General features: G+C 43.9%; 109 protein-coding genes and 1 pseudogene (2 of these 110 only partly in view). 19 read left to right on the plus strand and 91 right to left on the minus strand.

The annotated features are described in order from the left end of the window. The 8 genes from VIG27_RS12975 to VIG27_RS13010 form a co-directional block, all read right to left on the minus strand. Nucleotides 1-1,586: the 5' portion of a sodium-translocating pyrophosphatase gene (locus VIG27_RS12975; RefSeq protein WP_394522941.1), read on the minus strand. It extends 502 nt beyond the left edge of the window; the window shows 1,586 of its 2,088 coding nt (coding positions 1-1,586); its start codon is at nt 1,584-1,586; its stop codon lies beyond the left edge, outside the window. A gap of 1,199 nt (nt 1,587-2,785) precedes the next feature. Further along, nucleotides 2,786-3,553, minus strand: coding sequence for a carbohydrate ABC transporter permease (locus tag VIG27_RS12980; RefSeq protein WP_394527581.1), 768 nt, complete (start codon nt 3,551-3,553; stop codon nt 2,786-2,788). Nucleotides 3,554-3,584: 31 nt separating this feature from the next. Beyond that, nucleotides 3,585-4,469 (minus strand): carbohydrate ABC transporter permease, encoded by an 885-nt coding sequence (locus VIG27_RS12985; RefSeq protein ID WP_394527584.1) that lies wholly within the window; start codon nt 4,467-4,469, stop codon nt 3,585-3,587. Between the two features lie 34 nt (nt 4,470-4,503). Further along, complete coding sequence (locus tag VIG27_RS12990; protein ID WP_394522942.1) at nt 4,504-5,814, minus strand: ABC transporter substrate-binding protein; 1,311 nt, start codon at nt 5,812-5,814, stop codon at nt 4,504-4,506. Nucleotides 5,815-6,035: 221 nt separating this feature from the next. Next, nucleotides 6,036-6,974 (minus strand): helix-turn-helix domain-containing protein, encoded by a 939-nt coding sequence (locus VIG27_RS12995; RefSeq protein WP_394522943.1) that lies wholly within the window; start codon nt 6,972-6,974, stop codon nt 6,036-6,038. Between the two features lie 140 nt (nt 6,975-7,114). Beyond that, nucleotides 7,115-7,627 carry a ferritin gene (locus VIG27_RS13000; RefSeq protein WP_394522944.1) on the minus strand — a complete coding sequence of 171 codons (513 nt, stop codon included), beginning with the start codon at nt 7,625-7,627 and terminating at the stop codon, nt 7,115-7,117. 302 nt (nt 7,628-7,929) lie between these two features. After that, entirely contained in the window at nt 7,930-10,092 is a 2,163-nt protein-coding gene (secD, locus tag VIG27_RS13005) for a protein translocase subunit SecD (RefSeq protein WP_394522945.1), read from the minus strand. A gap of 28 nt (nt 10,093-10,120) precedes the next feature. Continuing rightward, nucleotides 10,121-10,558, minus strand: a complete 438-nt coding sequence (locus VIG27_RS13010) for a hypothetical protein (RefSeq protein ID WP_394522946.1) — start codon at nt 10,556-10,558, stop codon at nt 10,121-10,123. A gap of 269 nt (nt 10,559-10,827) precedes the next feature. Here VIG27_RS13010 and VIG27_RS13015 point away from each other — a divergent pair, with 269 nt between their 5' ends. Beyond that, nucleotides 10,828-11,352: an ECF transporter S component gene (locus VIG27_RS13015; protein WP_394522947.1), complete on the plus strand. Its 525-nt coding sequence runs from the start codon at nt 10,828-10,830 to the stop codon at nt 11,350-11,352. 24 nt (nt 11,353-11,376) lie between these two features. On the opposite strand, the gene VIG27_RS13020 is transcribed toward VIG27_RS13015, so the two are convergent. Together VIG27_RS13020 and VIG27_RS13025 are read right to left on the minus strand one after the other, a co-directional pair. After that, nucleotides 11,377-12,000 carry an undecaprenyl diphosphate synthase family protein gene (locus tag VIG27_RS13020; RefSeq protein ID WP_394522948.1) on the minus strand — a complete coding sequence of 208 codons (624 nt, stop codon included), beginning with the start codon at nt 11,998-12,000 and terminating at the stop codon, nt 11,377-11,379. A 235-nt stretch (nt 12,001-12,235) separates the two neighbouring features. Next, complete coding sequence (locus VIG27_RS13025) at nt 12,236-12,376, minus strand: cyclic lactone autoinducer peptide (protein WP_394522949.1); 141 nt, start codon at nt 12,374-12,376, stop codon at nt 12,236-12,238. A 753-nt stretch (nt 12,377-13,129) separates the two neighbouring features. Between VIG27_RS13025 and VIG27_RS13030 the strand changes: the two genes are divergently transcribed. From VIG27_RS13030 to VIG27_RS13040, 3 genes are all read left to right on the plus strand, one after another. Then, on the plus strand, nt 13,130-13,867 hold the full coding sequence (locus tag VIG27_RS13030; protein ID WP_394522950.1) for a LytR/AlgR family response regulator transcription factor: 738 nt from the start codon (nt 13,130-13,132) through the stop codon (nt 13,865-13,867). Nucleotides 13,868-14,186: 319 nt separating this feature from the next. Further along, nucleotides 14,187-15,170, plus strand: coding sequence for a sensor histidine kinase (locus VIG27_RS13035; RefSeq protein WP_394522951.1), 984 nt, complete (start codon nt 14,187-14,189; stop codon nt 15,168-15,170). Between the two features lie 79 nt (nt 15,171-15,249). After that, complete coding sequence (locus VIG27_RS13040) at nt 15,250-15,819, plus strand: accessory gene regulator B family protein (RefSeq protein ID WP_394522952.1); 570 nt, start codon at nt 15,250-15,252, stop codon at nt 15,817-15,819. On the opposite strand, the gene VIG27_RS13045 is transcribed toward VIG27_RS13040, so the two are convergent. Beyond that, nucleotides 15,758-15,991, minus strand: a complete 234-nt coding sequence (locus VIG27_RS13045) for a phage holin family protein (RefSeq protein ID WP_394522953.1) — start codon at nt 15,989-15,991, stop codon at nt 15,758-15,760. The genes VIG27_RS13040 and VIG27_RS13045 overlap by 62 nt on opposite strands. Here VIG27_RS13045 and VIG27_RS13050 point away from each other — a divergent pair. Continuing rightward, nucleotides 15,976-16,224, plus strand: coding sequence for a CHAP domain-containing protein (locus VIG27_RS13050; protein WP_394527635.1), 249 nt, complete (start codon nt 15,976-15,978; stop codon nt 16,222-16,224). The genes VIG27_RS13045 and VIG27_RS13050 overlap by 16 nt on opposite strands. 81 nt (nt 16,225-16,305) lie before the next feature. Here the strand turns inward: VIG27_RS13050 and VIG27_RS13055 are convergent, their stop codons facing one another. The 3 genes from VIG27_RS13055 to ppdK all read right to left on the minus strand — a co-directional run bounded on the left by VIG27_RS13055 (nt 16,306) and on the right by ppdK (nt 21,054). Then, a complete protein-coding gene (locus VIG27_RS13055; protein WP_394522954.1) occupies nt 16,306-17,181 on the minus strand; it encodes a YARHG domain-containing protein in 876 nt (291 codons plus the stop codon). A 202-nt stretch (nt 17,182-17,383) separates the two neighbouring features. Then, nucleotides 17,384-18,139 (minus strand): hypothetical protein, encoded by a 756-nt coding sequence (locus VIG27_RS13060; RefSeq protein ID WP_394522955.1) that lies wholly within the window; start codon nt 18,137-18,139, stop codon nt 17,384-17,386. Between the two features lie 290 nt (nt 18,140-18,429). After that, the gene (gene ppdK / locus VIG27_RS13065) at nt 18,430-21,054 is read right to left on the minus strand and encodes a pyruvate, phosphate dikinase (protein WP_394522956.1); all 2,625 of its coding nucleotides are present in this window, start codon (nt 21,052-21,054) and stop codon (nt 18,430-18,432) included. Between the two features lie 512 nt (nt 21,055-21,566). On the opposite strand from ppdK, the gene VIG27_RS13070 reads away from it, so the two are divergent. The 4 genes from VIG27_RS13070 to VIG27_RS13085 all read left to right on the plus strand — a co-directional run bounded on the left by VIG27_RS13070 (nt 21,567) and on the right by VIG27_RS13085 (nt 26,535). Beyond that, nucleotides 21,567-22,739, plus strand: a complete 1,173-nt coding sequence (locus tag VIG27_RS13070) for a BMP family lipoprotein (protein ID WP_394522957.1) — start codon at nt 21,567-21,569, stop codon at nt 22,737-22,739. Between the two features lie 204 nt (nt 22,740-22,943). After that, entirely contained in the window at nt 22,944-24,479 is a 1,536-nt protein-coding gene (locus VIG27_RS13075) for an ABC transporter ATP-binding protein (protein ID WP_394522958.1), read from the plus strand. Next, the gene (locus VIG27_RS13080; protein WP_394522959.1) at nt 24,476-25,585 is read left to right on the plus strand and encodes an ABC transporter permease; all 1,110 of its coding nucleotides are present in this window, start codon (nt 24,476-24,478) and stop codon (nt 25,583-25,585) included. Before VIG27_RS13075 ends, VIG27_RS13080 begins: the two co-directional genes overlap by 4 nt. Further along, a complete protein-coding gene (locus VIG27_RS13085; protein WP_394522960.1) occupies nt 25,582-26,535 on the plus strand; it encodes an ABC transporter permease in 954 nt (317 codons plus the stop codon). Before VIG27_RS13080 ends, VIG27_RS13085 begins: the two co-directional genes overlap by 4 nt. Before the next feature lie 67 nt (nt 26,536-26,602). Here the strand turns inward: VIG27_RS13085 and VIG27_RS13090 are convergent, their stop codons facing one another. From VIG27_RS13090 to mtaB, 27 genes and pseudogenes are all read right to left on the minus strand, one after another. Continuing rightward, nucleotides 26,603-27,058: a hypothetical protein gene (locus VIG27_RS13090; RefSeq protein WP_394522961.1), complete on the minus strand. Its 456-nt coding sequence runs from the start codon at nt 27,056-27,058 to the stop codon at nt 26,603-26,605. A 186-nt stretch (nt 27,059-27,244) separates the two neighbouring features. Continuing rightward, nucleotides 27,245-28,420, minus strand: a complete 1,176-nt coding sequence (locus VIG27_RS13095) for a glycerate kinase (protein ID WP_394522962.1) — start codon at nt 28,418-28,420, stop codon at nt 27,245-27,247. Nucleotides 28,421-28,532: 112 nt separating this feature from the next. Beyond that, on the minus strand, nt 28,533-29,432 hold the full coding sequence (locus tag VIG27_RS13100; protein WP_394522963.1) for a dihydrodipicolinate synthase family protein: 900 nt from the start codon (nt 29,430-29,432) through the stop codon (nt 28,533-28,535). Nucleotides 29,433-29,453: 21 nt separating this feature from the next. Beyond that, a pseudogene (gene garR, locus VIG27_RS13105) lies at nt 29,454-30,392 on the minus strand (2-hydroxy-3-oxopropionate reductase); the annotation flags it as partial. Nucleotides 30,393-30,553: 161 nt separating this feature from the next. Continuing rightward, nucleotides 30,554-32,464: a PrpR N-terminal domain-containing protein gene (locus VIG27_RS13110; RefSeq protein WP_394522964.1), complete on the minus strand. Its 1,911-nt coding sequence runs from the start codon at nt 32,462-32,464 to the stop codon at nt 30,554-30,556. 144 nt (nt 32,465-32,608) lie between these two features. Then, a complete protein-coding gene (fsa, locus tag VIG27_RS13115; RefSeq protein ID WP_394522965.1) occupies nt 32,609-33,262 on the minus strand; it encodes a fructose-6-phosphate aldolase in 654 nt (217 codons plus the stop codon). A 59-nt stretch (nt 33,263-33,321) separates the two neighbouring features. Beyond that, nucleotides 33,322-33,960 (minus strand): RpiB/LacA/LacB family sugar-phosphate isomerase, encoded by a 639-nt coding sequence (locus VIG27_RS13120; protein WP_394522966.1) that lies wholly within the window; start codon nt 33,958-33,960, stop codon nt 33,322-33,324. Further along, complete coding sequence (locus tag VIG27_RS13125; RefSeq protein ID WP_394522967.1) at nt 33,957-34,892, minus strand: transketolase family protein; 936 nt, start codon at nt 34,890-34,892, stop codon at nt 33,957-33,959. The genes VIG27_RS13120 and VIG27_RS13125 overlap by 4 nt, the downstream gene beginning before the upstream one ends. A gap of 4 nt (nt 34,893-34,896) precedes the next feature. Then, a complete protein-coding gene (locus VIG27_RS13130; protein ID WP_394527587.1) occupies nt 34,897-35,709 on the minus strand; it encodes a transketolase in 813 nt (270 codons plus the stop codon). 34 nt (nt 35,710-35,743) lie between these two features. Continuing rightward, nucleotides 35,744-36,751: an ABC transporter permease gene (locus VIG27_RS13135; RefSeq protein WP_394522968.1), complete on the minus strand. Its 1,008-nt coding sequence runs from the start codon at nt 36,749-36,751 to the stop codon at nt 35,744-35,746. Then, nucleotides 36,745-38,253, minus strand: a complete 1,509-nt coding sequence (locus VIG27_RS13140) for a sugar ABC transporter ATP-binding protein (RefSeq protein ID WP_394522969.1) — start codon at nt 38,251-38,253, stop codon at nt 36,745-36,747. The genes VIG27_RS13135 and VIG27_RS13140 overlap by 7 nt, the downstream gene beginning before the upstream one ends. 49 nt (nt 38,254-38,302) lie before the next feature. Continuing rightward, on the minus strand, nt 38,303-39,298 hold the full coding sequence (locus VIG27_RS13145; protein ID WP_394522970.1) for a sugar ABC transporter substrate-binding protein: 996 nt from the start codon (nt 39,296-39,298) through the stop codon (nt 38,303-38,305). A gap of 326 nt (nt 39,299-39,624) precedes the next feature. Then, nucleotides 39,625-40,320, minus strand: a complete 696-nt coding sequence (locus tag VIG27_RS13150) for a FadR/GntR family transcriptional regulator (RefSeq protein WP_394522971.1) — start codon at nt 40,318-40,320, stop codon at nt 39,625-39,627. Between the two features lie 303 nt (nt 40,321-40,623). After that, nucleotides 40,624-42,012 carry a glycine--tRNA ligase gene (locus tag VIG27_RS13155; RefSeq protein WP_394522972.1) on the minus strand — a complete coding sequence of 463 codons (1,389 nt, stop codon included), beginning with the start codon at nt 42,010-42,012 and terminating at the stop codon, nt 40,624-40,626. Nucleotides 42,013-42,026: 14 nt separating this feature from the next. Then, nucleotides 42,027-42,656 carry a hypothetical protein gene (locus VIG27_RS13160; RefSeq protein ID WP_394522973.1) on the minus strand — a complete coding sequence of 210 codons (630 nt, stop codon included), beginning with the start codon at nt 42,654-42,656 and terminating at the stop codon, nt 42,027-42,029. 112 nt (nt 42,657-42,768) lie between these two features. Beyond that, nucleotides 42,769-43,419 carry a DNA repair protein RecO gene (recO, locus tag VIG27_RS13165; RefSeq protein WP_394522974.1) on the minus strand — a complete coding sequence of 217 codons (651 nt, stop codon included), beginning with the start codon at nt 43,417-43,419 and terminating at the stop codon, nt 42,769-42,771. Between the two features lie 15 nt (nt 43,420-43,434). After that, on the minus strand, nt 43,435-44,340 hold the full coding sequence (gene era, locus VIG27_RS13170; protein ID WP_394522975.1) for a GTPase Era: 906 nt from the start codon (nt 44,338-44,340) through the stop codon (nt 43,435-43,437). A gap of 17 nt (nt 44,341-44,357) precedes the next feature. Next, nucleotides 44,358-47,282 carry an insulinase family protein gene (locus VIG27_RS13175; protein WP_394522976.1) on the minus strand — a complete coding sequence of 975 codons (2,925 nt, stop codon included), beginning with the start codon at nt 47,280-47,282 and terminating at the stop codon, nt 44,358-44,360. A gap of 33 nt (nt 47,283-47,315) precedes the next feature. Further along, a complete protein-coding gene (locus VIG27_RS13180) occupies nt 47,316-48,137 on the minus strand; it encodes a YdcF family protein (RefSeq protein ID WP_394522977.1) in 822 nt (273 codons plus the stop codon). A gap of 183 nt (nt 48,138-48,320) precedes the next feature. Further along, nucleotides 48,321-49,562, minus strand: a complete 1,242-nt coding sequence (locus VIG27_RS13185) for a peptidase U32 family protein (protein ID WP_394522978.1) — start codon at nt 49,560-49,562, stop codon at nt 48,321-48,323. Nucleotides 49,563-49,581: 19 nt separating this feature from the next. Next, a complete protein-coding gene (locus VIG27_RS13190) occupies nt 49,582-50,223 on the minus strand; it encodes an O-methyltransferase (RefSeq protein ID WP_394522979.1) in 642 nt (213 codons plus the stop codon). Beyond that, complete coding sequence (locus tag VIG27_RS13195; RefSeq protein WP_394522980.1) at nt 50,210-50,614, minus strand: endolytic transglycosylase MltG; 405 nt, start codon at nt 50,612-50,614, stop codon at nt 50,210-50,212. The genes VIG27_RS13190 and VIG27_RS13195 overlap by 14 nt, the downstream gene beginning before the upstream one ends. A 49-nt stretch (nt 50,615-50,663) precedes the next feature. Next, nucleotides 50,664-52,316, minus strand: coding sequence for a ribonuclease J (locus VIG27_RS13200; protein ID WP_394527589.1), 1,653 nt, complete (start codon nt 52,314-52,316; stop codon nt 50,664-50,666). Nucleotides 52,317-52,739: 423 nt separating this feature from the next. Continuing rightward, nucleotides 52,740-53,021 carry a DUF1292 domain-containing protein gene (locus tag VIG27_RS13205; protein ID WP_394522981.1) on the minus strand — a complete coding sequence of 94 codons (282 nt, stop codon included), beginning with the start codon at nt 53,019-53,021 and terminating at the stop codon, nt 52,740-52,742. Then, a complete protein-coding gene (ruvX, locus tag VIG27_RS13210) occupies nt 53,018-53,452 on the minus strand; it encodes a Holliday junction resolvase RuvX (RefSeq protein ID WP_394522982.1) in 435 nt (144 codons plus the stop codon). The genes VIG27_RS13205 and ruvX overlap by 4 nt, the downstream gene beginning before the upstream one ends. A gap of 128 nt (nt 53,453-53,580) precedes the next feature. Beyond that, on the minus strand, nt 53,581-53,841 hold the full coding sequence (locus VIG27_RS13215) for an IreB family regulatory phosphoprotein (RefSeq protein WP_394522983.1): 261 nt from the start codon (nt 53,839-53,841) through the stop codon (nt 53,581-53,583). Between the two features lie 67 nt (nt 53,842-53,908). Continuing rightward, nucleotides 53,909-55,240, minus strand: coding sequence for a tRNA (N(6)-L-threonylcarbamoyladenosine(37)-C(2))-methylthiotransferase MtaB (gene mtaB / locus VIG27_RS13220; protein ID WP_394522984.1), 1,332 nt, complete (start codon nt 55,238-55,240; stop codon nt 53,909-53,911). Between the two features lie 149 nt (nt 55,241-55,389). On the opposite strand from mtaB, the gene VIG27_RS13225 reads away from it, so the two are divergent. Then, on the plus strand, nt 55,390-55,623 hold the full coding sequence (locus VIG27_RS13225) for an HPr family phosphocarrier protein (RefSeq protein ID WP_394522985.1): 234 nt from the start codon (nt 55,390-55,392) through the stop codon (nt 55,621-55,623). 65 nt (nt 55,624-55,688) lie between these two features. Here the strand turns inward: VIG27_RS13225 and thiI are convergent, their stop codons facing one another. From thiI to hrcA, 10 genes are all read right to left on the minus strand, one after another. Beyond that, nucleotides 55,689-56,867 (minus strand): tRNA uracil 4-sulfurtransferase ThiI, encoded by a 1,179-nt coding sequence (thiI, locus tag VIG27_RS13230; RefSeq protein ID WP_394522986.1) that lies wholly within the window; start codon nt 56,865-56,867, stop codon nt 55,689-55,691. A gap of 26 nt (nt 56,868-56,893) precedes the next feature. Beyond that, on the minus strand, nt 56,894-58,048 hold the full coding sequence (locus VIG27_RS13235; protein ID WP_394522987.1) for a cysteine desulfurase family protein: 1,155 nt from the start codon (nt 58,046-58,048) through the stop codon (nt 56,894-56,896). 63 nt (nt 58,049-58,111) lie between these two features. Continuing rightward, nucleotides 58,112-58,849 carry a 16S rRNA (uracil(1498)-N(3))-methyltransferase gene (locus VIG27_RS13240; RefSeq protein ID WP_394522988.1) on the minus strand — a complete coding sequence of 246 codons (738 nt, stop codon included), beginning with the start codon at nt 58,847-58,849 and terminating at the stop codon, nt 58,112-58,114. Nucleotides 58,850-58,862: 13 nt separating this feature from the next. Further along, nucleotides 58,863-59,825: a 50S ribosomal protein L11 methyltransferase gene (gene prmA / locus VIG27_RS13245; RefSeq protein ID WP_394522989.1), complete on the minus strand. Its 963-nt coding sequence runs from the start codon at nt 59,823-59,825 to the stop codon at nt 58,863-58,865. 10 nt (nt 59,826-59,835) lie between these two features. After that, nucleotides 59,836-60,579 (minus strand): sulfite exporter TauE/SafE family protein, encoded by a 744-nt coding sequence (locus tag VIG27_RS13250; RefSeq protein WP_394522990.1) that lies wholly within the window; start codon nt 60,577-60,579, stop codon nt 59,836-59,838. A gap of 474 nt (nt 60,580-61,053) precedes the next feature. After that, nucleotides 61,054-61,617: a glucan-binding protein gene (locus tag VIG27_RS13255; protein WP_394522991.1), complete on the minus strand. Its 564-nt coding sequence runs from the start codon at nt 61,615-61,617 to the stop codon at nt 61,054-61,056. A gap of 40 nt (nt 61,618-61,657) precedes the next feature. After that, nucleotides 61,658-62,797, minus strand: coding sequence for a molecular chaperone DnaJ (dnaJ, locus tag VIG27_RS13260; RefSeq protein WP_394522992.1), 1,140 nt, complete (start codon nt 62,795-62,797; stop codon nt 61,658-61,660). A gap of 94 nt (nt 62,798-62,891) precedes the next feature. Further along, nucleotides 62,892-64,754, minus strand: a complete 1,863-nt coding sequence (dnaK, locus tag VIG27_RS13265) for a molecular chaperone DnaK (protein ID WP_394522993.1) — start codon at nt 64,752-64,754, stop codon at nt 62,892-62,894. A 60-nt stretch (nt 64,755-64,814) separates the two neighbouring features. Further along, nucleotides 64,815-65,465 (minus strand): nucleotide exchange factor GrpE, encoded by a 651-nt coding sequence (gene grpE, locus VIG27_RS13270; RefSeq protein WP_394522994.1) that lies wholly within the window; start codon nt 65,463-65,465, stop codon nt 64,815-64,817. Between the two features lie 17 nt (nt 65,466-65,482). Next, complete coding sequence (gene hrcA, locus VIG27_RS13275; RefSeq protein ID WP_394522995.1) at nt 65,483-66,532, minus strand: heat-inducible transcriptional repressor HrcA; 1,050 nt, start codon at nt 66,530-66,532, stop codon at nt 65,483-65,485. A 266-nt stretch (nt 66,533-66,798) separates the two neighbouring features. On the opposite strand from hrcA, the gene VIG27_RS13280 reads away from it, so the two are divergent. Together VIG27_RS13280 and VIG27_RS13285 are read left to right on the plus strand one after the other, a co-directional pair. After that, nucleotides 66,799-67,371 carry a 3D domain-containing protein gene (locus VIG27_RS13280; RefSeq protein ID WP_394522996.1) on the plus strand — a complete coding sequence of 191 codons (573 nt, stop codon included), beginning with the start codon at nt 66,799-66,801 and terminating at the stop codon, nt 67,369-67,371. A gap of 230 nt (nt 67,372-67,601) precedes the next feature. Continuing rightward, nucleotides 67,602-68,312: a 3D domain-containing protein gene (locus VIG27_RS13285; protein WP_394527591.1), complete on the plus strand. Its 711-nt coding sequence runs from the start codon at nt 67,602-67,604 to the stop codon at nt 68,310-68,312. A gap of 95 nt (nt 68,313-68,407) precedes the next feature. On the opposite strand, the gene hemW is transcribed toward VIG27_RS13285, so the two are convergent. The 4 genes from hemW to gpr form a co-directional block, all read right to left on the minus strand. Beyond that, nucleotides 68,408-69,622, minus strand: a complete 1,215-nt coding sequence (hemW, locus tag VIG27_RS13290; protein WP_394522997.1) for a radical SAM family heme chaperone HemW — start codon at nt 69,620-69,622, stop codon at nt 68,408-68,410. Next, nucleotides 69,612-71,426, minus strand: a complete 1,815-nt coding sequence (gene lepA / locus VIG27_RS13295; protein ID WP_394522998.1) for a translation elongation factor 4 — start codon at nt 71,424-71,426, stop codon at nt 69,612-69,614. The genes hemW and lepA overlap by 11 nt, the downstream gene beginning before the upstream one ends. A gap of 196 nt (nt 71,427-71,622) precedes the next feature. Then, a complete protein-coding gene (locus tag VIG27_RS13300; protein WP_394522999.1) occupies nt 71,623-72,975 on the minus strand; it encodes a stage II sporulation protein P in 1,353 nt (450 codons plus the stop codon). A 55-nt stretch (nt 72,976-73,030) separates the two neighbouring features. Then, nucleotides 73,031-74,008, minus strand: a complete 978-nt coding sequence (gene gpr, locus VIG27_RS13305; RefSeq protein WP_394523000.1) for a GPR endopeptidase — start codon at nt 74,006-74,008, stop codon at nt 73,031-73,033. A gap of 177 nt (nt 74,009-74,185) precedes the next feature. Here gpr and rpsT point away from each other — a divergent pair, with 177 nt between their 5' ends. Then, on the plus strand, nt 74,186-74,449 hold the full coding sequence (gene rpsT / locus VIG27_RS13310; RefSeq protein WP_394523001.1) for a 30S ribosomal protein S20: 264 nt from the start codon (nt 74,186-74,188) through the stop codon (nt 74,447-74,449). Between the two features lie 128 nt (nt 74,450-74,577). Here rpsT and VIG27_RS13315 read toward each other — a convergent pair whose 3' ends face one another. The 18 genes from VIG27_RS13315 to VIG27_RS13400 all read right to left on the minus strand — a co-directional run bounded on the left by VIG27_RS13315 (nt 74,578) and on the right by VIG27_RS13400 (nt 88,034). Further along, nucleotides 74,578-75,408 carry an N-acetylmuramoyl-L-alanine amidase family protein gene (locus VIG27_RS13315; RefSeq protein WP_394523002.1) on the minus strand — a complete coding sequence of 277 codons (831 nt, stop codon included), beginning with the start codon at nt 75,406-75,408 and terminating at the stop codon, nt 74,578-74,580. Nucleotide 75,409: 1 nt separating this feature from the next. Further along, entirely contained in the window at nt 75,410-75,565 is a 156-nt protein-coding gene (locus VIG27_RS13320; protein ID WP_394523003.1) for a hypothetical protein, read from the minus strand. A gap of 87 nt (nt 75,566-75,652) precedes the next feature. Continuing rightward, complete coding sequence (locus VIG27_RS13325; RefSeq protein WP_394523005.1) at nt 75,653-76,072, minus strand: phage holin family protein; 420 nt, start codon at nt 76,070-76,072, stop codon at nt 75,653-75,655. Between the two features lie 575 nt (nt 76,073-76,647). After that, nucleotides 76,648-78,120 carry a hypothetical protein gene (locus VIG27_RS13330; protein WP_394523006.1) on the minus strand — a complete coding sequence of 491 codons (1,473 nt, stop codon included), beginning with the start codon at nt 78,118-78,120 and terminating at the stop codon, nt 76,648-76,650. Then, nucleotides 78,110-78,664 (minus strand): putative phage tail protein, encoded by a 555-nt coding sequence (locus VIG27_RS13335; protein WP_394523007.1) that lies wholly within the window; start codon nt 78,662-78,664, stop codon nt 78,110-78,112. The genes VIG27_RS13330 and VIG27_RS13335 overlap by 11 nt, the downstream gene beginning before the upstream one ends. Beyond that, the gene (locus VIG27_RS13340) at nt 78,648-79,727 is read right to left on the minus strand and encodes a baseplate J/gp47 family protein (protein WP_394523008.1); all 1,080 of its coding nucleotides are present in this window, start codon (nt 79,725-79,727) and stop codon (nt 78,648-78,650) included. The genes VIG27_RS13335 and VIG27_RS13340 overlap by 17 nt, the downstream gene beginning before the upstream one ends. After that, nucleotides 79,727-80,128: a DUF2634 domain-containing protein gene (locus VIG27_RS13345; RefSeq protein WP_394523009.1), complete on the minus strand. Its 402-nt coding sequence runs from the start codon at nt 80,126-80,128 to the stop codon at nt 79,727-79,729. The genes VIG27_RS13340 and VIG27_RS13345 overlap by 1 nt, the downstream gene beginning before the upstream one ends. Nucleotides 80,129-80,143: 15 nt before the next feature. Next, nucleotides 80,144-80,458 (minus strand): DUF2577 domain-containing protein, encoded by a 315-nt coding sequence (locus VIG27_RS13350; RefSeq protein ID WP_394523010.1) that lies wholly within the window; start codon nt 80,456-80,458, stop codon nt 80,144-80,146. After that, entirely contained in the window at nt 80,451-81,407 is a 957-nt protein-coding gene (locus VIG27_RS13355; RefSeq protein WP_394523012.1) for a hydrolase, read from the minus strand. The genes VIG27_RS13350 and VIG27_RS13355 overlap by 8 nt, the downstream gene beginning before the upstream one ends. A 14-nt stretch (nt 81,408-81,421) precedes the next feature. Next, nucleotides 81,422-82,087: a LysM peptidoglycan-binding domain-containing protein gene (locus tag VIG27_RS13360; RefSeq protein WP_394523013.1), complete on the minus strand. Its 666-nt coding sequence runs from the start codon at nt 82,085-82,087 to the stop codon at nt 81,422-81,424. Next, nucleotides 82,087-84,573 (minus strand): phage tail tape measure protein, encoded by a 2,487-nt coding sequence (locus VIG27_RS13365; protein WP_394527592.1) that lies wholly within the window; start codon nt 84,571-84,573, stop codon nt 82,087-82,089. Before VIG27_RS13365 ends, VIG27_RS13360 begins: the two co-directional genes overlap by 1 nt. A 66-nt stretch (nt 84,574-84,639) precedes the next feature. Continuing rightward, entirely contained in the window at nt 84,640-84,807 is a 168-nt protein-coding gene (locus VIG27_RS13370; protein ID WP_394523014.1) for a hypothetical protein, read from the minus strand. Between the two features lie 14 nt (nt 84,808-84,821). After that, complete coding sequence (locus VIG27_RS13375) at nt 84,822-85,250, minus strand: phage tail assembly chaperone (protein WP_394523015.1); 429 nt, start codon at nt 85,248-85,250, stop codon at nt 84,822-84,824. Between the two features lie 21 nt (nt 85,251-85,271). Then, the gene (locus VIG27_RS13380; protein ID WP_394523016.1) at nt 85,272-85,745 is read right to left on the minus strand and encodes a phage tail tube protein; all 474 of its coding nucleotides are present in this window, start codon (nt 85,743-85,745) and stop codon (nt 85,272-85,274) included. Between the two features lie 17 nt (nt 85,746-85,762). Further along, nucleotides 85,763-87,061, minus strand: coding sequence for a phage tail sheath family protein (locus VIG27_RS13385; protein ID WP_394523017.1), 1,299 nt, complete (start codon nt 87,059-87,061; stop codon nt 85,763-85,765). Next, entirely contained in the window at nt 87,055-87,270 is a 216-nt protein-coding gene (locus tag VIG27_RS13390) for a hypothetical protein (protein WP_394523018.1), read from the minus strand. The genes VIG27_RS13385 and VIG27_RS13390 overlap by 7 nt, the downstream gene beginning before the upstream one ends. Nucleotides 87,271-87,283: 13 nt before the next feature. Further along, nucleotides 87,284-87,697, minus strand: coding sequence for a phage tail terminator family protein (locus VIG27_RS13395; RefSeq protein WP_394523019.1), 414 nt, complete (start codon nt 87,695-87,697; stop codon nt 87,284-87,286). Nucleotides 87,698-87,764: 67 nt separating this feature from the next. Beyond that, nucleotides 87,765-88,034, minus strand: a complete 270-nt coding sequence (locus VIG27_RS13400) for a toxin-antitoxin system, antitoxin component, Xre family protein (RefSeq protein ID WP_394523020.1) — start codon at nt 88,032-88,034, stop codon at nt 87,765-87,767. 97 nt (nt 88,035-88,131) lie between these two features. On the opposite strand from VIG27_RS13400, the gene VIG27_RS13405 reads away from it, so the two are divergent. From VIG27_RS13405 to VIG27_RS13415, 3 genes are read left to right on the plus strand one after another with little or no spacing between them, the layout of a single operon-like run. Beyond that, complete coding sequence (locus VIG27_RS13405; protein WP_394523021.1) at nt 88,132-88,614, plus strand: helix-turn-helix domain-containing protein; 483 nt, start codon at nt 88,132-88,134, stop codon at nt 88,612-88,614. Nucleotides 88,615-88,638: 24 nt separating this feature from the next. Next, nucleotides 88,639-89,094 (plus strand): ImmA/IrrE family metallo-endopeptidase, encoded by a 456-nt coding sequence (locus VIG27_RS13410; RefSeq protein ID WP_394523022.1) that lies wholly within the window; start codon nt 88,639-88,641, stop codon nt 89,092-89,094. A gap of 56 nt (nt 89,095-89,150) precedes the next feature. After that, nucleotides 89,151-89,348, plus strand: a complete 198-nt coding sequence (locus tag VIG27_RS13415) for a DUF6774 domain-containing protein (protein WP_394523023.1) — start codon at nt 89,151-89,153, stop codon at nt 89,346-89,348. 101 nt (nt 89,349-89,449) lie between these two features. Here VIG27_RS13415 and holA read toward each other — a convergent pair whose 3' ends face one another. The 11 genes from holA to gap form a co-directional block, all read right to left on the minus strand. Continuing rightward, nucleotides 89,450-90,421, minus strand: coding sequence for a DNA polymerase III subunit delta (holA, locus tag VIG27_RS13420; protein ID WP_394523025.1), 972 nt, complete (start codon nt 90,419-90,421; stop codon nt 89,450-89,452). Between the two features lie 27 nt (nt 90,422-90,448). After that, nucleotides 90,449-92,827, minus strand: coding sequence for a DNA internalization-related competence protein ComEC/Rec2 (locus tag VIG27_RS13425; RefSeq protein WP_394523026.1), 2,379 nt, complete (start codon nt 92,825-92,827; stop codon nt 90,449-90,451). Between the two features lie 53 nt (nt 92,828-92,880). Beyond that, entirely contained in the window at nt 92,881-93,864 is a 984-nt protein-coding gene (locus tag VIG27_RS13430; RefSeq protein WP_394523028.1) for a GerMN domain-containing protein, read from the minus strand. Between the two features lie 19 nt (nt 93,865-93,883). Continuing rightward, nucleotides 93,884-95,326 carry a sensor histidine kinase gene (locus VIG27_RS13435; protein WP_394523030.1) on the minus strand — a complete coding sequence of 481 codons (1,443 nt, stop codon included), beginning with the start codon at nt 95,324-95,326 and terminating at the stop codon, nt 93,884-93,886. A 28-nt stretch (nt 95,327-95,354) separates the two neighbouring features. Further along, nucleotides 95,355-96,221, minus strand: coding sequence for a DegV family protein (locus VIG27_RS13440; RefSeq protein ID WP_394523032.1), 867 nt, complete (start codon nt 96,219-96,221; stop codon nt 95,355-95,357). Between the two features lie 12 nt (nt 96,222-96,233). After that, nucleotides 96,234-98,015 carry an ABC transporter ATP-binding protein gene (locus VIG27_RS13445; protein WP_394523033.1) on the minus strand — a complete coding sequence of 594 codons (1,782 nt, stop codon included), beginning with the start codon at nt 98,013-98,015 and terminating at the stop codon, nt 96,234-96,236. Between the two features lie 8 nt (nt 98,016-98,023). Continuing rightward, the gene (locus VIG27_RS13450; protein ID WP_394523035.1) at nt 98,024-99,271 is read right to left on the minus strand and encodes a hypothetical protein; all 1,248 of its coding nucleotides are present in this window, start codon (nt 99,269-99,271) and stop codon (nt 98,024-98,026) included. A 153-nt stretch (nt 99,272-99,424) separates the two neighbouring features. After that, a complete protein-coding gene (gpmI, locus tag VIG27_RS13455; RefSeq protein ID WP_394523036.1) occupies nt 99,425-100,963 on the minus strand; it encodes a 2,3-bisphosphoglycerate-independent phosphoglycerate mutase in 1,539 nt (512 codons plus the stop codon). A 68-nt stretch (nt 100,964-101,031) separates the two neighbouring features. Further along, a complete protein-coding gene (tpiA, locus tag VIG27_RS13460) occupies nt 101,032-101,784 on the minus strand; it encodes a triose-phosphate isomerase (protein ID WP_394523037.1) in 753 nt (250 codons plus the stop codon). 87 nt (nt 101,785-101,871) lie between these two features. Next, the gene (locus VIG27_RS13465) at nt 101,872-103,086 is read right to left on the minus strand and encodes a phosphoglycerate kinase (protein ID WP_394523039.1); all 1,215 of its coding nucleotides are present in this window, start codon (nt 103,084-103,086) and stop codon (nt 101,872-101,874) included. A 94-nt stretch (nt 103,087-103,180) separates the two neighbouring features. Then, entirely contained in the window at nt 103,181-104,212 is a 1,032-nt protein-coding gene (gene gap, locus VIG27_RS13470) for a type I glyceraldehyde-3-phosphate dehydrogenase (protein WP_394523040.1), read from the minus strand. A gap of 240 nt (nt 104,213-104,452) precedes the next feature. On the opposite strand from gap, the gene VIG27_RS13475 reads away from it, so the two are divergent. The 3 genes from VIG27_RS13475 to sdaAA are packed head-to-tail and all read left to right on the plus strand — an operon-like array spanning nt 104,453 to nt 106,869. Then, the gene (locus tag VIG27_RS13475; RefSeq protein ID WP_394523041.1) at nt 104,453-105,250 is read left to right on the plus strand and encodes a histidinol-phosphatase HisJ family protein; all 798 of its coding nucleotides are present in this window, start codon (nt 104,453-104,455) and stop codon (nt 105,248-105,250) included. A gap of 51 nt (nt 105,251-105,301) precedes the next feature. Next, entirely contained in the window at nt 105,302-105,961 is a 660-nt protein-coding gene (gene sdaAB, locus VIG27_RS13480) for an L-serine ammonia-lyase, iron-sulfur-dependent subunit beta (protein WP_394523043.1), read from the plus strand. 29 nt (nt 105,962-105,990) lie between these two features. Beyond that, complete coding sequence (sdaAA, locus tag VIG27_RS13485) at nt 105,991-106,869, plus strand: L-serine ammonia-lyase, iron-sulfur-dependent, subunit alpha (RefSeq protein ID WP_394523044.1); 879 nt, start codon at nt 105,991-105,993, stop codon at nt 106,867-106,869. Between the two features lie 149 nt (nt 106,870-107,018). Here sdaAA and argH read toward each other — a convergent pair whose 3' ends face one another. The 7 genes from argH to VIG27_RS13520 form a co-directional block, all read right to left on the minus strand. After that, nucleotides 107,019-108,392: an argininosuccinate lyase gene (gene argH / locus VIG27_RS13490; RefSeq protein WP_394523045.1), complete on the minus strand. Its 1,374-nt coding sequence runs from the start codon at nt 108,390-108,392 to the stop codon at nt 107,019-107,021. Between the two features lie 23 nt (nt 108,393-108,415). Further along, on the minus strand, nt 108,416-111,232 hold the full coding sequence (locus VIG27_RS13495; RefSeq protein ID WP_394523046.1) for a YfhO family protein: 2,817 nt from the start codon (nt 111,230-111,232) through the stop codon (nt 108,416-108,418). A 15-nt stretch (nt 111,233-111,247) separates the two neighbouring features. Beyond that, entirely contained in the window at nt 111,248-111,673 is a 426-nt protein-coding gene (locus VIG27_RS13500) for a GtrA family protein (RefSeq protein ID WP_394523047.1), read from the minus strand. Between the two features lie 67 nt (nt 111,674-111,740). Further along, nucleotides 111,741-112,742, minus strand: coding sequence for an FAD:protein FMN transferase (locus VIG27_RS13505; protein ID WP_394523048.1), 1,002 nt, complete (start codon nt 112,740-112,742; stop codon nt 111,741-111,743). Between the two features lie 219 nt (nt 112,743-112,961). After that, entirely contained in the window at nt 112,962-114,152 is a 1,191-nt protein-coding gene (locus VIG27_RS13510; RefSeq protein ID WP_394523050.1) for an iron-containing alcohol dehydrogenase, read from the minus strand. Between the two features lie 113 nt (nt 114,153-114,265). Beyond that, nucleotides 114,266-115,192 (minus strand): LysR family transcriptional regulator, encoded by a 927-nt coding sequence (locus tag VIG27_RS13515; RefSeq protein WP_394523051.1) that lies wholly within the window; start codon nt 115,190-115,192, stop codon nt 114,266-114,268. After that, on the minus strand, nt 115,189-115,343 hold the final stretch of the coding sequence (locus VIG27_RS13520) for a redox-sensing transcriptional repressor Rex (protein ID WP_394523052.1). The gene runs 532 nt beyond the window's last position; 155 of the gene's 687 nt are visible here — the last part of the coding sequence; its start codon lies beyond the right edge, outside the window — the gene reads right to left on this strand; its stop codon occupies nt 115,189-115,191. The genes VIG27_RS13515 and VIG27_RS13520 overlap by 4 nt, the downstream gene beginning before the upstream one ends.

A 115,343-nucleotide genomic window follows, 5' to 3' on the forward strand; every position in this document is an offset into this window, starting at 1 on the left:
GCAGAGAAGATGGCGGGAATGGCCGCCCCCACCAGCATACCAAAGAATACGGAAGGATTGATGATATCAAAGCCGGTCAATACAATCGCACCTGCCGCCTCATTTACTTCACTCATAAAAGCGCCTAGCAGCGATATGATGGTAAGTCCTGCAGCTGCGATTGCAAACCCCTTCGTCACAGCTTTTACCGTATTTCCTGCACTGTCAAGAGAATCTGTGATCTGTAGGGCATCGTCTCCCAAATTCCCCATTTCCACAAGTCCTCTGGCATTGTCTGCAATCGGCCCGTATGCATCATTGGAAATGATCATTCCGACGATGGACAGCATTCCAACTGCTGCCATGGAGATTCCAAACATTCCGGCAATGGGGTCCTCCGGTGAAATGGAGGCACAAAGATGATAGGAAACCATGGCGGAAATTCCGATTCCAACCATGGAAGGCAGTACACTTAAAAATCCATAAGACATTCCGGAGAGAATGGTAAACGCCGGTCCTGATTCCGATGCTTTCGCCACATTGCGGACAGGCTTTTTGGTATCATTGGTAAAATAGTCACTGGTAATACCGATAATAACTCCTACAAACAGGCCGATCGCAGTTGCTCCCCAGATACGCCAGTCAAATCCGAAGAACATCGTGGCACCGGCCGTCAGAACTGCGAAAATACCGGTAGTAAGGTAAGTGCTCATGTTAAGGGCCATGGTAGGATCGTTCCTTTTCCCCATACGGGCCGCCATCACTCCAAAGATGGAGGACAAAAGGCCCAGGGAGGCATAACAGAATACCATGGCTGCATAATCCGTTCCCATTTTATTGCCAAGGGCGATGGCCATAACGAGGGCTGATGCCATGGAGGCCACATTGGAGTCAAATAAATCTGCTCCCATGCCTGCCACATCCCCTACATTATCGCCTACGTTGTCCGCAATCACCGCTGGATTTCTAGGATCGTCCTCGGGAATCCCAAGCTCCACCTTCCCCACAAGGTCTGCACTGATATCTGCTGTTTTGGTGAAAATTCCCCCTCCGGCTTTTGCAAACAGCGCCAGAGAACTTGCCCCAAAGCTGAACCCCAGCAAGGCAGTCGAATCGTGAGTGAAAAACATGACAAGAGCCACCCCCAAAAGGGAACTTCCCACCACTGCCATTCCCATAACCGCGCCGCCTCGAAAGGCCGATAAAAAGGAAGGCTTTAAACCGCCGTTTCTGGCTGATTCCGCCGTTTTTATATTTGCAATGGTAGCAACCTGTATACCGATCTTCCCGGCAAATGCGGAAAAAACAGTACCGCAAAGGTAAGCGATAACAATGATGAGATTTTGCAGCACAGAACCGCCCTTCCAGATCGGTGCCGGTAAAAACAAAAAGATCAGGATGGCTGCCACTGCGCAGAATTTTGTTAAGACAAGGTATTCTTTTCGCAGAAAGGTGTTTGCCCCCTTTCTTATGTAACTGCCGATTTCTTCCACTCTCTTATTTGAAGACGGCTGAGCTGCAACCCAACGGTACAGCCAGACTGCAAACCCAAACGCACAGGCGGAAACAATAATGGAAATAATTAAAAACAAACTTAAATTACTCACACACCATACCCCCAAATTTCTTCTTTTATTATTTAATATTATGTATATTATAACTATATTACTTATTTTGTATTATTATTTTGTTTATTTCCACTACTATGAACCGTCCCTCCACCCTGTGCTGCGTCACATCACTGGTTTCTCAGCTAATATTAAACGTTTTTTCGGATGAGAGGAAGTGTACAGGCGGATGAATTTGCCTGAGAATGAAAGGTGAATGCCATGACCATATGAAAGGATTTATCCGTTCAGCGAAAAAGATCAGAATCTCTTACAAAAAGGCGGAACAAAGATTTTAAGCTCCACGTAAACATCGAATGGCTGCTGCAGACGGGAATGAAGTTTCCTGTTTGCAGCAGCCATTGTAGATTTTTTTACCATTAAAAGTTGATAAAATCTGTTCGTCACTTTGAACTAATTGCCATATATCATATGTTTTTACTTATAATAATTATTTTTTTAACTGAGCAATACTGCATACCAAACTTATAGGTATAGTTATGCGTAAATCATTTATCACATTATAATTAGTAATCAATGTATTATGTATTATTAAATCATATATGACTAATGTTATTGTACTTATTATAAAATATATAATAAACAATTTAACTAATTTTATAAACATCATAATTTTATTCTTCCTAGTCTTGATAAGAACCAGAAGCAAGGCATGAAGATGTAGTTTTATTATTCAATACCCCTGACTTTTTTACTGATAATAAATCCTGTGTTTCTGTTGTAACGTGTCCCTTTTCATTTGTTTTAAGCGTTGAAGTGAAGTTATTAATTGTAAGAGTTTGGGTTGCATATTTAACAAATACTCCTTAAGTTGTTTCATTGGTTTCTGCCATAACAATCGTTGAATTAATGGATGCCAGGCAAATTGCACATGTCAAAATTGAAGGGATCAATTTTCTCATAGTTGTTACTTGTATAATATATTTATTAATTTATAATCATACTTTTCCTTTCTTTATATTTTAATACTGTTAGTTATTTTGAAGATTCTCATCTGAAAATATCTTTTAGTAATTATTATAGAGATATAATCACTAAATATATCGTCTCACTTTTTGTACAAGTAGTCAATAGCCACCCTAAATGTTTAACCGCTTAATTCGACACTAAGCGATGTTTTTATAGTACGAAATGCCAGATAATGAAACCTGCACTCCAGGCAATAAGATAAGGCTTACTTATTTAACCGCACCTGTAATCCCTTCCGCAAAGCTCTTTTGAAGCAGGAAGAAAATGATTACCGTAGGAATGGTACAGATCAACACCGCCAGCATCAGGGTTCCGTAATCCGTCACATAGCCTTCCGTTAAGTTTGCCACCAGCATGGGCATGGTGATACTTTTGGCATCGGACATAATGACCTTTGGCCATAAATAACTGTTCCATGCATTCATGAAGGTGATGGTCATGGCTGCCGCATAGGTGGAGCGCATGGTGGGCAGAAACATCCGGTAAAAGATCTGGAATTCCGTCAGGCCGTCAAGCCGTGCTGCTTCCATAATATCCGATGGAAAGGATCTGGCACTCTGGCGGAACATCATAATCAAAAACGGGGTGGATATGGTGGGAAGGATAAATCCCAGCGTGCTGTTTAAAAGTCTTGCTTTTGAAAACATCTGATAAAGCGGAATCATGGTAGCGGCAAAAGGAACCATCATTGCCAGCAGAATGATACTCATGATCCGGTCCTTCGCCTTATCATGGAACACTTCAAACCCGTATCCGGCGATGGAACAGACAAATAAGGAGATGAGGGTCATGGTAATGGAATATTTGAAGGAATTAATCAGGGCTGTACTGACATCCTGGGACGCCAGCAGCTTTTTTGCGTTATCAAACAGAGCCGTTCCAAACAGCAAGGTCCCTCTGCTCACATCCACGCTCCGGTTGGTGGCCGCAGCCATCATCCAGTAAAGAGGAAATACAGAAATTAATGAAACAATCATTAAAAATGCATATGCAATTACTTTTTTTCCCTTAGTCACGTTTATCACCTACCTTCAACTGGATAAATGCAAGGACTGCCACCAACAGGAGGATCAAATAAGACATGGCCGCCGCATACCCAAAATTCGGTACATATTTAAAGGACACATTGTATATGTAGTGTGACATGGTGATGGTGGCATTGGCCGGACCGCCGTTCGTTAAGTTTACGGATTCATCAAACAGCTGCAGCGTTCCGTTGGTTGACATAATGGCTGTGAGAAGAATGGTCGGTTTTAAAAGCGGAACCGTAATACGGAAAAAGGACTGGACCGGAGATGCCCCGTCAATTTTTGCAGCCTCATAGACGGAATACTCTATATTTTGCAGGCCGGATAAGTAAAATACCATGTTATAACCGGTCCATCTCCAGATCAGTGCCAGAATAATCACGATCCTCGCACTGTTTGGATGTCCCAGAAAGTTATACCCGGTGGTCAGAATCCCCGCCTTCATCAAAATGATATTGACCAGACCGTCCACGGCAAACAGGGAACGGAAAATGACGGCATATGACACCAAAGAGGTGGCACATGGCAGAAATATGGCGGTACGGAACAGCCCCTTGAATTTTAAATCCTTATGATTTAACAGGGAAGCCAGAACCAGAGCCACCGTCAGCATGATCGGTACCTGTATGATTAAGTAAATAAAGTTATTTTTCAGAGCCTGCAGAAAGATGGGGTCCTGAAACATGCGGATGTAATTGGTCACACCCGTCCATTTCATCCTGGCACCAATCCCCGTCTGGAAAGAAAGGAACAGGGCCTGAATCATAGGCAGAAAACTCATGATTCCGATCAGAAGAACTGCCGGAGTTAAAAATGTCCAGCCGGCCAGGCTCTGTTTCTGGCCCAATGACCGCTTATTATTTATTTTTCCCACGAAATACGCCACCTCCTACGGTCCTTTATTTACCCATTGCAAAATTTACGGTATCCTCAGCATTTTTGATTTCAGCATCAATGTCTCCTCCTGCCACAACCTTGGTGATAGCCGTAGCAATGGCATCACGGGCTTCATAATAGTATACTCCCGTATTGTTCGAGGGAGCTTTGGAGGCAAAATCCGTGATCATGGAATAGACGGCTTCTCCGCCGAAAAACTCCTGCGGCTCTCCATAAACCTTGCTGTCTGCTGCCGGAAGGTAGGCAGCCATGGCACCGGATTTTGGTAGTATGGTTTCATAAAGAGCTGTACTTCCTGCAAAGGTCTTACTTAAAAAATCAACTGCCAGTTCCGGATTTTTGCTGGCAGACGTTACCGCCCAGCTGGACCCCCCGTTGCTGGAATAATTGGTCGCACCTTCAATGCCCTCAAGCTTCGGCATGTTGGTAATGGCCCAATTGCCCGACTGGTCTTCTGCGGTCTGGATGCTAGCCATGATCCAACAGCCGTTAATGGTTCCGGCTACCGTACCATTGGTTATGGTTCCCACATACTGGTCCCAGTCATTGACTTCCACAAGCACTCCGCTCTTAACCAGGGATGCATAGGTTTCCATCACTTTTTTTAACGTATCATTTCCCACCATACTGGGATTTCCTTCCTTGTCAAAAAGGCTTCCGCCTGCGGACTGGAGCATCATCACAATCAAATCGGATTCTCCTGCCTGACAGGATAATAATGGTTTTCCTGTCTTCGCCAGAATATCCTCTCCCATTTTCTGATATTCGCTCCAGGTAATATCCGTAAAATCCTCCACCGTATATCCAGCTTCCTTTAACAGGTCCGTACGATAGCAGCCTACCACCGTTCCATTATCAAAGGGAACTCCGTAATTTTTTCCCTCCACCACAGAATAAGCAGTCTTTGACTTTGCAAAATTTGTAAAATCAATTCCGCTTTCCGTCAGATCAACAAATGCATCCGGATAGCTGATGACATTTTTCTGGAATGCGTTGTCCTGAAGCAGCAGAATATCCGGAAGGGAATCCATATTTCCAGAAGTAGCTGCCGTCGTGATCTTGGTCTGAAGATCGGCCCAGGGTGTCTCCACCACATTCAATTTGAAATCCGGGTGATCCTTTTCATAGATTTTTGCGGCTTCTTCCATAGCATAAACGTTAAATGCCGGGTCCCAGCACCAGACCGTCAGCTCATTGGAAGCCTGTTCCCCCTTCTGATCTCCGGATTGCCCAGAAGTACCGGAAGTACCGCAGGCTGTCAGGGCAGCCGCCATGGCTCCTGCCAATAGTAAGGATGTGATTCTTTTCTTCATAGCAAAACTCCTCCTCAACTCATATAATTTTAAAAAGACTGGATTCCATTAAATCCAATCATCTTTTTCATCTTACTGGCGGATTGTCCTGATCATGCCTATTTTTCTCCATAAAAAAATGGCATATACAGCTATCAAAATCCAGGCTTTTGATAACCGTATTATACCAATTTTTTCTGATACAAAGCTTTTAAATTCAATGATAAAACACGCAAATCCACTCATTGATATCCATCCCAGCCTTTTTGCGCACTGATCCTGTAATGCAACAGTTTGCTCTCATAATTCTCGGCCGACTTTTTCCACTGATAGGGAGAAGTATTCAAAACTTTTTTAAAATTCCGGTTAAATGTGGAAAGAGATGCAAATCCGGAATCAGCTGCCACCTCTTCCATGTTTTTTTCCGTCTTTTTCAGCAATTCACAGGCGTTTTGAATGCGGATAAAATTGATGTAATCCACCGGTTTCATATTCATTCCCTCTTCAAAAACCCGGCGGAAATGACTTTCACTGATATTGCAGGCTTTCGCAAGACTTCTTATCCGTATTTCCTCCGTATAGTGATTGGAAACGTAATCCAGGGCACCTGCGATCAGAGTCGTATTGGCCCTTCGTCTCATGATTCGCTCCTCGTGATCAGAAAGACGCAGAAACTCCACCACACAGCTACCTAACATCCCATGAATACTGTCCTTGTAGTAAGGCTTTTTATTCCGGCATTCTTCCATAATTCCCAGAATCAGTTTGGCCAGAACCGGATTCTCCTCTTTGGATAACAAATAACCCGTCCGCTTAATCCGTTTTAACATATTCTTGCGGACCATGGAATCGTAGTTATTTAATTCAGAAATAAATTTATCCAAATCCACGTAAAGCCACTCCCAGTATCCTTTGGTCCCCGGAGCACTGTTGGTGGTGTGAGGAAGTCTCGGCGGAACGATCATAAAAGAATGAGCACAAAACGGTATGTGCTCCTGCCCCAGCACCACTTCCCCCGTTCCCCAATGACAGTACCCGATCTCTAATAGATTATGGAAATGAAGACACTTAATATGCTTTCCATACTCTCTGATACAGACCTCTCCCAAAAGAGCAAGAACCACCTCCCCATGCGGAATCTCATAATAACGAAATTCTACCTTTTCTCTCTGCTTTGTCATACATTTTCCCCCAGTAATAAGTTTTTTCCTATTCTTTGAAAGTAAAAAATTTTTTGTATCAAAAAGGCGGCCCCTGACATGAAAGCAATGATATGGCATCATGACAGAGACCGCTCTATTTTAAAAGTAGGATCGTTCGATTAGATTACAAGCGTAGGCGGGGTATATACTCTGGAAGCCAGTTCCGAATCAATTAAGTACAAGCCCTTGGCATCATGGCCGAATAAATCATATCTCTTTATGATATCATCCGTATTCTTTTCTTCCTCGCTCTGTTCTTTTACAAACCAGTCAAGAAACTGCATGGTTCGGAAATCCTTTAATTCATAAGCCGCCCCATAGATATCATGAATGGCTGCAGTTACCTTGACCTCATGTTCAAAGGCTTCTATCGCTGGCTGGCGGAAATCTTCATAAACGAATTTAGGTGCTTTAATATCCCCTAATTCCACCTTGGCACTGTTATTCTGTAAATAACTCATAAACAGCATTGCGTGATCCCGCTCTTCCTGTGTCTGAATCTTAAACCAGTTTGCAAATCCATTTAAATTGTTTTCCGCATAATAATTTGATATGTCAAGATATACATAAGCAGAATAGAATTCAAAATTAATCTGTTTATTTATTTTTTCTACAATGATCTTATCTAACATGATTCCTTCCTCCTTTAACTCCAATGTGTTTTTTCAGTTGCCGAAAAAACTTGTCCGGTTGCACAAACAGGCGGTTCCTGGCATACATTATGAAGCAAAACCACCTCATGTGTTACTATATTCTAACATTTTCATGAAAATTATTCAATCATATATCATAAATAATTTTTCAAATTTGACGTCAGATAATAAAGAATTTCCTTTGTAATTATTTTATTCCTTAAATCAGATGAATTTATATTGCAAATCGTACAAAAAAACCGGAAGGCCATTTATGATAGGGCCCTCCGGTTTTGGTGTTTTTATTTCTCTTTTCTTTTTTCCCACATTGCCCATAAAGTACCGGCAACGCAAATGGATGAATAACATCCAGTGATAACACCAAAGAGCATGGGCAGAGAGAATTCAATAATGGATTCAATCTGGAAATAGATGGAGGCAACCATGATGACTGTCACACAAATACCTGTTGCCAATGATGTATTTAAGGATCTTCCCAACGTCTGGCTGGTACTGATGTCTACCAGGTCCGCAGCGGAAAGCTTTCCGTTCAGTTTTTTGTTCTCACGAATCCTGTCGTAGATAACGATGGTATCGTTAATGGAATATCCTATGATCGTAAGAACCACCGCCACAAATGCATCATTTAACGGAATTCCAAATAAAACAAATGCAAAGAACACCACCATGGTATCATGGAACAACGCGATCATTGCTGTAATTCCTGCCGGAAGACCGGATATGGCTGAGAACCGGATCCATACGTAAACAATAATAAACAGCAGTGCAAGACCAATCGCAAGTACGGCATTTCTCAATGCCTTTGCACCGATATAAGGTTCTACCACATAGGTTTGAGAAAGCTTTGCATCTACCTTATCCGAGGTGCTGTTGACCGCATCGGTGATGGACTTCTGTTCAGCCGGGGACATTCCTTCATTTCCTGCAAAGGTAAGGGAAAGTCTCTTAAGTCCGGTCATATTATCTTCTTTGATTTGAACCGTAACCGGTCTGTTGGTCTGCTTCTCTACAGCTGCCTCTATTTTTTCCGTGTTAGCTTCATTGGATACGGAATAGCTCAATACCGCACCACCGGTGAACTGGGTATCCAAGGCTACGCCCTTGGTGAAGCAGCCTATGATCCCTGCGATGGTGATCACACCGGAAATAATGAGAAATATATACTTTTTCCGGTAAAACGGAAGTGTCTTTGTATCTTTTCTGACGCGGAAATATTTTACATCATTCAGCTTGTCATTCTCAATAAAGGATAACAGAAGGTGCTTGGATACCGGAATACCGATAAACAGGTTTACGATCATACCGACCATAAGGGTATAGCCAAAGCTCAACATGGTTCCGGAACCCAGAGCCATCAGGATAACTGCAATAATGGCTGCCGTCACATTGCCGTCAAATACGGAAGAAAATGCGTTTTTATATCCATGAGTGACCGCACCTTTGATGGAAGCACCCTTTTTCAACTCATCGGAGATACGTTCCGAAGTGATGATATTAGTATCCACCGTCATACCAAGAGTCAGAATAATACCTGCAATACCCGGAAGTGTAAGGGTATACTGAGGAATCGAGATCGCAAGCATCTGTATGATCATCTGCATGAACAAGGTGATACAAGCGGAAACACCAGGTATCTTATAAAAACCGATCATCATTACACAGATTAAGAAGAAGGAAAAGATTCCTGCATAAATCATGATTGTCAGCGCATTATTTCCAAGTGCCGGACTGATGGTTGAGAAGTTAGAGGTTGCCAGAGAGAAAGGAAGCGCACCTGCATTGATCTTCTCAGCAAGATTTTTTGCTTCATTATAATCTTTCATTCCTGTAATAACAGCCTGTCCGCCGGAAATCTTCGTCTGTACGGTGGGGCTTGAGATCAGGTCCTCATCCATGTAAATACTCATTCGTTTTCCGATCAGCTTTCCGGTCGCCTCTTCAAAAAGCTTAGCTCCCTCCTGATCGAAGCTCAGTGCTACTTCATAAGCCTTGATTCCGTTGTTGTTGGTTGTCTCCGGTGCAGCATTCTTTACATTCTTTCCCTGGAGCAGCACTTTGCCGTCCGGGTCCCTAAAAGTAAGCTCCGCCATCTCACCAAGCTCTGCAATGGCATCTTCCGGGTTAAAATTTGTTTCACCGGATTTCCAGGGGAACTGAACAATGATGTAGCCCGCATTTTTATCCACGGTCACTTCACGGTCCGAAATATTCTGGTTGTCCATTCGGGTCTCAATAATTTCTCTCGCTGTCTGAAGCTCCTGTTCCGTTGGCTTTCGGTTTAAATCCTGAGGTTCAAAAATCGCTTCCACCCCACCGCGGATATCGATGCCGTAACGCATGTCAAGGATGCCCTTAATATCGTCTCCAAGACCAAATACTGCAACCGCACAAAGGGCTGCAAGTGCAACGAAAATCGCCGCAAGCATTTTCTTTCCTGGTTTCATTTTATTTCCTCTTTTCTGGTTTTAATTTTTAACAAAGATTAGAAAGACAAATCCTGCTTCCTTTTTCCCCGTCTGAATCATGAATAAACCGAATGAGAAACATTCTGTTGATATAGCCCTTCTGCAGCAGAACAGCAATGACTGTCCACAGAATCAGCGGAATAAAAAGTAGCTCCGTTCTTATAATCAGGTATTTTATAGGTAAAACTCCAAAAGAAAATCTTCCGTTGGAGTTATTAATCATCTCTCCATTGGCTTCCTCGTCAAAACTGCCGGGAAACTCTGCGATGCCCTTGATGCCTTTATGACCGGCCCCCCGTTCCGACACCGCCTTTTTCGTAGGATGAGGCAGCTTCCGGCCTGGGTCAAGGGTGAAAATATTAAATTCTGATGCCAGCAGTGCGAAGCAGAATATGTACGCAAATATCCTGCGGATCACATTGCTGCCTTTGGCCCGGTATCTCATTGGTACCCCTTCCTGCAACAACCATAACATTCTTTTTTGTATCTATATACCAAAGAGCATTGTACTACAAATAATCTGGAAATACAACTATTACATAGCCTGCAGCCATAGGAGAACAGGAAAGTGTGAAACCGTTCCAATGGAAAAACAAAACAGTTCCAAAACTGGTATGTATGAATTCATTTAAATTGGATATTTGAATAATGCCATTTTTCGGTATAATAGTTTTATTCTTTCACGTATAAACCCATTGAACAGGAGGAAAAACAATGAACCGGAATCAAACGAAAAAAATCGTATTCACCGCTTTGATGGCTTCACTGACTGCTGCAGCAACTATGGTAATCCATATCCCTTCCCCCTTACACGGTTACATACACCTGGGAGACGGAATGGTGCTGTTAAGCAGTTTCATCCTTGGTCCTTTTGCGGGGGCTGCCGCAGGAGGCATCGGTTCTATGCTGGCCGACCTGCTGTCCGGCTATGCCTTCTATGCACCGGCTACCCTGCTCATTAAATCACTGGGTGCCTTTTTGGCCGGCATTCTTTACCGGAGAGCTTCCTCAAAAAATCAAGGTGCTGGATTCAAGCTTCTACCTGTTCTAAGTGCCGGAACCGTGTGCAGCATCGTAGTTACAGGAGGATATTTTCTCTTTGAGTCGACCGTATACGGACCATCTGCCTCCGTTGTAAATGTTCCTCTGAATGTGATACAGAATTTATCCAGTCTTATTGTCGCCTGTTCTCTCATGCCGGTGCTCCTGCGCATTGATGAATTACGGGGATTTAAATAGATTGACCCCATTCCCAGGTGTCTCTCACCCCCCAAGGGTCACATCCTGCTTGGAATACCATTCAATGGCATCGTATATATGCTGAGGTTTAAAATCCGGCCAGTAATCATCAATTACATACAGATCGGAATAAACAGACTGGACCGGCAGAAAACCAGATAATCGCCTGCGCCCTCCCCACCGGATGACCAGATCAATTCTTGAAACATCGGAAGTTTTCAGTGTTGGGCCAATCACTCCCTCGTGAAGTCCCAGGTCCCACTCCCAGCTGTAATTAACCAAAAAGTTAATTTTCATTCCTCCTGCCCCAAACCGGTACCGGCTGGTGTAAGGCTTTAATACATCGGGAAACATGGCCGAGGATGTTTTTCCCAATATCAGCAGTTCCGCATCTTCTTTGGACAGCTTTTCGACCGCTTTTACACATGCCTGTGAAAAAGCCTCCCGCTGTATGGTGGGACGTTTGGTATTATCTACGGTAAATCCGTAAAAGGTCATTTCCTCGATGCCCAATTCCCGGCAGATATGGTATAGATCCAGCCCCGGTAAAATTCCGTTGTTGTAACCACCCTCTTTTCCCAGCCCCTTTGCCAAGGCCCACCGGCGGTTCCCATCCGGTATAATACCAATGTGTTTTGGAATTCTCATATTCTTTCCTCCTTTTATCCTTATCTGGATATCTATAGAAAGTATAGCCATTTTAGAGCATTCCATAATTCCACTTTGTAAAATGCCGGACCACACCAGCGTTTTCCTCCAAATGAATAGCCTTGTATAAACCACACATCATTATCCAATGATATTTTACGTGATTCATACAAGGCCTGAAGGGTAAGGCTATAAACATAAAAGTCTGCAAGACTTATGTACCGCAGTCTAAATCCTACTTTTTAATCATCTTTAACTCTGGCGGCATTTTGGGCTGATGATAAATATACATACACCTGCTTTCTGATGACAGTTCAACCGATTTTCTTGCTACTGTTTCCATGAGTTTCGCAAAATTAATCTTTCCACTCTTCATTCTTATTACCTCCAATATTTTATTTTTTAAAGATGAGCATATTATAGTCGCAAAACAGTCAAGCTATTATACCATGTAAAAAAAACGATACTGTTCGTAACTTTTACCTGTATCCATAAAAAACGTAGCAGCCGGAGTTTTTTTTATTATTTTCTTCGGCTTACCTCCTTGTCTTTCACAAAAATCAAAATCAGCAGCAAGATCAGGCAAAGCAATAAATTAACCAAATAGATCAACGAAATCATACTTTCTTTTAATAGCACATTGGAACTTTCGATCTGCACCTCATTCCACTCGATATAATTTGAAATAGCCATTGTTGTGACCAGGTTTATGTAATATATTTTTTTATTGGTTTTTGGGTGAAAACTTTTGCGCAGAATTAAGACAAACAAATTTACAATCAGAAACAGCAAACAAATCCCAATAATTAAAACGAAATAATGATTCACCTTTTTTACCTCCATATTGATTCAAACGTTTTCAAAACAATAAGAAAGTATTATATTTTTATTCCTTAAAATTCATCTTGTAGAAAATCCGGTACTCCTGGTAATTTTTAAGACTGACCGGTCGATAAAAATTTATTTAAGCAGAATATCTTCTCTTATTCTTTAAAAAAGTTGCAAAAGTACGATATAATATGTAGTATATTCTTATATTTGTAACAGAAAATGAAATCGTATTTTACATAAATAATACCATTTACACGCGTTGATAAACCAATTGAATATACATAAAGGAAGTGCATCCATGTTAAGAATAGCAATTTGTGATGATGACGTTCTTTTTACAGGAATGTTAGAAAAACTTTTAAGAAAGGAAGCCCTGGCCAATGGGATCGACATTGAAATTGATGTGTTTTTTGACGGATCCATGTTAGAAAAATATGTATGCCAGGGAAATTTATACGACTTAATCTATTTAGACATCGAGATGGAACAGGAAAATGGCATTGAGGCAGCCCGTCACATCAGAGAAATAGATAAGTCCGTACTACTGATCTATATTTCCGGATACGAACAGTATTTAAAAGAATTATTTGAGGTAGAACCTTTCCGTTTTCTTTCTAAACCTTTGGAAAATGATAAATTATCCCGTTATTTTCAGGACGCCTGCAAGCGAATTGGTGAAAACAATGCTTACTATCAATTTAATTTTAACAAAGAGATCCGAAAAGTGGCTTTAAAGGATGTGATTTATTTTGAAAGCCGGAACCGGATCATACATATCTATCTCAGCAACGATGAAATAGAATCCTTTTATGGAAAACTCAATGATGTGGAAAAAGAACTGAATGAAAAAAATCAGCGTTTTCTGCGTATCCACCAGTCCTATCTGGTGAATTATGATTACGTTCGGAAAATGAATTTTTCAAATCTTGAGATCGAGTGCAACGGGAAATTAACAACATTACAGATAAGCGAGGACCGGCAGAAAAAAATCAGAATGCAGTTATGTGAATTGGCCAGCAGAAAGGCAGGGATCTAATAGCATGGATATTATTTCAACCAAAGTCAGCAGTCTATTTATTTCACTTTTTTATATTCTGGTCATGCGAAAGTGTATCAATGCATTTTTTAACCCTTCGCCCAGGAAAGTTTCCTTATATGCCATATGGGGGTTCTATTATCTCTTTCAAGTTTACTTAAACGTTGGACATTTTATTTCACCAGTAATCACCTTGTTTTTGAATATGTTTTTTGTGTTCCTGATCACCAGCATCTCCCACGCAGAAAGCCTTAATAAATGCGCCATTTTTTCGTTCTTAATCTGTGCCATCTGGATGTTGGTAGAAATAATTGTACATATGATTTTCAGTATGCTCCATATGGAGGACCCAACGGGTTTTTCCGGGGCCATTATTACAAAGATCCTTATGCTGGTGTTTGCGATCTTTACTGGTACTTATCTCCAGCCAAAAAGTTTTACCGATATTTCCCTCCGCTATATGTTGATCCTGCTGACCGTACCTGCCGGAAGTATTTATATCATGCATAACATTTTTGTCATCAGCAATCAGTCTTCGGACGAGTTGCTGTTTTCATTTATTGCAGGAATTTTGCTGCTTTTTATTAATTATGTAATTTTTGAGGCCTTTGAATCATTGGCAGAAAATTCGGAATACCAAAAAAAGACGCTGCTCTATGAACAACAGTTAAATCTTTGCAGCCAACAGGAAAAAGAGCGGGAAATCCAGAATACCGAAATAAGAATGCTGCGCCATGATATGAAACAGCATTTGATAACCATCTTAGGAATGATAAATGCCAGCCAGCAGGTAAATGCCACAGCCTATATCACCGCTCTCCTGGAAAAGACGACGGCCAGAAAAATTTACGAAATCTCCCGCAGCGGCAACATCGTGGTGGATTCTCTCGTAAATTATAAATGTTCCCTTGCACAGAAAGAAAGCATTGAATTCACTGCCAATATTTTTATTCCACCAATCTTACCGTTTCAAAATGGAACTCTGACCATCATTCTCGGCAACCTTTTGGAAAATGCGCTGGAGGCCTGCCGCCAGAAAAGGAATGGAAAACGCTTCATTGAATTACAGATGTCCTATCAAAAAGACATATTGTCCATTGTAGTTTGGAATACCTTTGAAGGCGAACGCTATTCCGATGGACAGAAGCATTTTAAAACCACCAAAGCAAATCCCTCCAAACATGGATTGGGCATTCTTTCCATCGAACAGGCGGTTGCAACCTATAACGGAGAGCTGCTTACGGAAACACACGGAGAAATCTTTAAAGCAGTCGTTATTTTATATGAAGGAAAGGAAAAATAACAAGCAAAGCAGTATTTTCAACATCCCATTTTTGTTAGAACATTAATGCGGTATACTACCCGTTTAGGAGGGTGAATCTATGGAACGATTATCAATTGTATTTACAAATTACATCATGCAGAAAAAGGTCATCTCAAAGGAAAATTATGAGGCTTACCAGTATGGGTTTCAGACGTTTCTGGAGCTGGTACTTAATTTAATCTGCAGCATCTGTATTGCAGTTTTCTTACATATGGAATTGGAATGCCTGTTGTTCTTTTTATTTTTCATACCGCTCCGCTCCTATAATGGAGGATTGCATTTAAAATCCTACTACTCCTGTTTGATTTTTTCTTGTATGACCATGACCTTTATTTTATTGATCGTGAAATATTTTTATGTTCCCGCTCCGATATCTTTTTGCCTGTATGTGATTTTACTTCTATTCATCAAGTTTACTGGCGCAGTCAATCATCCCAACCGGCCTGTCACCGAAGAAGAAAATGCAAAGTTTATGAGAAAAACAAATAAAACGCTTTTGTTTAGCCTTATATTTGCTTTATGCTTTTTCCTATTTCATCTGGAAAAATATCTTCTGTTAGAAACTCTCATATTCTTTCTGGTTTTTTGTACTTTGGTGATCTCCAAATGGAAATCAGTCCATTTATAATCAGCCACATGGAAACTAGTAACGCAAATATTGTTTTATTTGGAAATTCCATTCCTATTTCTGCGGAAAATTTATAAATAATATAATCAGTGCTGGCTGCTACTAAAATCATAAAAATGTAGCTAGCTTTTTTATATATACCTAAAAGACAGGGAAATGCATTATCTCTCATTTTATCAGGCAGAAAACCGCTTTGGAGGTAAATCGAACTATACTCCTAAGCGGGGGGATATCTTCATAAATAAATCAAATGGAGCAGCCCATGTAGGCATTGTAACTGGCTATGACCCTTCTACAAAAATGTTTTCTACAATTAAAGGAAATACCTCTGATGATACGGTCAAAGAACTTTCAAGATCAATTACAGCTTCCGGCTTAACAGGTTTTGGAATCAACGCTCCATAAAAGCAAGTAAGGAGCTGCTGCACTAGATAATTAAATCTGTGCACAGCTCCCTTTTTTGTTCATATAAATGCTGTCTGGTATTTACTTGTAAGTATCCAAACCGGATAACAGCTTTAAATTCTCCTGTTCATTTTTATTAAATAAACTATCCTTAAAGTTTTCTGGTGAAACTGATGGTTCGTACCATATTTGCCCTTTAAAATAATTATTTAGATCCTCACTCTTAAATATATATCCATGTCTTGCATAAATCTCATTTTTAGCCAGATGAATGATTAATGGAGGAACTTGGTCAAAATCCTGCTTTTGGTAAATCTTCATATCAGTATAATACAAAGGTTCTACAAGGGAAGAGATATCTGTTACTTCTCTCACATTTTCCAAATATTCCTCTACTTCAGAATAGAAAGAACACTTCTCACGGTATTGCTTTCGTTCTTCAATTTCCTTCAGCATGTCACTTTCGCTTTTTTCTGTTTCATTTTCCTTGGATTGTTTTAACTGGTATACGCCTGAAATTCCATAGCCAGACAAATTGGTATCCCTCATTTTATAATTCTGTACCTCTATTTGAATGGTATCATCGCGAAACGTGATATGAAGAATTCCGGAACCGCCCCAACCATCATCGTTATATTCATAGTTAAATTCATCGTTGTCTATTTTACCAGTAATATTATCAATTTCTGCTATGCGATCACTGGTGCCTTGCTGTGTGAATAAATACCCGTTCAGATTATTTTTGTCGGTGATTTCAATGGAAAATTCTACACCCCCATTGGATATGACAGCGTTATGACTGAGACCATTCTCAGACCAAAGACCGGAATATCCCTCATAGTTTTCCGCTTCCGTTTGTACTGTCTCAATGTCCGTTGATTTACGGGTAATGGTTTTCGCACAACCACATAAGAGGAGACAACTGCAAACAATTATTATTAAAGCTTTATTTTTCATAAAAATTACCTTTCTGACAAAATACCTGTTTGTTAATTGTAAGCATTCTTCAAGAAATACGCTAGTGTATATGACGTTTGATATTACTACTAATTATATTGTACCAAATTACTGGTGTGATGGATAGCTATGGCATATGTTTTACGTGTAAATCGGTTCAAAAAACCGTCAAGAAATTTGCAACATTTTTTAATATATTAATCTACCAGGTCAATTCCTCTAAATTCAGTTTGCTCAACGGCACAGCCGATTCTCCATCTCTTAATTCCAATGCTAATTCATCCTTATCTATAACCATCTTAATTAAGGAAATTTTACTGCTCTCAGCCAAGTTCTCTATATGAAAAATTTTTTTAAATTCTTCATACGTGGTATTTTCTCCATTCAGGACTGACATGGCAGGCATATAGACATCATGAAACCCTGTAATGTAGTTTCCATCGCGATAGGTCAGACATACATATCCCGAACCATCTGAACCATTGCTCACAAGAGTCAGACAATTATCCGTGTAATGGAGCTCATTTATGGAATACCAGCCTTTAGGCTCGTATAAATCAATTACTTTTTCCACCGTATTATTACGATAAGTAAAAATGCTTAATGAAATGCGATCACCCAGTATCAGTTCAGGAACAGTATCATCATTAAAATCATGAATTCCTATGTAGAACCACAAATTTAATCCATTTTCTCCTCTTAAATGGTAAGGGTCTGTTAGATAATATTTTGAATTAATCACAATGTTTTTGTATGCAGACTGCCAGCTGCCGTCTTGTTCTGATCCATTCTTCCGGTTCTCTTCCTGTGTATTCTGTGCTGTAACCAGGCTGCTCTCTTGCTTTCCGGTTCTTTTATGATCTGTCTCATCCTGAATTCTGTCATCCGAATATTGACAACTTATTATAAAACACGAAATCAATAACAGGAAAAGAAATAAACTCCAATTCTTATTCATGTTTCCCCTCCCACATACCAGGTATCTATGAATACCCTTTCCACTGATCAATCTATGGCATCCTGGCAAGCAGCCTCCAGGTAGGAATCTTATTCTTACATACTTATGGCTATAGCTGTCTCATATTAATTATGGCATTTCCTGCTCTTGTAAATCCTGCCACGTAATTATATCGGATCTAAATGTAATAATTCCAGATTCTGCGGCTTTCCTCCCATCAAAAAAGGAAGCTCTTCGCTTCCTTTTTTGAATGATATGGATTTGCTCTGAATCTAAAAAAGTGGTTTTCCTTATTCCTTGAGTGCCGCCTGTGCTGCTGCCAGCCTTGCGATCGGTACGCGGAACGGAGAGCAGGAAACATAGTCAAGACCAATCTTGTGGCAGAATTCTACGGAAGACGGATCTCCTCCATGTTCCCCGCAGATGCCGATGTGCATATCCGGCCGAACGCCCTTTCCTAATGCAACCGCAGTTTCCATCAGCTTGCCCACTCCGGCCTGATCCAGTTTTGCGAAAGGATCATTTTCAAAAATTTTGGTGTCATAGTAAGCATTTAAGAACTTTCCGGCGTCATCGCGGGAGAAGCCGTAAGTCATCTGGGTCAGATCGTTGGTGCCAAAGCAGAAGAATTCTGCTTCTTTGGCAATTTCATCCGCAATCAGTGCCGCCCTTGGAATTTCAATCATGGTTCCTACTTCATATTTTAAATGGCTGCCTGCCAAAGCAATCTCTTGGTCAGCGGTTTCAACAACAATCTTCTTTACAAACTTTAATTCCTTTTCATCACAGATAAGAGGAATCATGATCTCCGGACACACATTCCAGTCCTTGTGTGCATTCTGCACGTTGATTGCCGCACGAATCACAGCTTTCGTCTGCATTCTTGCAATCTCCGGATATGTAACAGCCAAACGGCAACCGCGGTGGCCCATCATGGGGTTGAATTCATGAAGGGAATTGATGATGTTTTTGATCTGAGTCACCGTTTTTCCCTGAGCTTCAGCAAGTTTTTTAATGTCTTCCTCCTCTGTGGGAACAAACTCATGAAGAGGAGGGTCCAGGAAACGGATGGTGACCGGATTGCCTTCCAGGGCCTCATAAAGTTTTTCAAAATCCCCCTGCTGCACAGGAAGGAGCTTCTCTAAAGCTGCTTCCCGCTCTTCTACGGTATCGGAACAGATCATCTCTCGGAAGGCTGCGATTCTGTCGCCTTCAAAGAACATGTGCTCCGTTCTGCAAAGGCCAATTCCTTCTGCTCCCAGCTCTCTTGCTTTTTTTGCATCTGCCGGAGTGTCCGCATTGGTTCTTACCTTTAATTTTCTGTATTTATCAGCCCAGGCCATGATTCTTCCAAATTCTCCAACAATGGCTGCATCTGTGGTCGGAATGATCCCGTCATAGATTTTTCCGGTGGAGCCGTCTATGGATAACCAGTCTCCTTCATGGAATTCTTTTCCTGCCAGGGTGAATTTCCGGTTTTCTTCGTCCATGGCAATTTCCGAACATCCGGAAACACAGCAGGTTCCCATTCCGCGGGCAACAACGGCCGCATGGGAGGTCATGCCTCCGCGGACAGTCAAAATCCCCTGGGCCGCTTTCATTCCTCCGATGTCCTCGGGGGAAGTCTCCAGGCGGACCAAAACTACCTTTTCTCCTCTCTCCTTCCATTTCTTTGCATCTTCAGCAGTAAATACAATCCGTCCGCAGGCGGCTCCGGGAGATGCGGCAAGAGCTTTTCCCACGGGCTCCGTTTTATTTACGACCTCTAGATCAAACTGAGGATGGAGCAGAGTATCTAAGTTCCTGGGGTCGATCATGGTAACTGCCTTTTTCTCCGAGATCATTCCCTCATCAACCAGATCACAGGCAATGGTAAGAGCCGCCTTTGCCGTCCGCTTTCCGTTTCGTGTCTGGAGCATGTATAACTTCTTGTCTTCAATGGTAAATTCCATATCCTGCATATCCCGGTAATGGTCTTCCAGCTTATTGCAGATTTCCACAAATTTTTCGTAAACCTCCGGCATGATATCCTTTAACTGGTCGATCTTTTTGGGGGTTCTGACTCCTGCTACCACATCTTCCCCCTGCGCATTGATTAAGAACTCTCCCATCAGTTTCTTTTCCCCGGTTGCAGGGTTGCGGGTAAATGCCACACCGGTTCCGGAAGTCTCCCCCATGTTACCGAAAACCATCATCTGAACATTCACGGCTGTTCCCCAGGAATATGGGATGTCATTATCCCGTCTGTATATATTGGCTCTTGGGTTATCCCAGGAACGGAACACCGCCTTTACAGCCTCCATCAGCTGTGTTTTCGGGTCATCCGGGAAATCCTCGCCCACTTTTGCTTTGTATTCTGCCTTAAATAAATCGGCAAGTTTTTTTAAATCCTCTTCAGTCAAGTCCACGTCTTCCGTAATCCCTTTTTCTGCTTTTACCCGGTCAATCAGAACCTCAAAGTATTTTTTTCCAACCTCCATAACTACATCGGAAAACATCTGGATAAATCTCCGATAACAGTCCCAGGCCCACCTGGGATTGGAGGATTTTTCTGCCAGAACTTCCACCACCTCTTCATTTAAGCCAAGATTTAAGATGGTGTCCATCATACCCGGCATGGATGCTCTGGCTCCGGACCGTACAGATACCAGCAGAGGATTTTCCTTGTCTCCAAACTTTTTCCCTGTAATTTCTTCCATTTTTACAATGTACTCCAAGATCTGCCCCTGAATCTCATCGTTGATTTTTTCACCGTCTTCATAATACTGGGTGCAGGCTTCCGTTGTAATTGTGAATCCCTGAGGAACCGGAAGACCTAAATTCGTCATCTCAGCCAGGTTTGCACCTTTGCCCCCTAAAAGATTCCTCATTGCTGCATTGCCTTCGGTAAACAGATAAACCCATTTTTTTGCCATAAGTAAATATCCTCCTCAAAAATGTGTTGGTTCGTTTACTCTTCCAATGGATTCCTATAAGGAAAAGTCCTGAAAATATTATAACATAGTTTAAGGACTAGTAAAGGAATTTTACCTGATTTTTTTGGATAGTTTTCGCATTTTTCGATACAATTATCGCATAATCGCCCTTGTATTCTGTCTATTTCTTATATGCGATTTTTTCTCGAATATACGAAAAAGCATTGGAAAAGTCGTCTAAATCTTATGCGGGACATGGGATAAACATTCTATATTTCCCAATATTGTCTTTTCTCATTTCCTTATAATCTTAGCCGGCCGTTTAAGATAAACAGGAAATAATCGTTACAAAAAGAACAATTTCAATAGAATAGATAAGATTCAAAGAACAGCAGAAATCCTCTATGTTTTTTCCTTAAAATAACGTTAAATAACATTGTCTAAGAAAGAAAAATATGGTACATTATTGATATCTGTGAAAATCATTGAATAACAGGAGGGAAAACAGAATTATGAAAAAAAGAGCATTAGCATTGGCTATGGCAGTATTGATGACTGCTGCATTAAGTGCGTGTGGCTCTTCCGGTTCCGGCACCGCTACAACGGCTGCACCAGGAGAAACTACCGCCGCTGCGGACAAGACTGCCGAAACAAAAGGGGACACTTCCAAAAAGTCCGATTCTTCCAGCGGATACGAAATCGCCCTTGTAACAGACCTTGGTACCATCGACGACAAATCTTTTAACCAGGGTGCCTGGGAAGGTATGAAAAAGTACGCCGAGGAAAACGGGATCTCTTATAAGTATTATCAGCCACAGGAAGGAACCACGGACTCTTACCTTGAGACCATCGGACTTGCAATCGAAGGCGGAGCAAAGTTGGTTGTCTGCCCCGGATACTTATTTGAAGAGCCGGTATTCCTTGCACAGGATCAGTATAAGGACGTTCACTTCATCCTTCTTGACGGTGAACCTCACAACGCCGACAACACAGAAAGAAGAACAGAAGCAAACGTAATGCCAATTCTTTTCCAGGAGGACGAGCCTGGCTTCTTAGCCGGTTATGCTGCGGTAAAAGACGGTAACACAAAGCTTGGCTTCTTAGGCGGTATGGCGGTTCCGGCGGTTGTAAGGTTCGGATACGGATTTGCAGAAGGCGCTGACTACGCTGCGAAAGAAATGGGCCTTGATAACGTAGAAATCATGTATAACTACACAGGTGCATTCGCTGCTACTCCGGAAGCACAGTCCATGGCTGCTTCCTGGTTTCAGAACGGCACTCAGGTTATCTTCGGATGCGGCGGTGCAGTAGGTAACTCTGTAATGGCTGCTGCGGAAGAAAAGAACGGGAAGATGATCGGTGTAGACGTTGACCAGAGCTATGAATCCCCATCTGTTATCACCTCTGCCATGAAGGAACTTTCTGTATCCGTTTACGATGGCGTAAAGGCTTTTTATGATAACCAGTTCCCAGGCGGCAAGACAAGCATCTTCTCCGCCAAGAACGACGGAATCGGTCTTCCCATGGATACTTCCAAGTTCACAAAGTTTACAAAGGAAGACTATGACAAGATCTATGCCGAATTAAAAGAAGGTAAAATTACACTTGTCCAGCCATCGGAGGATAACAACAATCCAAATGTTGACTTAAAGCTTGAAAAAGCGAAAATCACCTTTGTAGAATAATCTGCAAAAAAGCCCTGGTGGCATACCACGATACCCGGAATACGGGCAGATAAAAGGGAGGGAGATGCCGTTTGATTTACCAGTCAGAACAGACATGGTTTCTTACGGCATCTCCTTTCGCTGTGAAGAAATATAATAAAGCCTGCAAATTTTAAAGAATTGGTACCGGGTCCCATAGTCAGGTACCGTAGTTAGGGGGATTTTATGGATTATATTATTGAGATGCTTCATATCACAAAAGAATTTCCCGGTATCATCGCCAATGATGACATTACTCTGCAGTTAAAAAAAGGCGAGATTCTCGCCCTGCTTGGTGAAAACGGCGCAGGGAAATCCACTCTCATGAGTGTGCTATTTGGTCTGTACCAGCCGGAAAAGGGGATTATCAAAGTTCGTAATAAGGAAGAAAAAATTACCGGACCGCAAGATGCCAATTCCCTGGGAATCGGCATGGTTCATCAGCATTTCAAGCTGGTTGAGAATTTTACCGTACTGCAGAACATCGTTCTGGGTATGGAAACGACGAAGCGGGGCTTTTTAAAAATGGATGATGCCCGCAAAAAAGTGATGGAATTAAGTGAAAAGTATAAACTGTTTGTAAACCCGGATGCACTTATCTCCGATATTACGGTGGGAATGCAGCAAAGGGTCGAGATTTTAAAAATGCTTTACCGTGATAACGAAATTATGATTTTTGATGAACCTACTGCGGTTCTCACTCCACAGGAAATCGAAGAATTGATGCAGATCATGAGAGACCTGGTAAAAGAAGGAAAATCCATTCTGTTCATCACCCACAAGCTCAACGAAATCAAGGCGGTAGCAGACCGTTGCAGCGTCCTGCGCCGCGGGAAATACATTGGTACTGTAGACGTAGCCGATACAACAGCCGAAGAACTGTCAGAGATGATGGTTGGACGCAAAATCAATTTAACCGTTGATAAGAAACCGGCGTCTCCCGGTGAAGTGGTATTGGAAGTGAACCATCTTTCCGTTAAAGCCAAACGAGAGGGGCAGACAAAAAAACTGGTTCATGATGTTTCCTTTCAGGTGCGGAGAGGGGAAATCGTCTGTATCGCCGGAATTGACGGCAATGGCCAGACTGAGCTTATCCACGCCATTACCGGCATTTCCGATTTGAGTTCCGGAACGGTTTTAGTCAACGGAGAGGACATGACCAAAAAGAGCATCCGTTACAAAAACACCCATGGCTTATCTCATATTCCGGAGGACCGTCATAAACACGGCCTTGTACTGGAATACAATCTGGCTTATAACCTGGTGCTTCAGCAGTATTTTGAAAAGGATTTTCAAAGCGGCACCTTTTTAAAGAATGATCAGATTTATGACTATGCCCAAAAGCTGATCTCCGATTACGATATCCGAAGCAGCGAAGGTGCTTTTACCATCACCAGAAGCATGTCCGGAGGCAATCAGCAAAAGGCGATTATTGCAAGAGAGATCTCCAAAGCTCCCGATATCCTGTTAGCGGTCCAGCCTACCAGAGGGCTTGACGTAGGAGCCATTGAATACATTCACACACAGCTAATCAAGCAAAGAGATGCGGGAGCCGCTATTTTACTGGTTTCCCTGGAATTAGATGAAGTAATGAATTTAAGCGACCGGATTTTAGTCATGTTTGAAGGAGAGATCGTGGCTGATTTAGATCCAAAGAACATTACGGTTCAGGAACTGGGCCTTTACATGGCCGGCGCGAAGAAAGAAGGTGAGCGGTCATGAAACAAAAACATCCAAACGATTATACGGGAATCCTCTCTTCCATTTTTGCCATTGTCCTGGGGCTGATTGTCGGTCTTATGATTCTGTTTTTCTGTAACCCCGGTCAGGCACTTCCTGGATTTGCAACCATTTTAACGGGTGCTTTTACCCATGGGGCCAAAGGTGTGGGGCAGGTCTTTTACTATGCCACTCCTATCATCTTAACCGGTCTTTCCGTTGGGTTTGCATTTAAGACAGGTCTTTTCAACATCGGGACTCCCGGCCAGTTTATCATGGGCGGTTTCGGGGCGGTGTTCGTAGGAATCCTTTTTCCCTCTTTAGGACCCGTTCACTGGATCGCGGCACTTCTGGCCAGTGTGATCCTTGGAGCCTTATGGGGCCTGGTACCTGGTCTGTTAAAAGCGTATTTTAACGTAAATGAAGTAATCGCTTCAATTATGATGAACTACATCGGCATGTATCTGGTCAACTGGACCGTAAAAAGCTACAAGCCTCTGTTTAATAACTTACGGAATGAATCCCGGAACGTAGCAGCCACCGCCAACATTCCAAAAATGGGAATGGACAAGCTGTTCCCCGGCTCCAGTGTCAACGGGGGAATCCTCATCGCCATTATAGTGGTGCTTCTTATCTGGCTGCTCCTTCATAAAACAACCTTCGGCTATGAATTAAAAGCCGTTGGTTTTAACCGGGATGCCAGCAAATATGCAGGGATCAATGAGAAAAAAAGCATTATTCTTTCCATGGTAATCGCTGGAGCCATCGCAGGACTGGCGGGCGGCCTTTTATATCTGGCCGGAACCGGAAAACATATTGAGATTAAGGATGTGCTGCCGTCAGAAGGCTTTACGGGAATTTCCGTTGCACTGCTGGCACTAAGCAATCCCATCGGGATTCTGTTCTCCGGAGTCTTTATCGCTTATTTAACAGCCGGAGGCTTCTATCTGCAGCTGTTTGAATTTTCCACAGAAATCATTGATATCATTGTAGCTGTCATTATTTATTTCAGTGCATTTGCCCTGATGGTAAAGCTTTTAATGGCAAAAATCCAGAAAAACAAAAATACGAAAACAGAAGCGGCTAAGGAAGGAGGAACCAAATCATGAATATCATATATTTTATTTTTCAGCAGACCATGTATTTCATGATCCCTCTTATGATTGTCGCTTTGGGTGCCATGTTCTCCGAGCGGAGCGGAATCATCAACATTGCTTTGGAAGGAATTATGACCATGGGAGCTTTTACAGGAATTCTGTTTTTAAGCCTTACAGGAGCCTCCATGAGCGGACAGACCCAGCTTCTTATTGCCGTTGTTATCTCCATGGCAACCGGTATGGTATTTTCCCTGTTCCATGCTTATGCTTCCATCAATATGAAATCCAATCAGGTCATCAGCGGTACTGCACTGAATATGTTTGCTCCTGCATTTGCCATCTTCGTGGCGCGCGTGATCCAGGGCGTCCAGCAGGTTCCATTTAATAATACCTTCCGTATTGCTTCGGTTCCGTTCCTTGGAAAGATTCCTTTTATCGGGCCTCTTCTATTCCAGAACGCATACATCACCACTTACATTGGAATCGGAATTTTTCTTCTTTCCTATGTGGTCCTTTATAAAACACGGTTTGGACTGAGACTGCGTTCCTGCGGAGAACACCCCCAGGCAGCCGATGCAGCCGGAATTAACGTTTACCGTATGCAGTATGCCGGTGTTCTTATCTCCGGTGCTCTGGGCGGACTTGGAGGGCTGGTATTCGTGGTTCCTACCTCCACCAATTTTAATGCTGATGTGGCGGGTTATGGATTCCTCGCATTAGCCGTGTTGATCTTTGGACAGTGGAAACCGGTCAATATCATGTTTGCTTCCCTTTTCTTCGGACTCATGAAGGCAGTTGCTTCTGCATACTCCGGTATCCCGTTTTTAAGTGTACTGGGAATTCCAAGCTACTTTTATAAGATGGTTCCCTATATCATCACCTTGGTCGTACTGATCTTTACCTCCAGAAATTCTCAGGCTCCCAAAGCAGAGGGAATTCCTTATGATAAAGGACAGCGATAAAAAACCGTAATAGAAAAAAGGACCTTGAAGTTGTCTTTGCACTGACAACCAAGGTTCTTTTTTTTGTTTAACGAACACCAAATTTCTTGCCCCGTCTGATGGTGCCGTCACTGTTCCATTCTGTGTAAACGTATGGGCCGCCGTCAGTTGTTCCATTTTCAGTAAAGTGATAGGTGACGCCATTGTAGTTATAAGGGCCGGTTACCATTTTAAGGGTACTGGTATTGAAGTAGTATACATTGCCGTTGATTTTCATAATTCCGCCCTGAAGCTCACCGGTGTCAGCTGCGTAATACCAAGTGTTATCCCTTTGAATCCAACCCGTACGCATTATCTGGTCATTGCCGAAAAAGAACCAATGGCTTTTGTAGTTGACCCAGTTATTGGTACAGTAATCACCAGATCCCCATTGGTACTTCACTCCCTCAGGTGTGTTTACAAATCCCTCCGCAAATGAGGACATGGCACTTCCTACTGTAAAAGCAATCGTGAGTACTGCAGCCGCTAAATATTTTTTTTTCATATTTTTGACCTCCTTACATGCATTGGAATTATTGACTTGGCTAGAGTATACCCCCTGGGATAAATCCAGTCAACGAAGTTTATAGATTTGTAAAGATGCGTAAATGAAATGTAAATATTTGACAGCTAAAGGATATATTTTTAAGAAAACTGTAAATATTTTTCCTTTCTGTTATAAAATTTATTCTTAGACCAAGGGATCGTCCGGCCGATTCTTTTCAGTGTATGTCAGTCCCTTTCCTGCACGAAGCATACGAAAGGAACGCACTGCCGCATTCCGGTATAATTCTTCTGCCCGTTCCATGGCTTCCTCTATGGACATGATACCCGAAATGGTGGTTACAATACTTTCAATGCCGTATTCATACAGCTTTTCAGCGCCATCTCCCATGCCTCCCACAATAGCAATCGCCGGTATTCCTTTTGTTTTGCAGCGCATACCGATGCCGCTTGGAACCTTTCCAAACGCGGACTGCCAGTCCATACGTCCCTCTCCCGTAATCACCAGGTCCACCCCCTCTAACAGGGAGTCAAAGCCTATAAGGTCCAGGACGGTATCAATCCCGGACTTCATATTTGCATGAAGGAAAACCTTTAAAGCGGCTCCCAGTCCGCCGGCAGCTCCCGTACCGGGAATTTCCTCCACATCAATCCCCGTCAGCTCCTTTAACTTCCTGGAATAATGTTTCATATCCTTTTCCATCTTATCAAGGATCTCCGGAGTCCCTCCCTTTTGTATTCCAAAGGTATAAGTGGCTCCGTCCGGTCCGGTAAGAGGGTTTTTCACATCACACATCACCGTGAATTCAGTCTCAGAAACGGCTGGATGAAGACCGCTTACATCAATGGCGTCAACCTGTTCCAAATCAGCACCGAATCCCGCTAAAACGTTTCCATTCTTATCAAGGAACCGGATGCCAAGGGCTGTCATAGCACCCATACCGCCATCATTTGTGGCACTTCCTCCAATGGCAATCGCAATCTTCCGATATCCCTGTTCCAGCGCATCAAAGATCATCTCCCCAGTGCCGTATGTAGTGGTAATAAGGGGGTTCCGTTTCTCTTTTGGGACCAGGGGAATACCGGAGGCTGCTGCCATCTCAATGACTGCATGATCTCCCCCAAAAACCCCGTAGGAACAAGAGATATCCTCCATCAACGGGCCATGGGCAAAAATAGTCCGCATTCGACCGTTTTTCGCTTTTATCACTGCCTCCACGGTTCCTTCTCCTCCATCCGCAACCGGAAACCCCTGACAACTGCAGGAGGGAAATATGCTTTTTGCAGTTTCTGTCAGGATTTCCACAATTTGCTCTGATGACAGGGAGCCTTTGAAAGAATCTGATGCAAATAACAATTTCATAATATAATACCTCATTTCTATAAAATTTAAAGCATAAAACAGGCGGGCAGCCAATCTGTAGCCGCCCGCCTGCCCGCCAGTTTTATGTAATTTTCTGAAACAATCCTTTTAATCAGATCAGCCCTGCGCTCTGCATTTCATTTTTGATTCGCTCCAGAACCGGGCCTTCTCTTGTTGCCAGATTGGGCCTGTACGGTGCCCCAACATTCCTTCCCCTTAAATTAGCCATAACCTTTGCAGCCACCGGAAAGCTTGCCGGATCCATGGAGAGACGAACCGGGTTTAACTTGAACTGTGCTTCCAAAGAGCCGGGCAGGTCGCCGGCAATGTACTTATTATACACATCCGTGATCAGTTCCGGCATGAAATTGGCTGAAGTACATACTCCTCCTACCGCTCCATGGCACATGGAAGCATAAAGCAGGGTATCTTTTCCGCCAAATACTTTAAAGCCTTTGTGACGGGTCCTCCGGATAAATTCCGAGGTTAGGGTAATGTCTCCGCTGGTATCCTTCATTCCCACGATGTTTGGTACTTCTGTTGCCAGACGCTCCACTAAATTTACTGATAAGGTATATCCTACCCGTCCGGGATTATTATATAAAAGCACGGGAGTTTCCCAAACAGACTCAGCTATGGTTTTAAAATGATAATACAGTTCATCCTCCGTTGGCCTTAAAAACATGGGCTGCAAAACGGAGACCCCTGCTGCCCCGTTTTCGACTGCCATTTTAGCCAGCCGGCAGCATTTTTTTGTGCTGATGGCACCGATCCCGAAATAGACAGGCACTCTGCCGGCAGACTGGTCCACCATGATTTTCAGACCACGTTCCATCTCCTCTGCTTCAATGGCATAGAATTCTCCATTGCTTCCAAATGCCAGGATTCCCAGCACTCCGCCCTCAATGACATAATCTACATGATCCCTTAATTTTGTCTCATCAATCAATTCATTCTCATCGACAGGAGTGAGGATTGGAACAATCACACCTTTTATAAAATCGGTATTCATCTTTTTTCCATCCCTCTCCGTTTATTTCCCCGGTTTTACCGTGGTATTGGCCATCTTTTCATAGTATTTTACAATGCTTGCGTGGTCCTCCATCTCCAGACCGTCGGCTTTCAACCCCTGCAAAATCTCCATTAACTGTCCGGTCAAAGGTACCGGGGAACTGATGGCATGGGCTGCATTCAGGGCATTGTTTAAATCCTTGATGTGAAGCTCTACACGGAAACCGGGTTTGAAGCTGCGGTTTAAGATCATAGGGGCTTTGGCGTCCATCACCGTAGAACCTGCCAGACCTCCGCGGATGGCCTGGTATACCAGTTCCGGATCTGTTCCTGCTTTTCTTGCAAATGTCAGGGCTTCGGAAACAGCAGCAATGTTCACGGCAACTACGATCTGGTTTGCCAGCTTGGCAACATTACCGGAGCCAAGCCCACCCACATATACCACAGAACCTGCCATTACCATCAGCATATCATAGTATTTATCAAACAACTCTTTTTTTCCGCCTACCATGACTGACAAGGTTCCGTCAATTGCCTTAGGCTCACCGCCTGATACAGGCGCATCTAACATCTCAATTCCAAATTTCTCAAGCTCTGCACCGATGGCTTTGCTTTCTGTTGGATCAATGGAACTCATATCAATTAAAACCGTTCCTGGCTTTGCGCCTTCGGCAACGCCGTTTTCACCCAGAACCGCTGCCCGTACATGAGGAGAGTTTGGTACCATTGTGATGACCACCTGGCTGAGAGAAGCTACTTCCTTTCCGCTCTCTGCCCCTGTTGCTCCGGCAGAAACCAAATCTGCAATGGCTGCTTTGTTATGATCATAAACAACCAATTCATGACCTGCTTTTAACAAGTTTTTCGCCATAGGCCTCCCCATGATCCCTAATCCGATAAATCCAATTTTCATCTTGTTCATCCTCTCTTTTCTAATCTGTTTGTCAGTAACCAATGGACCCGGCCATCGATGCTCTGATTATAGAAAAAAGAAACGAACTTTACTACGGGCGGTATTACTAAATGATACTTAATTTTTTATACAAACCTTCCATCGTTCCATATTTATTTCATTTTTATTGCATTTTTATTTCACTTATAATTATGATTTCATCCTCTTTCTCAATCCAGATGGTACTTTTTCCGTTTCCGCCACAGGGTGGTTTTGCTCATGCCCAATGCTTTTGCCGCTGCCTCCTGGTTTCCTGCAAACCGCATCAGAGCCTCTTCAATAATTCCGGCTTCTTCCGGCAGCTTCATTTTCCGGTCTGCCTTCTCTTTTTCCTGGTCTGGTATCTCCTGCTCCGGGTCCAGCTCATTAAGAACCTGCTTTACAAAGTCCTCGTCTAAAATCCGTTTGTTGGCCGTAAGGATTAAGCGCTCGCAGAAATTTTCCACCTGATAGAGATTCCCTTCCCATGGATACTCCAACAGCAGCGTCTCCGCCCTCTTTGTAAGGACATGAAATGCGGAATAGCGTTCACTGCACGATTCCATACACGCCTTCAGCCTTTGCTTTAAATCCTCCTTCCGCTCTCTTAAAGGCGGAATTTTAACGGTCAGACCATTTAACAGATAAAACAGTTCCTCACTCAACACTCCCCGCTGAAGCAGCTGGGGAAGAGAATATCTGGAAGCAGTCATGACCCGCACACGGGTTCCCGGATAGGAAACAGCACCGCTGCCCATCCGGTTCTTATAGCGAATGAGCTGGCACAGACGGTATTGGTTGGCCCTGGTCAGACACTCGATTTCCTCCAGCAGCAGAGAACCTCCCTTTGCATGGACAACCGCTCCCTTATCTCCGAAAATAGTTTCAAACTGAACCGTTTCTTCCAAGCCCTCACAGGACAGTACCACAAAAGGGCCTTCTTTATAAATGCCGGCATTGTGAATGCTCTGGGCCAGAAGCCTTTTTTCCGTACCGGTCTCTCCTGTGATCGCCACAGCCTTCCCGGACAAGGCGTACAGCTTGGAAAGCCGGACACATTCCTGCATTTTACTGGATTCCTTTAAAATATCCTCAAACTCTCCCAGTGCCACGAACCCTTTGAATTCCTGCTTTTCTCCGCCAGTGCTCCTATGGAAACGTTCCTTTTTCATAGGCTGACAGGTCAAGATCGCCCCCTCCACCCGTCCGTCAATCATGACTGGTGCCACCACAGCAAATAAGGACTTTCGGTTAATCTGCAGAAACAAAGAACAGGATTCCTTTCCATACTCCAATACCTGGCGAAAGGGCGCCTCTTCCAGCTCCCCAAAAACTGCAACGGCCGGGAGATTGATAACCTTATCCTTTTCTTTCCCCAGAATATCCTCCATAACCCCATTGATATCCATAATAGTTCCCGAAGCATCCAGCCTGGCCACTCCTTGAAAGGAATAATCCAAAAGTGTTTCGATCTGGGCCGCATTGCGCTTTTCGATTTCCATGGCATAGTTCACACGTTCCGCCATAGAAAATGCGTTTCTTAAGGAATCCTCCGTATTGGATAAAAACAAGGATGGAATTCCCTCATCCCCAGCGATTCTTACTGCCGTATCTCCTCCAATGATCAAATCCACCTGGTCATCTACCGCCTGTTTTGCCATGTCCTCCAGTAAATCCCCTTTTTCCGCAAAATAGGTCCGCATATCAATGTCATAAATGGTGTCAAAGTATGACATATCACAGAACATATTCTGAAATCCTACCACACCGATGACGGGAGTTTCCTTTTTTAGGATCTGCTTTGCCTTAATGATAAGCAATGCCATCTCCTGAGCGGTTATGACGATTTCCACCACCGGAATATCCGTATACTGCTTGATCAGGGAAGCCTGAAGTCCTCTGGCAATGATGATGGAGGCACCATTAGCTATGGACTGCCTTGCCTGGATAACGGCATCTTCAGTTTGTATGACTTTCATTTCGTTGATCTCATATTTTTTTTCCTGCAGGATATTATGAGCCTGATAAAGCATCTCCTCCCTGGAAACGAGCAGTGCGGTCTTTCCCATGATGAATTCCTTTCTATATCTATCTTCTGTCATTTTACTACACCCTGCTGCATCTGTCTATTTGGATTCTATATTGGTTCAGGCCGTGGATGACAAAACGGCACCAGGATTGATTCCTGATGCCGTTTTTAACGGCTTTTCACTTTTCCGTATTTCACAAACCTTTTGTAGAACTACTTACTTCCCAAACACTTCCGCTTCATCCGCACGGAATTTTTCAATTCCCTGGTCAGTCAATGGGTGTTTTATCATCTGCATCAGCACACCGTAAGGAACGGTAGCAATGTCAGCCCCTGCTTTTGCACAGTCAATGATGTGAATGGGGTTACGGATGCTTGCAGCGATAATCTCTGTCTCAATCCCGTGTATCTGGAAAATTTCTGTGATGTCACGGATCAAATCAATACCTGGCATGGAAATGTCGTCAAGACGGCCTAAAAACGGAGAGACATAGGCTGCACCTGCGCGGGCAGCCAATAGGGCCTGAGCGGCGGAAAATACCAGTGTCACATTGGTTTTGATTCCTTCTGCAGTAAGTACCTTAACCGCTTTCAGCCCTTCTGCGGTCATCGGGATCTTAACGATCATGTTTTTATGAATTGCTGCAATCACACGCCCTTCTTCGATCATGCCCTCCGCATCTTCCGTGGAAGCCTTTACTTCTCCGCTGACCGGTCCGTCAACGATAGAAGTGATTTCTTTAATAACCAGGCCGAAGTCACGGCCTTCCTTGGCAATCAGAGAAGGATTGGTCGTAACGCCGCAGATGATCCCCATATCACTTGCTTTCTTTACGTCTTCCGTATTTGCTGTATCTATAAAAAATCTCATTGGGACTCTCCTTAGGTTTTATATTCGTTTACAACTAACGGTTGGTGATTACAAGCCTCCTAAGCCAACAGACTCTTTACATACTCTGCAATAGCTTCGTCCTTGCAGTTAGCGAAAAACAATTCTTGAAACTTCTCTCCACCGATGGAGCCCTTCACCAGATCCTGATCAATTCCCTTTAAGCATGTTAAGATATCTTTTAAGTTGTTTTCTCTTACAACGTCTAATATCTTCTTATTTCTCTGCTCCGGAACTGCTCTTTCTCTTGGATAGCCCTGTCCGCTTTCTTCGGAGAATAATTTCTCAAATGTATATTCCAGATTCAGCTCTGCTCCCCAGCCAAAGCCTTTTGCGAACGGCATTGAAATGGCATTGCCGTCGTTGATCTGTGCAAACATGTATCCGTCACTTGGGTCACAGACGTGACCGCAGATAACACCTGGGAAACTGTTTAATGCAAGCATTGCACCTTCTCCTGTTCCGCATCCGGTAATTACATAATCTGCCGCTCCGGAATTTAAGAGGATTGCTGCCAGGATTCCGTTCTGTACATAAGTGAGGGAACAAGCATCCTCTGCAGAATACATTCCATAGTTATCTACTTCATACCCCTTTGCATCTGCAACTTTCTTTAAGCTGTTATAAATCAATCCGTTTTTAGCCGCCTGGCTGTTCTCATTAATTAATGCGATTCTCATGCTTCCAAAACTCCTTTTATTTGATTGTATACCTGCTTCTCGCTCAGTCCGTATTCTTCTAAAAGTTCCTCTGGCTTGCCAGACTGTCCGAAACGGTCCCGAACTCCTATCTTTTTAAATGTAACATTGCATTTACCCTCTAAAAGAACATCACCTACCGCATCGCCAAGCCCGCCGATGGTGCTGTGTTCTTCTACCGTAATTACATTGCTACATTTTGAAGCATACTTTAAAATGCATTCTTTGTCAATTGGTTTAATGGTGTGCATATTGACTACAGTAATGGATTTTCCTTCTGCTTCAAGCTTCTTTGCACATTCCAAAACTGTAGACACCATGATTCCACAGGCAAATACGACCGTATCCGTACCTTCTTTTAATACGTTGGCTTTCCCGATGGTAAATGGCATTTCCTCTTCAAATACCGGGCTTGGCAGTCTTGCCAGACGCAGATAAGCCGGTCCTTTCATCTCTGCCACTGCCTTTACCGCACGGTGTGTCTCACTTGCATCGCATGGAACCACAACCGTCATGCCAGGGATTACGCGCATCAGCGCCAGATCTTCAATGGCCTGGTGGCTTCCGCCATCTTCTCCAAGAGTAATTCCGGAATGTGTCATGCCCAGCTTTACGTTAAAATTGGGATATGCCACGCCGTTACGAACCTGCTCATACGCACGGCCTGCCCCAAATATGGCAAAGGTGCTGCAAAATGGAATGTAACCCATGGTGGAAAGTCCTGCACTCATGTCAACCATGTTGGCTTCTGCAATACCTGCATTGAAAAAACGTTCCGGAAACTTTGCTGCAAAGGTTGCTGTCATGGTAGCATGTGCAAGATCCGCATCCATAACAACGACTTTCTCATTTGCCTCGCCCAGCTCTGCCAAAGCTTCCCCGTATGCTACTCTAATTGCCTTTAATTCACTCATGTCATTAAACCTCCAGTTCCTTTAATGCCTGCTGTCTCTCGTCTTCGCCCGGTGCCTTGCCATGCCAGCCAACCTGGTTCTCCATAAAGGAAATGCCGCTGCCCTTTACGGTATGTGCCAGGATGCATTTTGGTTTCCCTTCCATGGTGCTGATGGAATAAGCGGCCAGTACCTCTTCTAAGTTATTGCCATCCGGCAGTTCCAGCACGTTAAAGTCAAATGCTTTGAACTTGGAATGAAGATCTCCTAAAGACATTACCTGATCATTGCTTCCGTCGATCTGAAGACCGTTGTTGTCAATGATGATGGTCAGGTTGTCCAGGTGATAATTGGCAGCCGCCATACATGCCTCCCAGACCTGACCTTCCTGCAATTCCCCGTCTCCAAGAAGAGCAAAAACTTTTGTATCCTTTTTCTGAGCCTTTGCCCCAAGTGCCATACCCACTGCAATGGATATCCCCTGTCCCAAAGAACCGGTGGAAGCGTCAATGCCGGGAACCTTCTTTGCATCCGGATGTCCCTGAAGAATGCTGTGAAGCTGTCTGAAATTTTTAAATTCTGCTTTATCAAAAAAGCCCATCTCCCCTAATACTGCATAGTAACAGGGAGCTGCATGCCCTTTGCTCAGTACGAAGCGGTCCCGGTCTTCCATGTCAGGATTCTTCGGGTCCACCCGCATCTGAGTATAAAACAATGCTGCCATCAGTTCTACCGCTGACAAAGAACCGCCTGGATGGCCGCTGCCTGCATCAGCTGTCATATTGATAATATCTTTACGAATATCTTTGCATTTCTTTTTTAAATCCATTATGTCCATCATGTTATTGTACCTCCGTCTAATTTATGAACAATCACTTTTTCAGTGAGCCTCTCTTTTTTAAGTAATCCACATATACCGCTCCAAGGATAACAAGCCCTTTTACTACAAACTGCCAGTAGCTGTTTATCTTAAGCAGGTTCATTCCATTGTTTAATACTCCAATGATCAGTACACCGATAACCGTACCCCCAAGAGTACCGATACCGCCGTTAAAGCTGGTACCGCCAAGAACAGAAGCTGCAATGGCATCACGCTCAAATCCTTCCCCTACGGATGGCTGGCCGGAATACAGTCTTGCTGCCAGAACAACTCCGGCAAGGGCTGCCATTACTCCGCTGATGATAAATACTCTGACCTGAATCCATTTGGTATCAACACCTGCATATTTTGCCGCTTCCTTATTCCCTCCGGTCGCATAAACGTGACGGCCAAAGGACGTACGATTCATAATGAAATAAAGGATAATAAATGATACGATTACAAATACTACGGGAATGGGGATTCCAAAGATACTGCCTACACCCATGTTGTTGAATATCTCGTTGTTGGACTGGGCCGGCTGACCTCCTGTTAATATGTAACTGATACCACGCACAATGATCTGGGTGGACAGCGTTACGATAAAGGGAGGCAGCGAGGTATGTGAGATAATATATCCATTAAATAATCCAATGACTGCTCCAAAAAGCAAAGGAACCAGAATGCAGATGATTAAGGGCAATCCTGCATTGCCGCAACGCACGGCTATTACACCGGCAGCCGCTACTACGGAACCTACAGATAAGTCAATGCCGCCGCAGATCAGTACACAGGTGATACCAAATGCAATGAAGCAGTTGACACATACCTGACGAAGTACGCTGAAGAGGTTGTTTTTAACGAGAAATGTATCGGTCGTAACAGATAGTACAATACACAGGAATACCAATGCGATCATAGCTGCCATATTGCGTCTCAGCCAGATATAAAAAGGATTGGTAGTCCAAAGGCCTGGTGCCTTTAACTGGGGTGTCTCTGCTTGATTTTTCCTGTTTAACATACTGAATGTTCTCCTCCTACTGCATATGACATGATGGTTTCCTGAGAAATCTCTGTTTCCTGCTGATCCAGAATCCCTGCCAGACAGCCTTCCCGCATGATCGCTATCCGGCTGGAGTTATTGATGATCTCAGGAAGTTCTGAAGATATCATAATAATAGAAACTCCTTCTTCCGCCAAGGAGTGCATCAGCTTATAGATTTCTGCTTTCGCACCTACGTCGATCCCCCTTGTAGGCTCATCAAGAATCAACACCTTAGGCTTTGCAGCCAGCCATTTTGATATAACGATTTTCTGCTGGTTTCCTCCTGAAAGTTCTCCTGCTGACTGTTCGGTGGAAGCCATCTTTATAGAGAGCTTTTGTTTAAACTCATCAACAATTTCTGCCTCTTTCTTTCTATCCACTTTCAGATGATGGATAAATTCAGAAAGCACCTGGAAGGTTAAATTGGTTCCAATGGTGTGACCAAGAAAAAGCCCCTGTTCCTTCCGCTCCTCCGGTACCAGTGCAATACCGGCACGGATGGCATCTCTGGGCTTTGTGATAGAAAGCCTCTTTCCTTCCAGCCAGACCTCCCCTGACTCAATGGCATCAATGCCAAACAAAGCAAGTGCCAGCTCGGTCCGTCCCGCTCCCACCAGTCCGGAGAATCCAAGGATTTCTCCTCTTTTTAATGTAAAACTGATATTTGAAACTTTACTTGTGGTTAAGTTCTTTACTTCCATGATGACTTCGCCGCCAACCACACGTTTGTTTCCATAAATGTTGTTGAATTCACGGCCTACCATCATGCTGATCAACTCATTCTCCGTGGTTTCGTCTGTGTTTCTCGTACCGATGAATTTTCCATCCCGAAGTACGGTTACGGAATCACATACCTTAAAAGTCTCCTCCATACGATGGGAAATATAAATCATCGCAACACCAGCTTCTTTCAGACGGTCTATCTGTGAGAATAAGTTTTCCGTCTCACTATGGGACAAGGAGGCGGTCGGCTCATCAAGAATCAGGATCTTTGCTCCCTCATTGACTGCCCTGGCGATTTCAATCATCTGCTGCTGTGCTACGGATAATCCACGGATCAGCATTCCGGCATCCAACATGAGTCCTAACTTATCTAGTGCTGCCTGCGCATCCTGCTTCATCTTCCGGTAGTCCACCATTTTCAAATGATTCTTTGGTTCCCGGCCGAGAAAAATATTTTCAGCAATCGTCATCTCAGGAACATTGGTGATCTCCTGATGAATAAAACTGACCCCATATTTTCTGGCATCGTCCACACTTTTTATGGAAGCTTCTTTTCCTTCCATATAAATCGTACCTGAATCAGCACTGAAAATGCCTCCAAGTATTTTCATCAGCGTGGACTTACCTGCACCATTTTCTCCCATAAGAGCCCGAACTTCTCCGGGCTTTATGGAAATACTGACTCCGTCAAGGACAACATTGGTACCAAAAGCCTTGGTTATATCTTTCATTTCAAAAACATAATCCCTTGACATGTTTTCCACTCCTAATCTGCATTCCTGCCTCAAGTCAACATTTTACGGATTACTGATCTACATTCTCTTTGGTAATGATAGACATTGGTACTACTACCTTCTCCTCAATGGTCTGGCCTGACAGCAGTCTGTATGCAGTTTCAATACAAGTGGTTCCGATTCCTGCAGGATCCTGTGCGGCAGAAGCTACCATTTCACCGGAACGGATGAAGCCTTTTCCCTCGTCGGAACCATCAATTGAAACGACTTTTGTATCTTCTAATCTTCCAGCTTCCTTCAGTGCTGCAATTGCGCCTCGGGCAGTTGGATCGTTAATGGTGAAAACACCGTCGATTACTGGGTTTGCATTAAGAAAATCAACCATGATCGGCTGAGAATAATCGGATTTAGGCTTTTCCACGTCCTTTGTCTGAATGATCTCAATGTCAGGGTATTTCTTTAATTCTTCTTCAAAACCGATCTGACGGTCATAGCAAACTTCTGTGATACTATAAGTAATCTCGACAACCTTTCCTTTTCCGCCAAGGGCTTCTGCAAGAGCAGCTGCACAAAGCTTTCCAGCTTCCTTGTTATCGGAAACAACCGTACACTGAACCAGCTCTGGATTCTTTACCGCGGTATTGAAAGCAATTACCGGAATACCGGCTTCTTTACAAGCTTCCAGTGTCGCACGTACACCTTCAGAGTTGATTGCAGAGATACAGATTACATCTACTCCCTGGTTGATCATATCGGCAACGTCGTTCATCTGTTTGTTCTGATCACCGGCAGCGTCCTGTATAATCAGTTCATCATCTGGTCCTGTTAAAGCAGCCTGCATCGCTTCTTTGATCTGAATGAAAAATACATTGGTTAAATCCGGTGCAGATACACCAATCTTAATTGGTTTTGCAGGTGCTTCTGTGCCTGCGGCTTTCGTTGTTTCTTTCGCTGCTGCAGTTGTTTCTGCGCTGCCTGTGCTTGTAGTTTCCTTCTCTGCAGAACCACAAGCAGATAAAGATAATGCCATCATAACGGATAAGACGATCGCTGTAACTTTTCTCATAATAGTAATCCACCTCTCAACATTTGAATTCTTATCATATATTCTGCTTTTATCCCCTATTTTTGTAACAAATGCCAGCAATATTGTATGATATCATTCTTTAATACGTTCCCGGGTTTGTATTTTTGTATGTTGTCATACAATATTAGCATCCTCATGATACATCTTTACTTAAAATTTGTCAATAGGATTTTTAAATTTATGCACATTATACAACACAACTTTTTTAAAGAACAAAAAAAAGAACCAAAAAGCCTTGATAATCCGGCTTTTGGTTCTTAAAACTGCTTCTGTTTGCTATTTATTTTTTATTTAATCCATACTTTCTACCGCCTGATAATTACATTCAAATCCGTATTAATGAGAGAAATATGTCTTTTGGCATACAGCTCTGCCACCTCCTCATCCCGCGCCTTTAAAGCATCAATGATGTCCTGATGGGCTTTGATGGCATTGCGGGCATTCTGCGGAACCTGAAATGTTTTTAAACGGAAATCACGTATGCACTCATCTATTTTCTTACTGATAAAAATCATCATTTTATTCCTGCTCGCTTCTACGATCTGGCGGTGAAGTCTTTCATCGTACTTTGCCATGCCGGCAAAATCCTCTTCCTCTACCGCACGTTTAAACCGCATATGAGTCCGCTCAATCTGCTCCAGCTCTGCATCCGTGGCACGTTTCGCGATCAATCTGGCACATAAAGGCTCTATTGCACTTCGTACTTCTATATAATCCATTAATTCCACTTCATTTTTTAAAAACCATTCTGCCAGCTCTTCCTGGCCAAGCTCCTTTTTGCTAACCAGAAACGCTCCGCGTCCAGGCTTGATTTCAACCAGTCCCCTGGCCTCAAGAATACGGAATGCCTCCCTGACAGTGCCGCGTCCTACCGAGAGTTTCTCGCACCATTCTTTTTCTGTAGGTAATTTTTCACCGACTTCTATTCCATCGGCTGCAATGAAGTCTTTCATACTATTTACTACCTGCTGCACGATCGGTATTCTGGATACCTCTGTCATGTTATTCGCTCCCTCTTCCTTTATATCCTTCGTAAATCCAAACGACGTCATACAATCATTGTAACACATTTCAAAAAAACTGCAACAAAATCATTTATTTTCTAATTTTTGTGTAACACATCGGACAATTTTTCCAATTAAGAACCGTAGAAAGAGAGCTGCCAACCGGGAGAATCTCCCAATTATGCAGCCCTTCTATTATCATATTTTCCCACTATCTGCTGCAAAACTATCATGCTCTAAGGAAGAAAAAAAAGGTGTAGAAATAAGGCCATCCATGCCCAAGCTACACCTTTTTTGTTCTTAAAAATTAAATTTATCTTCAAAATAAGTTTTCAGTTCTGCAATCGGAACCCTTACCTGCTCCATGGTATCACGGTCACGGACGGTTACTGCATGATCTTCCTCTGAATCAAAATCATAGGTAATACAGAAGGGAGTACCAATCTCATCCTGTCTTCTGTATCGCTTACCGATGTTTCCTCTGTCATCAAACTCACAGTTGTAGTGCTTGCACAATTCCGCAAATACCTTTTCTGCTCCCTCGTTCAGCTTCTTGGAAAGGGGAAGCACACCGATCTTAACCGGTGCGATAGCCGGGTGGAAATGAAGTACGGTACGCACATCCCCCTCTGCGATCTCCTCTTCATCATAAGCGGCACAAAGGAACGCAAGGGTCACTCGGTCAGCCCCAAGGGATGGCTCAATGACATATGGAATATAGCGTTCTTTCTTTTCATCATCGAAATAAGTCAGGTCCTGACCGGAGGTGGTCTGGTGCTGTTTTAAATCGTAATCAGTTCTGTCCGCAATTCCCCATAATTCTCCCCAGCCGAAGGGGAACAGGAACTCAATGTCTGAGGTGGCCTTGCTGTAAAAGGAAAGTTCCTCCTTCTCATGATCCCTGACACGCATCTCCTCCTCCTTGATGCCAAGGTTCTTTAACCAGGTAATGCAGTAGTCCTTCCAATATGCAAACCACTCCAGATCCGTATCCGGCTCACAGAAGAACTCCAGTTCCATCTGCTCAAATTCTCTGGTACGGAAGGTGAAGTTTCCAGGTGTGATCTCGTTACGGAAGGATTTTCCGACCTGGCCGATCCCAAACGGAATCTTCTTCCTGGAGGTCCTCTGAACATTTTTAAAATTAACAAAAATACCCTGAGCAGTCTCAGGTCTTAAGTATACAGTATTCTTGGCGTCTTCGGTTACGCCCTGAAAGGTTTTGAACATTAAGTTGAACTGGCGGATGTCGGTGAAATCATGCTTGCCGCAGCTTGGACAGCAGATATTCTTCTCATCAATATAGTTCTTCATCTCTTCCTGTGACCATGCATCCACAGAGCCTTCGATGGTGATGCCATTCTCTGCCATATAATCTTCAATGATCTTATCCGCACGGAAACGCTCCTTGCAGGCCTTGCAGTCCATCAGAGGGTCTGAAAATCCCCCTAAATGACCGGATGCGATCCAGGTCTGGGAATTCATTAAAATTGCGCAGTCCACTCCCACATTATAAGGACTCTCCTGAATAAATTTCTGCCACCATGCTTTTTTTACGTTGTTCTTAAGCTCAACGCCCAAGTTTCCGTAATCCCATGTATTGGCAAGACCGCCGTAAATCTCAGAACCCGGATAAACGAATCCTCTTGATTTTGCAAGTCCTACAATCTTTTCCATTGTCTTTTCCATGATCTTAACCTCTCTTATTTAAAAATAATGTAACTTTTTCCCTCTGCTGTCTGCACCGTATTCTGATCTTTTATGACAACGTTATCCGAAACAAATAATAGCTTACCTTCTGTCTGTATGGTTACGGGATGTTTCGATTCTACCACAACGGCATGGCTCTGCTCCCTATGGGACAGTTCCTTTTTTTCCGCCGGCTTTCCGTCCGAAGCTTTTAAAAATGAAATACCCTCTGCCTCGCTCTGTCCTAATATTTCAGAAAAAGCATGGACTGAAATAGAATCCACCTGATTGTCCTTATCCTCATACTCATAAGCAAAGCCGGATAAGTCATCGCCGGACTTATAGTTAAATATCATCCGGGCAGTCCCTTTTTCCATGCTGCAGGAATCAAGTGTAACGGCTCCTTCTCCATGCGCTTTGTTATAGGCCAGAGCTGCTTCCTCCAGATATGCTTTCAGCTCTTCTGCATTGTAGTAATCCTTTTCTGCATATGTCTCGACGGTCGCCGTTTGTAGGACACCGTCTCCCGTTACAAAAATTCTGCTGCTCTCCGCATTCAGGGCGTTGCTGCCGGATCTTCCCAGACAACCCGTCAGCATTCCTGCAGCAATCACTGCCGCCAGAACCGCTTTCCTTTTCTTCATTCATTTTCCTCCTGCATTGAATCCGCGGTGTGGAGGGGGAATCCAAAGAATTCCTCCGCACTGCTCCTCGCATACGTGGATTATACCAAATGCCTTCTGTCATTTCAATACTTTACTGTCTCATGGTCTGTAAAATCTCCAGAGAATGAAATTCCCGGTCTACATAACGTTTTTTATTGATTTCCACACAACGCCCGAACTCCTCCAATACCGGATCTGTTAAGGTAAAGGTATAAAGATGCTCTACCGGAGAAGCGATCACATACTCCCATGCATAATTGGCAGAATCACTGACCGGACGGGGTGGAGACTCCGTATATTCGCCGTTGATTACCATGGACTTTAATTCAAAAACTCTTTGAACCAGCTCATTTTTCAGTGACGGTTTTAATAAGGCCCGAACCGATTGGTATAAAAGCTTTAAAAGCCCGGTTCCGTTCTCATTCTCCCGGGAATAATAATCGGCCAGCTCCAGAAAGTAGGAGCCGTAACAGGCCGCCTCCATATCCAGAGCCAGGTCCTCAAAATAATTGGTAATTTCCGCCGACTGCAAGGTATAGGAATTCCTGCCTTCGTACAGATAAAACAGTCCAAAGGCAAAGGGGCGGCTGGCTCCCATCAGCTGGCTGCCCGGCCTTCTTGCTCCTCTGGCAAATGCTGTAATCTTTCCTCTTTCCCTGGTAAGTAACACAAGGCGCTTATCCATTTCTCCCACAGGGGATGCTTTGATCACCATCCCTGTCAGCTTTTCAACTTCCCTCAATTGCTCTCACCGCTTTTAGATATCTTTTTGATTATATCCATAATTTTTCATATACAGATCGCTGTCCCGCCATTCCTTACGGACTTTTACCCAAAGCTGTAAATTAACCTTAGTATCCAGCAGATCCTCGATCTCTCTGCGGGCAGAGCTGCCGATCCGTTTCAGCATGGCTCCGCCTTTTCCGATGATGATTCCCTTGTGGGATTCCCGTTCACAGATAATATTTGCTTCCAGATCAATGATACCATTTTCCCGTTCCTTCATCTTTTCCACGGTCACAGCTATTCCATGAGGGATCTCATCCTTTAACAGACGGAGGGCTTTCTCCCTGATCAGTTCGGCGGAAATCTGACGCATGGGCTGGTCCGTCACGGTATCTTCGTCGTAGTACTGGGGTCCGTATGGAAGATATTTATAAATCAGTTCCAGCATTAAGTCTGTATTTTTATCCTTTAATGCGGATACCGGCACGATCTCTGCAAACGGGCAGATATCCTTATAGGTATTGATAAAGGTCAGGATGTCCTCCTGGTTTTTCACCGTATCAATTTTGTTGATGACAAGAATCACAGGTGTCTTTACGGAACGAAGCTGCTCTGCAATATGCTGCTCTCCTGCCCCGATGTAGGTGGTGGGTTCCACCAGCCACAAGACCACATCCACTTCCTTTAACGTGTGTTCCGCCACACTTACCATATATTCCCCAAGCTTATTCTTGGCCTTGTGAATCCCAGGGGTGTCCAGAAATATAATCTGTCCCCTGTCATCGGTATATACCGTCTGAATCCGGTTTCTCGTGGTCTGGGGCTTATCGGAAGTAATGGCGATCTTCTGGCCGATTAAGCGGTTCATCAGGGTGGACTTTCCAACATTGGGCCGTCCAATCAGGGTAACAAAGCCTGATTTATAGTTTGTTTCCATATAGGTTCTCCTTCGTGTTATGAGTGGAATAAGTTCTTCGTCTCTCCAAAGAGATCCTTATCCGCTGCGATTCTGTCTTCATTACCGATCACACAGAGACTTCCTGTGGCAAGAACTGCTTTTACAAGAGGTGCCAGTTTGCGGATGTCTTCCTGTGTGGCATTTAATACTTCTTCCCGCTCCTTTGCCATCATCTCCTGGTCCACTCCGGACAAATAGGCAGAAAGGCCCCTGTTGCCTCTGGTAGAAGGGGGATATGGAACGTCCATTTCACTGATGGTACCAATGACATATTTGGTCATGTCGCGGTCCTCTACCTGGAAGTTCTCCAGATAATCCACGACCCCTTCATAGACCTGATTGGTCTCCTTTAAATTCGGGTCCCGGTAGGAAGCAAAATAACCTTCCCCGGATCGGCCGAAACCGCTCATACAGCCGTATGCCCCGCCTTTGACTCTTAAATTGATCCAAAGATAATCATAGCTTAGAATCACCTTTAAGATTTTAAGGGCGCCGGTATATTCCTCCCCGCTTCCCAAAAATGAGCCGCATCTGGCTACATAATTGACCTGAGACGCCGTGGCAAAGCCTTCGTTTCTGTTGCCGGCCGGAAAGATAAACGGATAGCGTTTTTCTGTTCCCCCTGGCAGTACCTCGGTCAGCTTTTTCATGGCATCAGGAAGAAGCTTGTACCCTTCTTCATCTGCCGTATAGCTGACAAGCATATTGCCGGTGGTGAAAAGCTTCTCCATGACGGATTTAAAACGTGCAATAATAGCCTGTTTGTCGGACGCATATTCTTTTTCCAGCTTCTCAAGAAATTCATAATATCCGATTCCTCCGGTCAAATCATTGTAAGCGGCGGTGGCGGAAAAATAGGAGGTGGCTCTTGCAACCGCTGCGGAATGGCAGGCTCCTTCCAGCTTCATCCTTGCCCTGGACCTTGTTTCACTGATCACTTCTCCCACCCGCTTTTCATCATCCAGAATGGAACGGGTCAGAATTTCCGCAAGAATGGAAAAACCGAATTCCAGCTTATCATAAAGCACTCTTGCGCTGGCCACAAAGAATCCCTTAAACGCTCCCTTGTTGACTAGATCCGGGTAAGAGGTCACACTGAAGCTCACGCCTCCGCTGTTTAAATGAATCTCACTGGTCAAGTCTCCATATGAGAAATTTTCCGTATTCACATAGCCAAGCAGGGATTTTAAAAATCCAACATAAGGCAGATCCTCCACGGGCACCGCGGAAGTATCAAACAGGACCTTTAAATAACCTATGCCGGAGGTAAACATGTCATGGTGAATGACCTTGATCCCGTGAGCCTCTTTTTCTGCCCAGATGATTTCTTCGGGTTCCCTGCTGATATCCTCTCTGCGAAGCATGGGGATCTTTTCCAAATCCTTCTGGGGAGACGGTGATTCCTGATATTCCCTGAGAGCATGGGTCTGTTCCACCAAATGCCTGATCTCAGATTCGGAAAGCGAAGCTTTGTAGGCCGCCAGTTTTCCGGCTGTCTTTTCGTCTTCCTCTGCGGTCAAGTTCTTTTTGGGGCTTACGGTGATCACTGCCTCAAACGGATTATCCAGAAGATATTCCCGGATGAGCTGTTCAAAATATCCGTCATCCACCACTTTTTTCAAATAATCAAAGGTTTCCTGATATTCCAGATGTGTCATCGGGTCTCCGTCATAGAGCCAGCTGTCCAAACACTGAAGGCCGTACATCAGTCCTTTGGGGGCTGAGCCGTAATCTGCTTCCCGGTAACGGAATTCATAATAATTCATTCCTGCTTTTAAGCTTTTCCGGTTAATCCCTTCATCTGCAAGCTTTCTTAACGTACCTTTTACCACAGCAAGGAATTCTCCCTTTTGATCCGGATTGGCATTCTTTGCAATAACAGAGAAATAAGGCTGTAAAATCCCGCTGTCATAGCCCCCCAGGATATCCTGTCCGATTCCTGCATCAATCAGCGCCTGCTTTAACGGTGCACCCGGCGCATCAAGCAGCGTGTACTCTAAGATCTGGAATGCCACGTAATGCTTTGGATCTAAGTTGTTGCCCGTAACCGTATTGATGGATAGATATGTGGCATTCTCTTCCGACTCGCCTTCCGTGATGGAATAATAAGTCTCCGCTTCCACCGGTTTTTCAAACGGTTTCTGGCTTTTGATCCTGGAATCAATGGAAATTTCGTCATAATGGCTTAAATATTCCTCATCCAGCCAGGTAAGCTTCTCTGCCATATCCATATCGCCGTAAAGATAAATATAGCTGTTGGAGGGGTGATAATATTTTCTATGGAAATCCAAAAAATCTTCATAGGTAAGATCCGGAATAAATGCAGGATCACCTCCGGACTCCTGTCCATAACAGCTGTCCGGAAACAGGACCTTTCTGGTAAAGCGGTCAAGCACTTCCTCCGGAGAAGAAAAAGCCCCTTTCATCTCATTGTATACAACACCGTTGTAAATCAGATCTGCTTCCGGGTTTTCCAGCTCATAATGCCAGCCTTCCTGCATAAATATCTTTGGTTCCCTGTAAATGTTCGGATGCAGCACCGCATCCATATAAACGTTCATTAAATTCTGAAAATCCTTTTCATTGCAGCTGGCCACCGGATACACGGTCTTATCCGGGTAAGTCATGGCGTTTAGAAAGGTATTCAAAGAACCTTTTACCAATTCCACAAACGGATCCTTTAAAGGAAACTTATCCGACCCGCAAAGCACACTGTGTTCCAGTATGTGTGCCACTCCGGTACTGTCCGCGGGCGGAGTACGGAATCCGATGGAAAACACCTTGTTATCGTCGTCACAGGATACGGCAAAGATTCTTGCTCCGCTTTTTTTGTGACGGAGCACGCGGCCCGTAGCTTGAATTTCCTTAATTTCTTTCTCTTCGACAACCTCATAGGCTGCCAGGTTATTTAATTTATTCATTCTTTGTTTATTCCTCCTGCAAAACAGTATTATTTACATATTGCCCACTAATTTGTCTTTTAATATTGCAGCACACTCTCTTACGCAAAAGTGCACAAAAAGAATGGGGTCCGATTCGCAGGAAATCCCGTAAATATCGGGAATCCCCCATTTTTTTGCAATCTGCTGGGCGCGGAATACATGAAAATCACTGGTCAATACTCCGATCTTAATCGGTTTATCCGGAACCAGTTCAAAAGTGCCGGGATCCATGAAAACGGGATTTTTCTGATTCCTTGCCTTCTTTTTCTCCTGATCCTCTTCGATGGCCACACGGCTGTATGCTATGTTTTCTACCGTACTGTGAGAACGCATCTCCAAAATCAGCTGTTCTTCTCTCACGCCGTTAAATACCAGGTAGTCTCTCATCGCCTCTGCCTCACTGACCGGCTCATCGTCTCCTTGTGCTCCGGAAAGAACCAGAATGGTTCCGGGATTTTCATCCAGGTATTCCATGGCTTTATCCAGACGTTTTTTTAATGATTTGCTGATTCCGGTCTCTTTGACTCTGGCTCCCAATACGATCACATAGTCGAGTCTTGATGTATCACGGACAGTCACTCCCGTAAATACCAAAATTTCCACTACGGTAAATACAAGAACCGCGGTACAGCAAACGGTCACCACCGACACCGGCAGCCATAAAGGAACTTTGTCCTTATGCCGCATATAGGCATCCCAGCCAATACCAAATAATACACAAACAGCCGCAAACACCAGCCAGATAACCGAAAAGGAAGTCGTTAATCCGGAATAAACAGCAATTATGACATAATAGATCACACATAACGCAGCGATCAGCCATAAAATCCACATAATAGGAAGCCCTCCGTTCTGCACGTTCTAAATCCAGGTAATTTCTGGGTAAAATACCTTTATAGCATACCACAAAGACGCCATTTCTACAACCGCCACAAAAAATACTGCTGTCAGGCATTGGCAAACGAAAAAGCCAGATAAGACAATGATCAAACGTTGTTGTCTACCTGGCTTTTGGGATTATTCTTTCTCTTCGTCCATCTCACTTCGGCGCAGAATGTCATACTGCTTCATATCCACCCCCAAATCCACGTAGATGATCTGTCTGGCATGAGGAGCACTTTCCTGAGGAACACCCTCTTCATTATAGATCGCCTTTACTACGGCTTCGATATTCCTGCCGTCCGGCTTCATGACCTCGATGGTCTCTCCTACGCTGAATTTGTTCTTCTGCTCGATCCGGGCATAGCCTCTTTCATCAATGGATTCAATGGTTCCGATATAAGTGTAATTTTTCACATAGGTATTGCTGTCATAGATCTGTGTGCTGGAATCTGCCTTGCCAAAATAAAATCCGGTGGTAAACTCCCGATAGGTACATTTGCCGATCTCAGAACGATACCAGTCCATATTCTCTTCATAGAGCCTGGGATCTTTTTTATAATCTTCAATGGCTTTCCGGTAAGTCCTTGCCACAGTCGCCACATACAAGGCAGTCTTCATACGGCCTTCGATCTTAAAGCTGTCGATCCCGGCATCAATCATCTCCGGAATGTGTTCGATCATGCAGAGATCCTTGGAATTAAAGATATAAGTACCCCGTTCATTTTCATAAACCGGCATATATTCTCCGGGACGCTGTTCCTCCACAATGGAATATTTCCAGCGGCATGGGTGGGTGCAGGCGCCCTGGTTTGCATCTCTTCCTGCCATAAAATTACTGAGCAGACACCGGCCGGAATAGGAAATGCACATAGCTCCATGCATAAAGCTTTCAATCTCCATATCCTCCGGAATCCGGCTGCGGATTTCCTTGATCTCCGCAAGAGAAAGCTCTCTGGCAGTAACCACACGCTTGGCCCCAAGCTGATACCAGAACAGATAAGTTCCGTAGTTGGTATTATTGGCCTGGGTGCTGATATGGATCTCCATATCCGGAATGATGCGCTTTGCAATGGCAAAAACACCCGGATCGGATATGATCAGGGCATCCGGATTGATATCCTTTAATTCTTTAAAATATTCCTCCACTCCCGGAAGGTCATCATTATGTGCCAGAATGTTGGCTGTAATATATACCTTTACTCCGCGTTCGTGGGCAAACGCAATGCCCTCGCGGATTTCATCCTGTGTAAAATTCTTGGCCTTGGCACGGAGTCCAAAGGCTTCTCCTCCCAGGTAAACAGCGTCGGCGCCGTAAACCACTGCGGTCTTTAATACGTCTAAGCTGCCTGCCGGGACCAAAAGTTCCGTCTTTCTCATGAAACTCCTCTCTCGTGTTTTACTTTTTTATGCTAACAGTAATTCCGTCACCGATGGGAACGATGGTGGTGGTTAGAAGCGGAGAATGCTTCAATTCGTATAAATATTCCCGCATCCGCCCGTGAATGGTACGGTTTCGGCGTTCCACCGCATAACGGGATTCCACGATGTCCCCTTCCTGAAGAACATTGTCCGAAATGAGCATACCACCGGTTCTCATCAATTCTAAAATTCTCGGAAGCCAGGCCAGATACTGCCCCTTGGCCGCATCCATAAAGACAAGGTCAAAGGGGCCGGTAAGCCCCTTTAACAGTTCCTCTGCATCTCCTTCCAATAAGGTAATGCGTTTCGTTTCCCCCGCCTTTTCAAAATTGCTTCTGGCTTCCGGTATTCTTTTTTCATATTTTTCTATGGTTGTGATATGGCAGTCGAAAGCCATGACCTCCGCCATCAAAAGGGTAGAATATCCGACTGCGGTTCCTACCTCTAAGATGGCTTTTGGATTCATGGCTGCTGTCATGGTCTTTAAGAAGGCAGCCGTCTCCTCTCTTATGACAGGGACTCCATTCTGCCTCGCTTTTTTACCGATCTCATGGATCAGAGGGGATTCCTCCGGTTCCAAAGATCTGATATAATCGGTAATTCGGTCATTGACGATCATTCTTTTCTTCCTCTTCCTCTGTATTCTCATTCATCATCTGAAGAATATCCCTGGAGGTCATGGAAGTGTTTAACGTATAGCTTCCCGGATTGATCTTATAATTAAAAAACTTCGCCTGTATGATAAAGGAATATTCGTTTGCAATCAGGCCCTTGTCCTTTAAAAGTTTTGCCACACCAGCAACGGAAGTGCCCTTGTCTATGGTAATATTCTTATCCTGTCCAGGCTCCTCTTCCACGGCTGATGCATAGAAAATTTCGTGGCCGAACTCATAGCCCCTTGTAATTCCTTCATAAAGGAAGAGGATCATTAGGGCAAAAACGATCAGCCTTATGGACAGGGCAATAATCGCTCCTGTTATTTTATTGATCTCTTTTGTTGTCCGGCTCATAAATTTCCATTCCTTTCATGGTAAAGGCACGGTTATTCTTCGCTTATTCCTACACTTCCATAATAATGGGAAGAATCATCGGATTGCGCTTCATTCTCTTCCACAGGAAGTCACTTAAACTGTCTCTGATGATGTTCTTTATTTTGCCCCAGTCATTAATATGACGGTCCAGACAGTCCTGGACAGCATCATTGACGATTCCTCTTGCTTCCTCCATTAAATCTTCGGATTCCCTTACATAAACAAAACCTCTGGATACAATATCCGGTCCGGCCAAAAGCTGGTTGGAGTATTTCTCCAGTGTCAGAACCACTACAATGATTCCGTTCTGTGCAAGATTCTGTCTGTCTCTCAATACAATATTTCCAACGTCTCCAACACCCAGACCATCCACAAGGATCGCTCCCGCCTGCACATGGTCAACGATCTTACAGGATTCCTGGCTTAATTCCACCACGTCACCGGAAGACATAATGATAATATTTTCCTTCGGTGTTCCCATGGCCTGGACCAGATTTTTCTGAGCCATCAAATGCCTGTATTCTCCGTGAACAGGGATGGAATACTTGGGGCGGACCAGGGCATACATCAGCTTGATCTCCTCCTGGCACGCATGTCCAGATACATGGGTATCCTCACAGATTACCTCAGCTCCCTTCATAGAAAGCTCATTCACCACCTTGGAAACGGCCTTTTCATTGCCTGGAATCGGGTTGGAGCTCAATATAATCACATCGTTTGGCTTGATGGATATCTTTTTATGGGTGCTGCTTGCCATACGGGAAAGCGCTGCCATGGATTCTCCCTGGCTTCCTGTTGTAATAAGAACGGTCTGCTCATCAGGATAATTCTTAAGCTGGTCGATATCAATCAGCGTTCCTTCCGGAATGTTAATATAGCCAAGCTCACTGGCTGTACCAATGACATTGACCATACTACGCCCCTCTACCACGACCTTACGTCCGTATTTTGCCGCAGAGTTGATGACCTGCTGCACCCGGTCCACGTTAGACGCAAAGGTGGCAACGATAATACGGTTGCTCTTATGATCTGCAAATATATTGTCAAATGCTTTTCCTACGGTCTTCTCCGAAGGCGTAAACCCGGGCCTTACCGCATTGGTGCTGTCGCACAAAAGGGCCAAAACCCCTTTCTTGCCAAGCTCTGCAAAACGCTCAAGATCTGCGATTTCCCCAAATACGGGGGTATAATCAATCTTAAAGTCACCGGTATGGAGAATCACGCCAGCCGGAGAGAAGATCGCCAGTGCAGAAGCATCTGCAATGCTGTGATTGGTCTTGATGAATTCAATACGGAAGCAGCCTAAGTTGATTGACTGTCCGTGCTTGATCACCTTTCTCTTCGTGTTCTTTAAAAGGTTATGTTCTTTTAACTTATTCTCAATGAGACCAATGGTCAGCTTTGTACCGTATACCGGAACATTGATTTCCTTTAAAATATAAGGGAGGGCACCGATGTGATCCTCATGTCCGTGGGTGATCACAAAGCCCTTCACCTTTTCAATATTCTGTTTCAAATAGGAAACATCCGGTATCACCAGGTCGATTCCCAGCATGTCATCGGTAGGAAATGCAAGTCCGCAGTCTACAACAATGATGCTGTCTTCGCATTCAAAAGCAGTGATATTCATACCAATCTGCTCCATTCCGCCTAAGGGAATGATTTTAACTTTCGCATTCATGTCTTGTTTTTTCAATCTTTTACCTCCATTTTATCATTTTCCGCTCTGTTCTATCTCCATTGTCTCCCGGCATTCATGGAATACCCGTAGAGCTTTGCTTCACGAGCCGCTTCTAAAAATCACGGCAAATCAAGAAGTGCCTGCTCCAGAGTATCTGGCAAGTCGCCTTGGAAAAAATACGTTTCCGCATCGGCTGCAAATTGCATGATGATGATGTCCGGACTCACGATCCAAGCCCCCAGTTTACAGCGGGCAACCCCATCGTCAAAAAAACCTTATGAATGGCTGATTTATCCGCCAGCACCTGCACACTCCTGTCACTTACGGCAAGTCCGGTCTCCGGATTCTGCTGCAGTCCAGCTCATACATCTGCTCCGCAGTCAGACCTCGCTGTTCTATATAAGGCTTTTTAAGTACGCACCATCATTTTTCAATATCTACATCCGCTCCGTCAAGCAGCTCGGAAAATATTTTAAATAAATAATCTATCTCGTTATCATCCTCTACAAACTCATACAAAGCATCGGATTCTTCCCGCTTTGACAAATCCTTTAAGATGTAACATTCTCCTTCTTCGTCATCATCTGCCGCATCGGTTACAAGCAGATAATTCACGCCATTAATTCTGGTCTCTTCCAGAACAAAAAAATCTACAGATTCCCCTGAATCGGTTTCCAGGGTGATTTTCTTTTCTTCGCTGTTCATTCCTTATCTCCTGTTTTTAAGCTGTCTAAATAGCCTTGCAGAATCAGTCCTGCTGCCACCTTATCAATGACCGCTTTTCTGTTTTCCCGCCTTACTCCGCTTTCCATTAAAATCCGTTCCGATGCTACGGTAGTCAGCCTCTCATCCCAAAGGATAACAGGAAGCCCGGTCCGCCTTGTAAGCATCTCTTTAAACTGCTCCGTCTTTTCTGCCCGGTCACCTACCGTGTTATTCATATTCTTAGGATATCCCAAAACTATGGTTTCAATCTCAAATTCCCGAATCAGCTCTTCGATCCGGGCACAGGTTTTTCTCAGTTTATTCTCTTCTTCTCTCGTAATTGTCTCCACACCCTGGGCAGTTATACCCAACAGATCAGAAACTGCAACGCCTACAGTTCTAGAACCAAAATCCAGTCCCATGATTCTCATATTTTACTCTCCACGTCAAATTTATGCAACAAAATGAAGCTGGTGCGCAGCCAACTGTATAAAAACAAACTGCCAGAATCCGCCTGTTCCACTTCATCTGACAGCTAGACTTAAGATTATCCACGTCGTTACTTTAACATCGTATCAATGTATACCCGCATCAGTTCCTCCAGAATCTCGTCCCGTTCTACTTTCATGATAAGACTTCTGGCGTTCTTATGGCTGGTAATATAGGTTGGATCTCCTGACATAATATAACCCACGATCTGGTTGATGGGATTATAGCCCTTCTCTGTGAGGGCAATATAAACCTGTTCCAGTACCTGGCTTACGTCCATTTTATTTTCCTGCACCGCTTTGAAAAATTGTGTGTTATGAATATCGCCCATGTTTCTCACGTCCTTTAACTGTTCTCCTATATTTTAAACCATAATCATGGATTCGGCAAGATAAAAATTATTTTTGTCCGTTAAGGTTTAAAAACATGATCTCATCGTTGAGCATTTCCCCAAGGATTCCTTCCACGATTTTCCCTTTCAGACCTTCTTCATAAGGGACCACTGCTTTTACATATTCTCTGGTATGACCGATCATATAGGTGGTTCCATCCCACTCATAGGCTTCCTCCATCAGAACCTGGGCCCTGCTGCCTGTGCAGGACTTCCGGTATGCCAGCGACATCTCTTTTTCCAGTTTTAAAAGTTCATTGCTTCGAACCGATTTTACAGATTCCGGTATCTGATCCGTCATCTGTGCCGCCCTGGTCCCGTTTCTTCTGGAATATTTAAACACATGCATTTCATAAAAACGCACCTTTTCCAGATATTCCCTGGTGACCAAAAATTCTTCTTCCGTCTCCCCTGGAAATCCAACAATAACGTCTGTGGTAATGGCCGGATTAGGAAATGCTTTTCTAAGGATTTTGCAGCAGTTGAAATACTCTTCTGCGGTGTAACAGCGATTCATCCGCTTTAAGGTGCTGTCACATCCACTTTGTAAGGACAAGTGGAAATGCGGACAAATCTTATCAAGGGAAGACAGGGCTGCCGCAAACTCTTCCGTCACAATCCTCGGCTCCAGAGAACCCAGACGGATTCGTTTCAACCCTTCAATGTCATGGATTTTAACGATCAGATCCAGAAGGGTCAGACGTTCTTCCTCCGCAAAATCCTTTCCATATGAGCTTAAATGGATGCCGGTCAGCACCACCTCCTGAAAGCCGGAGCCGATCAGACGCTTAATCTCTTCTGCCACCTCTTCCGGTCTGCGGCTGCGCACCTGGCCTCTGGTATACGGAATAATGCAGTAGCTGCAAAACTGGTTGCAGCCATCCTGGACCTTGATAAAGGCTCTCGTATGATCCGCTATTTTATCTATGGATAGACTTTCATATTCCCTGGTTCTGCGGATGTCAATGATGGTTTCTTCCAGTTCTTCCTCCCGGTCTGCAAAGTAATCCTCCAGAATGGGTACCAGTTCTGTCTTTTTGTTGTTTCCGATCACCAGGTCCACAGCTTCATCCTTTTTCAGTTCTTCTCCTGCTGCCTGTACATAACAGCCGGCGGCCACAACAACGGCTTCCGGATTCATGTTTTTTGCGCGGTGAAGCATCTGTCTGGACTTTCTGTCTGCAATATTGGTTACGGAGCATGTATTTATAATATAAACATCCGCCTTTTCTGTAAAGGGGACAATTTCATATCCAGCGCGTTCCAGAAGCTGCTGCATGGCCTCTGTTTCGTATGAATTAACCTTACAGCCAAGGTTGTGCAGGGCTGCCTTTCTCATTTTATTTTCTCCTATCTAAATTATCAGTTTATTCGCATTTTTTTCATGTAAAATTACCATTGACTTTTATATCATATGTCAGTAGTATTGAAGGGAAAAGAGGACTATCCCTCAATAAATGAAAGAGCTAATATAAAGGAGGTTTTCCCATGAAAACAGTTCGTATATCTTTAAATTCTATTGATAAAGTAAAATCTTTTGTAAATGATTTAACAAAATTTGATACCGACTTTGATCTTGTTTCCGGCAGATATGTGATCGATGCAAAATCGATTATGGGTATTTTCAGTCTGGATCTTTCCAAGCCCATCGACTTAAACATTCATTCCGAGAATGAGGTTGATGAAATCATCAGCGTTTTATCTCCATATATCGTAGATTAATCAGGAATCAGGTTTTAAAATGGGGCCCGGCCTTTGATGCCGGTCCCCTTTTTTATTTCTTTTCTTTAACACCAGACCTTTTCCACAGTGCTTATGGCCGTCTCAACCAATTCATCAATTTTCTCCGCCAGATTTTCCTCTGAACGCCTGATCATCTTTAAACTGGGTTTTGTTACCGGGTGCTTTGCCACAAATATGGTGCAGCAGTCTTCAAACGGAAGCACCGAAGTCTCATACGTGCCGATTTTTTCTGCTACGTCCACGATTTCCTGCTTGTCAAACCCAATCACTGGACGGAACACAGGCATGGTGGCTGCATCATCTGTGGCTGCCAGTGACTGCATGGTCTGAGATGCCACCTGTCCGATGCTTTCCCCTGTAATGAGTGCGGAGGCACCGCTATCTTCTGCCAGACGCTCTGCGATCTTCATCATATACCGTCTCATGATGATGGTCAGCTCTTCATGAGGGCATTTGTCATAGATGTATAGCTGAATGTCTGTAAAATTCACGATATGAAGCCGGATGGCACCGGAATATCTGGAGACAAGCTTTGCTAAATCCACCACCTTCTGTTTTGCACGGTCACTGGTGTATGGCGGCGCATGAAAGTAAACTGCGTCAATCTTAACTCCGCGTTTTGCGACCATGTAACCTGCAACCGGGCTGTCAATGCCGCCGGATAAAAGAAGCATGGCCTTTCCGTTGGTCCCAACCGGCATACCTCCCGGACCTGGAATCACGTGGGAATAAATATTGATTTTGCTGCGCACTTCCACATGAAGCATCACTTCCGGCTGATGGACGTCTACCTTTGTATCCGGAAATGCCTGAAGAATGATTTCTCCCAAATCCCGGTTGATCTGCTCAGAGTTTACCGGATATCTCTTATTGCCTCTGCGTGTATTGACCTTAAAGGTGAAATTCTTCTCCTCGTAAAACTCTTCCACATAGGATAACACCTGTTTCTTTAAATCTTCATAGCCATTGTCTTCCACCTGTACCATAGGACAGATTGCCGCAATGCCGAAAATGCGTTTTAGTGCATCGACCACTTCATCAAAATCGTATTCGGATTCTGCTGTGGCATAGATTCTTCCCGATTCCTTGGATACCTGAAAATCTCCGTCGATCCTCTTTAAGGAATGTCGGATATTGGTTACCAGGGCATCTTCAAATAAGTAACGGTTCTTTCCTTTTACGCCGATCTCTGCGTACTTGATTAAAAATGATTTATATTGCATCTGCTGTCCTTTCTATCAAACACTTCCTACCCCCTTTGGTACCGTCTGAGTACAGGAAGGATTTCTTTTAATTTATCCATACAGTAATCCACTTCTGCTTTCGTATTAAAAATCCCGAAACTAAACCGAAGTGTAGAGTCCAGAAGTTCTGATTTTACGCCGATTCCTTTTAATGTACCGCTGACTGCCGGGTGATTGGAGGAACAGGCCGATCCGGAGGACACATAGATCCCCTTTTCTTCCAATGCGTGCAGCAGCACTTCACTTCGGGTACCGGCAAAGCTGGCGCTTACAATCTGAGGGGCCGATAATTCACCGGGAAAACTGTTCACAGTCACCCCTTCGATCTCTTTCAAGCTCTCGATCATGTAATCCTTTAAGTCCATAAGAGCCTGAACCTTTTTTGCGTGATCTGTGTACATGATTTTAGCGGCAACGGCAAGACCTGCGATCCCCGGAACATTTTCCGTACCGGAACGCATGCCTCTTTGCTGTCCTCCCCCATAGATCAGGGGCCGGATCTTCACTTTCTGGTCGATATACAAAAAACCTACCCCCTTTGGTCCATGAATCTTATGAGAGCTGACCGACAATAAGTCGATTCCCTGGCGCTTTGGGCGGATAAGGAATTTTCCATAGGCCTGTATCCCATCCACATGAAAAATTATGGCAGGATTCTTCTTTTTTATAATCTTTGAAATGGCTTCTATGGGTTCCACTGCACCGATTTCATTGTTTACATACATAATTGAAACTAAGATCGTCTCCGGGCGGATGGCCGCTTCCAGCTCTTCCAAAGAAATATGTCCCTGGGAATCCACCGAAAGATAAGTAACCGAAAACCCCTGTTCCTCTAACATTGCCAGAGGGTTATACACGGACGCATGCTCAATGGCAGTGCTGATGATGTGATTCCCTGCCCGTCTGTTTGCCATGGCAGTTTCAATCAAAGCCATATTATTGGATTCGGAACCCCCGGAGGTAAATACAATCTCCTTTGGTTCAACTTTTAAAGTCCAGGCAATGGTTTCTGCCGCCTCTTTGACATACCGCTCTGCTTCCATCCCTTTTTTATGCTTGGAAGAAGGATTGCCGTAATCCTCCGTCATAATCTTTAAAACCATATCTTTCACCGGCTCCAGCACTTGTGTGGTGGCCGAATTGTCAAAATAAACTTCCATCTATGTTATATCCCACTCCTTTTCCAAACCAGCAGGATTCCTCCTGCTGCCAGAAAGCCATCCCTAAGGTTCCAGTAAAAATGACAGCACTGATAATACGGAAAGTCCGGCTGTTTCCGTCCTTAAAATCCGCTTTCCCAAAGTAATCGGTCTGGCACCAAAGCTTCTCGCAAGTTCTATTTCAGAATCTTCAAATCCGCCTTCCGGTCCAATAAATATGCCGGCCTTCATTCCAGGCTCTATGGCAGAAAGGACCTGTCTTGTTTCCTCCATGCCCTTTGCATGTTCAAACGGGATCACCGTAATATCAAATTCCTTTGAAAAAGCAAGCGCCTTTTCAAAGGTCATGACTCCGGTTACCTCCGGCACGATCAGCCTTCCGGACTGTTTGGCGGCACTTTCAGAAACAGACCGCCAGCGGCGGAGCTTTGATTCTTCTTTCTTTTTATCTAATTTCACCACCGTCCGTCTGGTTTCTACCGGAACGATCTGGTAAGCTCCAAGCTCCACGGCTTTCTGAATGATGAATTCCATCTTATCACTCTTTGGAAGTCCCTGAAACAGGTAAATTTTTGCAGGCAGTTCCTTTCCTGTCTCATCCACGGAAAGAATCCGGGCAACCACTTCCAAGGATGTCACTGATACGATTTCGCATAAATAATCCTTATCCACACCATTGCTGATAAGGACCTTTTCTCCGGCTCCCATGCGCAGAACATTCTTTATATGGTTGACATCGGGGCCGGTAATTGTAATGCTTTCTTCCCCGATCTGGTCCTGATGAATAAAAAAGTGATACATCTTATCCCTCTTTCTACTTTTTTCTGACCGTTACGGAAACCCATTCGCCCTGATAGGTGATCTCCACCAGTTCAAAAGCCTGATTTTCAGCAAATGCTTTTTTTACCGCTTCTTCCTTCATATTAATGATACCGGAAGTGATAAAAATTGCGCCTTTTTTCATATGAATTGGAATTTCCTTCTGAAGCAGAATAATGATATCAGCCAGAATATTCGCCACAACCACGTCATAGGCTTCAAAACCGGCTTTTTTCTGAACCTCTTCGTCATCAATGATATTTCCCTTTAAAACCTGAAACTTTTCGGGGGCAATCCCATTGGCTTCCATATTTTCCTTCACTGCAACGATGGCGTTCTCGTCAAGGTCCGTTCCAAAGACTTCTTTTGCTCCCAGCTTTAAGCCAGTGATCCCCAGAATACCGCTTCCGGTTCCTACATCAAGAAGCTTTGTCTCAGGAGTCACATATTTTTTCAGCTGCCGGATGCAAAGCTGTGTCGTCTCATGCTGCCCGGTTCCAAAAGCAGTGCCGGGATCAATTTCGATCAAAAGCTTGTCCTCGTGCTCTTTTGGGACTTCTTCCCAGGTTGGCTTGATCAGAATATCATCTACGGTGAATGGTTTAAAGTACTGTTTCCAGTTATTGATCCAGTCCTTATCCTCTGTCTCACTTGATTCTATGGTACAGGCACCCAGATCCGTAAACATGGAAAGTTCTGAAAGTCCTTCGTTCACCCGTTTTAACATTTCATCTATATTGATATCTGAATCAGGGTCCAGATAAAAGCTCACCTTTGCAATGCCTTCATCCGGCGGAAGTTCCGGAAGGATATCTATGAACATGCCTTTTGTCTCCGCTTCCGTAAGAGGCGTATTATCCTCAATTTCAATTCCTTCTATTCCGATCTCATCAAACATGCTGCTGATTAAATCAACCGCTTCCGTAGTTGTTGTCAGTGTAAACTTTTTCCATTTCATAGCAATCTTCCTATCCTTTTATAATTTTCACAAACAGGCAGATGAGCACCACTAAAACTACCGGTCTCACAATCTTCAACCCATTTTTTACAACAAGACCTGACCCGATGTAATGGCCTGCAATGCAGAAAAGTCCGGCTGCAAGGCCCAAAGGAAGCAGAACTTTTCCATTTATCAAAAATGTCACCAGCGCTGCGATATTGGAGGACAAATTGATCACTTTGGTCGTACCGGAAGCACTTCTCACATCCATTTTCGCAAGTCCGGTCAACAAAAGAAGTAAAAAGGTGCCGGTTCCCGGACCGTAAAATCCATCATAGCATCCTACCACAAGCGCTGCCCCAATGCTGATAAGCAACTGTTTCTTATGGGGCATCCTGACTTCTATGGTGTCTCCCATATTTTTATTTTTAAGAACATAAAAAGCTACAACCGGAAGTACCACGATCATCATGCCTTTTAATATCTCTTCACTGGCAAGAAGCGACAAATGAGCCCCGATTACCGATCCGATCACCGCAAATAAAGCGGCAAGCAATGACTGCTTTCCATTGATAAATCCGTTTTTCCCAAACCGGGCCGTAGAAATAACCGTTCCCATAGTGGAACTCATCTTATTGGTTCCCAGGGCCAAATGAGGCGGTATTCCTGCTGCCATAAACGCCGGCAGAGAGATTAACCCTCCTCCTCCTGCAATGGAGTCAATAAAACCTGCAAGAAAAACAAGGGGACACACGATCAGATACTGGTACATATGAGGTTTCCTTTCTACTGTTCAAACTAAACCACATGATATCATAACATACAATGAAATTGGTTGCAAGCGTATTAAATCACGGGACTTTTCCTGTATTTTTGAGGTTTAAAAAAATATTTTAAAAATTTTAAAAAAACATGCAATAAAAAATGTATCTAATGCATTAACTAATTGAACGGATGAAAAAGACTTCTGTTTCATTCCGGGTACAAGGGCAAAAAACATATCAAGCAAACGAAATTCCTTGATGCATTACACCCCATCACACCCGCCTGCGTCCTCGGAACTGGAACAGAATCTATTTTCACAAAATTACAATCACAAGCAATAAGAAATTGTAATGATAAAAAGCAGGGGATATATCTGATCGCTGTAGCTATTACAGCATTAGATATGTCTCCTGCTTTTTTATTTTTGTTTAAAAAAGAAAGGCACAGCAGAATCATTTCTGCCATACCTTTTCCACATTTCTCACTTTAAGGCACCATCCGGCCCCACTTGATAGCCATCAGGCGTGACCGTATCGACAAGCAGCTTTCCTAAATATCCATCCGACTTGGTATTAAAATAATACGCTTTGCCTTTGATGATCTGCCAGCCAATCCGCATGGAGCCCAAAGTCCCGTCATCAACGGGGTTTAAATAATAGCGGTACCCGTTCTGATCCGTATACCAGCCGGTCTGCATATGACCGCCCTGGTCAAACCGGTACCATCTGCCATCAATGTATTTCCAACCGTTGGAAGGCCAGGTTCCGTTGCTGTACTGAAACCACCAGCCGCCCGGACTATAACGCCAGCCCCGCTCGTAACTGTAACTTCCCGGACCGTCGTCATCGTCATCTTCTTCCTCATCCTCCCAGCAGTCAGATGAAAAACTCCCCTCAACCGGCCCCTGAAACGTAGTACCAGAACCTTGAAAGCCAGGAAAATCCCGGACCTTTTGTGTCTCGTCAGCCATTGCATTCTGCGGCAGTAAAACCGCAAGAATCACAAGGACTGCCGCAAATGCCAGTTTTCTCTGAACCTTTTTCATTCTTTTCCTTCCTTCTCCAATCATGCCTCAGTCCGGAAATCTATTTAAAGATTCCTTTCTTTTTATGTTTCTCTCCTTCGACGATGCCCTTCATCGCATCGTCAAATTTGCGAAGAGCTTCCTTCTGGGCTTCGGTCATACGCTCGGGTACCTGTACCACCAAAGTCACATAATGATCCCCGCGGACCGCACGGTTTCTCAGGGTTGGAACTCCCTTTCCTTTCAAACGGACCTTGGTATCGGTCTGTGTCCCTGGTTTCACTTCATATTCCACTTCTCCATCCACAGTCTTAATACGGATGGTTCCGCCTAATGCTGCAGTGGCAAAGGAGATCGGAACCGTTGAAAAAATGCTGGTATCCTGACGCTTGAAAATCGGGTGGTTTGATACCACAACCTCCACCAGAAGATCTCCTCTTTCTCCGCCGTTGGTACCTGGCTCTCCGGCTCCTGCCAGACGCACGGCCTGACCATTGTCAACACCTGCCGGAATAACGACCTTGAATTTCTTTCTCTTTGTAATATAACCGGTTCCATAGCAGTCCGGACATTTATCTTTAATGATTTTACCGGTTCCTCCGCAATCAGGACAGGTCTGTACGTTCTGTACCTGACCGAAGAAGGATTGCTGTGTGTACATAATCTTTCCTTTTCCGTTACACTTTGGACATGTAACCGGAGAAGTTCCTGCCCTTGCACCGCTTCCATGACAGGAGACACACTCTTCTTTATAATTGATCTCAATCTCTTTTTCACACCCGAAAATCGCCTCTTCAAAGGTGATCCGCATGCTGGTTCTGACATTGGCACCTCTTGATGGCCCATTGTAATGGGCGCTGCTTCTTCCGCGACCACCGCCAAAAATATCTCCGAATATGTCTCCGAATATATCTCCCATATCAGCTCCGCCGAAGTCAAACCCGCCGAATCCGCCGGCTCCTGCACTTCCGTCAAAAGCTGCTGATCCAAACTGGTCATACTGGCGTCTCTTCTCAGGGTCACTTAATACGCTGTAAGCTTCGGAAGCCTGTTTAAACTTCTCTGCAGCTGCAGCGTCTCCGGAATTCGTGTCTGGATGGTATTTCTTAGCCAATGCCCTGTAAGCCTTCTTAATTGCTGCATCGTCTGCATCCTTGGATACGCCCAGGATCTCATAATAATCTTTTTTACTCTCTGCCATCTTAGGTCTACCTTTCATAAACTAAGGAAGTCCGGCAGGACACAGCCTGCCGAACGGATAAGTTCCCTTAAGCTTTGCTTGCGACCAAACCAGTTTACACCTCTTTGTAATCGCCGTCAACTACATCACTGTCCTGATAAGAAGCATCTGCTGCTCCCATGTCAGGGCCTGCACCTGCTGCTCCGCCCTGAGCCTGTGCCTGCTCATATACCTTTGCAAACAGGGCCTGAGCGCTGGTCATCAGTTTTTCCTTGCCAGCCTTGATGTCTTCAATCTGAGCATCGGTCATTTCATCCATAGGTGCTCTGTTAATTGCTTCTTTTAATGCATTTAAATCGGCTTCAACCGTTGCTTTATCGTTGGCATCGATCTTATCTCCAACTTCCTGAAGTGCTTTTTCTGTCTGGAATACCATAGAATCCGCATCATTTCTGGCATCAATGCCCTCTTTCCGTTTCTTATCCTGTGCTTCGTATTCAGCAGCTTCTCTTACTGCCTTTTCGATATCGGATTCAGACATGTTAGAACCGGAAGTAATGGTAATATGCTGTTCTTTGCCTGTTCCTAAATCTTTCGCGGAAACATTCACAATACCGTTGGCATCAATATCGAATGTAACTTCGATCTGAGGAACTCCTCTCTTTGCAGGCGGGATTCCATCAAGACGGAACTGGCCTAAGGTTTTATTGTCTCTTGCAAACTGTCTTTCTCCCTGTACTACGTGGATATCTACGGCAGTCTGGTTATCTGCTGCTGTGGAGAATATCTGGCTCTTCTTAGTAGGAATCGTAGTATTTCTCTCAATCAGCCTGGTTGCTACGCCGCCCATTGTCTCGATGGATAAGGAAAGCGGAGTTACATCTAACAGAAGGATATCGCCTGCGCCTGCATCTCCGGCAAGCTTACCACCCTGGATGCTGGCACCGATAGCAACACATTCATCCGGATTCAAGGACTTGGAAGGCTCTTTGCCTGTCAACTGTTTTACTTTTTCCTGTGCAGCTAACATACGGGTAGAACCACCGACTAAGAGTACCTTTCCTAAATCGTTTGCTGTCATACCTGCATCTTTTAATGCGTTCTGTACCGGAATGGTGGTACGCTCAATTAAATCTGCGGTAAGCTCATCAAACTTTGCTCTGGTCAGGTTCATATCCAGATGTTTCGGACCTTCTGATGTCGCAGTGATAAACGGCAGGTTGATGTTTGTCGTCGTAGAGGAAGAAAGTTCCTTCTTAGCTTTCTCTGCTGCTTCTTTTAATCTCTGCATTGCCATCTTGTCGCCGGATAAGTCAACGCCTTCTGCCTTCTTGAATTCATCTACCAGCCACTGGGTAATGCGGTTATCGAAATCATCACCGCCCAGATGGGTATCACCGTTGGTGGAAAGTACTTCGATGACACCTTCACCGATTTCAATGTTGGAAACATCAAACGTACCACCACCTAAATCGTATACCATGATCTTCTGTTCTTTTTCATTGTCAAGGCCATATGCCAGAGCGGCTGCCGTCGGCTCGTTGATGATACGTTTTACATCAAGACCGGCAATCTTTCCGGCATCCTTGGTTGCCTGACGCTGTGCATCGTTAAAATAAGCAGGAACTGTAATAACCGCTTCTGTTACCTTCTCGCCTAAATAAGCCTCTGCATCTGCTTTTAATTTCTGAAGAATCATTGCAGAAATTTCCTGAGGAGTGTAGCTCTTACCGTCAATGGTTACTTTATAATCTGTACCCATATGTCTCTTGATGGAAGAGATGGTACGGTCCGCATTCGTAACGGCCTGACGTTTTGCAGGTTCTCCTACCAGTCTCTCTCCATTCTTTGTAAATGCTACAACAGACGGGGTGGTTCTTACACCTTCGCTGTTGGGGATTACAACTGGTTTACCGCCTTCCATAACGGCTACACAGCTATTTGTTGTACCTAAGTCAATACCAATGATCTTGCCCATAGTTTTTTCCTCCTATTTATGAAACAAATGTAAAATGTTTTCTGATTTCATGATCTATTGTTAATTTGCTACCTGCACCATGGAATGTCTTACCACAGTATCCCGGTAGATATAACCCTTTTGAAGTTCCTGGGATACGATATTCTCTCCCAGAGACTCATCTTCAATATGCATCACTGCATTGTGGAAATTTGGATCAAACGGCTTTCCAACCGCTTCAATCGGTTTTACCCCTGCCTCTTCCAACGCTTTTATAAGCTGTTTGTAAATCTTTTCCATTCCATCTGCAAAAGGCGATGCCTTTTCCTCTTCCGGAATTGCAGCCAGACCTCTTTCAAAATTGTCAACGACCGGTAAGATCCGTTCAATGATATCTCTTGCTCCAACTTCAAACATGGCTGCCTTTTCTTTTTCTGTTCTCTTTCTGAAATTGTCAAATTCAGCCATACTTCTTTGCAGACGGTCTGTCAGTTCTTCGATCTTTTCATCTCTGGGATCGTTCTTTTCTTTCTTTTTTCCGAAAAAGCCTTTTTTTGCAGATTCACTTTTGGCACTGTCCTCTTCCTTTTGATCCGTCTCAGAAGAATTCTCTTCCGGACAGGATTCTGTATCTTCGTTCTCTTTCTCAGAGGAAACAGCATCTTCCGTATCAACTACCTCGTCTGCCAGATTCTCTTCTGTCAGATTCTCATCTGTCTTCACTTCTTCCATGCTCAATGTTCTACCCTTTACCTTTCATCTTTTTTCAATATTGTATCCAGCTGCGTCATTAAATTACGCAGAGTGCTTAAAACTTTCTCATAATCCATACGCTTTGGCCCAATAATGCCGATGGTTCCGCGAAGTCCTTCGCCAAGCTCATAATTAGCTGTTACAATGCTGCAGTCCTTCATATCCTTGACCGGTGCTTCATCGCCGATGTATACCTGAATTCCGGAATTTTCCTCTGAGCCGTTGACATCGTCCACAAGCTCCTGCAAAAGTTCTTTCTGTTCCAGGGTTCCGATCAGCTTGCTTGCCTTATCCCCATCGCTTAATTCGGGATACTTAAAAATATTGGTAGCGCCGCTGGTATAAATCTGGAGGTCTTCATCGTCTGCATGAATGGCTGCTGCCACTTCCGTGAGCACGCAGTCAACTACCTCCGAATGAGGGCCGGCCTGGATCTTCAGCCTGCTGATGACCTCAAGGTTGATTTCTTCTATACTCAGTCCGTTTAGTGCACTGTTTAAAAGAATGTTAAGATTTAAAAGTCCTTCGTCTTCCAAATCCTTTTGAATCGGAATCATAGTGTTCTTTATGATATTCCCCTCAATGACGATCACCACCAGAAGCTTCCCTTCATCCACTTTGGAAAGCTGTATAAACTTCAATTTGTTCCGATGGTACTGGGGAGCGCTTATCATGGCCGCATAATTGGTGTTCTGAGCAAGAAGCTTTGCCATCTGCTTTAACAGAAGTTCCACCCGGTCCACTCTCTTTAGCATCAGATCCTTGATCTCAGTCACTTCTTCTTCCTTCTCCTGCATGATCTGATCGACGTAAAAGCGATATCCTTTATCAGAAGGAATTCTGCCTGCCGAGGTGTGAGGCTGTAAAATATAGCCAAGCTCCTCTAAGTCAGACATCTCATTACGGATAGTGGCGGAGCTTAAATGCAGATCGGTGTACTTTGAAATAGTACGCGATCCCACCGGTTCCCCGGTTTCCAGATAAGTTTTAATGATTGCTTTCAAAATCGTCACTTTCCGTTCATCAAGCTGATCTTTATCCTTCAAACTGCCACGCTCCTTTCCTGAGTCATTATTAGCACTCAACCTTTGGGAGTGCTAACATCTTCTTTTCATAATATATGCTTTTTTTCTACATTTGTCAATACATTCGTATAAAAAAATTCCGTTAAGTTTTTGTGACTACATTCTACATTTTTTCTCATTCTTCAAGGATATATTACAAAGCTGTTGACATTTTATGCTTGACATTTAACACTTTTGTAATATAATAGTAACTGATACACCATAACAACACGATTGCGAGGTAAATCATGAAGTGTTTTTCAGGTAAATTACGAATCACTGGACTCCTGACATTCCTTTGTATTCTGCTGTTATCTACGACTGCAATGGCAGACGAAGTGTCCGGAAAAGAACAGACTGCAGAGGATGTACAATCTGAACGTGTCCAAACGGATAAGCAAACCATAAAAAACGAAACGGGAAACGAAGAAAGCTCTGAACATAACGAAGCATCAGAGAAAGAAATCGGACCTGGGATAAAAAAAGAAACAGAACCGCCAAAAACAGAGCCGGCAGGACCTGTTTATGAAAAAGGAGCATCTCTGGGATTTTTCTCTGCCACTGCTTATTGCCCCAGCAGAAGCGGAAAGATCGGAAGGACCTACTCCGGAACAGTACCAACAGCAAATCATACGCTGTCCGCAGATATCACCCTCCTGCCCATCGGCACGAAGGTCATGATCGACGATGTGATCTACACTGTAGAGGATACCGGAAGCAGCATCAAAGGGAAGAAGATTGATATTTTCTTTGGCAGCCGGCAAGAAGCACTGAACTTTGGTAGACAGACAAAAGAATTATTTGCAGTGGTTGTTAAATAATACAAGTCCATACGGCGCCCAGAAAAGCGATTGTTTTCGCTTTCTGAGGTGCTTTTTTTTTACGTCCGTTTTTCTGCATCAGCCCCTTTTTACCTGGCTTTTCCTGAAAAATACGGGAAAATGTGTAAAATTATTTACTTGTACCTCATTTATTACAAATCTGTTACATATAATTATAATAGTATTAAATCGTATTACGGATTGTAAAAAAGAAAGGAAGCAATTGTATGATGCAGAAAAGAAAGAACATTTCATGGTTCCTCGGAACTTTACTAATGATGGTATCTGTATTTTTAGGTGCAACCGAGGCTTATGCGCTTCCGGTAACCGGCATCGTTGATGAAGCAGATGAAAAAAGCATCAGGGGCTGGGCGCTGAACCCTTCCGACCCTCTTGCAGCCGTTGAAGTGAAGGTGGTCATATTAAACCAGACAAGCGGACAGGTCGCTGCAGAGCTTTACACTACCGCCTCCCAGCACCGGGAAGATTTAGCAGCCCAGGGAACCGGTACCGGGGATTACGGATTTGAAATAACCGTTCCCTGGGAGACTTACGGAAACGGCGCCTACCTGGTAGAAGCCTATGCCGCAGGCCAAAAGCTTTCCGGTACCAAGGTGCATGGCGTGGGTGTTACAGTTCCTGTGACTACTCTCCGTTCCCTAGGCACCTTCCGTACCACTGCCTACTGCCCCTGCAGGCAGTGCTCCGGGAAATGGGGCGGACGTACCAGCACCGGAACCGTTGCCACCGCAAACCATACGATCTCCGTGGACCCCCGCGTGATTCCTTACGGAACCCGTCTTATGATCGGCGGAGTGATCTACACTGCGGAAGACTGCGGAGGGGGCGTAAAGGGAAGACATATTGATATCTTTTTTAATACCCATGGGGAGTCCCGGAATTATGGTTCCCGGAGTGCAGAGGTTTATCTGGTGCCGTAATTGGAGACATATCAGCCATGAAAAAACAGGCGATGGAAGCGGCCAAATAGATTTTCCCATTTGCTTCCACGCCTGTGTTTTAATTTTAATGCGTTTTATAACAGGAACTGGCTCATCACATAATTGCTCAAGTCAACCCCCCGTAAAGTGAGACGATAATACCCGTCTTTGAATTCCATTAAGCCGTCCCGCTCCAGACCTTCAAGAATCTGTCCATACACGTTCCGGATATTCTGCCCAAAATTACTTATAAAACCGTGGGCGGAAACTCCTCTTGTAAGGCGCAGGCCAAGAAACATATACTCTTCCATTTTTTCATCAATACTAAGCCGTTCTAATTCCTGTCTGAGCACCCTGTTAAAATCTTCTTCCTGATAAAAGCGGGCATTGCAGTAGTCGTTTAAATCGGCAGTGTTGTGAAAGCGGCATCCGTTCATGTAGGAAGATGCCCCCAGTCCCAGTCCCAGGTACTCCATGCCGGTCCAATAGCCAATATTATGTCTGCACTCGTATCCCTTTTTGGAGTAATTGGAGATTTCATACCGGTCGTATCCCTGCTCTTTTAAAAATTCCTGGGTCAGGTAATACATTTCCCGTTCGGAATCTTCATCGGGCAGATCCGGCAATGCCATCAAACCACGCCGTTCCTCCACGGTCATGGCATAGCTTTCCATTTCCACATGCTCCCCGTAGCGGTCGTAAAACGGAGTGCCTTCTTCCACGATAAGGCTGTAGGCGGATATATGCTCCGGCTTCAGCATGGTGACTTTTTTCAGGGTATTCTTCCAGGATTCCACAGTCTGGCCTGGAATTGCGGAAATAAGGTCCACATTCACATTATCAAAACCAGCCATACGGACCCGCTGATAACTTTTTAAGAATTCATCAAATGTATGGATTCTTCCAAGATAGCGCAGTTCTTTATCATCCGCCGATTGAAGCCCGATGCTGATCCGGTTGACTCCCGCACTCCGGTAGCAGGAAAGTCCTTCTGCCGTAACGGTGCCGGGATTTGCTTCCATGGTGATTTCTGCTTCGGGGTGAATATCAAAGCGGTTTTTGAGGGCTTTAAGTACTGCCTCCATATCTTCTGTCTTTAATATGGAAGGAGTGCCTCCTCCTATGAATACACTGACCACCTGATAGTCTGCTGCACAAGCACTCTGATATTCGATCTCTTCCAATAATTTATCCGTGTACTCCCGCTGCATCCGCACATTTCCCGGAAAAGAGAGGAAATCACAGTAAGCACATTTGCGTGCACAGAACGGGATATGCACGTAGATCTCCAAATTCTTTTTATTCATCATCTAATTTCAGTACGCTCATAAATGCCTTCTGCGGTATCTCTACATTACCGACCTGGCGCATACGTTTTTTACCTTCCTTCTGCTTTTCAAGAAGTTTTTTCTTACGGGAAATATCGCCGCCGTAGCATTTGGCAAGGACGTCTTTTCTCATGGCCTTAACGGTTTCACGGGCAATGATCTTACCGCCGATGGCAGCCTGTATGGGAATTTCAAAAAGCTGTCTTGGGATTTCCTCCTTTAACTTCTCACACATTCTCCTGCCTCTGTCATAGGCGGACTCGGCATGGACGATAAAGGATAAGGCATCCACTTCTTCCTTATTGACCAGAATATCCAGCTTCACAAGCTCGGAACGCTCATAGCCTTTTAGTTCATAGTCAAAGGACGCATAGCCTCTGGAACGGGATTTTAAAGCATCAAAGAAATCATAAATGATTTCGTTCAGAGGAAGTTCATATTTTAACAGCGCTCTTGTGGCTTCCATATATTCCATGCCAAGGTAAACGCCGCGGCGTTCCTGACACAGCTTCATGATTGCACCTACAAATTCCGTGGTCACCATGATCTCTGCACTTACGATGGGTTCTTCCATATATTCGATTTCCGTCGGGTCAGGAAGATTGGAGGGGTTTGTAAGCTCCAGCATCTCGCCGTTCTTTTTATAAACCCGGTAAACAACGCCGGGAGCAGTGGTCACAAGATCAAGATTGTATTCTCTTTCCAACCGTTCCTGGATCACTTCCAAATGCAGGAGTCCTAAAAATCCGCATCGGAAACCAAACCCAAGGGCAAGGGAGGTCTCCGGTTCAAAGAACAGGGAGGCATCATTTAACTGAAGCTTCTCCAGTGCCTCCCGCAGATCATTATAACGTGCACCGTCCGCAGGATAAAGTCCGCAGTAAACCATGGGGGTTACTTTTTTATAACCGGAAAGAGGCTCACTGCAGGGTCTGTCCGCATGGGTAATGGTATCACCTACTGCAGTATCCTTTACGTTCTTGATGCTGGCGGCCAGATAGCCTACCATGCCTGCACTCAGCTCCTCACAGGGAATAAACTGTCCGGCTCCGAAATAACCTACTTCCACCACGTCTTCCACCGCACCAGTGGCCATCATACGCACTTTATCGCCCTTTTTAATGGTTCCTTCCTTTACACGGAAAAATACGATAACCCCTTTATAGGAATCATACAGGGAGTCAAAAATCAGGGCTTTTAAAGGTGCCTCGGGATCACCGGCCGGAGCAGGAATCTTTTTAACAATCGCCTCTAAGACTTCTTCCACATTCAGTCCGGTCTTTGCTGAGACCCGGGGCGCATCCTGGGCTTCAATCCCGATGACATCCTCGATCTCCTGCACCACCCGGTCCGGCTCTGCGCTTGGAAGATCAATCTTATTCAAAACCGGAAATACGTCAAGGTTATGATCCAGTGCCAAATACACGTTGGCCAGGGTCTGTGCCTCGATTCCCTGGGAAGCATCCACCACCAGGATCGCACCGTCACAGGCCGCAAGGCTTCTGGAAACTTCATAATTAAAATCCACATGACCCGGTGTATCAATCATGTTAAAGATGTACTCTTCCCCATCCTTTGCTTTGTATACGGTACGTACCGCCTGGGCTTTGATAGTGATTCCCCGTTCCCGTTCCAAATCCATATTATCTAACACCTGAGCCTGCATCTCCCGATTGGTGAGCAGTCCGGTCTTTTCTATAATTCTGTCTGCAAGGGTAGATTTCCCGTGATCAATATGAGCGATAATACAAAAATTACGTATCTTATTCTGCTGGGCAGCTGCCATAAAGTAAACTCCTCTTTTCTGATGTTTCTGATTTGTTCCGGTGCTTTCCACAGGAAAAGATAATCAGCCGGAAACCTATGATATCTCTAAAAATATACCATTAAAATCGAAGATTGTCCACTGTCAAAGCGTTGACGAAACATAGAAACTCCACCCTTTTCCGCCGCCAAAGTTTAAAAGGGTGGTATATTCCCTCTTATTGATTTCCTTTCAACACCATATCCAGAACCTCCGCAAGCGGTTCCATGGCATTTAATGCCTCCTGATATGTATTTGTCTGAGCACCTACTTCTATGAGGGAGGACCTTGCTCTTAAATGCTGGTTGTAACGGAGTCCTTTTATGTAAATTTTGCGGGTCAGACTGGGAAAATACGCTGCGGAATCAAGCTGCATCTGAAAGCTGAAAGCAAGATTCTTTTCCCGGTACGGATTGGGAAGGTATTCAATCGGCCCCTCCGGAGTCTGGCTCACACCGTTAAAAAACATAATAGGAGCCGTGGGTTTTCCATTTACCTGATTTACCATATGGAGACTTTCATTCACCCCATCCCGGTGAATGTCCAGAATTACTTCAATGGAAGGATTTTTCTGCAAAATCCCGGTAATTCCTTCCAGTGCATAAGTATATGCCTTATTTCGGTCCAGTTTTCCGTTTTGCAGATCGTAAACGGATGTATCGTGTATGACATTATATCCCTTATCGGTCAAAAGTTTGGTAAGATAAGTGCCGATCCCCACAACCGTGGCATCGGGTTTATCCGGTCCGTGATCCGCAAATTCCTCCTGGGAGTGGGTATGGTAAATGAGGATCTGAGGTTTGTCATTTCCGCCCTCCAGCGTAAAATCCTCTGCCAGAAAATTCTCCGCTTTCATTAGATCTCTGCCCGCGGTGGTAGAGGTATGGATGCTGTAAAAATGCTTGATAAGAAAATCATAATCCGCCAGCTGCTCTTTTAAATATGTGGTTCCCACAATGGGCCAGACGTTACTGGAGGCACAGGTGAGGGAAGCATTCTTTTGATCGGACGCGACTGCTGGCTGCTGACCGGAGGGAGTCTCCGTCTTCTGCTCTGTCTGGGCTTTTTGTGTTCCTGCATTGACGGAACCGTCTTCTTTGCTTTCTTCTCCGCCGTCATAGAGCAGAAAGCTATGTTCCTCATAAAATTTCCCGCTTTCCAAATATCCTTTATAGGAGGGGTCCGCCTCTTCATAAGCACCCGCTCCTTTGCTGCCATCACCGGCATAGCGGTAAAGAGGGGACTGGTTGATCAGGAAATGAAAGAATGCACCTCCGATGGAGTCTTCTTTTTTCTCTGTTTTGTTTCCGGTATTTTCTTCATCCCACACAGCCGCAGGATACTGGTGCCGCCAGATATAGGAAACACCGAAACCAGCCCCCTCTTTTACCAACGCTTCTGCCTTGCTTAAATCCGCCTTTTTTCCGACCTCAGAACCTTCTCTTATACTCAAGAAAACGGCCAGAATCAGGCTTACTGCAATCATCATGTTTTTAATGAACCAATTTATGAAACTGTTTCTCTTATTCATAGCCGCCTTCCTGCACCATCGTTCTTAATATCCTATGCGGAAAGCCTGCCTTTTACTACGAATCTTCCTGTCCCAAAAATGCCAGGTGAATTCCTTCCGAGATGGTAAAGCTCAGTTCCTTGACGGTCTCATCAATGTCAGGGGGAGTCACATAAAGAGGACCAAACTCCGGTTCCAGCAGTTCCTTAATCAGATCATACTGTTCGTCTGAGCTGAGTTTTCCTATGAAATCTCCCATCCCTTTTGTTTCCATATTTTCCGACAACGCTCCGATCATTGCAGAAACCGTATCATGGACAATGGCGGCAGCACCGACGACCGTGGGAACACCAATGGCCATCACCGGGATTCCAAGGCTTTCCTCCGTCAGGCTGTGCCTGTGGTTGCCCACTCCGGACCCGGGATGAATGCCCGTATCCGTAAGCTGAATGGTGGTGCCCAAACGTTTTACACTTCTGGCTGCCAGCGCATCAATGACAATAATTAAATCGGGCTTTGTTTCTTTGATAATTCCTTTTAAAATCTCAGCACTTTCCATACCGGTCTGTGCCATAACCCCGGGAACAATACCGCTGATCACCGGCATACTTTTCCCCTTCCAGAAATCCTCTCCATACTGGACCTTCAGATGCCTTGTTACCTGAAGATTATTAAGAACCCTTGGCCCAAGGGAATCCGGTGTTACGGAGGAATTTCCAAGGCCGGCCACCAGCACATGGAAATCCGGCTTCCGATAATTTTTCCCCTCCAACAGACGGCTGATCTGGTTGGCCAGTTCTTCGGAAACTTCTCTGTGATAATTTTCATCTTTGAGTGAAAGCTCATCTGCCTCCAGAGTAATGTAGGTACCAATGGGTTTTCCCATGGCCTTTTCGCCTTTTTTGTCTAAAATTTTCACCTCGGTCATTTTTATGTGGCTGTCAAAACGATGCCACTCCCGCAGCGACACACCGGAGATTTCTCCGCCGTCGCCAGGGAAACTTTCTTTCTCCTCGACCGCCAGATCGGTACGCACTTCAAATGTGTTTTCCATTTCTTCCTCCTTTCCTCCATTTCTAAGGTATTTTCTGCAAAAAAGCGGGAATTATGTATTGACATATGGTCTGAAATTCGTTAGAATACAAAGGTATGTTTACATTGAACTGTCCGTGTCCAGGCTTTGATGCAAAACAAAGAATAATCATATATCATTTTATTGGAGGTGTACAGATTGGCTAACATTAAATCTGCAAAGAAAAGAATTTTAGTAAACGAGACTAAGGCTGCTAGAAACAAAGCGATCAGATCCAAAGTGAAAACATCTATCAAAAAGGTAGAGGCTGCTATTAATGCCGGTGACAAGGCTGCTGCACAGGCTAATTTAATCAGCACTATCACAGAGATTGACAAGGCTGCTACCAAGGGCGTATATCATAAAAATAACGCTTCCAGGAAAGTATCCAGAATCACTAAAGCTGTTAACGCGATGGCTTAATTCATAGAAAAACCATTTATCCCGTTCAGACAAACCCGCTGAATGGGATTTTTTGTTGGAAATGTTTGGAACTGCATGAAGCTGCAAGGAGAAAAGGCGGGGCCGTTTTACCGGTCACCCGCCTTTTCTTATACACGTTTCAATGCCCCAGCCTCATCGGTGCTTAGGGTCATGGTTCCTTGAAACATGCTGCCGTATTCTGTGGCTCTGTAAAGTTTTCCCTTCCAGATGATCCACTGGTCCTTTGCCATGGAACCGTCGGCTGTTAAATAATACCATTTTTCGTCAGCTCCGGTTTTCCAGGTGTTCCGTACCATATGGCCGGCATCATCGAACCAGTACCATTTCTCTTCGTCTTTGTACCAGTCATTTTTTACATAATTACCGGTATTTCCTAAATAAAATCTCCAGCTGCCATCTTCTTCTATCCATCCGGATTTTAATTCTTGGGTTGTCACCAGACGATCCTTAAATCCCTGCCAGGTATGTTTGGTGTGATTGTAAACATAGGGATTGGGACAGATCTTTCCGGTTACATCGTAATGGCGGATTACATGGTCTTCGGAGACTCCGTATTTTTTCATCAATTCCTTTGTCAGCTCTGCGGCTGACTTAACTGTGGCATCTTCAAAATACCAATCTCTGCTGGTGTCAGACTGAATGCCTTTATTTCTGACACATAATTCAATCCCAAGGCTGTTGCTGTTTCTGCATTCCGGGTGTTTGTAGGTTTTGGCGCCGCAATGCCATGCGATGTTTTTGTCTTCCACAGACTGCCATATTTCTCCGTTAAATCCCACAAAATAATGGGCACTGGCACCAATATACTGGGAGGCATAGTATTTGCAGTTTGCCTCTGCACCGCCTAAGGCCCCTACATAATGAATGACAATATATTTGATACGGCCGATATTGCCGTTTGAATAGTTGTATGGCGTTAATAATTGATGAATTTCCATGTTATATGCCTTCCTTTCTTCCGTAAAATCCCATTTCATCCTGGTCAAAGGATTCCCGGAAACGTTTGATTTCCCAGTAATCCGAATCCTTTAAGTTTTCCTGGACCCCCTCCAGTTCCAGACGCGGCATTTCCTTTGTGGCCTCACTTTTTACCATAATCCTTACCTTGTCCTTTCTATTATATTACAATTTTATAATATGATAAGTTTAAGGATGGTGTCCCTGTGGGGGGATGGGGGGATTTTATTTCATTGGCACAGACTTTTGATTTAAAATGTCTATGGCCTTTGTTAGTACCGCAGGTAGCGGGATCCCCATAAGGCCTGCGTTTTCTACTATGGATATCAGTTCGTTTGCCATAAAACCGATGACAACGGTGTCTCGTATGTAGGTTGTCCCAATGGATAGATCCAGCCGGTGGGCGATTAGGACAAAGAACAGGGTCATACTTTTTCTGCATAATCCTTTCCATCCGGCTTTGGATTCCAGGGCGCCTGTTTCTGTCTTGGTACTGCTGTGAAATACTCCTGCTACTGCAAGGCCAGAGAAAAAATCAATGGCCATGAAAAGGATCAGGGTGGCGATGCTGGTGTCCCAGCCGCCGAATAGGGAGGCAGTAAGACTGCCTGTTACGCCTATTGTTGTGCATAAAATATTTTTCATTTTGTTTTTCCTCACTTCTTTTATTTTGATTAGTTAAATAGGTTGTAATGGGGTTTTTCTTCATTAAAAAAATAGAAAGTAACTCAGCCAGTTATCTAATAAATTTCTGCCCCACTGATCCAAAACCAGAAAAGAAAAAAAGGGCAAATCTAACCCAGGATATTTTCATGTATTTACTAAAATCCCAGATCCCCCAACCCAACCATATATTAACGATACAACCGTTTATAAATCCAAAATACGTAATTATAACCGTAGGGAAATAATATGATAAATGAAACATAGCTTTTTCAATCAGTAGCTGAATATCAGATGCTGAAAAAATGGGTATTGTTGCCCAAAAGAATTATTACAGTATTGCCTCTCATATCCGTTCCCTGCATTATTTAAGTTCCAATTAAAAAACAAAAATAAATTTCATTTTTCCAGTAAAATCATATTTTCTTGTATGATATTAAACAATCTTGTCAAGCTCACCACTCAAATCATTTAGGCTGCAGCTTCACTTGCTATATTGTGAATTGTGTTTCTCACTATATAGTTTCATATTTCTTGCTCATTAATTATCTCCCCCCTTATTGGTTAGTAAAATATGTTACGCTTAATCCAAATCCTCTACCTGCAACAATATTATTCGATGGCGAAAGTTCTATTACGTTATTAATCATAACACAATACCCCATCTCTCTAGGGAGACTTGATGCTACAGCTATTCCGCTATTAGAGAATGAAAGCGACGGAAAACCAGATATTCTATAAATCTGTCCCGCAGTCAAATCTGAGGTTACGGTAACATTTAAGGTTATGGAAACCATTGCAACATTTAGATTTCCATGTCTAGAGTATCCTCCTAACAACGTTCCCCAAGTGCAACTCAACCCGGAAGAGGTTAAATAAGCGATTTGTGAACCGTTAGACTGTATAAATTGTCCACCCAAATTACTAACAAACTGATTTTCGTTATAACCAATGCTAATGTTACCCAATATGGTTACGCTTGATGCCCATTCACTTGCTATACCTATCCCATTATTTGAGCCTGATATGGCTGCTATCCAACCAACGGAGTTATCAAATAATATTCCTACATTTCTATTTGATACCTCTGTTTGGTCAATGTAAAATCGTTTAACACCAACTACAGTGATCCCAGGATCTTGTGACGCTGTTATAGATTTAATGTATTGAATATTTAATTCAGTACACTGTAGAATGTTAAAACTTGTCACTTTAGTATTAATAACCTCAACATACTTAATTTCTATATAGAAACAACGTGTTGCCAAAAAGTTTCCTACAATCTTACAACTTATACTTCCCGTTGACTTTACTGCAGGACCGTAAATTCTAAGCTCTCCATTATAGTATCCTATTATCTGCGGACTTTCTGTATAGGTCCCAGCTGCAATATTTATAGTAGCTACATGTCCACCTAAGTCTTTTGGTAATATATCTATAGCATGTTGAATCGTTTGGTAGGGATTCGTTTCGGTACCATCACCGGTCAAATCTGACCCAGTTGTTGAAACATACACCGTAATATGGGTATTTAGGGGCCTTATATCCTCCATAAACTTCCCTACCTTACCCATGAACACCTTTGTTGTCTCTCCCGCAGAGGGAACCGGATACTTCGTATCAATCGTTTCCAATGTCCCAATAACCGTCTCCGAAACATCCCCGCCAGAAGCAGAAACCTTTCCATTCCAGTCATTTTTTTCCGTATCTGTCACAAAGCGATGAGCGGCATCAGGAACGATATCCTTTGCCTTTCCTGAAAAGGCTACGTCTTTCATTTCTGAAAACCACTTTTTTATTTTTCCATGAGTGACGGATAGCGTTTCCCCCGATTCAATATCCTCTCTTAAAACCTCTTGCTCAAATTGTGTAACGGCTGCCGAAGCGTCGCCGTTCTTATCCAGTTTCTTTTTATCCAAATCATTTAGAGATTCATCCAAAAGATCCATGGTCTTATTGTATTCTGAAATATCATAGAAATCATCCGCTTCCGGCTTTGGAAGCTTATAGTTGTTTGTTTCATTCGCCACTGATAAGCACCTCATTTCTTATATGCCTGTGACTCCAGGCTCCCAATTGTTTCTGTGTAAATTTGCTGAGCAAACGATGCTGGTTATAGAGAAGATCTAAATCAATCACCATATTGCATGGTACGAATTCTTCCAGCATTTTTTTTACTTCGTTTAAATTTCTCTTGCTTTTCAAAGCCACACGGATTATGACTCTTTTTTCCGGAGTGATTTCCAGTGTGTATCCATCTTCCCCGCAAAGCACCGAAAGCTTCTGTTTTAATGTGATTTTCGTATATGGAATAATCCGGTTCCACTTGGATAACACTTTAAACCGTCTGTCTTCCAGTGTATTCTGAGACGTCACCTGCATTTGCAACATCTTCTCATAACGGCGCAGGCTTTTTACATCTGAACTTGATATAAACTGATTATGAAACAGCACCTCTGTCTCATCTTCCATTTGCTGTATTTCAGGCTCCATAACTTCCTGAATGACACGCATTTCTTCATACTCCTTCAGGAAATCGGGTATATAGGACAATAAATCAACTTCTCGAATCAATTTCAATCCCTCCATATACCGGAATCTGATTTTTATTCAATTCCAGATTTTCTGCAGCTCCATTGATCTGCGTATTTTTAATGTCATAAATTCCTTCTAACGCCAAAATTCTGGCTTCAATTTGGGATATTCTTACGACGCAGCCATGATCCCCCAGCCCCTCCCAGGAGGCTCTTAGCTCTTTTAAGTAAGATTCTGCCGCCTCTTTGATTTGAGCCTTCAGGTCTTCTTCCTCATAGCTGCTCTCATATTCCAGGGTACACTTCATCTGAATTTTAATCTCTTCTGCCGTATCAACGGTTACTACGTGATCAATGGGAGCCAGACCATCTCCATTTCCTGACATTGCCGGATCCATTGCGTCCTGCACAGTTTGTATCAGCAGATCCGACGCTTTATTATAGTTGGAATCTAAAATGGTCAGCTTTACCGTAGAGGGACCATTCCATGCCCTTGTGATTTTCGTGGCACCTACTCCTGGAATTCCATTGGTCTTATCCAAATAATCCTTGCGGTTTCCGCTAAATGATTTCTCCATAAATGAATTGATATAGGTTTTACGAAAGGCCTCTGTGTCCTCTTCGTCTTCTCCGGGGATGAGAAGATCGGTCAGTTCTATGGAAGTAAGCCCTGAGATAGTTTCCACGGGAACTAAACGTCCAACCTGGCGATTTCCAACCGTTCCCGCTGTTTCACAGGTCAACTGATAGATACCGTTCCCAATGATTTTTGTAACGGTATAATAATAAATTCCGAGACGAAACCGTTGACCTAATTCTACGGTTACTGATTCAGGGTCTGCAACTGCTTTAAAAACGGCGTTTGTTGCAGGACTTGGCTCCATACCTCTCTCTGCGGCCCTGCGGATCAAATTTTCTCTGGAAGCCGTTTCTGCAAAAGTCTCCTTTAATATGGTATCAAACTCTATGTACATGACCTGCATTTCCGCTGCTGCCGCTGATAGGGCGGTATAAATCAGAGACCCTTCCCTCTTATCAAGTCCGTTGGGAACCCGGTCCAGCATACGGCCTATTATTGTCTCATATGTCATATCCTCATACATCAAATACTCACCTCTTTCTCAGCCTCAACCTCTCCCCACATTGTATGTACGGTAAAAGTTACGTGGAGCTTTCGTTCGGATAAACCAAAGGAAAACGAATCCACCTTAGATATACGGTCATCCTGCTGCAAAGCCTCTCTGATCCGTTTCTTTATTTTTGCTTTGACCAGTCCTGCCGGTTTCCCAAACAGATTTTTAAGCTCTGCCCCATAATTCCAGCTATAAATCAGCCATTCAAACCGTTCTGTATTAAGAATACAATAAACAGACTGCCTGACTGCTTCCAGACCATCTACCATATCAAAGATTCTTTTCTTTTCCGTATCTAACCGAAAGGTTTTTGAGGGCTTTTGAACTATTTTTAATTTTTTTTGTAAAATGTCACCTGCTGCCGGTAGCATGAAAATCCTCCTTTCTTACCATGTGCCTATGACCACGTATTGCTGTCCCCCCCGTTTTTGAAGAAGAAGAACTTTTTTCCCTGATTTTAATACGCCTTTTACAGTGACCGTCACCTCTCCTGTTCCTGGTATATTCATGATCCGTTCATGGTCTTTTAATTGTTCGGGGATGATGATCTGCGAATGAAATAAAATGGTTTTCTGGCTTATCTGAATCTCCATAGGAGTTTCACTTATTACCGTTCCAGGTATGACATCGCACGGATCTCCGGCTTCCATTGCCTGAATGACAATTTTTTTAATATTTTCCACCCACTCTACATCAGCCATTAATATTTGCCCCTTTCAATGTTAAATCCATGGTATGGATTCCAGTGTCAATTTTATGGGTTACGGATTCGACCACAAGGTATTTTTTAAGGATCATATCTTTGATATCCATTACCACTGGGATCAGGCATCCTGCCCTCACTCTGATATCTCCAAACGCATCTTTTATAGTCAGGGTTCTGGAAGGAAGATTATACTTGGTTAAATATTTTTCCGCTTGTGCCTGGCCGTCAACCCCTTCCTCAATGGATTCATATTTTTGTAAAATTCCCCATTTATTGATATTTTCCGAATTTTTTGTCGTGTAGACCTCTCTCTTCTTCGTCGAATTGTTATCATGATAGAGTTTAATCTGATTGTATGTATCACTATCAATGCTGACCTTGTAGTCGTAATCTTGAGCAGTTCTGTCATCAATGACAACGTCAAGCTTCATGTTTTCCATGTCATTCAAAGTCAGTTTTCCAGCATCATCATAGAAAACAAATAACTTTCCCTTGTAAATCATGGCTAGATTTAAATTGTTCATGATGATATCCAACAGTGTTTTATCTTTTTCATTTCTGCTTAGTTTTTGTCCGGTATCCACCAATTCTCCGACCTTTAAGTTGTAATCCCCCGCAATCATCTTAATCAAATCACCCGTCGTTAAATCCCTATAATTATAGCTGTCTTTATTTTTCAAATACCGGAGCTGGTCGTAAGCCGTGATTTTCACCTCACCGCTGCTGCTCCAGTTTCTTTCAAATATAAAACCGAAGAAAACCGTTGTCCCATTGACATCCAGTCGGAGGGCATTGCCCTCCTCAATGGTTAGGATGCTGTCTGGGATCAAAGTAAACGTACATTTTCCAGGCTGTCCGGTTCGCTGTATTTCCCAGGTTATGCTTCCCTGGACCACTGGCTCATAAACGGTCTTTCCATTTTGGATATATAAATGTGCTTCCATTGTTCCCTTCCTTTCTATGGCATCGTAAGAATCTGGCCCGGATATATAAGATTAGGGTTTTTCACTTTATCCTGGTTTAAATTGTAGATTTCCCGCCAGCGGCCACCATTTCCAAGCACCTTTTTGGAAATCGACCAAAGGCAGTCTCCTTTTGCTACTGTGTAGGTTTTTGCCGGAGAGGGCTGTCCCTGCCGCTCTTCCTCCGGATTCTCCGCTTCTGCATGTTCCTTATCTAAAAGAATAAAATTCAGAATGTGGGTTCCATAATGCCTGTATTCTTTTAACGTAAGGGATATAAGAACATCAACTCCTTCCGACACATCATCAGATACTTTGTATTCTTCCAAAGTAACATCCAAACTGGTGTCAAAGAAACTGTTTCCGCCCGCTCCCTCACGGATAACAATGAATTCAAAAGGTGTTTTCCCTTTTTTTAATTCCTTAAGCCTTTCTATAAATTCTTCTGCATCATCAAAGCTCCCATCCCACACCGCACAGGGGTAATCCATCTGGGGAATGGTCACATCAAGGCTGATTTCTGCAAGACCAGCAGGCTTTAGCAGGTTGATTTCCTCTCCGTTTATTAAGTTTACCGTCTTATTCTGGCTGCTGTACTTAACCGGGATTTTTTCAGGCGGCAAAGGAAGCAGCATATCATCAATGTATACTTCATAAGCCATTATGCATTCACCCCTTCCGCAAAGGAGCAAAGTACTTCCGCCGTTGTATCACTGAGCATGCGTAAAACGTTATCCGCATCTGCTACATTTTTAATGGTATTGTTGTTATTTACATCCAATTTCAATTCTGCAAGCGTAAACCGGTTGATAATTTCCTGCTCCGCTGCATCCCTCATATATTTTAAATCTTCATCCATCACATCCATGGTATTTGTCATCGCCGCTGTGTTCATGGCGGTAGCACCGGTGTTTTGGGATATGCTGTTGGGAATGCCTGATGCACCTAAGGAATTATTTTGGCTGTTTAAATTTAAATTTTTCTCTATTGATGACAGGTCCGGCTGATTTTCGTTGTTTGAATCACCGCCAAAATTAGAAGGGTCAAAAGGGTTATTCTTGCCTCCCAGTATCCCTTTCATATTATCAAAACCACCACCAAACAGATTCTTATCTGAGCCTTTCTCATAGCCGCTTTTACCAGCTTCCGTTAAGTTTTTACGTTCAACTGAAAATCCAAATTGACTGGCAAATTCGTCCATATCCAAAGGGTTAAACTTTTTTTCATACTTCCCGTTTCCATGATCCTTTGCAAATTTATCTCCAAATGAAGCCAGATCTTCTTTCCAAACCTTCACGGAAGCTTCCATATTTTTACCAAAAATAATATCTAATCCTTTTGCTATTTTTTGAATTACACCAAGAACAGAATCTGCCATGTCAACAAATAAATGTATGATAGATCCGACCGGGTCATTGAATAGATTTGCAAAGAAATTTGCAAAAGCAACGCCTTTGTTTACAATGAATTCAATCACCGCAAATACTAATTCGCACATTGCCATAATACTGTTTTGTATAAATGCTACTACTATGGAAAATGCACCGCATATTAATCCAGTTGCACTGTATGAAGTTCCCGCAAATTTATTAACAATTGCCACAGCTGCATAAAACACTGCAATCAGAGCAATTATGGTTATAATTATAAGACCGATCGGGGATGTCCAGAATGCTTTATTCAATGCTTTTTGTGCAATTTCTAAAATTGAAGTTGCAGCTGCTCCTGCTAATTCACAAGCCTTTTTTGCATTTAAAGCCGCAATAATTCCATATATTACCGGTCCTATTATGGACCAATTGTCTGAAACAAATCCTTCTACAAGTCCAATCCCATAGCCCAGCATGCCAAAAATACCGTTGATATTTTCTACATTTCCTTGCAGGCCTGTTGTAAAGTCATTAAGCGTACTGGTTATGACCTGTACCACTCCGGTCATAGGACCTGCCAGGCCCATATTAATGGTATTTGCAAGGGTCGTGAGCGCACTAGTGGCATCACTAAACTTTAGCTGATTTAGCTCATTTAAATTTTGAGAAGAAATCTCTACGGATCCATTTAAATTGGATAGAGCAGATATGCCCTGTTGGCCCAGCTCTCCCCAGGAACTTCCAAATAATTTGGTTCCGGCAATATTCCTGCTCACTGAATCATCCATATTGTTAAGCGCATTTACCGTTTCCAAAAATGCTTGCTTTGCCGTCTCTCCGCCACTTCCAAAAGCTTCTGTCATTTTTCCCGCATCAAGCCCCAGAGCAGAAAATCCTTCTGAAGCATCCTGTCCTCCGCTGACAGCTTTTGCGGAAAATTCACTTACTGCATCTCCCAGCGTGCCGACTGAAACATTGCCATTTTGTGCTCCATTGATTAACATGTTAAACATTTCCTGACCACCAAGGCCCAAATTTTGAAACCCTTCACTGCTGTCGTTAATGGTCTGCAAAAGGTCTCCGTTTTTATTAAGCCCTGACTGTGTCGCCTGAATAATTAAATCAAATGCTTCTGCTCCTTCTAAGCCAAACTGCTGCTGAAGCATGCCGGCAGACTTAATACTGTCTGTCAGACCGTAACCAAAAGTATCCTGCAAAAGCAGTCCCGCACGGGTTACCTGCTCTAAGCCTTCCCCTGTTTTTCCTGTCATCTGATAAACAGATGATAAACTCTGAGCGGCTTCCTGAGGGCTTTTGCTCATATTATCTTGATACAGATTTTGAGCACTTTGCTTCGCCATATCAAGATTTTCACCCTTTAACCCGGTTTTAGCCTGAATCGAGTTGCCGGCTATTTTTACATTGTTTGCTTGAGCTATCATATCCATCGGGCTTTTCGCAAGTCCAATTTTATCCATGCTGCTCATAACTTTTTGCCAAGCCTTTTTAACCTTGCCAATTTTTTGCTCTTGTTCCTCTGTAGACTTATTCAGCTTTTTCTGCTTTTTATCTGCATCAGATATGTTGTCTGCCACTTCTCTATACTCTCCGTCAATAATAGAAAGGCTTTTTTCTATTCCAGCAAACGATGAGAGGGACAAAGATCTTGAGGCTTTTCTCTGAAAGTTCTCCAACGACTTAGCGGCACTTTGAATTGAGTTGTTAATGACACTTAAAGCCTTGCTTGCTCCATCATAAATTTGAAGCGAATATTCCACTGAAGCCAATCAAATTTCCTCCTTTCCTTCCATATTAGGAAGAATGCCCACAGACGCCCTTCCCCTTTACCGATGTCTCCCGGCCTTTGCCTTAGCGGCTTCCTTTTTATCATTTTCCAGCTTCAACTGCACTGCTGCCATAACAAATGCCCGTTCGTACCGGTCTAGGCTTAAAAACTCATGAGGCCATTTGTGGAGCTTATGGAGGCAATAGTAGGCAATGTTTGCCTCCATATCGCCCCCCTCAATTAGTTTTTTGCCTCTTCCACCTGCTCTTCCAGAGTGGTGTCAAAGCCATTCACCTGCTGAATGCGTTCCAGATATCCAGCGTATTCTCCAGCTGTCAGCATGGCTTTTAACAGAGCATCCGCCCCCATAACATGGTAGGAATCCTGCAGACCTTTATCATTTAAATTGGGATAAACGGTACACTCGGCTGCCAGTTTTCCAAGATATAAGTTAAAATCTGTCTCTTGCGTGTACTGACCCTTCTTGCCTGTCACAGGAACCCTTTTGGTACATTCTTTTCTTAAATCCTCATCTTCTTTGGAGGTAATGGCTTTGATCTCCCATTCCACCGGTTTTTTATCCGCACCTACAAACCGTCTGGATGCTACAAATTTCTCACGCTCTGCTTTAACCGTATTCTGGCTTAAAAAACAACTTAAATCTCCCATAATCTTATTCTCCTTTATTCTTTACTGCATTCCTGCAACTTTTCCGAACCGTTCCGGCATTTCCCAGCTTTCAAATGTAAACTCAAATTCATCTTCCAGGTATTCACCGGTTGCATCAAATTTGGTTATGATTCCACCATTTAAGTTACAATCCTTTAAAATAATGGTCTGGCGGCCCACACTTGAAGTAGGATCTTCATTGGTAACCTGGATATCAAAATAGAGGTCTTTTCCAGACTGCTGGTATTTATACAAAATATCCCGGAAAATGCTGGTGTTGTAATGGAAGGTAGCAGAACCAGTTCCTTTCATACCAACCGTTTTATTGCCTTTCATGGTCCGTCCTAAGATCGGGATTTCGGACTTCACCTTTTCAATCTTTGCCTCCAGTTTCAATGCCTGCATAAAATTGTAACGTTCATTTTCAATTGTGATATAACACTCTGCCTTTGTTGCGCTGATTGCATCCCACGCGTTCATCGTAATATTACTCATTATTCATTACCTCCTTCTTATGATACAACAACTGTCATGTATAAAATGCTCATACAGTTTACTGGCTGCACTGGGAAATTGACCACAACCGATCTCTTTCCTTCCCCTTTATCTACGGTAATCGCTTCCGCATCCAGAGCCTCAATCGCCCTTAATACTGCTAACTGTTTTCCGTATGTAACAATATCATTCCAAAGACTTACCCTGCCTGCAGCATCATTGGAAATCTTTCCAAGATAACGTGTATTAAACAGAGAAGCGATATCATTCCCAATTTGATCCAAAATCCGAATGGTCTGATTATTGGAAAAATCCTCTCCTTTTTCACTGGTATAAGTAACCAAGGTATTGATGTCTGTAAGCACACAGACCTCATTTCCCACCTTGTGAAAAAGAAACTTTCCTGCTTTCATGCCATTTAAAAGCTGACTCTGTGTATAAGAGGTCTTAACCGTGTAAGCTCCGTCATAGATTCTGTTTTCGTTGGTCTTATTGATTTCGCAGGCAGCCTCTGCACCAGTTACCCAGTAAACAAGACCTGTAGGAGACTCTTCTGTTTCATTCTCAACGGAAATGATTCCCTCATGATCGGCTTTTGAATACTGATGCATGACCGTCTGGAATTTGATGCCTGCCTCATCTCTCATCCGTTTTGTAAAAGCAACAAACAAAGCCTTTACATGATCATCTGCGGATGGGCAGCAAAGAGTCTGGAAAGAAGTACTCTCAATCTTGTTTAAAAACAAGGTATAATCCTCACCTGTTACACTATCTCCGTTGGTACCGCCTGTAAACGGAATACCGGCTGTCTCAGCAAGTGACGCCTCCTTTTTAAAGATCACATAATGGTTGTCCTTTAATTCCAAAGCTGCTGCTACGGTCTGAGTGTCCACCTCTCTGCCTGCAAACAGCGTTTTAACGTCAAATTTACTCGCATCATCAACATTCTTTGTAATGACTGTCATCAGACTGTTTCCGCGTTCCCCGGAATATTTTGCCGAAGCATAATCATTGGAGCTTCTCACCCCTTCATTTAACCGGTAAAAAATTCCCTTTGTCATATTTTTAAATAATTCTCTCATTGGAAGCATTGGGGCTTCCTCTGCAGAATAACCAAAGATTTCTTTCGCATTTTTCTGGAATTCTTCTGAAGTTACCTCAAATAGCTCTTTTTCCGGTCCCCAGGAGAGAACCATGGGAATTGCTGCAACGCCCCTGTTTCCTACGGATGCATTTGCAGAAACGCGGTTTACAAAGTTAATATACGCACCTGGGAATACCTTGTTTTGTACTGTAAAATTTCCTCCACCTAACATACTTTCACCTTTCCTTTCATAAATCTGTTCATAATTTCATCTGCTTCTGACAGCGTGTATTGCTTTCCATCTTCAAGCAACGCACATAATAAATCACTATGATTGCAATACTTTTCTGAACAGACAAGCTGTTTCCTTGTAAAACGGTCACTTTCTGCCTGATTTTTTGCTTCTACATCATTTTTTGCTTTTACATCATTCTTTGCCAAAACTGTACCTCTCTTACATTAGTTTCATGTTTTCCATGGACTGCTCTGTTTCATGGGATTTTAAAATATAAATCTGGTAATCCACCTGGAAGTATAAAACTCCCCCTTCAATGGTTCCGTTTCTGCTGCTGCCTTTGAAAGTAGAACCGCTCTCTGCCAGGACATACTCAAATTCATCCATCAAAACAGCAAGTACCTGATTCATTTCTCTGGAAGCATTTCCCGGTTCTTTCGGATAATATTTAATTGAAACTCCAATGCTGCGAAAATATCGGTTCCCATTTACCGGCTGTTCTTCAGACTTTGTTATTCCGACATGGAAGCAGGGCTTACCCTCTCCCTCTCTCAAGGGATCTATCATGATTTCCATTTCGGGAAAAAGATCCTGCAGTTTTTTTACAATCCCATCCAGAATTTCGTTATACATGCATTCCCTCCTTCGTCCTCTTCTTATCTGCCATTCCAGCACCTCCTCTCTCCTCCCCCATCATTCATTATGTAGTCTTTTTGTCTACATCGTCAGCAAAAAAAATTTCGTCCCTTTCCTTTAAAGACGTAATCTTCAACAGCTGACACAAGTCTTTGATCTCTCCGGCCTTGAATTGGCTCTCATTGTTAATCTTTCTGAGAAATCCATAGCTGGATAAGCCCAATTTTGCTGCTATCCATCCTTTTTTCAATCCGGATCGCTTGATCTCCTCATTCAGACGAACCGTATCTGTCATACCTGCCCTCCCTTTTGTAGTCATTTCGTCTACATTCATTATCATACTCCTTTGTCCCGCTTTTGTCAACACACTTTTGGAAATTTGTTGAAAATCTTTCTACACTGTGGTATAATAATTCTATGGAGGTGATCCTATGGAGATAGGACAGATCATAAAAAAAAGGCGGGAAGAACTTGGCATGTCCCAGGAAGAGCTGGCATTAAAGGCAGGCTACAAATCCCGTTCTTCCATTAATAAAATCGAAGTGGATGGCAGAGGACTTCCTCAGTCAAAGATAACAGCGATTGCAAATGCATTGAAAACCACTCCCGCTTTTTTGATGGGCTGGGAGAATGACACGGCTTCTGCATATGATTATGTCAGCAGCTGTTTCGGTACCGATGCAGGGGAGATGCTTGAAAACTTCCAGCAAATGAATGAAAAAGGTCAGAAAGAGGCATTAAAACGTGTTAAAGAAATGGTCCATATTCCTGAGTATATGAAAGATCAGGGCAATGGAAAGGTTTTGAATACCCAGAATAAGTCCTATCTTACTCCGGTGGCGGCTCACGAGAGAACGGATATAGAAGTGACTGAGGATATGAAGCGGCACGATGATGCATTTTTTGATGAATAAAATTAACTCGTTGAGGTGATTTGTTTGAATTATGAAGCATTATTAGAAGAAGCAGAATCCAATGGGATTACAATAAAAGAAAAACCGCTTCTTGCCAATGACGGGCGGATCCGGGGTACCAATATCCTGATTCGCCAGAATATGCCGAACCGCCAGAAAGCCTGCGTTCTGGCAGAAGAGCTGGGCCACTACCACACCACCATCGGTGATATTTTAGACCAATCCGACGTGGGCAACCAAAAGCAGGAACGGACAGCAAGGCTCTGGGCCTATAATAAGATGATTACTGTGGAAAAACTGGTTGCCGCCAAGGAAGCCGGTTGCAGAAATGGTTATGAAATCGCAGAATATTTAGATGTAACCGAAGAATTTTTGCAGGAAGCAATCTCCTGCTATCAGGCAAAGTATGGAAAAGGCTTTCAAAAAGACGATTATATCATCCTTTTTGAACCTTTTAATATTTATAGACTGTTGGACTGAATTTTCTCTGTCCTGTTTGGCTGCTCCTACATATACTATTCAGAGGTGATGTCTTTATGCAATCCTGTGAACTTGTCATGTTCGTTTCCTCTCTGGCCTGCTGCATTGCAAAAGACAGGACCGATGAGGAAATCGCGCTGCTCAGCTGTATCTTTTCCCAGCTGGGTGACACCCTGGGAACCATTTCTGCCCAAGAGGCTTTCTGCTCCAGTCGTTCCGATGAAGATCCGTGCTGCTGCAAAGATGAAACTTAAAAAGCAGCTTCCGTTAAGATACAACCGAAAAACCCCAAAAGTACCATGCATATGACAGATCAGCATGATACTTTTGGGGTTTTATTGCTTTATCCGGTTCCTTAATACTTGTGTGTCAGCAAAAGCTCCACTGCCAGGCGGTCTAAAAGCCTTCCCGTCTTTACCGCTTCTTCTGCATCAACGCATAAATTCACATAAGAAAGAATGGCTTCCTTAGAAAAGGACCTTGCCTGAGGCATGATTTTCCCGGCGGCAAACGGGGGAATCTTAAGCTTTGAAGCAATGCTGCCCTTGTCCAGCCCTTTTCCCATCAGCTCCTTCACCTGCAGCAGCTGATTAAACTGTCTTGCAATCAAAAACAGGATTCTCATGGGCGGTTCTTTTAACGTCAACAGATCCTCATATAAGTCCATGGCTTTCCTGGTCTGCCGGTTGACAATGGCAGTTACCATATCAAAAATCTTATTGGTGACCCTTTCTGTGCAGATTGTCTCCACATCCTCTGCAGTGATAATGTCCCTGCCAAGGGTATAACTGATCAGCTTTTCCAGCTCCATTTTGATATTTTCCATGTCGTCCCCTGTCTTGCTCAAAAAAAGCTCCATGGTATTTCCTGTGATCTTTTTCCCTTCTCTGGACAGAATGGTACCCGCCCATTTTGCAAGCTGTCCCAAATCCTGACGCCCCATCTCACAGACATAACCTACCTCTTTCACCTTTTTAAACATCTTGCTTCGTTTATCCACTTCGGATTCCACGAATATCATACAGGTAGTGTCCGGGATCTGGGATAAATAAGCGGCCAGTTCCTCAGCCGGACTCTTGAAAAATCCGCTGTCTTCTATAAGAATCAACCGCTTTTCCGCAAAGAATGGCATGGTATCGGACAGACTGATTAGTTCCTTTATATCAATTCCCTTTCCTTCAAACTGGTTTAAGTTCACGGTATCGCCACCGGTTATGGCAGCCTTCATTCTATTTTTATAACTGTTTTTAAGAAATACTTCTTCTCCGTATATTAAATACACCGGCTTAAAGCTGTGTTCTTTCATATCCTGAGCTAACGTCTGCATGGTGCCATTCCTCTCTTTTTTCCTTCTTTAATTATACCCATAGAATCCGTCTGCGTCAACGTAACTGGAAAAATGGATTTTCATCCCATCGGTCCATAAACGGATGGCTCCCTCTTCTGCGGTTTTAAACACCTCCACCCCCAGCCCCTTAAAACGTTCCAGTACTTCCTTGTGAGGATGTCCGTATGTATTATTCTCCCCATAGGAAATAACCGCCCAGCGGGGAGAAACGGCTTCAAGAAATGCTTCACTGGAAGAATACTTTGATCCATGGTGAGCGGTCTTTAAAACATTAATTTCAGAAAGTCCTTTCTTTCCCAACCGCTCCAAAAGCCTGGTTTCCTCTTTCTCTCCCATATCCCCGGTAAACAGCATGTGGCAGCTTCCATAATCCATTTTCAGAACCTCCGACTGCGCATTTACAGTTTCAGGAATATCCGATCTCCCAGGATAAAGACAGGTAATTTTTAGTTCTTCCACCGTAAGCTCATCACCGCCCGCCAGATATATCACCTTGGTCCCCCTCTTTCTGGCAAGCTCCTCCAGTTCCTTAATCTTCTCATCGCCTTTTCCCTGACAGGGAAGCATGATATTTTTGATCCTGATATCATCACTGGTTTCCAGCAGAAAGCGGACACCGCTTAAATGATCCAAATCTCCATGACTAATAAATGCATAGTCCACTGCTGAGATCCCCAGGTTTTTCAGACATGGTTCCAGCGTATATTCGCCCAGGGATTTTTTAGAAGTGCTTCCACCATCTACGAGTATGGTTGATTTCCCAGTCCGCAAAAGAATTCCATCTCCCTGCCCCACATCAAGGAACATGGCTTCCAGGCCCTTGACAGGCGAAGGCCGAAAAAACAGGATGCTGAATCCATACAGCACAAATAAAAGCAAAACACGGCAGATATATGGAGAAGACTTTTCCTCCTCTTCCTTATTCTTCCCAAAGGATGCTGCTATTTTTAAAATGAAAAACAGAGCCGCTAAAAAAAATCCATAGGCAGCAAGGCGCCTGGTATCAGGCCGTCCAAAGGTTAAATTGTTATAGGGAAGCTTTGCGATATTTTTACAGGCAAATTCATAGAAAACCAGAATATAATGACCGATCCCCGCCGCCCCGATCCCCAAGAAAGGACAGAGACTTCCGAGAAAAATCACGGCAAGTCCGGAATAAACAACCGCGTCCATAATGGGGATTGCCAGAAAGTTAAGAAAGATTCCATAAAGGGGAAGCTGATAAAAATGATATAACACCACAGGCAAGGTGACCACCTGAATGGCCACCGCGGTTGATACGGCCTTAACAAGGGGCTTTTCTTTCCCTGCCCATTCTGCCATGGCTGGCATCATTCCTCCAATTGCGAAAACGGCTCCAAAGGACAGTTGAACTCCGCCCTGCATCAGAAGCAGCGGAGATTTCAGTGACAGCAGGATCAGGGCCAGAGAAGCTGAGGATAACAGATCATACGTCCTTCCAAGATAAGAAGCCAGAAATGTTATGACCATCATAATCACGGCTCTGGCCACAGACGGGGAATTACCGGTTAATATCCCATAGAGGATCACCAACAGAGAACCTGCCAACCCTGCCCTTCCATAACCAAGGCCCATCTTTCGCAGAATCCGGTAGAAAAACAGCCCGATCACAGACATATGCATACCGCTGATCGCAAGAAGATGGGCAATTCCATTCTTTTGGTAAAGGTCATTGATCTCTTTTGGAATGCCGTCCTTATCTCCAATCACCGCCGCCACAAAAATTCCCCCATCCTTTTCTCCGGTAAGACGGTAAAAAGTTTCTATAATCCACAGCTTTACCTGACGGATGCCTTCCAGGAGAGGGTCCTTTCCGGGGTCTAGAACCACCAGCTCTTTGCCGTAAATCTTTAAATCCAGGCCCATGGCCTTATAAAATTCCCAGGAATCAAATTCCCCCGGATTCCTGGCTCTTGAAAAGGCTTTTCCCTCTCCTCTTATGAGAACGGTCTCTCCGATTCCAAGCCCTTTTAAGCTTACGATGGAACTGTTCTTTTCTTCTTTCTTAAAATCCTTAAAGGTCACCATCAGTCCGGGGATTAAAAAACAATCTGTTTTATCCCGGTCTTTGCCGCTGCGCGGATATACCCGATTGTCTTTTAAAAGGATTTCAAAAGTCCCGTCCTCCTCTTCAATGGAAGTAATTGTTCCTCTGGCTTCCACATAAGTCTCTGTAAGTGCTTCAATGGATTTCTCCCGTTTTTCCCATTTTTTTTGGTCCCCATGTGCCCAGGCAGCTCCCAGGTACAGAAAAAGGAGAGGCAATAAGATCCAACGAAAGTCTCTGCCTCTCCAATAACCATAAAGAATCATCCCGGCACCAAATAATGCCGGAATTAAAAGCCATGATGTCAGAGCCAGCAAAGCGGCAGTCTCTCCAAGTACAAATCCCCCTGCGATCAGACATAATGGGCGTTTTATTGTTCTATTCCTCCTGTTTCACTCAATGCTTCCTCATTTTCCGCATTGTAATCCAGATTTCGTTCAAATACCTGGTTTAAGGAAATGGAATCCCGGAACATATATTCCTGAGAACCATTAACGGTAATCTGCACCTTGTTGATGGAGGTCACCGCAGCCAGGGAATTGACGATGGAATAAATGGGAATATACTCTTTTACTTCCAACGTATTATTTAAAAAGGAAGAATCAAAATTAATATAACAGACACTCTCGTTGACCGATACATTCAAAAGCTTGGTATCCTTTGGAAGGGTGGGATTCATTCCTTCCCGCCCCGGACCTGCAATCAGCTGTTCAATGACCAGCTTTTCCAGGGAAGTATTCACATTATGGACCACTTCTCTTGTCTCTCTTTCCAGCTTTTCCCCGGTCTCATCAGCAAAGTACAGCACCAGCTCCGTCTTTTCATAGGAGTTGACATTGCTGATATTATCAATAAAATCCGAATTTGCCATGGGACCTACGGGACTTCCGGTGCTGTCCATCAGCGGCTGCTCCGCAGTATATACGGTCACATAATCCACCCCATTGATCTGGGTCAGCGTCCTTACCAGCGAAGCCCTGCACAGAATTTCCCTGGTGCTGTTCATCAACGAATAGTTGTTATCAAAATACAGATAGAGGACCTTATCCTCCAGCTTATAGCGTTCAAATCCTACTTTATCCGGCACCGCCGCCTGGCGGTCCAAATCCTTTGGCACCGTCCGCAGCTGTTCGATCAGATGGATGATTTCCCAATCGGTCACTCCAGCTTTATTGCCTTCCGGCTTTTGTGGCATGGTGTATTTTTGTGGTTCCATCCTTGTCATGGCAGAATTCAAATAGTAGATCTGATATACTCTGCCCGCGGACTCTGCCTCCGAATCCCCTTTCCTGTGGCAGCCGGTAAAACAGAAAAGGCAAGCCAGGAGGATCAAAAAAACGCTTCTCCGTTTCATTATACAACTCCTCCTGTTCCTATGAGATATAAGTGAGAGGAATCCTTACGGTAAATGTCGTTCCCTCTCCCTCTTTGCTTTGAAGTTTCAAGGCTCCCTGATGCATGAGAATGATCTTTTTTGTAATAGAAAGGCCAAGCCCTGTACCGCCTGTTTCTCTGGATCTGGCTTTATCGACCCGGTAAAACCGCTCAAAAACATGCTCCTGGAATTCCTCCGGAATACCGATGCCGGAATCCGCCACTTTTACATAGAAAAACTTGTGGTCAGCATCGAGTGTGACCCGGACCCAGCCGCCTTCCACATTATATTTGATCGCATTCTCCACCAGATTGCTGAGGGCCAGGGAAAGCTTCATCTCATCTACGTCCGCAGTCACCTCCCGGATGCTTTCAAAAATCAACTCCACATTGCGCTTTCCTGCAATGGGCCGAAGTCTTTTTAAAATCAGCTCCAGCAGTCCGTTGATGTTTACCTGGGCAATGTTTAAATTCCCTCCGGACGTCTTGTCCATTCGCACCAGAGCCAGAAGGTCGTCAATGATCTTACTCTCCCGCTCGATCTCCACGGAAATATCGCTCATAAACTCCCGGTACAGTTCCACCGGCGCATCCTCCATTCCCATAAGGGAATCGGCCAGCACACGTATGGAGGTAATGGGCGTCTTCAGCTCGTGGGATACATTGGATACAAACTCTTCCCTGGACTGGTCCACTGCTTTTAATTTCTTTAAAGTCAGGTTGATGGATTCCGTTATTTCCATGGTTTCCTTGTATGCATGAGAGCTTATAGTTTCCTCCAAATTCCCTTCTGCCGCACGGTTTAACAGCCGCTGCAGTTCCTTGAATGGCTTCATAATCAGCTTTGCCACCAAAAATACCACAATGGACAGAATGGACAGGATCATAATATTCAAAAGGGAACCCTTTTCCGACACCTCAGAAACCCGGTTAAGAATATCTTCGGTCGATGCCGTAACGATCATCACCCCGTCGATCTCCTTATCCTGGCTGTTGGAATAAATGGGAATGGTCAAAGCGGAATAACGCTTCTCTGAATTATATTTATTGCTGTTCTCTCCGCTGAAACACCGGATCACATCCTCCGAAACATTGATTTTCCCCAATGACAGAGAAAAGGTATCTCCAATGATCCGGAAACTGCGGTTGACCACCACAATCCTGCCGTTGAACATATCCGCTTTTACCGACATCTCGTTATCCAGCAGAGGGTCCTTGGGTTCCATTGTTAAATACCCGATTCTGGTCATCTTATTGCTTAAAATCCAGCACTGGTTCTGGATGTCCTGCATTCTGGATTCAATCAGATTCTGCTTATAAGACCCAAGCATCACCGGATTTTGTATAAACACCGGTATGCTTCCCACCAAAAACAGGACAATGATCAGGGTAACACGCAGGCTTATGGTGTGTTTTATCTTTAATCGCTGAAACGGAAACATATCCGCACACCTCCAACATTATCCCTCATCATAGATCCAGATTTTTAGTACACGCAATGGCAAGCGCTCCCGGACCAATGTGGCAGGATACGCTCAATGACAAATGATCCACATAGATTTCACCGGTCTTAGGAAACAATTCCTCTAGCTCCCGTTTGAATTCCAGGGCCGCCTCTTCATTTTGGGAATGAGCCACCGCAATGCTGGTATGAATCCCTTCCGGATCCCCGAAGCGTTCTTCCATATCCTTTTTGACCGCATTGACCATTAGAGACTTTGCCTGCTTCATGGTTCTTGCTTTTGCAAACGCGTCCAGCTTCTCTCCCTGTATGGTCAGTACCGGCTTGATCCGCAGAAAAGACCCTAAAAGAGCGGCTGCCGGCGTAATTCTTCCACCTTTTTTTAAGTATTCCAGGGTATCCAGCGTGATATAGATGCTGGAATCCAGCTTTGTGTCCTCCAGTTTTTTCCTGATATCGCTGCCTGTCATACCGGCATCAGCCATTTTCTTCGCTTCCAGAACCGATTGCCTTAATGTGACAGAAATACGCTGATTGTTTACAACAAATACCTTTCCCTCATAATCCTCCGCAAGCATAAGTGCGGTCTGACAGGAACTGCTTAAACCGCTGGACATGGGAATGTGAACCACTTCATCATATTCTTCCAGAAGTTTATTCCATAAATCCATAATATCGGCCGGAGACGGCTGGGAGGTGGAGATATCAACTCCGCCTTCCAGCTTTTGAAAAAACTCCTCCTGCGTCAGGCTGATATCTTCATAATATGTTTCATCGTCCATCATAAATGGCATAGGTATTACATAAATTCCAGCTTCCTCTCCCTGTTTTTGGGTAATTCCGCTGTTGCTGTCTGTTAATATCGCTACTTTCATTTCCGTTCTCCTCTATTCCTCAATCTCAGCGCCCTGCTCTGCTTCTCTTACAGAGTTATAAAGCTGATAATACATTCCCCGCTTTGAAAGAAGTTCTTCATGATTTCCTTCTTCCAGAATCCGGCTGTCAGAAAGAACCAGGATTCGGTCCGCATTCTGAATGGTAGTAAGGCGGTGGGCAATGGTAAGCGTGGTGCGTCCCTTTGAAAGCCGTTCCAGAGACTGGGATACCAGATATTCACTCTCATTATCCAAAGCAGAAGTCGCCTCGTCAAGGATCAGCACAGGAGGGTTTTTTAGAAATACCCTGGCAATGCTGATGCGCTGTTTTTGTCCGCCTGACAGCTTCACGCCGCGTTCTCCCACATAAGTATCGTAACCATCCTTCAGTCCCAAAATAAATTCATGGGCACCTGCCAGCTTGGCTGCCTCAATTACCTCCTCTTTGGAAGCTCCCGGACGTCCATATTCAATATTTTCAAAGACGGTACCGGAAAACAGATAAACCTCCTGCTGGACAACGCCGACTGCGCTTCGCAGGCTTTCCAAGGTTACCTGCCTGATGTCCTGTCCGTCAAGAAGGATCTTTCCTTCCGTTGGATCATAAAACCGTGGAATCAAATTGCATAAGGTGGTCTTTCCGCCACCGGAAGGGCCAACAAGCGCCACCTTTTCCCCCGGTTTTATGAAAAGATTGATGTGGCTTAAAACCGGATTATGGTCATCTGGATATTCAAAGGAGACATTGTTAAACGAAATGCTGCCTTTTACATCTTTCAAAGGTGCCGCACCTTCTTCATCAAAAATATCAATATCCGCGTCCATAAGCTCTATAAACCGTTCAATCCCTGTCATACCTCTCTGGAACTGCTCCGCAAATTCAATAATCCTTCGTATCGTCGTAAGAAGAGTCGTGACATAGAGAATATAGGCAACCAGATCACCGGGTTTTATCAGCCCCTTGATCATGAAAATACCGCCGGCAACAATCACCACCACATACATCAGACCGTCAAACATACGGATGGTATTCTGGAATGCCGCCATATATTTGTAAGTTTTCCGTTTGATATTCAGGAATTCCAAATTGTCCTGGCTGAATTTTTCAATCTCGATCTTCTCGTTTGCAAAGGCCCGTACCACCTTGTTTCCTAAAAGACTGTCTTCAATTCTTGCATTCAGTTCTCCGATGTGGTTTCTCTGATGCTTAAAAGCTCTCTTTACCTGGAGGTTAAAATAGATACAGGACACTGCCATAACAGGAATCAAAAGGAAAATGATCAGAGTCAGCGAAAGGCTGATTCTCGACAGAATGATAAAAGATACCACAGTCTTTATGAATGCAATGAAAAATTCCTCTGGACAATGGTGGGAAAATTCCGTCACGTCAAATAAATCGCTGGTGATCCTTGACATGATCTGACCGACCTTGGTGTTATTAAAGTAATTATCCGACAGCTTCTGCAAATGGGAAAATGCATCGTGTCTCATATCCGTCTCAATGGCTGCTCCCATGACATGCCCGGTATAAGCCATATAAAAGCTTGCCAGACCGTCAATGATTCTCAATACAAAATAAAAAAGTCCGATGCTTACAATTGTCTTTACCGACAAAGAAGCCAGATCTCTTAATCCCTGATTTGTGATATAGCGCAAAATAAGGGGCAGCACCATCTCACAAATTGTGGTCAAAGATGCACAGAACAGATCCATGACCATGATTTTGGTGTATTTTTTATAATAAGGCACAAAGCGTTTGATCAAAGTGCCTGTCTTCATCTCATTTTCTTTCATACAATCCTCTACTCTGTAATTTTAATGTTTTTAATAAGGTCCAAAGCCCATTCCCTTTCTCCGGCCTTTCTGCTCATAATATTTATATTCATACGCTGCTCTTTATAAAGCACCTGGGCAGACATTCCATAAATCGTTTCTCCCTCTATCTCCTCCGGTTCATAAAAAGCGGCCCGGACCCTGGTATCCCCCATGTTAAAATCCATAATTTCATCCACTTTTCCCTGTTCAAACCACTGCTTTTTAAACTCCGCCTGCCGCCCTTCAAAAACCGCTGCATAAATATAATAATCGTGCCCTCCATACAAAGCTCCGTCAAAATAGTGGTCCATAATTCCCTGGTCTTCTTCATCGTATAAAAAATTCCCCGGTATCCCAAAGCTCATAATACCGATTTTCCTATAAACCAGATGCTTCCTGCAACCGATAGAATCCTCTTCATGGAATAGAACCGTATCGTCTAAGTCCACGGGAGTATGGTGATGAAGCCTGCAGACTTCCAGATATTCACTTTTGGGAAATGGAATCTTCCGGTCCATAGCAAGGGCTTTTTCAAGCAGGTCAATGATGGTCTCATTGATCTCCCTGTCCTGTGCACTCCGGTCTGAGGGCATAAAATAGCAGTACTGGTTCATCAGCACCATAGCGCTGTTTCTGTAAAACCAGGCGTCCTTTTCCTCTTCATTCCACACGAAAAAGTCTCTGGCAAATGCCACACTCATTCCAGAATTTGCCATACCTTTCAGCTCTTGCAATGAAAATGACCGGATATGGGTGATCAGTTTTCCCTCTTGCCGCTGGGGTATGTAGTAAACAGCAGGCCAGCAGAACATGTATTCCTGGCTTTCGTTCCAGCCGGATACCAGATCCATAAGATCGGAAAACCACTGGTAGAAATATTTCTGCCTCATAGCAAGAAAATCCCGACGGATAAAATACCCCGTCCGGTCCTCCACCTTTAGCTTTAATCGTTCTTTTTGTGCAAGCAGTTCCAGAAAATCAATGACAGCCGCATGAAAACCAGGCCCGGCAATATTTGTCTGGCTCTCTCCCTGCAGCTTTTTTTTATTCCATTTAAACCAGATATAGCCTTCCGGGCAAAGCTGGACCAGCAAAAAACCGTCCATTCGGTAACATTGGTATCCCATTTCCTTCACCAGATTTTTTGTCATGTGCTCTGCATTTTGACAATTCCAGACTATTCCAGAAAATATTTTTTTCTTTGGCTCCAAAGAAAATCTGATTCGAATACTCATCTGAAACCCTTCCTAACCTATCTTTATCTATTCTATCGTATTTCTGTTAGAAATGGAAGCCTAAAACGAATTTGGACAAATATTATTTTCAGATGAGTTTAAAATAAGGGCTTCCCAGCAAAAAAACACCGGAAAGCCCTCATTTTCAACATTTTATTTTACAAGCAATGATTTTCCTGTCATCTCTTTTGGCTGCTGCATTCCCATCAGTTCGATCAGGGTTGGAGCAATATCTGCAAGGCAGCCGCCTTCTCTCAGCTTATAAGAAGGATCGGCATTTACCAGGATAAACGGTACCGGATTTGTTGTATGAGCGGTAAATGGCTGTCCTGTCTCATAATCCACAAGCTGTTCTGCATTTCCATGATCCGCACAGATAAACAGTACACCGTCCGTTTCCTTAATGGCGTCCACAACCTTGCCCACGCAATCATCAATTGTCTCAATGGCCTTAATGGCAGCAGGTTCGATTCCAGTATGACCAACCATATCCGGATTGGCAAAATTGACGATTATCACATCGTACTTATTGGAGCGAATGGCATCTGTCAGCTTCTCACAAACCACAGGTGCATTCATCTCAGGCTGTAAATCATAGGTGGCAACCTTGGGTGAAGGAACTAAAATCCGGTCCTCTCCTTTGTTCGGTTCTTCCACACCGCCGTTAAAGAAGAAGGTCACATGGGCATATTTCTCAGTTTCAGCAATTCTTGCCTGAGTCATATTATGCTGGGCAAGAAATTCACCAAAGGTATTGGAAATGGATTCTTTTTTAAATGCAACGATTTTGTTCTGAATGGTTTCATCGTAATTGGTAAAGCAGACAAAGGTCAACTCCAGGCGTTTTCCTCTCTCAAATCCCTTAAAATCATCATCACAAAACGCCCTTGTCATCTCTCTTGCCCGGTCAGGACGGAAGTTGAAGAAAACTACGGAGTCATGATTATTTACAGTGGCAAGAGGCTTCTGGCCATCCATCACTACAAGCGGCTCTACAAATTCATCGAAAACCTTTGCATCGTAGGAAGCCTGAATTCCTTCCGTTGCTGATTGGGCCTGATTTCCTTCCCCTTTGGAAAGGGCCAGGTATGCACGTTCCACACGATCCCAACGGTTGTCACGGTCCATGGCATAGTAACGTCCTGCTACGGAAGCCACTTTCCCCACTCCAAGTTCTTTCATCTTTGCTTCCAGTGCTTCAACAAAGCCCTTTCCCGAAGCAGGAGGAGTATCACGTCCATCTAAGAAACAGTGCACATACACCTTTTCAAGACCATTTCTCTTTGCCAGCTCAAGCAGACCGTAAATATGGTCGATATGGCTGTGTACGCCTCCGTCTGAAACCAGCCCCATCATATGAAGGGCTGAATTGTTCTTTTTGCAGTTTTCCACTGCCTGTAAAAATTCCGGTATTTCAAAGAAATCACCATCGGCTATGGATTTGGTGATTCTGGTAAGTTCCTGATATACGATGCGGCCTGCGCCCATATTTAAATGTCCTACTTCTGAGTTGCCCATCTGTCCGTCAGGAAGACCTACTGCCAAACCGCTGGCATTTCCTTTTACAAACGGACACTGGCTCATCAGCTGATCCATGATTGGAGTTTTTGCCTCACAGACCGCATTGTGCTCACAGTTATCATTTAATCCATAACCATCTAGTATCATCAATACAACTGGCTTTTTGCTCATAAATCGTTCTCCTTTTCGTGAAAAACTGCCGACCCTGGTCTATGATATATGGAGTCGGCAGATTCTATTTATTTTTTGTAATTAACAATTGCTCCAAAATCCGGCTTTAAGGATGCGCCGCCAACCAGGCCGCCGTCAATGTCAGGCTGTGAAAACAGCTCCGGTGCGCTGCTTGCAGATACAGAGCCGCCATACTGGATGCGGATCGCTGCAGCAGTAGCCTCATCATAGATTTCACCGATGCATACACGGATCGCACTGCAGACTTCCTGAGCCTGTTCGGTTGTTGCTACCTTACCGGTACCTATGGCCCAGATCGGCTCATAAGCGATCACCGCTTCTTTTGCCTGTTCTGCGCTCACATTTAAGAAAGCAATTTTGATCTGCTGACGGATCCAGTCAATTGTGATTCCCTGCTCTCTCTGAGTTAAGGATTCTCCGCAGCAGACGATGGGGGTAATGCCGTATTCAAATGCCTTTAATACCTTTTTGTTCACCGTCTCGTCGGATTCTGCGAAATATTCTCTTCTTTCAGAATGCCCTATAATTACATATTTTACACCGGCATCTTTTAACATAGCCGGAGAAATTTCACCGGTGTAAGCACCCTTGTCTTCAAAGTACATATTTTCTGCTCCGATGTTGATATTAGAGCCTTTTGCCGCCTCCATTGCCGGTATAATATCAATCGCCGGTACACAGAAAACAACATCCACCTCATCATTTGCTACCAAAGGTTTCAATGTATTTACAAGCGCAACCGCCTCGGTTGGCGTCATATTCATTTTCCAGTTTCCTGCTACGATTTTTCTTCTAGACATACAATTACCCTTCCTTTTTTCAACGTTTGACAGGACAAAGCCTCTCACTTTAAAAGCCCGGACGTTCACCGCCCGGGCCGGTATCTGCTATGATCGATTGTCCGCTGCAGCTACGCCTGGCAGTTCTTTTCCTTCCAGGAACTCTAAGGATGCGCCGCCCCCGGTCGAGATATGAGTCATCTTGTCTGCAAATCCAAGTCTCTTAACCGCATTTACGGAATCTCCGCCGCCGATTACGGTAGTCGCATCGGTAAGGTCTGCAACCGCACGACATACCTCCAAAGTTCCTTCTGCAAAGTTGGAGAATTCAAAAACTCCCATCGGTCCGTTCCATACAACGGTCTTCGCTCCCTTTAAAGCCTCTTTGTAAAGGGCAATGGTCTTGGGTCCGATATCAAAGCCTGACCAGCCTGCATCAATGGATTCAACCACGTTTCTCTCGGTGTCGTTTGAGAACTCTTTTCCTTCCACATGATCAACAGGAAGAAGAAGCTTTACGCCTTTTTCTTTTGCTTTCTCGATCATCTCTAAGGAATAGTCCAGTTTATCTTCCTCACATAAAGATTTACCGATTTCCTGGCCCTGTGCCTTTAAGAAGGTATATGCCATACCACCGCCGATGATTAAGGTATCTACCTTATCAAGAAGGTTGTTGATCACGTTGATCTTATCAGAAACCTTTGCTCCGCCCAGGATAGCCACAAAAGGACGAACCGGATTCTCAACAGCCTGGCCTAAGAATTTGATTTCTTTTTCCATCAGATAACCAACTACATTGGTGGAGGTATATTTGGTAACGCCTACGTTGGAGCAGTGTGCTCTGTGAGCAGTACCGAATGCATCGTTTACAAAAATGCCGTCGCTCAATGCAGCCAGCTCTTTTGCATATTCCTCTGCGTTCTCATCTTTGCCGTACTTTGTCTCTTCCACTCTGTAACGGGTGTTCTGAAGAAGCAGGACTTCCCCGTCCTTTAATTCAGAAGCCACTTTCTGGGTCTCAGGCCCTGTCACCTTAGGATCATTGACAAACTTTACGGAGACGCCAAGTCTCTCGCTCAATGCCGGTGCAACTGGTGCTAAGGACATCTCAGGAAGAGGTTCCCCCTTTGGCTTTCCTAAATGGGAACAAAGAATCACCTTTGCACCCTGATCTAATAATTTTTTAATAGTAGGAATGGCTCCGTCGATACGGTTATAGTTCTGGATCACTCCATCCTTTAACGGTACGTTGAAATCACATCTTACTAATACTTTTTTTCCCTGCAGTCCTGTCAAATCATCAATCGTTTTCTTGTTAAGCATGTTTTCGTATGCTCCTTTCCAATATGGTGTATACAATATAATTATGAAATAATAAAAGGGCCCGGTCCTTTACGACCGGACCCTTCGTGGATCATTAGCCTAATTCAGCAAAGTACTTAATTGTACGAACCATCTGGCTTGTATAAGAATTCTCATTATCATACCAGGAAACAACCTGTACCTGATATAAATCATCACCAATCTTGGAAACCAAAGTCTGAGTAGCATCAAACAGGGAACCAAACTTCATGCCGACAATATCAGAAGATACGATCTCATCAGTATTGTAGCCGAAGGATTCACTTGATGCTGCCTTCATTGCTGCGTTGATGCCTTCTTTTGTTACATCAGTACCCTTAACAACTGCTGTTAAGATGGTAGTAGAACCTGTAGGAACCGGAACACGCTGTGCGGAGCCGATCAGCTTGCCGTTTAATTCCGGAATAACCAAACCGATTGCTTTTGCAGCACCAGTAGAGTTAGGAACGATATTAGCAGCGCCTGCTCTTGCTCTTCTTAAATCGCCTTTTCTGTGAGGTCCGTCAAGGATCATCTGATCTCCGGTGTAAGCATGAATTGTGCTCATGATACCGGACTGGATTGGTGCGTAATCGTTAAGAGCTTTAGCCATAGGTGCTAAACAGTTTGTTGTACAGGAAGCTGCAGAAATGATCTTGTCATCTGCTGTCAATACATTCTCGTTTACGCTGTAAACGATGGTTGGCAGATCGTTGCCTGCCGGAGCAGAGATAACAACTTTCTTAGCGCCTGCATTGATATGAGCCTGAGATTTCTCCTTGGAGCAGTAGAAACCGGTACACTCTAAAACTACATCAACACCAACTTTACCCCAAGGAAGATTTGCAGCATCTTTCTCGGCATAAATTTTAATATTTTTTCCATCAACAGTAATAGAATCTTCAGAAGCTTCCACTGTATGAGCTTTCTCGCCGTAGTATCCAGCGTATCCGCCCTGTGCTGTATCATATTTTAATAAATGTGCTAACATCTTTGGATCTGTTAAATCGTTAATCGCTACTACTTCATAGCCTTCTGCACCAAACATCTGTCTGAAAGCAAGACGGCCAATACGTCCGAAACCATTAATTGCAACTTTTACTGCCATAATTCAATTCCTCCTAAGAATAAAATTAATGTGATTGTTAAATAATAATCAACTACTTTGTATTTTACCTAATAACCCAATAAATAGCAAGTCCTTTTTTTATTTTATCTTATCCTAGTATAGAGCTTCCCTTTCTATTTATACATCGTTTTGGAAAATTTCAAAGAATTCTCCCGATTCTCTCCGTTGCTTTTCTTCCTTAATTTGATTATAATTGATTTAAATTGAAAGGAGGCCCACATGCTGCCAGATTATCATTTTCACACAATCTTTTCCGGAGACTCCGAAACACCGGTGCGGGCACAGTTGGACCGCGCTGCCGCACTTGGAATGAAATCCCTTTGCGTCACAGACCACCATGACTATGATGTGGATTCTGCAATTGATTTTACCCTTGATATAAACAGATATTTTGAAACCATGATCCGGCTCAAGGAAGAATATAAAAACCAGCTCGACCTTCGCATAGGGATCGAACTGGGCCTTCAGACTCACCTGAAAAAGTATTTTAAAGAACTGCTTTCCTCTTATCCCTTTGATTATGTCATCGGCTCCACCCATTTCATTGGCAGGAAGGACCCGGCATATCCGGTTTTTTTTGAAGGAAAGAAGGAGGAGGAAGCATATCTTCAGTATTTCCAGGTCACACTGGATAACGTAAAGCAGCTAGACACCTATGACACTGCCGGCCACCTGGATTACATCATCCGTTACGGTCCAAATAAAGCAGAACACTACCGCTACGATTCCTACCGTGATATTTTTGATGAAATCCTGAAAGCTGTCATTGCACACGGCAAAGGAATCGAATGCAATACGGCCGGTTTCCGAAAAGGGATTCATCAGCCAAATCCGGGAAGGGAAATCATAAAACGTTACCGGGAGCTGGGCGGGGAGATCATAACCATTGGTTCCGATGCCCATATTCCGGAGGATCTGGGGGCTGATTTTCAAACTGCCAGGGAGATCTTAATCTCCTGCGGATTTTCCTATTATACGGAATTTAAACAACGGAAACCGGAATTCAGACCTTTATAAGAATATACGGAAATGCATACACAGAAAATGTACTAGAATTGGAGAAACAAAATGAATGTATTTGACATCGTGGGACCCGTTATGATCGGACCTTCCAGCTCTCATACAGCCGGTGCCGCACGAATCGGCAAGACTGCCGCCATGTTATTAGGTGCTCCCGTGGTAAAAGCCGATATCCTTTTTCACGGTTCCTTTGCAAAAACCTGCAAAGGCCATGGGACCGATAAAGCCATTGTTGGGGGTATCTTAAAAATGGACCCCTGGGACCCGGGCATCCGGACAAGCCTTGAGAAAGCCAAAGAGCTGGGCATCTCCATCAATTTCCGTACAGGAACCATTGAAAATGCCCATCCCAACACCGCCCTGGTTACCCTGACATCGAAAATAGGCAATACCATCGCCATTCAGGGTTCCTCCATTGGAGGAGGAAACATTGTCATCACCAAGGTAAATGATATGGAAGTTTATTTCACCGGTCAAAAGACCACCCTTATTGTCATGCACCAGGATGTGCCCGGTATCATTGCCCATGTGACCAATCTGGTGGCAGCAGGAAATGCCAACATCTGTAATTTCCGCTTAAACCGGCAGGAAAAAGGCGGATTGGCCATTATGACGCTTGAAATGGATTCTGATTTTGATGACGCTCTTGTTTCAAAGATCAAAGCCATTCCATTCGTTTATAATACCATCTTATTAAAATTAAACTGACCGCAATGCTATCATAATAGGAGAAACTCATGAAACTTAAATATAATTCTGTGGAGGAACTGGTGAAGGCCTCTCTTTCATCCAACAAAAAAATATCGGAAATCGTTCTGGAAGAACAGGCGGAGGATATGGAACTTGCCCCAGAAGCGGTCTATGCCACCATGGAAAAAAGCTTTGATGTTATGAAACAATCCGTTTTAAACGGCATGGATGAGACACTTCGCTCCCCCAGCGGCCTATCCGGAGGTGCCGCCGCAAAACTGAAAAAAGCAGTAGACGAGGGGCGGAATCATTATGGACACCTTCTTGGAAATGCCATCAGCATGGCTCTTGCCGTAACCGAGTACAATTCCTGTATGGGACAGATCGTTGCCGCACCAACCGCCGGTGCATGCGGTGTGATCCCGGCGGCTCTCATCTCCGTTATGGACGAGTATGACCTTCCAAAACACGACATAATCATGTCCCTGTTCACCGCTTCCGCCATTGGTATGGTCATTGCCAAATGTGCCAGCATTGCCGGAGCCGAAGGCGGCTGCCAGGCAGAAGTCGGCTCTGCCTCTGCCATGGCTGCGGCTGCCCTCAGCGAACTCTTTGGGGGAACTCCCCAGATGGTCTCAGACAGCTGTGCCATCGCCTTAAAAAATACCCTGGGCCTGGTTTGTGACCCGGTTGCCGGTCTGGTGGAGGTTCCCTGCATCAAACGCAATGCCATGGGGGTTGCCAATGCCTTTACCGCTTCTGAACTGGCTTTGGCCGGAATCACAAGTGTTATCCCGGCAGACGAGGTGATCCTTGCCATGAAGCAGGTGGGCCAGCAGATGTCCTCCTCACTCCGGGAAACCGCAGAAGGCGGACTGGCTGCCACCCCCACCGGTTGCCGGTTGTGCAAAAAGATTTTTGGATAATACATTTTTGCTTTAATAAATTACTTTAATTGAAAAGACCTGCTGCAAAATGGACTGCAGATACCAGTACAAACATTGACCTACTGTCTCCGTTTTATGTCTGGTCTTCTCTTCCATTTTCCAACAGGTCATCTTGCTCTGTCCCTATCTTACTGTTCCAGCTTCTTTCTATAGATGCCGATTACCTTCTTCATCGCTTCCTGTCCAGGTGCGCCGATGGTCATCCGCTTTTCCACACAGGTTTTCAAGCTGATCGCTTCGTAAATATCTTCTTCAAATACCGGACTGATTGCCTTGTATTCTTCCAACGTCATATCATCTAATGCGATTCCCTTCTCAATGCAGAAAAGCACAAGCTGTCCCACGATCCCATGGGCATCACGGAAGGGTACACCGTGATTTACCAGATAGTCTGCCGCATCGGTGGCATTGGTAAAACCGTTCTTTGCGCTGCTCTCCATCACATCTTTACGGAAAGACATGGTAGAAATCATTCCTGTAAAAAGGGCCAGACAGCCTTTCACCGTATCAATGGCATCAAAAGTCAGTTCCTTATCTTCCTGCATGTCTTTATTATAAGCCAGAGGAATTCCCTTCATTGTGGTGAGTATGGAAACCAGTGCTCCATAGACCCGCCCGGCTTTCCCGCGGATAAGCTCTGCAATGTCCGGGTTCTTTTTCTGTGGCATAATGCTGCTGCCCGTACTGTATGAATCGTCGATCTCAACGAAACGGTATTCGTTGGTATTCCAGATGATGATCTCCTCACAGAATCTGCTTAAATGCATGGCAATGGTGGAGAGGGCACTTAACAGCTCAATCAGATAATCACGGTCTGCAACAGAATCCATACTGTTTAAGGTAGGGCCGTCAAATCCCAGAAGCTCTGCCGTATATTCCCGGTCCAGGGGATAGGTGGTTCCTGCCAGTGCCCCGGAACCAAGCGGGCAGTAATTCATACGTTTTCTGATATCAGAAAGACGGGATAAATCCCGGTCGAACATTTCAAAATAGGCTCCTACATGGTGGGCCAGAGTGATGGGCTGCGCCTTCTGCAAATGGGTAAATCCAGGCATATAGGTATCAATATGCTCTTCCATCAAGGTTACAAGCTCTGTTAAAAGCCCTTTGACCAAACCGGAAAGCTCGTCGATCTCATCTCTGATATAAAGCTTCATATCAAGCGCAACCTGATCATTTCTGCTTCGCCCGGTGTGAAGACGTTTGCCGGCTTCCCCGATACGCTCTGTTAAAACGGCTTCCACAAAGGAATGAATGTCTTCATGCTCTGCGGTTATTTCCAGAACACCGTTTTCCAAATCTTCCCGGATTCCCAAGAGACCTTTTACAATGGCATCCCGGTCCTGTTCCGTTAAAATCCCCTGTTTTGCCAGCATCTTTACGTGGGCAATGCTGCCTTCAATATCCTGATGATAAAATTTTTGATCAAAGGATATGGATGCATTAAAATTGTGTACCAGCTGATTGGTTTCCTTTGTGAAGCGTCCGCCCCATAATTTCATAATTAGCTCTCCTCTTTTCGATGTTAGTTATTTGTATGAACCCGCATGGGGCTGCGTTTTCTTCTGTTTTTCAGAGAAATGCCTCCGATTACAAGAAGAAGCAGAATACTTCCTGCGGTAATACTGCCGCCCAGTTTTAGTCCCTCAGGCACATATTTCAGAGAGATTTCGTGGGTTCCTGCAGTCATATGCACACTTAAAAAGGTATCAAATATTTTATAAGCCTCCACTTTTTTGCCGTCTACCCATATGGTCCAGCCTTTGTCATAAGGAATGCTTAAAAACATTAAGCCCGCCCGGTCTGCACTCACACTTCCCTCTATTTGCGTATCCGTCCACTTGGTCAGCTTTAAGGAATTCTTATTCAGGATATCATAAACAGACTTAAGTCCCTCCGGGCTGAAGCGATAGGCAACGGCCACTAAATCCTGTTCATTGTCCTCATTGTTGATGGTGACTTTTTCTCCTGCCTTTACGGTTCCAAGCTCCAGCAGATAGCCGCGGCTTACATTATCAAAGCTTTCAGACCGTTCTCCGATAAAAGCATTTACCTTTTCCACTTTTTTGTTGCTTACATAGACATAATAGTCCCCGTCTTTTTCCGGAGTAAAGGTAAAGCTGGTTCCTTTGATCTCACTGGGAACTTCCGTAAGAACAGGATTGGCTCCCAATACCACAGATAGATCATTCTGAACTTCTGCAGGGTTGGTAAGGTCCAGCTGCCAGTTATTTTCAAGGTCATAAGGCACCATGAATCCCAGGGATAAGGCATAGGTATTTTCACGAAGATACATTTCCTCCCCTGCCGAAACCAACGTCGAAATATCATCCCGGCCTTCTGTTTCGTCGGAATGCAGCGCGTATTTGACTGCAAAAAGGGAATCCACCAAAGGCGTACTTCCTGTAATGCTGTAGGCATTGGTAGAACTTTCGCATCCCAGCTTCTTAAAAAACCTGGTCAGATCTGCATTGGCTGTGGATGAGAATAAGGAAACCGACGGGAAATTGAGCCAGGCCCCGTCATTCTTTGTTTTCCGTGTGACCTTTTCCACCCGGTAAAAGGAATCGTTGGGCATTAAACTGGAGGCCAGCTCCATTGCCGCTTTGTTATCCTTTATATAGCTGGTTCTGCTGGTAGTGGTCACGCTGGTTACCGTAGTATTGACTGCGGCTTCCAATGACACGATACCAAGCGCCACCAGCACCAATACATTCCTGCTGATTCCATTTTGATAAAGTCTGACCAATCCTGCGTAGGCAGCCAGGAAAATAATGGCTACGTAGAATACGGAAAAATGAAAGGCATCATCCGTAATCAGCTTTTGGGCCATGATAACAAAAATGATGGAGGCAAAAAACGCAAGCACAATATGTTTCCACGGAGTTTCCTGCAAATGGATATATGCGTTGTAACAAACCATCAGCATAAGGAAAATATAGAGAAAGGATTGTCTGCAGGGAAGGCTGTTGGGATAATGGAATCCATGCCAGATAAAGTTCAGTACGTTCACGGAAAAGCTTGCAAAGAAAAAGAGAAGCAGTGAACACATAACAATTTTATCCTTTTTGCGGATTCTGCGGCTTCCCAGATACAAAAGAAAGAACATAAGTATCCCAACTCCGCAGTAAATATTGGGCCAGTGGTCCAATCCGATCTCCGTCTCCACTGCCGGAAGGTGTCTGGCTAACATATCAAAAATGGAGAAGTAGGAACTAAACGTCTGGGGAAAATTAAAATCTCCGGACGCAGTCATCTGCAATGCGTAGATTTCCGGCAGCAGGACAACAGCGGAAAGTCCTCCGGCAATCAGGGAAAACAACGCAAAATGGCCGATATTGATTAAGAGCTCTCTCCATGGTCTTTTTCCCTCCAATATTAGAAGAGAAATGAAATATAACACCATAAAAATACATATCATGATAGATATGTAATAGTTTGATAAAATTGATAATCCAAGGGTTATGCAATAGAGAAAACATTTCTTTTCCTTAACCAGTCTTTCCAGCCCCAGCATAATGATCGGAAATAACAGAATACAGTCGAGCCACATAATGTTCCAGCTGTAGGCTGCCATATACCCGGATAAGGCATAAAAAATCCCAAAGAATGCAATGCCGAAATCATTGGTCTTAAAATGCTTTCTTAAATACCATGCAAAGCTGAGTCCGCTGAGTCCGATTTTAAACACGATCATATAAGTCATAAATTCTATGACATTGCCTTTCGGACAGAAAATGAGCAGCCAGTTTAAAGGGCTGGCCAGATAATACGCATACAGCGCTGCAAAATTAACCCCCATTCCAATATCCCAGCTGTATAACAGGCTGCCGCCATGGGTCAGCTTATGACGGAATTCGGAAAAAAACGGAGCATACTGATGATACATATCCGTCCTAAGAAAACTTTCTTCTCCAAATGGAAAAATCCCTCTCTGGGCAAATATGATAATCATGATGACTACGGGCACGAAAAATGCTGCGATCAGTCCGTCCGCAGGTTTGACCAGACTGGCAGTTCCTGAGCCCTTTTTCTGGAATCCGTCGGGTTTGTGCAAAAAACGTCCACCTCTTTTTTTCTTTCGGCTCACATCCTCTTGCTGCATTTCTTCTGATCTGCCATCTAAAGCAGGAGAGTTCTCCGGCACTTCAAACGTTTCCATCTCTATCCGTATGTCGTCCGTCTCTACGGATTCTAACAGTTCCTCGTTATCCATTTGGATCTTGGAAGATTTTTCCTTCAAGTCTAATTCCCCTGTTGTATCTTCTTTTTCATCTGATGTCATTTTTAGCATATCCTCTAGTTCTTTTGATATCTTTTCAATCTCGTCATCGTGTTCCATTCCATTTACCTCTCTTTACAGGGGTTTTTCCTCACTTTTTCGGAATATGAAAAGTTTGCTGAATACATAGTTCACAACAACAACAACTATGGATACCAGTACTTTACTTACATATTCATCCATATTGAGCCAGGAAACCATACACACCATTAGAACCATTTCCATGACGCCTGACGCTGCTCTGCATGCGGTAAAGGAAACAACTTCCTTTATTACAAAGGCAAAATGCAGGTCATAGCTTTGAAACACAAAAATCTTATTCACAATAAAGGCAAACAGGACCGATACGACCCACGCACCGGCTGTTGCGATGCGGTAATCTATGCCGTTTCTCACCATCATGCCATAGACGACCCAGTTCACAAGCGTAGTCAACACCCCAAATATCAAATAGGAAATGACTTCGCGATTCATGAACTTGTCCCATATTTTTTTTAACATTTCTTTTTCTCCTGTAAAATCACATTTCCTCTATTGTATTATAGGGTTGGAAAATTGTAAAGGGATTCTAAGGTCTGACTTCCAGAAACTGTTTCGCTCCATCGGAATAATAAACGTTATAATCATCTGTGATAAAAATTCCATAAATTCCATCTAAGGAATTGACCAGTTTTAACCCCTCCTCCAGTCCCAGGGAGAAACAGGCAGTTGTCATACCATCCCCATCCGCAGAAACCTTTGATAAAATCGTAACAGACACCAGTCCATTTTGAAAGGGATATCCGTCTTTGGGATTTAAAAGGTGATGATAATTGGTTCCGTCTTTTATAAAGTGGCGTTCATAAACACCGGAGGATACGACAGACATATCCTTAATGTTCAGTGTCTCTATGGTTTCATTTCTGTCTGCAAAAGGCTTTTGAAGGCCGATTTTAAAAGGAGTCCCGTCTGTTTTTTCTCCCACGCAGAGAACATTACCGCCTAAATTAATAATGGCACTTTTTACGCCTTGTTCCAAAAGATAATCTTTTAAACGATCCGCAATATACCCCTTGGCAATGGCCCCGAAATCAAGAGTGGTATCCGGAGATAGAAAGGTAAGAGTATTACCCTCCAGTTTTATATTCTTATAGTCCACTTTTTTAACGGCTTCCTGAATGTCTTTTTCCGATGGAATCACAGGGTTTTCCGATGTGAAATTCCATAAGGAGGACAACGGCTCTATGGTAACATCAAAACCTCCTTTGGATCGTTCCGAATAAATCTGCGACTTGGAGATAAGGTCCTTTATATCATCTGACACCGTCACTTTCTGCTGGTCAGAAGGACGGTGATTCAGTCTGTAAACTTCGCTTCCCTCCAGGGTTTTGCTAAAAACATTTTCATAAGAACGGCATAATTCCAAACAGTTTTCCAAAATCTTTGGATCATCTTTATCATAAATTGTCACTGTGACAAACGTATTCAGCATGAAACCTGATTTGCTGATCGGCTCTGTTTTTCTTTGACAACCTGTGAGCAATACCGCTGCCAGTCCGGCAATCAGAATCATGGTCTTTCCTAGTTTCATTGCGTCTCCTCCATCTCATACGCAGCAGCCGGTGTTTATTTCCCTTATAACTGCTGTATAAAGCATGTGACCACGTTCTTTTATGCCCATGCTTTTCATTTTCCAGATTACCATATCACAGATGAATTTTACTGTCAAACGCCTTTTTTACGCATGATAGGCGCAAAACCAAAGGGTCTTGCGCCTACGAATCACATTGCATTTATTTTCCGGTGATTATTAAAAATCAACCTCTTTATCATAGTAACAGCAAACTAACAGCTTTTCCATCTCTGCCGGAGTAATGGGTCTTGGGTTGGAGCCGGTGCATGCATCCCCAACTGCTAACTCGGCAACTGACGTTAATTTTTCTTTGAACTCTGCTTCGTCAATGATTCCGCCTTCATATTCCTTGATACAGGTAGGAATGTGAAGCTTTTCATTCATGGAACGGATTTCAGCAATGAGTGCGTCTACCAGTTCTTCGTCTGTATTGCCCTTTAGACCAATGAAACGGGCAATCTCACCATAACGTTTCAAGCCATCGGAGTTCTTGGAATTGAATTTGATTACCTTTGGCAGATACATGGCATTTGCACAGCCGTGAACAATATGTCCGCCGGAATAAGCAGCCCCTGTCTTATGAGCCATGGAGTGAACAATTCCTAACAGTGCGTTGGAAAATGCCATACCTGCAAGACACTGTGCATTATGCATCCTTGCACGCGCCTCCATGTCACCATTATAAGAATCAATCAAATCATTATGTATCATCTTGATTGCGTGAAGCGCAAGAGGATCGGTATAATCGCAGTGAAGCGTAGATACATATGCTTCTATTGCATGAGTCAAAGCATCCATACCGGTAAATGCCGTCAGCTTCTGGGGCATGGTCTCAGCCAGGTCCGGATCAACAATAGCCACGTCTGGTGTGATGTTAAAATCTGCCAGCGGATACTTGATTCCTTTTTTATAATCGGTAATAACGCTGAATGCCGTTACTTCGGTGGCTGTACCGGAAGTAGACGGAATCGCACAGAACTTTGCCTTTGTTCTTAAAGATGGAAAATTAAATGGGATACATAAATCTTCAAAGGTAACGTCCGGGTACTCATAGAATGTCCACATTGCCTTTGCCGCATCAATAGGGGAACCGCCGCCGATGGCAACAATCCAGTCCGGTTCAAAATCACGCATAACCTCAGCGCCTTTTAACACCGTATCCACACTCGGATCTGGTTCTACTCCTTCAAATAACTTTACTTCTAATCCGGCCTCTTTTAAGTTAGCCTCCACTCTGTCAAGAAATCCAAATCGTTTCATCGAACCGCCGCCGACTACCACGATAGCCTTTTTGCCCTTTAAATTCTTAAGCTCTTCTAAGGCACCTTTTCCGTGATATATGTCTCTCGGTAATGTAAATCTAGCCATATTATAACCCTCCTTATGAATTTCCAGATACTACTATACAATATTGTAGTCCAACCGTGCCGGAAAAACAAAGGTAAAAAGGTATATATCAGTATATAAATATTGATATATATTTAACATTCCGAGCAGAACAGTGACTTGAATTTCCCCAGTTCTTTTATGAATTTCTTCTCCCATAACGTCAGAGAATAACCTTTACGGTAAATCAGTGCATCCTGATATACCGGAGTTTTTCTGCTGCACTGCCGCTCCACCAGATCATATCTTTTTAAAATCTGAGGCGGCATGGGAGATACCCACATATAAGTATCCGGATTTTCACACAAAAGATCAAACTGGCTTCCCCGTTCAAACACAAATATGCGCTTTGCAGAATCCGGAAGGTTTTTCTCTCTTTCGCTGCCTCCTCGCTGACTGGACACTCCATCGCCGTGAGAGATCTCGATATATGGATTTAAGTCCGCAGGCTCTATTTCCTTTTTTTCCGCCAGAGGGTTATAAAAAGAGAATAGAAGCCTTAAAGTATAGTCAAACAAAGGTTCCATAACCAACCCCTTATCCGCAGAGACCTGTCTGTAATAGGTTTCTGAAGATGCCTGAAGCCTGATGATTCCTATACGGTACTCCCCTGTGGCCACATCTCTTAGAGTATCGGCAGTATTGGTCTCCCGCAGCCACACTGACATGGATTCTTCCGGAGTAAGGGTCTGGATAAACCTTGTGCATGCCAGGCTTATGTAGCTTGCTCTGGGCATGGAAAGGGAAAAATCAATTCCAGTCACCTGATTGGGTTTATATAAATGTTCCATTTCTTCAATCTGCACCAAAACATTCCTGGCATATTCTAAAAAAACCCTTCCTCTTTCCGTAGGCACCACTCCTTTGGGAGTCCTTCTAAAAATAGGTGCGCCAAGACTTTCCTCCAGACTTTTGATTGCTTTGCTTAAATTGGGCTGGTCCATGTAAAGGTTGGCTGCCGCCTGAGTGATGGAGCCTGTTTTTTCCACTTCTACCGCATATTGCAACAATACAGTGTTCAATCATCTTCCTCCTTTGTGTGCTGCCTTCCTTCCTTTTCGGCTTCATAAAGATATTTGGACAGTGCAGCCAGAGATACTGCCATATTCTCATTCTGCACCAGAACATGTTCCGGCACGGACAAATGGATGGGGGCAAAATTCCAAATCGCCC

This window comes from Lacrimispora sinapis (assembly GCF_043633585.1).
Lineage (GTDB): Bacteria > Bacillota > Clostridia > Lachnospirales > Lachnospiraceae > Lacrimispora > Lacrimispora sinapis.

What these genes read in the sequence shown, in the direction of transcription:
- prmA (WP_394522989.1), bottom strand. Translation starts at nt 59,825, where the DNA reads ATGAAATGGAAAAAGTTTACACTGACAACAACTACGGAAGCGGTTGAT.
- VIG27_RS13255 (WP_394522991.1), bottom strand. Translation starts at nt 61,617, where the DNA reads ATGAAAAAGGTTCAGAGAAAACTGGCATTTGCGGCAGTCCTTGTGATT.
- VIG27_RS13050 (WP_394527635.1), top strand. Translation starts at nt 15,976, where the DNA reads ATGCATTATCTCTCATTTTATCAGGCAGAAAACCGCTTTGGAGGTAAA.
- VIG27_RS13440 (WP_394523032.1), bottom strand. Translation starts at nt 96,221, where the DNA reads ATGAAAGTAGCGATATTAACAGACAGCAACAGCGGAATTACCCAAAAA.
- VIG27_RS13175 (WP_394522976.1), bottom strand. Translation starts at nt 47,282, where the DNA reads ATGAATAAATTAAATAACCTGGCAGCCTATGAGGTTGTCGAAGAGAAA.
- VIG27_RS12990 (WP_394522942.1), bottom strand. Translation starts at nt 5,814, where the DNA reads ATGAAGAAAAGAATCACATCCTTACTATTGGCAGGAGCCATGGCGGCT.
- VIG27_RS13415 (WP_394523023.1), top strand. Translation starts at nt 89,151, where the DNA reads ATGCAATCCTGTGAACTTGTCATGTTCGTTTCCTCTCTGGCCTGCTGC.
- VIG27_RS13380 (WP_394523016.1), bottom strand. Translation starts at nt 85,745, where the DNA reads ATGAGTAATATTACGATGAACGCGTGGGATGCAATCAGCGCAACAAAG.
- argH (WP_394523045.1), bottom strand. Translation starts at nt 108,392, where the DNA reads ATGAAATTATGGGGCGGACGCTTCACAAAGGAAACCAATCAGCTGGTA.
- VIG27_RS13325 (WP_394523005.1), bottom strand. Translation starts at nt 76,072, where the DNA reads ATGAAAAATATTTTATGCACAACAATAGGCGTAACAGGCAGTCTTACT.
- VIG27_RS13370 (WP_394523014.1), bottom strand. Translation starts at nt 84,807, where the DNA reads ATGGAGGCAAACATTGCCTACTATTGCCTCCATAAGCTCCACAAATGG.
- VIG27_RS13120 (WP_394522966.1), bottom strand. Translation starts at nt 33,960, where the DNA reads ATGAGAATCGCATTAATTAATGAGAACAGCCAGGCGGCTAAAAACGGA.
- VIG27_RS13150 (WP_394522971.1), bottom strand. Translation starts at nt 40,320, where the DNA reads ATGACAGAGGTATCCAGAATACCGATCGTGCAGCAGGTAGTAAATAGT.
- VIG27_RS13085 (WP_394522960.1), top strand. Translation starts at nt 25,582, where the DNA reads ATGAATATCATATATTTTATTTTTCAGCAGACCATGTATTTCATGATC.
- VIG27_RS13075 (WP_394522958.1), top strand. Translation starts at nt 22,944, where the DNA reads ATGGATTATATTATTGAGATGCTTCATATCACAAAAGAATTTCCCGGT.
- VIG27_RS13240 (WP_394522988.1), bottom strand. Translation starts at nt 58,849, where the DNA reads ATGTATCACTTTTTTATTCATCAGGACCAGATCGGGGAAGAAAGCATT.
- VIG27_RS13100 (WP_394522963.1), bottom strand. Translation starts at nt 29,432, where the DNA reads ATGAATACCGATTTTATAAAAGGTGTGATTGTTCCAATCCTCACTCCT.
- VIG27_RS13510 (WP_394523050.1), bottom strand. Translation starts at nt 114,152, where the DNA reads ATGGCTAGATTTACATTACCGAGAGACATATATCACGGAAAAGGTGCC.
- dnaK (WP_394522993.1), bottom strand. Translation starts at nt 64,754, where the DNA reads ATGGGCAAGATCATTGGTATTGACTTAGGTACAACAAATAGCTGTGTA.
- VIG27_RS13385 (WP_394523017.1), bottom strand. Translation starts at nt 87,061, where the DNA reads ATGTTAGGTGGAGGAAATTTTACAGTACAAAACAAGGTATTCCCAGGT.
- VIG27_RS13090 (WP_394522961.1), bottom strand. Translation starts at nt 27,058, where the DNA reads ATGAAAAAAAAATATTTAGCGGCTGCAGTACTCACGATTGCTTTTACA.
- tpiA (WP_394523037.1), bottom strand. Translation starts at nt 101,784, where the DNA reads ATGTCTAGAAGAAAAATCGTAGCAGGAAACTGGAAAATGAATATGACG.
- VIG27_RS13375 (WP_394523015.1), bottom strand. Translation starts at nt 85,250, where the DNA reads ATGGGAGATTTAAGTTGTTTTTTAAGCCAGAATACGGTTAAAGCAGAG.
- VIG27_RS13030 (WP_394522950.1), top strand. Translation starts at nt 13,130, where the DNA reads ATGTTAAGAATAGCAATTTGTGATGATGACGTTCTTTTTACAGGAATG.
- fsa (WP_394522965.1), bottom strand. Translation starts at nt 33,262, where the DNA reads ATGAGATTTTTTATAGATACAGCAAATACGGAAGACGTAAAGAAAGCA.
- sdaAA (WP_394523044.1), top strand. Translation starts at nt 105,991, where the DNA reads ATGAAACTTAAATATAATTCTGTGGAGGAACTGGTGAAGGCCTCTCTT.
- VIG27_RS13350 (WP_394523010.1), bottom strand. Translation starts at nt 80,458, where the DNA reads ATGGCTGATGTAGAGTGGGTGGAAAATATTAAAAAAATTGTCATTCAG.
- VIG27_RS13300 (WP_394522999.1), bottom strand. Translation starts at nt 72,975, where the DNA reads ATGAATAAGAGAAACAGTTTCATAAATTGGTTCATTAAAAACATGATG.
- VIG27_RS13025 (WP_394522949.1), bottom strand. Translation starts at nt 12,376, where the DNA reads ATGAAGAGTGGAAAGATTAATTTTGCGAAACTCATGGAAACAGTAGCA.
- VIG27_RS13250 (WP_394522990.1), bottom strand. Translation starts at nt 60,579, where the DNA reads ATGTACCAGTATCTGATCGTGTGTCCCCTTGTTTTTCTTGCAGGTTTT.
- gap (WP_394523040.1), bottom strand. Translation starts at nt 104,212, where the DNA reads ATGGCAGTAAAAGTTGCAATTAATGGTTTCGGACGTATTGGCCGTCTT.
- VIG27_RS13195 (WP_394522980.1), bottom strand. Translation starts at nt 50,614, where the DNA reads ATGAGCCGGACAACAAAAGAGATCAATAAAATAACAGGAGCGATTATT.
- VIG27_RS13060 (WP_394522955.1), bottom strand. Translation starts at nt 18,139, where the DNA reads ATGAATAAGAATTGGAGTTTATTTCTTTTCCTGTTATTGATTTCGTGT.
- VIG27_RS13200 (WP_394527589.1), bottom strand. Translation starts at nt 52,316, where the DNA reads ATGAATGCGAAAGTTAAAATCATTCCCTTAGGCGGAATGGAGCAGATT.
- VIG27_RS13130 (WP_394527587.1), bottom strand. Translation starts at nt 35,709, where the DNA reads ATGGACATAATGGATTTAAAAAAGAAATGCAAAGATATTCGTAAAGAT.
- VIG27_RS13400 (WP_394523020.1), bottom strand. Translation starts at nt 88,034, where the DNA reads ATGAATGTAGACGAAATGACTACAAAAGGGAGGGCAGGTATGACAGAT.
- lepA (WP_394522998.1), bottom strand. Translation starts at nt 71,426, where the DNA reads ATGGCAGCTGCCCAGCAGAATAAGATACGTAATTTTTGTATTATCGCT.
- VIG27_RS13285 (WP_394527591.1), top strand. Translation starts at nt 67,602, where the DNA reads ATGCAGAAAAGAAAGAACATTTCATGGTTCCTCGGAACTTTACTAATG.
- VIG27_RS13125 (WP_394522967.1), bottom strand. Translation starts at nt 34,892, where the DNA reads ATGAGTGAATTAAAGGCAATTAGAGTAGCATACGGGGAAGCTTTGGCA.
- holA (WP_394523025.1), bottom strand. Translation starts at nt 90,421, where the DNA reads ATGCAGACGTTAGCTCAGGATATGAAAGAACACAGCTTTAAGCCGGTG.
- VIG27_RS13015 (WP_394522947.1), top strand. Translation starts at nt 10,828, where the DNA reads ATGAACCGGAATCAAACGAAAAAAATCGTATTCACCGCTTTGATGGCT.
- VIG27_RS13500 (WP_394523047.1), bottom strand. Translation starts at nt 111,673, where the DNA reads ATGTTAAAAAAAATATGGGACAAGTTCATGAATCGCGAAGTCATTTCC.
- VIG27_RS13340 (WP_394523008.1), bottom strand. Translation starts at nt 79,727, where the DNA reads ATGTATGAGGATATGACATATGAGACAATAATAGGCCGTATGCTGGAC.
- grpE (WP_394522994.1), bottom strand. Translation starts at nt 65,465, where the DNA reads ATGGAAGAAGTGAAGACAGATGAGAATCTGACAGAAGAGAATCTGGCA.
- VIG27_RS13070 (WP_394522957.1), top strand. Translation starts at nt 21,567, where the DNA reads ATGAAAAAAAGAGCATTAGCATTGGCTATGGCAGTATTGATGACTGCT.
- VIG27_RS13475 (WP_394523041.1), top strand. Translation starts at nt 104,453, where the DNA reads ATGCTGCCAGATTATCATTTTCACACAATCTTTTCCGGAGACTCCGAA.
- VIG27_RS13040 (WP_394522952.1), top strand. Translation starts at nt 15,250, where the DNA reads ATGGAACGATTATCAATTGTATTTACAAATTACATCATGCAGAAAAAG.
- VIG27_RS13320 (WP_394523003.1), bottom strand. Translation starts at nt 75,565, where the DNA reads ATGGTAAAAAGTGAGGCCACAAAGGAAATGCCGCGTCTGGAACTGGAG.
- VIG27_RS13045 (WP_394522953.1), bottom strand. Translation starts at nt 15,991, where the DNA reads ATGAGAGATAATGCATTTCCCTGTCTTTTAGGTATATATAAAAAAGCT.
- VIG27_RS13140 (WP_394522969.1), bottom strand. Translation starts at nt 38,253, where the DNA reads ATGTCAAGGGATTATGTTTTTGAAATGAAAGATATAACCAAGGCTTTT.
- VIG27_RS13020 (WP_394522948.1), bottom strand. Translation starts at nt 12,000, where the DNA reads ATGAGAATTCCAAAACACATTGGTATTATACCGGATGGGAACCGCCGG.
- VIG27_RS13000 (WP_394522944.1), bottom strand. Translation starts at nt 7,627, where the DNA reads ATGTTAGATAAGATCATTGTAGAAAAAATAAATAAACAGATTAATTTT.
- VIG27_RS13315 (WP_394523002.1), bottom strand. Translation starts at nt 75,408, where the DNA reads ATGGAAATTCATCAATTATTAACGCCATACAACTATTCAAACGGCAAT.
- VIG27_RS13435 (WP_394523030.1), bottom strand. Translation starts at nt 95,326, where the DNA reads ATGTTTCCGTTTCAGCGATTAAAGATAAAACACACCATAAGCCTGCGT.
- VIG27_RS13180 (WP_394522977.1), bottom strand. Translation starts at nt 48,137, where the DNA reads ATGTGGATTTTATGGCTGATCGCTGCGTTATGTGTGATCTATTATGTC.
- VIG27_RS12980 (WP_394527581.1), bottom strand. Translation starts at nt 3,553, where the DNA reads ATGATTGTTTCATTAATTTCTGTATTTCCTCTTTACTGGATGATGGCT.
- dnaJ (WP_394522992.1), bottom strand. Translation starts at nt 62,797, where the DNA reads ATGGCAGAGAGTAAAAAAGATTATTATGAGATCCTGGGCGTATCCAAG.
- VIG27_RS13035 (WP_394522951.1), top strand. Translation starts at nt 14,187, where the DNA reads ATGATTTTCAGTATGCTCCATATGGAGGACCCAACGGGTTTTTCCGGG.
- VIG27_RS13405 (WP_394523021.1), top strand. Translation starts at nt 88,132, where the DNA reads ATGGAGATAGGACAGATCATAAAAAAAAGGCGGGAAGAACTTGGCATG.
- VIG27_RS13465 (WP_394523039.1), bottom strand. Translation starts at nt 103,086, where the DNA reads ATGCTTAACAAGAAAACGATTGATGATTTGACAGGACTGCAGGGAAAA.
- VIG27_RS13360 (WP_394523013.1), bottom strand. Translation starts at nt 82,087, where the DNA reads ATGGCTTATGAAGTATACATTGATGATATGCTGCTTCCTTTGCCGCCT.
- ruvX (WP_394522982.1), bottom strand. Translation starts at nt 53,452, where the DNA reads ATGAGAATCATGGGACTGGATTTTGGTTCTAGAACTGTAGGCGTTGCA.
- VIG27_RS13505 (WP_394523048.1), bottom strand. Translation starts at nt 112,742, where the DNA reads ATGAAACTAGGAAAGACCATGATTCTGATTGCCGGACTGGCAGCGGTA.
- ppdK (WP_394522956.1), bottom strand. Translation starts at nt 21,054, where the DNA reads ATGGCAAAAAAATGGGTTTATCTGTTTACCGAAGGCAATGCAGCAATG.
- VIG27_RS13055 (WP_394522954.1), bottom strand. Translation starts at nt 17,181, where the DNA reads ATGAAAAATAAAGCTTTAATAATAATTGTTTGCAGTTGTCTCCTCTTA.
- VIG27_RS13110 (WP_394522964.1), bottom strand. Translation starts at nt 32,464, where the DNA reads ATGACAGAAGATAGATATAGAAAGGAATTCATCATGGGAAAGACCGCA.
- VIG27_RS13430 (WP_394523028.1), bottom strand. Translation starts at nt 93,864, where the DNA reads ATGAAACGGAGAAGCGTTTTTTTGATCCTCCTGGCTTGCCTTTTCTGT.
- gpmI (WP_394523036.1), bottom strand. Translation starts at nt 100,963, where the DNA reads ATGAGCAAAAAGCCAGTTGTATTGATGATACTAGATGGTTATGGATTA.
- VIG27_RS13010 (WP_394522946.1), bottom strand. Translation starts at nt 10,558, where the DNA reads ATGAGATACCGGGCCAAAGGCAGCAATGTGATCCGCAGGATATTTGCG.
- thiI (WP_394522986.1), bottom strand. Translation starts at nt 56,867, where the DNA reads ATGCAATATAAATCATTTTTAATCAAGTACGCAGAGATCGGCGTAAAA.
- VIG27_RS13225 (WP_394522985.1), top strand. Translation starts at nt 55,390, where the DNA reads ATGAAAACAGTTCGTATATCTTTAAATTCTATTGATAAAGTAAAATCT.
- VIG27_RS13135 (WP_394522968.1), bottom strand. Translation starts at nt 36,751, where the DNA reads ATGTTAAACAGGAAAAATCAAGCAGAGACACCCCAGTTAAAGGCACCA.
- VIG27_RS12995 (WP_394522943.1), bottom strand. Translation starts at nt 6,974, where the DNA reads ATGACAAAGCAGAGAGAAAAGGTAGAATTTCGTTATTATGAGATTCCG.
- VIG27_RS13155 (WP_394522972.1), bottom strand. Translation starts at nt 42,012, where the DNA reads ATGGAAAAGACAATGGAAAAGATTGTAGGACTTGCAAAATCAAGAGGA.
- VIG27_RS13280 (WP_394522996.1), top strand. Translation starts at nt 66,799, where the DNA reads ATGAAGTGTTTTTCAGGTAAATTACGAATCACTGGACTCCTGACATTC.
- VIG27_RS13395 (WP_394523019.1), bottom strand. Translation starts at nt 87,697, where the DNA reads ATGTATAACGAAATTCTGGATGGGATTGTAAAAAAACTGCAGGATCTT.
- hemW (WP_394522997.1), bottom strand. Translation starts at nt 69,622, where the DNA reads ATGATGAATAAAAAGAATTTGGAGATCTACGTGCATATCCCGTTCTGT.
- VIG27_RS13450 (WP_394523035.1), bottom strand. Translation starts at nt 99,271, where the DNA reads ATGAGTATTCGAATCAGATTTTCTTTGGAGCCAAAGAAAAAAATATTT.
- VIG27_RS13235 (WP_394522987.1), bottom strand. Translation starts at nt 58,048, where the DNA reads ATGGAAGTTTATTTTGACAATTCGGCCACCACACAAGTGCTGGAGCCG.
- VIG27_RS13345 (WP_394523009.1), bottom strand. Translation starts at nt 80,128, where the DNA reads ATGCTACCGGCAGCAGGTGACATTTTACAAAAAAAATTAAAAATAGTT.
- VIG27_RS13080 (WP_394522959.1), top strand. Translation starts at nt 24,476, where the DNA reads ATGAAACAAAAACATCCAAACGATTATACGGGAATCCTCTCTTCCATT.
- era (WP_394522975.1), bottom strand. Translation starts at nt 44,340, where the DNA reads ATGGAAACAAACTATAAATCAGGCTTTGTTACCCTGATTGGACGGCCC.
- VIG27_RS13445 (WP_394523033.1), bottom strand. Translation starts at nt 98,015, where the DNA reads ATGAAAGAAAATGAGATGAAGACAGGCACTTTGATCAAACGCTTTGTG.
- sdaAB (WP_394523043.1), top strand. Translation starts at nt 105,302, where the DNA reads ATGAATGTATTTGACATCGTGGGACCCGTTATGATCGGACCTTCCAGC.
- VIG27_RS13190 (WP_394522979.1), bottom strand. Translation starts at nt 50,223, where the DNA reads ATGATCGTCAATGACCGAATTACCGATTATATCAGATCTTTGGAACCG.
- VIG27_RS13145 (WP_394522970.1), bottom strand. Translation starts at nt 39,298, where the DNA reads ATGAGAAAAGTTACAGCGATCGTCTTATCCGTTATGATGGCATTATCT.
- VIG27_RS13160 (WP_394522973.1), bottom strand. Translation starts at nt 42,656, where the DNA reads ATGAAGAAAAGGAAAGCGGTTCTGGCGGCAGTGATTGCTGCAGGAATG.
- secD (WP_394522945.1), bottom strand. Translation starts at nt 10,092, where the DNA reads ATGAAACCAGGAAAGAAAATGCTTGCGGCGATTTTCGTTGCACTTGCA.
- mtaB (WP_394522984.1), bottom strand. Translation starts at nt 55,240, where the DNA reads ATGAGAAAGGCAGCCCTGCACAACCTTGGCTGTAAGGTTAATTCATAC.
- gpr (WP_394523000.1), bottom strand. Translation starts at nt 74,008, where the DNA reads ATGGAAAACACATTTGAAGTGCGTACCGATCTGGCGGTCGAGGAGAAA.
- VIG27_RS13185 (WP_394522978.1), bottom strand. Translation starts at nt 49,562, where the DNA reads ATGAGAAAGACGGAACTTTTGGTCCCGGCAGGCAGCTTAGACGTATTA.
- VIG27_RS13215 (WP_394522983.1), bottom strand. Translation starts at nt 53,841, where the DNA reads ATGGGCGATATTCATAACACACAATTTTTCAAAGCGGTGCAGGAAAAT.
- VIG27_RS13205 (WP_394522981.1), bottom strand. Translation starts at nt 53,021, where the DNA reads ATGAACAGCGAAGAAAAGAAAATCACCCTGGAAACCGATTCAGGGGAA.
- VIG27_RS13355 (WP_394523012.1), bottom strand. Translation starts at nt 81,407, where the DNA reads ATGGAAGCACATTTATATATCCAAAATGGAAAGACCGTTTATGAGCCA.
- VIG27_RS13495 (WP_394523046.1), bottom strand. Translation starts at nt 111,232, where the DNA reads ATGGAACACGATGACGAGATTGAAAAGATATCAAAAGAACTAGAGGAT.
- VIG27_RS13095 (WP_394522962.1), bottom strand. Translation starts at nt 28,420, where the DNA reads ATGAAATTGTTATTTGCATCAGATTCTTTCAAAGGCTCCCTGTCATCA.